This is a genomic window from Streptomyces sp. NPDC002896 (genome assembly GCF_040295225.1).
Lineage (GTDB): Bacteria > Actinomycetota > Actinomycetes > Streptomycetales > Streptomycetaceae > Streptomyces.
The window spans coordinates 56,090-169,616 of sequence record NZ_JBEOVA010000019.1; the positions used below are offsets into that span (position 1 = coordinate 56,090).

General features: G+C 69.0%; 89 protein-coding genes and 4 pseudogenes. 43 read left to right on the forward strand and 50 right to left on the reverse strand.

The annotated features are described in order from the left end of the window. Positions 1-355: 355 nt before the first annotated feature. From ABT009_RS30235 to ABT009_RS30285, 11 genes are all read right to left on the reverse strand, one after another. The gene (locus ABT009_RS30235; RefSeq protein WP_351301854.1) at positions 356-1,180 is read right to left on the reverse strand and encodes an aminoglycoside phosphotransferase family protein; all 825 of its coding nucleotides are present in this window, start codon (positions 1,178-1,180) and stop codon (positions 356-358) included. 136 nt (positions 1,181-1,316) lie between these two features. Continuing rightward, entirely contained in the window at positions 1,317-2,237 is a 921-nt protein-coding gene (locus ABT009_RS30240; RefSeq protein ID WP_502989987.1) for an NsdA family TPR-like regulatory protein, read from the reverse strand. A gap of 818 nt (positions 2,238-3,055) precedes the next feature. Beyond that, positions 3,056-3,778: a CRISPR system precrRNA processing endoribonuclease RAMP protein Cas6 gene (gene cas6 / locus ABT009_RS30245; RefSeq protein ID WP_351301860.1), complete on the reverse strand. Its 723-nt coding sequence runs from the start codon at positions 3,776-3,778 to the stop codon at positions 3,056-3,058. Further along, complete coding sequence (locus ABT009_RS30250; protein WP_351301863.1) at positions 3,778-4,137, reverse strand: hypothetical protein; 360 nt, start codon at positions 4,135-4,137, stop codon at positions 3,778-3,780. The genes cas6 and ABT009_RS30250 overlap by 1 nt, the downstream gene beginning before the upstream one ends. Positions 4,138-4,150: 13 nt before the next feature. After that, positions 4,151-4,630 (reverse strand): hypothetical protein, encoded by a 480-nt coding sequence (locus tag ABT009_RS30255; protein WP_351301866.1) that lies wholly within the window; start codon positions 4,628-4,630, stop codon positions 4,151-4,153. After that, positions 4,627-5,949: an RAMP superfamily CRISPR-associated protein gene (locus tag ABT009_RS30260; RefSeq protein WP_351302112.1), complete on the reverse strand. Its 1,323-nt coding sequence runs from the start codon at positions 5,947-5,949 to the stop codon at positions 4,627-4,629. Before ABT009_RS30260 ends, ABT009_RS30255 begins: the two co-directional genes overlap by 4 nt. Before the next feature lie 5 nt (positions 5,950-5,954). Next, positions 5,955-7,280, reverse strand: coding sequence for a type III-B CRISPR module-associated Cmr3 family protein (locus tag ABT009_RS30265; protein WP_351301869.1), 1,326 nt, complete (start codon positions 7,278-7,280; stop codon positions 5,955-5,957). Next, positions 7,273-7,818, reverse strand: a complete 546-nt coding sequence (locus ABT009_RS30270) for an RAMP superfamily CRISPR-associated protein (RefSeq protein WP_351301872.1) — start codon at positions 7,816-7,818, stop codon at positions 7,273-7,275. Before ABT009_RS30270 ends, ABT009_RS30265 begins: the two co-directional genes overlap by 8 nt. Continuing rightward, the gene (locus tag ABT009_RS30275; RefSeq protein WP_351301875.1) at positions 7,815-9,215 is read right to left on the reverse strand and encodes a Cas10/Cmr2 second palm domain-containing protein; all 1,401 of its coding nucleotides are present in this window, start codon (positions 9,213-9,215) and stop codon (positions 7,815-7,817) included. The genes ABT009_RS30270 and ABT009_RS30275 overlap by 4 nt, the downstream gene beginning before the upstream one ends. Beyond that, complete coding sequence (locus tag ABT009_RS30280) at positions 9,215-11,425, reverse strand: TIGR03986 family type III CRISPR-associated RAMP protein (protein WP_351301878.1); 2,211 nt, start codon at positions 11,423-11,425, stop codon at positions 9,215-9,217. The genes ABT009_RS30275 and ABT009_RS30280 overlap by 1 nt, the downstream gene beginning before the upstream one ends. Then, complete coding sequence (locus ABT009_RS30285) at positions 11,422-12,696, reverse strand: hypothetical protein (RefSeq protein ID WP_351301881.1); 1,275 nt, start codon at positions 12,694-12,696, stop codon at positions 11,422-11,424. Before ABT009_RS30285 ends, ABT009_RS30280 begins: the two co-directional genes overlap by 4 nt. A 651-nt stretch (positions 12,697-13,347) precedes the next feature. Here ABT009_RS30285 and ABT009_RS30290 point away from each other — a divergent pair. Then, on the forward strand, positions 13,348-14,553 hold the full coding sequence (locus tag ABT009_RS30290) for an IS110 family RNA-guided transposase (protein WP_351301884.1): 1,206 nt from the start codon (positions 13,348-13,350) through the stop codon (positions 14,551-14,553). On the opposite strand, the gene ABT009_RS30295 is transcribed toward ABT009_RS30290, so the two are convergent. Together ABT009_RS30295 and ABT009_RS30300 are read right to left on the reverse strand one after the other, a co-directional pair. Next, positions 14,546-15,031, reverse strand: coding sequence for a hypothetical protein (locus ABT009_RS30295; protein ID WP_351301887.1), 486 nt, complete (start codon positions 15,029-15,031; stop codon positions 14,546-14,548). The genes ABT009_RS30290 and ABT009_RS30295 overlap by 8 nt on opposite strands. A 2,636-nt stretch (positions 15,032-17,667) precedes the next feature. Further along, entirely contained in the window at positions 17,668-18,894 is a 1,227-nt protein-coding gene (locus ABT009_RS30300) for a hypothetical protein (protein WP_351301890.1), read from the reverse strand. Between the two features lie 159 nt (positions 18,895-19,053). On the opposite strand from ABT009_RS30300, the gene ABT009_RS30305 reads away from it, so the two are divergent. Next, a complete protein-coding gene (locus ABT009_RS30305) occupies positions 19,054-19,476 on the forward strand; it encodes a hypothetical protein (RefSeq protein WP_351301893.1) in 423 nt (140 codons plus the stop codon). A gap of 982 nt (positions 19,477-20,458) precedes the next feature. Here the strand turns inward: ABT009_RS30305 and ABT009_RS30310 are convergent. Both ABT009_RS30310 and ABT009_RS30315 read right to left on the reverse strand, forming a co-directional pair. Beyond that, a complete protein-coding gene (locus tag ABT009_RS30310; protein WP_351301896.1) occupies positions 20,459-20,926 on the reverse strand; it encodes a hypothetical protein in 468 nt (155 codons plus the stop codon). A 108-nt stretch (positions 20,927-21,034) separates the two neighbouring features. Next, positions 21,035-21,295 (reverse strand): helix-turn-helix domain-containing protein, encoded by a 261-nt coding sequence (locus ABT009_RS30315; RefSeq protein ID WP_351301898.1) that lies wholly within the window; start codon positions 21,293-21,295, stop codon positions 21,035-21,037. A 496-nt stretch (positions 21,296-21,791) separates the two neighbouring features. Here ABT009_RS30315 and ABT009_RS30320 point away from each other — a divergent pair, with 496 nt between their 5' ends. The 3 genes from ABT009_RS30320 (at position 21,792) to ABT009_RS30330 (ending at position 24,743) form a co-directional block, all read left to right on the forward strand. Further along, on the forward strand, positions 21,792-23,312 hold the full coding sequence (locus tag ABT009_RS30320; protein WP_351301901.1) for a COG1361 family protein: 1,521 nt from the start codon (positions 21,792-21,794) through the stop codon (positions 23,310-23,312). Positions 23,313-23,559: 247 nt separating this feature from the next. Continuing rightward, positions 23,560-23,751, forward strand: a complete 192-nt coding sequence (locus ABT009_RS30325) for a hypothetical protein (RefSeq protein ID WP_351301904.1) — start codon at positions 23,560-23,562, stop codon at positions 23,749-23,751. Continuing rightward, on the forward strand, positions 23,751-24,743 hold the full coding sequence (locus ABT009_RS30330; protein ID WP_351301907.1) for an IS1634 family transposase: 993 nt from the start codon (positions 23,751-23,753) through the stop codon (positions 24,741-24,743). Before ABT009_RS30325 ends, ABT009_RS30330 begins: the two co-directional genes overlap by 1 nt. A gap of 105 nt (positions 24,744-24,848) precedes the next feature. On the opposite strand, the gene ABT009_RS30335 is transcribed toward ABT009_RS30330, so the two are convergent. Both ABT009_RS30335 and ABT009_RS30340 read right to left on the reverse strand, forming a co-directional pair. After that, positions 24,849-25,496 carry a dihydrofolate reductase family protein gene (locus ABT009_RS30335; protein WP_351301910.1) on the reverse strand — a complete coding sequence of 216 codons (648 nt, stop codon included), beginning with the start codon at positions 25,494-25,496 and terminating at the stop codon, positions 24,849-24,851. A 160-nt stretch (positions 25,497-25,656) separates the two neighbouring features. Beyond that, complete coding sequence (locus tag ABT009_RS30340) at positions 25,657-25,902, reverse strand: DUF4277 domain-containing protein (protein ID WP_351301913.1); 246 nt, start codon at positions 25,900-25,902, stop codon at positions 25,657-25,659. 335 nt (positions 25,903-26,237) lie between these two features. On the opposite strand from ABT009_RS30340, the gene pstS reads away from it, so the two are divergent. Beyond that, the gene (gene pstS, locus ABT009_RS30345) at positions 26,238-27,314 is read left to right on the forward strand and encodes a phosphate ABC transporter substrate-binding protein PstS (RefSeq protein WP_351301916.1); all 1,077 of its coding nucleotides are present in this window, start codon (positions 26,238-26,240) and stop codon (positions 27,312-27,314) included. A 291-nt stretch (positions 27,315-27,605) separates the two neighbouring features. Continuing rightward, positions 27,606-28,151, forward strand: coding sequence for a hypothetical protein (locus ABT009_RS30350; RefSeq protein WP_351301919.1), 546 nt, complete (start codon positions 27,606-27,608; stop codon positions 28,149-28,151). 24 nt (positions 28,152-28,175) lie between these two features. On the opposite strand, the gene ABT009_RS30355 is transcribed toward ABT009_RS30350, so the two are convergent. The 3 genes from ABT009_RS30355 to ABT009_RS30365 are packed head-to-tail and all read right to left on the reverse strand — an operon-like array spanning position 28,176 to position 30,636. Further along, complete coding sequence (locus tag ABT009_RS30355) at positions 28,176-29,237, reverse strand: ArsO family NAD(P)H-dependent flavin-containing monooxygenase (protein WP_351301922.1); 1,062 nt, start codon at positions 29,235-29,237, stop codon at positions 28,176-28,178. Continuing rightward, complete coding sequence (gene arsB, locus ABT009_RS30360; RefSeq protein WP_351301925.1) at positions 29,234-30,325, reverse strand: ACR3 family arsenite efflux transporter; 1,092 nt, start codon at positions 30,323-30,325, stop codon at positions 29,234-29,236. The genes ABT009_RS30355 and arsB overlap by 4 nt, the downstream gene beginning before the upstream one ends. After that, positions 30,322-30,636, reverse strand: a complete 315-nt coding sequence (locus ABT009_RS30365; RefSeq protein WP_351301928.1) for an ArsR/SmtB family transcription factor — start codon at positions 30,634-30,636, stop codon at positions 30,322-30,324. Before ABT009_RS30365 ends, arsB begins: the two co-directional genes overlap by 4 nt. 92 nt (positions 30,637-30,728) lie before the next feature. On the opposite strand from ABT009_RS30365, the gene ABT009_RS30370 reads away from it, so the two are divergent. The 4 genes from ABT009_RS30370 to arsM all read left to right on the forward strand — a co-directional run bounded on the left by ABT009_RS30370 (position 30,729) and on the right by arsM (position 33,469). Further along, positions 30,729-31,142 carry an arsenate reductase ArsC gene (locus ABT009_RS30370; RefSeq protein WP_351301931.1) on the forward strand — a complete coding sequence of 138 codons (414 nt, stop codon included), beginning with the start codon at positions 30,729-30,731 and terminating at the stop codon, positions 31,140-31,142. Beyond that, positions 31,139-32,134 carry a thioredoxin-disulfide reductase gene (trxB, locus tag ABT009_RS30375; RefSeq protein ID WP_351301934.1) on the forward strand — a complete coding sequence of 332 codons (996 nt, stop codon included), beginning with the start codon at positions 31,139-31,141 and terminating at the stop codon, positions 32,132-32,134. Before ABT009_RS30370 ends, trxB begins: the two co-directional genes overlap by 4 nt. Before the next feature lie 25 nt (positions 32,135-32,159). After that, the gene (gene trxA, locus ABT009_RS30380; RefSeq protein ID WP_351301937.1) at positions 32,160-32,483 is read left to right on the forward strand and encodes a thioredoxin; all 324 of its coding nucleotides are present in this window, start codon (positions 32,160-32,162) and stop codon (positions 32,481-32,483) included. 212 nt (positions 32,484-32,695) lie between these two features. Next, positions 32,696-33,469 carry an arsenite methyltransferase gene (arsM, locus tag ABT009_RS30385; RefSeq protein WP_351301940.1) on the forward strand — a complete coding sequence of 258 codons (774 nt, stop codon included), beginning with the start codon at positions 32,696-32,698 and terminating at the stop codon, positions 33,467-33,469. Between the two features lie 14 nt (positions 33,470-33,483). Here arsM and ABT009_RS30390 read toward each other — a convergent pair whose 3' ends face one another. After that, the gene (locus tag ABT009_RS30390; RefSeq protein ID WP_351302115.1) at positions 33,484-33,879 is read right to left on the reverse strand and encodes an ArsR/SmtB family transcription factor; all 396 of its coding nucleotides are present in this window, start codon (positions 33,877-33,879) and stop codon (positions 33,484-33,486) included. Between the two features lie 184 nt (positions 33,880-34,063). Further along, positions 34,064-35,169, reverse strand: a protein-coding gene (locus ABT009_RS47500) for an IS630 family transposase (protein ID WP_502989988.1) whose coding sequence is annotated in 2 segments (ribosomal slippage) — positions 34,064-34,704 and positions 34,704-35,169 — 1,107 coding nt in all. Because the reading frame shifts where the segments join, the coding sequence is not laid out codon by codon here. Between the two features lie 79 nt (positions 35,170-35,248). On the opposite strand from ABT009_RS47500, the gene ABT009_RS30405 reads away from it, so the two are divergent. Next, positions 35,249-35,674 carry a nitronate monooxygenase gene (locus ABT009_RS30405; protein ID WP_351301949.1) on the forward strand — a complete coding sequence of 142 codons (426 nt, stop codon included), beginning with the start codon at positions 35,249-35,251 and terminating at the stop codon, positions 35,672-35,674. Positions 35,675-35,797: 123 nt separating this feature from the next. Here ABT009_RS30405 and ABT009_RS30410 read toward each other — a convergent pair whose 3' ends face one another. After that, complete coding sequence (locus ABT009_RS30410; RefSeq protein ID WP_351301952.1) at positions 35,798-36,160, reverse strand: hypothetical protein; 363 nt, start codon at positions 36,158-36,160, stop codon at positions 35,798-35,800. Positions 36,161-36,336: 176 nt separating this feature from the next. Here ABT009_RS30410 and ABT009_RS30415 point away from each other — a divergent pair, with 176 nt between their 5' ends. Beyond that, positions 36,337-36,534, forward strand: a complete 198-nt coding sequence (locus ABT009_RS30415; protein ID WP_351301955.1) for a hypothetical protein — start codon at positions 36,337-36,339, stop codon at positions 36,532-36,534. A 4-nt stretch (positions 36,535-36,538) separates the two neighbouring features. On the opposite strand, the gene ABT009_RS30420 is transcribed toward ABT009_RS30415, so the two are convergent. Continuing rightward, positions 36,539-38,947, reverse strand: coding sequence for a PEP/pyruvate-binding domain-containing protein (locus ABT009_RS30420; protein ID WP_351301958.1), 2,409 nt, complete (start codon positions 38,945-38,947; stop codon positions 36,539-36,541). A 109-nt stretch (positions 38,948-39,056) separates the two neighbouring features. On the opposite strand from ABT009_RS30420, the gene ABT009_RS30425 reads away from it, so the two are divergent. After that, positions 39,057-39,641 (forward strand): TetR/AcrR family transcriptional regulator, encoded by a 585-nt coding sequence (locus tag ABT009_RS30425; protein ID WP_351301961.1) that lies wholly within the window; start codon positions 39,057-39,059, stop codon positions 39,639-39,641. A gap of 621 nt (positions 39,642-40,262) precedes the next feature. On the opposite strand, the gene ABT009_RS30430 is transcribed toward ABT009_RS30425, so the two are convergent. Beyond that, positions 40,263-40,799: a GyrI-like domain-containing protein gene (locus ABT009_RS30430; RefSeq protein WP_351301964.1), complete on the reverse strand. Its 537-nt coding sequence runs from the start codon at positions 40,797-40,799 to the stop codon at positions 40,263-40,265. Positions 40,800-40,900: 101 nt separating this feature from the next. Between ABT009_RS30430 and ABT009_RS30435 the strand changes: the two genes are divergently transcribed. From ABT009_RS30435 to ABT009_RS30455, 6 genes are all read left to right on the forward strand, one after another. Beyond that, positions 40,901-43,888: a Tn3 family transposase gene (locus ABT009_RS30435; RefSeq protein WP_351301967.1), complete on the forward strand. Its 2,988-nt coding sequence runs from the start codon at positions 40,901-40,903 to the stop codon at positions 43,886-43,888. Positions 43,889-44,168: 280 nt separating this feature from the next. Beyond that, entirely contained in the window at positions 44,169-45,368 is a 1,200-nt protein-coding gene (locus tag ABT009_RS30440; RefSeq protein WP_351301969.1) for an NAD(P)/FAD-dependent oxidoreductase, read from the forward strand. A gap of 230 nt (positions 45,369-45,598) precedes the next feature. Next, a complete protein-coding gene (locus ABT009_RS30445) occupies positions 45,599-46,651 on the forward strand; it encodes an ABC transporter permease (protein ID WP_351301972.1) in 1,053 nt (350 codons plus the stop codon). 10 nt (positions 46,652-46,661) lie between these two features. Continuing rightward, complete coding sequence (locus ABT009_RS30450; protein WP_351301975.1) at positions 46,662-47,615, forward strand: sigma-70 family RNA polymerase sigma factor; 954 nt, start codon at positions 46,662-46,664, stop codon at positions 47,613-47,615. A 199-nt stretch (positions 47,616-47,814) separates the two neighbouring features. After that, positions 47,815-47,991, forward strand: coding sequence for a zinc finger domain-containing protein (locus tag ABT009_RS47505; RefSeq protein ID WP_502989989.1), 177 nt, complete (start codon positions 47,815-47,817; stop codon positions 47,989-47,991). Next, positions 47,964-48,641, forward strand: a complete 678-nt coding sequence (locus ABT009_RS30455; protein WP_351301978.1) for a recombinase family protein — start codon at positions 47,964-47,966, stop codon at positions 48,639-48,641. Before ABT009_RS47505 ends, ABT009_RS30455 begins: the two co-directional genes overlap by 28 nt. Positions 48,642-48,687: 46 nt before the next feature. Here the strand turns inward: ABT009_RS30455 and ABT009_RS30460 are convergent. Together ABT009_RS30460 and ABT009_RS30465 are read right to left on the reverse strand one after the other, a co-directional pair. After that, positions 48,688-49,050 (reverse strand): annotated as a pseudogene (locus tag ABT009_RS30460) (helix-turn-helix transcriptional regulator); the annotation flags it as partial. Between the two features lie 891 nt (positions 49,051-49,941). Next, a pseudogene (locus ABT009_RS30465) lies at positions 49,942-50,109 on the reverse strand (alpha/beta hydrolase); the annotation flags it as partial. 281 nt (positions 50,110-50,390) lie between these two features. On the opposite strand from ABT009_RS30465, the gene ABT009_RS30470 reads away from it, so the two are divergent. Next, complete coding sequence (locus ABT009_RS30470) at positions 50,391-50,549, forward strand: hypothetical protein (protein WP_351301981.1); 159 nt, start codon at positions 50,391-50,393, stop codon at positions 50,547-50,549. A 118-nt stretch (positions 50,550-50,667) separates the two neighbouring features. Here ABT009_RS30470 and ABT009_RS30475 read toward each other — a convergent pair whose 3' ends face one another. Next, positions 50,668-50,937: a GntR family transcriptional regulator gene (locus ABT009_RS30475; protein WP_351301984.1), complete on the reverse strand. Its 270-nt coding sequence runs from the start codon at positions 50,935-50,937 to the stop codon at positions 50,668-50,670. 158 nt (positions 50,938-51,095) lie between these two features. On the opposite strand from ABT009_RS30475, the gene ABT009_RS30480 reads away from it, so the two are divergent. The 3 genes from ABT009_RS30480 (at position 51,096) to ABT009_RS30490 (ending at position 54,837) form a co-directional block, all read left to right on the forward strand. Beyond that, positions 51,096-51,413 (forward strand): hypothetical protein, encoded by a 318-nt coding sequence (locus ABT009_RS30480; protein ID WP_351301987.1) that lies wholly within the window; start codon positions 51,096-51,098, stop codon positions 51,411-51,413. Next, positions 51,413-51,994, forward strand: coding sequence for a hypothetical protein (locus tag ABT009_RS30485; RefSeq protein WP_351301990.1), 582 nt, complete (start codon positions 51,413-51,415; stop codon positions 51,992-51,994). The genes ABT009_RS30480 and ABT009_RS30485 overlap by 1 nt, the downstream gene beginning before the upstream one ends. A gap of 665 nt (positions 51,995-52,659) precedes the next feature. Next, positions 52,660-54,837, forward strand: coding sequence for a zinc ribbon domain-containing protein (locus ABT009_RS30490; RefSeq protein WP_351301993.1), 2,178 nt, complete (start codon positions 52,660-52,662; stop codon positions 54,835-54,837). 31 nt (positions 54,838-54,868) lie between these two features. Here the strand turns inward: ABT009_RS30490 and ABT009_RS30495 are convergent, their stop codons facing one another. Next, a complete protein-coding gene (locus tag ABT009_RS30495) occupies positions 54,869-55,426 on the reverse strand; it encodes a hypothetical protein (RefSeq protein ID WP_351301996.1) in 558 nt (185 codons plus the stop codon). Positions 55,427-55,455: 29 nt separating this feature from the next. Continuing rightward, positions 55,456-56,541, reverse strand: a complete 1,086-nt coding sequence (locus ABT009_RS30500) for a C40 family peptidase (RefSeq protein WP_351301999.1) — start codon at positions 56,539-56,541, stop codon at positions 55,456-55,458. A 326-nt stretch (positions 56,542-56,867) separates the two neighbouring features. Between ABT009_RS30500 and ABT009_RS30505 the strand changes: the two genes are divergently transcribed. The 12 genes and pseudogenes from ABT009_RS30505 to ABT009_RS30560 all read left to right on the forward strand — a co-directional run. Further along, entirely contained in the window at positions 56,868-57,692 is an 825-nt protein-coding gene (locus ABT009_RS30505) for a hypothetical protein (protein ID WP_351302002.1), read from the forward strand. Between the two features lie 13 nt (positions 57,693-57,705). Then, positions 57,706-58,035 carry a hypothetical protein gene (locus ABT009_RS30510; protein WP_351302005.1) on the forward strand — a complete coding sequence of 110 codons (330 nt, stop codon included), beginning with the start codon at positions 57,706-57,708 and terminating at the stop codon, positions 58,033-58,035. Between the two features lie 11 nt (positions 58,036-58,046). Beyond that, a complete protein-coding gene (locus tag ABT009_RS30515) occupies positions 58,047-58,826 on the forward strand; it encodes a hypothetical protein (protein ID WP_351302008.1) in 780 nt (259 codons plus the stop codon). Further along, positions 58,816-60,735 (forward strand): TrbL/VirB6 family protein, encoded by a 1,920-nt coding sequence (locus ABT009_RS30520; protein ID WP_351302011.1) that lies wholly within the window; start codon positions 58,816-58,818, stop codon positions 60,733-60,735. The genes ABT009_RS30515 and ABT009_RS30520 overlap by 11 nt, the downstream gene beginning before the upstream one ends. 3 nt (positions 60,736-60,738) lie before the next feature. Next, complete coding sequence (locus tag ABT009_RS30525; RefSeq protein ID WP_351302014.1) at positions 60,739-62,268, forward strand: SCO6880 family protein; 1,530 nt, start codon at positions 60,739-60,741, stop codon at positions 62,266-62,268. Continuing rightward, positions 62,269-63,828 (forward strand): putative type IV secretion/conjugal transfer ATPase, encoded by a 1,560-nt coding sequence (locus ABT009_RS30530; RefSeq protein WP_351302017.1) that lies wholly within the window; start codon positions 62,269-62,271, stop codon positions 63,826-63,828. A 1-nt stretch (position 63,829) separates the two neighbouring features. Continuing rightward, positions 63,830-65,560 carry a type IV secretory system conjugative DNA transfer family protein gene (locus ABT009_RS30535; protein ID WP_351302020.1) on the forward strand — a complete coding sequence of 577 codons (1,731 nt, stop codon included), beginning with the start codon at positions 63,830-63,832 and terminating at the stop codon, positions 65,558-65,560. Continuing rightward, positions 65,553-66,068: a hypothetical protein gene (locus ABT009_RS30540; protein WP_351302023.1), complete on the forward strand. Its 516-nt coding sequence runs from the start codon at positions 65,553-65,555 to the stop codon at positions 66,066-66,068. The genes ABT009_RS30535 and ABT009_RS30540 overlap by 8 nt, the downstream gene beginning before the upstream one ends. Positions 66,069-66,115: 47 nt before the next feature. Continuing rightward, positions 66,116-68,587, forward strand: coding sequence for a hypothetical protein (locus ABT009_RS30545; protein WP_351302026.1), 2,472 nt, complete (start codon positions 66,116-66,118; stop codon positions 68,585-68,587). A 37-nt stretch (positions 68,588-68,624) separates the two neighbouring features. Further along, positions 68,625-69,155 (forward strand): hypothetical protein, encoded by a 531-nt coding sequence (locus tag ABT009_RS30550; protein ID WP_351302029.1) that lies wholly within the window; start codon positions 68,625-68,627, stop codon positions 69,153-69,155. Between the two features lie 325 nt (positions 69,156-69,480). Further along, on the forward strand, positions 69,481-70,548 hold the full coding sequence (mraY, locus tag ABT009_RS30555; protein ID WP_351302032.1) for a phospho-N-acetylmuramoyl-pentapeptide-transferase: 1,068 nt from the start codon (positions 69,481-69,483) through the stop codon (positions 70,546-70,548). Positions 70,549-70,556: 8 nt separating this feature from the next. Then, positions 70,557-70,784 (forward strand): annotated as a pseudogene (locus ABT009_RS30560) (GNAT family N-acetyltransferase); the annotation flags it as partial. Between the two features lie 81 nt (positions 70,785-70,865). Here the strand turns inward: ABT009_RS30560 and ABT009_RS30565 are convergent. From ABT009_RS30565 to ABT009_RS30605, 9 genes and pseudogenes are all read right to left on the reverse strand, one after another. Then, positions 70,866-72,440, reverse strand: a complete 1,575-nt coding sequence (locus ABT009_RS30565; RefSeq protein WP_351302035.1) for a hypothetical protein — start codon at positions 72,438-72,440, stop codon at positions 70,866-70,868. A 2-nt stretch (positions 72,441-72,442) separates the two neighbouring features. Beyond that, positions 72,443-72,856, reverse strand: a complete 414-nt coding sequence (locus ABT009_RS30570; protein WP_351302038.1) for a hypothetical protein — start codon at positions 72,854-72,856, stop codon at positions 72,443-72,445. 115 nt (positions 72,857-72,971) lie between these two features. Beyond that, positions 72,972-73,190, reverse strand: coding sequence for a LexA family protein (locus ABT009_RS30575; RefSeq protein WP_351302041.1), 219 nt, complete (start codon positions 73,188-73,190; stop codon positions 72,972-72,974). Then, positions 73,187-73,429 (reverse strand): DUF8825 domain-containing protein, encoded by a 243-nt coding sequence (locus tag ABT009_RS30580; protein WP_351302044.1) that lies wholly within the window; start codon positions 73,427-73,429, stop codon positions 73,187-73,189. Before ABT009_RS30580 ends, ABT009_RS30575 begins: the two co-directional genes overlap by 4 nt. Positions 73,430-73,508: 79 nt before the next feature. After that, positions 73,509-74,357 carry an alpha/beta hydrolase gene (locus ABT009_RS30585; protein WP_351302047.1) on the reverse strand — a complete coding sequence of 283 codons (849 nt, stop codon included), beginning with the start codon at positions 74,355-74,357 and terminating at the stop codon, positions 73,509-73,511. A gap of 67 nt (positions 74,358-74,424) precedes the next feature. Then, a complete protein-coding gene (locus ABT009_RS30590; RefSeq protein WP_351302050.1) occupies positions 74,425-74,934 on the reverse strand; it encodes a hypothetical protein in 510 nt (169 codons plus the stop codon). Between the two features lie 1,115 nt (positions 74,935-76,049). Beyond that, positions 76,050-76,280: pseudogene (locus ABT009_RS47510) on the reverse strand (IS481 family transposase); the annotation flags it as partial. 511 nt (positions 76,281-76,791) lie between these two features. After that, positions 76,792-77,046, reverse strand: a complete 255-nt coding sequence (locus tag ABT009_RS30600; RefSeq protein ID WP_351302053.1) for a hypothetical protein — start codon at positions 77,044-77,046, stop codon at positions 76,792-76,794. Then, complete coding sequence (locus ABT009_RS30605; protein ID WP_351302056.1) at positions 77,043-78,266, reverse strand: aminoglycoside phosphotransferase/kinase family protein; 1,224 nt, start codon at positions 78,264-78,266, stop codon at positions 77,043-77,045. Before ABT009_RS30605 ends, ABT009_RS30600 begins: the two co-directional genes overlap by 4 nt. Before the next feature lie 108 nt (positions 78,267-78,374). Between ABT009_RS30605 and ABT009_RS30610 the strand changes: the two genes are divergently transcribed. Further along, the gene (locus ABT009_RS30610; protein ID WP_351302059.1) at positions 78,375-81,692 is read left to right on the forward strand and encodes an AfsR/SARP family transcriptional regulator; all 3,318 of its coding nucleotides are present in this window, start codon (positions 78,375-78,377) and stop codon (positions 81,690-81,692) included. Positions 81,693-81,929: 237 nt separating this feature from the next. Here ABT009_RS30610 and ABT009_RS30615 read toward each other — a convergent pair whose 3' ends face one another. Beyond that, positions 81,930-82,505 (reverse strand): hypothetical protein, encoded by a 576-nt coding sequence (locus ABT009_RS30615; protein ID WP_351302062.1) that lies wholly within the window; start codon positions 82,503-82,505, stop codon positions 81,930-81,932. 291 nt (positions 82,506-82,796) lie between these two features. After that, entirely contained in the window at positions 82,797-83,234 is a 438-nt protein-coding gene (locus ABT009_RS30620; RefSeq protein WP_351302065.1) for a hypothetical protein, read from the reverse strand. A gap of 828 nt (positions 83,235-84,062) precedes the next feature. On the opposite strand from ABT009_RS30620, the gene ABT009_RS30625 reads away from it, so the two are divergent. Beyond that, entirely contained in the window at positions 84,063-85,007 is a 945-nt protein-coding gene (locus ABT009_RS30625) for a serine/threonine-protein kinase (RefSeq protein ID WP_351302068.1), read from the forward strand. A 34-nt stretch (positions 85,008-85,041) separates the two neighbouring features. On the opposite strand, the gene ABT009_RS30630 is transcribed toward ABT009_RS30625, so the two are convergent. Next, on the reverse strand, positions 85,042-87,288 hold the full coding sequence (locus ABT009_RS30630) for a UvrD-helicase domain-containing protein (protein WP_351302071.1): 2,247 nt from the start codon (positions 87,286-87,288) through the stop codon (positions 85,042-85,044). After that, the gene (locus ABT009_RS30635) at positions 87,285-94,202 is read right to left on the reverse strand and encodes a DEAD/DEAH box helicase family protein (protein WP_351302074.1); all 6,918 of its coding nucleotides are present in this window, start codon (positions 94,200-94,202) and stop codon (positions 87,285-87,287) included. Before ABT009_RS30635 ends, ABT009_RS30630 begins: the two co-directional genes overlap by 4 nt. A gap of 53 nt (positions 94,203-94,255) precedes the next feature. On the opposite strand from ABT009_RS30635, the gene ABT009_RS30640 reads away from it, so the two are divergent. Then, positions 94,256-96,301, forward strand: a complete 2,046-nt coding sequence (locus ABT009_RS30640; RefSeq protein WP_351302077.1) for an AbeC-like domain-containing protein — start codon at positions 94,256-94,258, stop codon at positions 96,299-96,301. Then, complete coding sequence (locus ABT009_RS30645) at positions 96,298-96,702, forward strand: hypothetical protein (protein ID WP_351302080.1); 405 nt, start codon at positions 96,298-96,300, stop codon at positions 96,700-96,702. The genes ABT009_RS30640 and ABT009_RS30645 overlap by 4 nt, the downstream gene beginning before the upstream one ends. Positions 96,703-96,794: 92 nt before the next feature. Here ABT009_RS30645 and ABT009_RS30650 read toward each other — a convergent pair whose 3' ends face one another. From ABT009_RS30650 to ABT009_RS30660, 3 genes are all read right to left on the reverse strand, one after another. Then, positions 96,795-97,409, reverse strand: coding sequence for a hypothetical protein (locus tag ABT009_RS30650; protein ID WP_351302083.1), 615 nt, complete (start codon positions 97,407-97,409; stop codon positions 96,795-96,797). A gap of 50 nt (positions 97,410-97,459) precedes the next feature. Next, entirely contained in the window at positions 97,460-98,695 is a 1,236-nt protein-coding gene (locus tag ABT009_RS30655) for an AAA family ATPase (protein ID WP_351302085.1), read from the reverse strand. Positions 98,696-98,934: 239 nt separating this feature from the next. Beyond that, positions 98,935-99,393, reverse strand: a complete 459-nt coding sequence (locus ABT009_RS30660; RefSeq protein WP_351302088.1) for an ATP-binding protein — start codon at positions 99,391-99,393, stop codon at positions 98,935-98,937. 278 nt (positions 99,394-99,671) lie between these two features. Here ABT009_RS30660 and ABT009_RS30665 point away from each other — a divergent pair, with 278 nt between their 5' ends. The 3 genes from ABT009_RS30665 to ABT009_RS30675 are packed head-to-tail and all read left to right on the forward strand — an operon-like array spanning position 99,672 to position 101,086. After that, a complete protein-coding gene (locus ABT009_RS30665) occupies positions 99,672-100,487 on the forward strand; it encodes a helix-turn-helix domain-containing protein (RefSeq protein WP_351302091.1) in 816 nt (271 codons plus the stop codon). 14 nt (positions 100,488-100,501) lie between these two features. Next, positions 100,502-100,693, forward strand: a complete 192-nt coding sequence (locus ABT009_RS30670; RefSeq protein ID WP_351302118.1) for a DUF397 domain-containing protein — start codon at positions 100,502-100,504, stop codon at positions 100,691-100,693. 21 nt (positions 100,694-100,714) lie between these two features. Beyond that, on the forward strand, positions 100,715-101,086 hold the full coding sequence (locus ABT009_RS30675; RefSeq protein ID WP_351302094.1) for a hypothetical protein: 372 nt from the start codon (positions 100,715-100,717) through the stop codon (positions 101,084-101,086). Between the two features lie 280 nt (positions 101,087-101,366). Here ABT009_RS30675 and ABT009_RS30680 read toward each other — a convergent pair whose 3' ends face one another. The 4 genes from ABT009_RS30680 to ABT009_RS30695 all read right to left on the reverse strand — a co-directional run bounded on the left by ABT009_RS30680 (position 101,367) and on the right by ABT009_RS30695 (position 113,272). Continuing rightward, positions 101,367-106,400, reverse strand: coding sequence for a class I SAM-dependent DNA methyltransferase (locus ABT009_RS30680; protein ID WP_351302097.1), 5,034 nt, complete (start codon positions 106,398-106,400; stop codon positions 101,367-101,369). A 25-nt stretch (positions 106,401-106,425) separates the two neighbouring features. Beyond that, the gene (locus ABT009_RS30685) at positions 106,426-109,290 is read right to left on the reverse strand and encodes an SNF2-related protein (RefSeq protein ID WP_351302100.1); all 2,865 of its coding nucleotides are present in this window, start codon (positions 109,288-109,290) and stop codon (positions 106,426-106,428) included. Positions 109,291-109,426: 136 nt separating this feature from the next. Continuing rightward, positions 109,427-110,692, reverse strand: a complete 1,266-nt coding sequence (locus ABT009_RS30690) for a serine/threonine-protein kinase (RefSeq protein WP_351302103.1) — start codon at positions 110,690-110,692, stop codon at positions 109,427-109,429. Positions 110,693-111,109: 417 nt separating this feature from the next. Next, positions 111,110-113,272 (reverse strand): N-6 DNA methylase, encoded by a 2,163-nt coding sequence (locus ABT009_RS30695; protein ID WP_351302106.1) that lies wholly within the window; start codon positions 113,270-113,272, stop codon positions 111,110-111,112. Between the last annotated feature and the right edge of the window lie 255 nt (positions 113,273-113,527).

The window sequence follows — 113,527 nt, forward strand, 5'->3', positions numbered from 1 at the left end:
CGACCGTCGGCGCGCGCCAGGGGCCGGCCCGGGCCATGAGCTGGTGTTCGTCGACCGGGTAATCGTCACGCTGGCCGTGCTGCGTTTCCAACTTCCCCACGCGGCCCTGGCCGAGCTGTACCGGAGACCTCCATCAGGGCCGACTTCCCGCCGATGCCGGATCCGATCGGCACGGCCGTGTCCACGAGCTCGCGCAGGGCGCGCTCACTGCACAAGGCCAGGGATGTGGAGACGGCACTATGGGCGGTCAGACGCGCACCGCGCGACATGTCAGGGCACTTCACTGTGGCCTTCACCTGGGTGCCGACCTCGATTCTGCAATAGCTAGTGGGCAGCGCCTGTGTGCGGCCAGCGTCTACATGATGCCCTTCCAGCGCCATGGAGGTGGGGCCGTGCGGCCTCGGAGGCAGTCGACACGGTACTGCGCCTCTGCCTGCCACTGCGGACGCGTCGCAGCGTGCTGGGCCGCGTAGGTAGTCATGCGCAACTCGCGGGCGCCTGCGAGGAGTTCGTAGCCTTCCCACCGCGTCACGTCCGAGCCGTATGCGGCGCAGAACTCGGCGTACTCGGCCTCTGTCACCGCGCTGGTCGTGGTCATCTTCACCGTGGTGGAGACAAGATCCCACTCCGGCGGCCCGACCGAGGCCCGCTCGAAGTCGAGCAAGACCGGGCCCTCTGCGGTGCGCACGACGTTGCCGACCCACGCGTCGCCGTGCACGATGCACTCGGGCAGGCCCTGGGGGCGGTGCTCCCACTGCTCCCGGAGCTGGGCATGCCGATGTCGCAGCCAGGCGCGGTCATCCTCCGACAGTGAGGTGGCTGCTTCGATCCGCTCGGCCACGCGCACGAACGGGTCCAGGTGGTCGAGCGGCAGATTCGGGATCGGCAAGGGATGGAGCTGTTTGAGGAGCGTGACGACGTCCATGACGGTGCCGGCCTCGTGCGGGGGTAGCTCGACCCAGAACGTTACGGGGCGGCCCTTGGCTTCGACCGGCTGCTCGACTGGCAGCGCGCGTACGGCCGGCACCCCGTTGTCTGCAAGCCACCGCGCGACATGGACTTCACGGACCGCAGCCTTCCACTGGCCGGCGCGCGCTATCCGTACGATCACTTGCTGGCCGGGGAGGCGCCATATTTCGTTCTCGGCGATGCGAACCGGCTCGGCGGCCGCCGCGTCCAATCCCGCTCAGGACCGAGTGGGAAGGGTCCGCCGAGATGGTCATGTCTGCAAGGTAGCGGTGATCCGCTCGCGCAGGTACAACGCTTCCTCCATTCTGCGGTGCCGGCTGGCGAACCGTCCGAGTTCTTTGAGATCGTCAGCGGCACGTCGCGAAGTGAGGCGGCCGGCGTCGTCGAGGGCCTTGTGACCGATCGTCGTGGCTTTGGTGGGGATCACCTTTCGCCATCAGGAGGCTGGCCCACTTGGTGTGGGAGATGGCGCGTGAGCGTGCGAAGTCATCGCTGTGTCCGGCAACCGCGATCTCGAAGCGGCGACTTGCCTGGCCTGGGTCCTGCTCTGCATGGATGGCCAGGTCGAAAAGGGCGTGCGCAGTGTCGCCGTGATGTTGTGCCGCGTCGTAGTAGGCCATCGATGGTGGGTCTTCGCGCGGGTTTGACTGGGCGAAGGCGTCGTCGGCTGCGCCCACCGCGGCGAGTGTGTTTTGCACGTCGTGCATCTTTCCGAACGCTCGGGCGCGCGCACTGTGCAGCATGGCCTGGTTCGTCGGGGTGAGCCGGTCGGAGCGTACGAGCCCCTTCTCGGCGTGGGTGAGGGCGGTATCCGGATCACCAAGCCAGATGGCCTGTCGTGCGAGGAAGCTGAACGTCTTGGCCCGCAGCCACCAGTCGCCGGCCTCCTCCGCGCACTCGGAGGCAATCTTGAAGGCAACCCGCGCGTCGTCGTGTGCGTACGCGTCGAATTGGGAGGCGCCAACAACAATGCCCAATCGGGCTACGGCGGCGTGAAGTTGGAGGCGCAGCGGCTCCGGGCAGGGAACGGCCAGCAGTCCCACAGCCCACTGCATGGACCGGCTTGCGATCACTCCGACAAGGCCTCCTCCACCATGGGCGTTGTCCGCGCGGTGGATGTCGTCGGCCACGCTCATGATCTGCGCAATGTCTCTTTGGCTGATGCGCTTCGGAGGCCGTGGAGGATCTGCGGGCGCAACGAGGGAGGCAAGGTCTATCGGGGCGAAGGCGGCCAGACTGCTGGCCGCTAGGAAGGCGCGACGGTCCACGGGCGCAGTGCTCCCGAGCGATGGGGCCCGCCGGGTCCTCAAACATTTCTATGCCCTGCTGGCTTTAGTTCCGGTGGAAGCCATCAGCTTGATCACCAGCGTGGCCTTCACGGGCTACGTTTCTACGCCCTGCCGGGCTTTAGTTCGACGGAAGGCCCGTGAAAGACATCCTGCATCCCCCGTGCCTGGTGTTTCCATGCCCTGCGGGCTTTCAGTTCCTGCGGAACGGACTACGCGCTCTTCCTCGCTGATCTCTCGTTTCTATGCCCTGCAGGCTTGAGTTCCTGCGGAACCCGACCAGCGGCAGAACGATGTGCTGGCAGCCGTCCTGTTTCTATGCCCTGCGGGCTTTCAGTTCTTGCGGAACGCTCCCCTTCGAGCAGGGGTTCAACCCGTACCTCAGCATGTTTCTATGCCCTGCGGGCTTCGCGTCAGCGGAAATGCTTCCCGCCGTACGAGGGTGCTGACCTGCATTGATGGTGCCCGATGCGCGAGGAGCGCCACACCGGATCACCAGAACTGTGACGCACGCCACTCTCCGGCGGGCTCGTTGTCCCTGAGCTGCGGAAACGGCTCGCGCGGGAATCGCCTCGGGGAGGCCTCCTGAGCAGAGGGCGGTTACGGGCCTCCGGGGATGGGCTCCGATGCCTCATGGGGTCGCCCCTTCAGCCATAGTGCCGGACCCGCGTACGTCTGCTGTCGCTTGCGGGCCGCCCTCGCCGCGGCTCAGATGCTGAGCCGGTGGACCGCGCTGCGCGCGAGCAGGCCCACCAGACACGACGCATCTGTAGCCAATGCCCGGCTTAGGAGCTTGTGGGCTACTCCAGGCCGACGTTCAAGCACCCCAGACCATGCGTCGTCTGGGCGCCGACACCTGACACAGCGGCAAACAGCGACAGTCCGGCGAACAGACCTGCCACAGCCTCCGCGTACGACCCGACCAGGGCGAATGCCGCATCCCCCGTGAATCCGATACGGTACCCGGCGCCGAGACTGATCGGGCAGGACGCGATGTCATGCGCGGAGAGGGCGACCGAGGACAACAGCGCCTTCTCCTGGGCCTCGTCGATCTGCGCGTACGGCGGCGCGAAGAGGTTCCAGCGGCGGATGAGGCCGCCGTACAGGAGCGCCGGATCCGGCAGCGGGTGCCAGCGGCCGTTGCGGGAGAAGTACGTCGCGGACACGAAGCGCATCACGACGCGCCGGGCGCCCGGAACCTGGCACAGAACCGGGTACGGCGTGAACTCCTCCTCCGCGCCCGCCACCGTGAAGAACTGGGCCCCCAGGCGCACTCGCAGGCCGGTCAGCGCCACCAGGTCGGGGCGCGGGCTGTCCTGGAGCCAGCCGAGACGCAGGATGGCACGGCCGGTCCGGTCGGCCGCCAACAGCGGCGAGACCGAGTACGGCTTGTGCTGGGCGTGATGATCCGCCCCCGCACCCTCCAGGAGCGTGGCCGTCAGGCCGTGGAGCTGAGCCGGAGTCACGGCGCGCTCCACGGACGGTCGCTCGGCGCGAAGCGTGAGCGTCCAACGAGCGGGCATCAGCCGATTCCTCCTGCGGCGCCGCGGACGAACGCGCGGCACCCCACCGGGTTGCCGTCGGCGTCGCGTATGAGCTGTGCCGGGACGAGCAGGTCACCACGCTCCGGCAACGCATCAGCCACGACCCTGGATACGACGTACCAGGTCCCCGGTTCCGGTTCCGGCAGGTCCAACACCGCGCCATAGCCAAGGCGAAGGACCGGCACAGGGCGGCCGTTCACCTCGAGTCGGCTCTCCTCCCGCACATGCTCGGTGCGCCTGGCCGGAGGCCCGGCGACGAACAGCTCGCCGTCCGGCGTGAGCACACGGATCGGATGCGGGGTGAGGTTGACCAGGCACCCCGTGAGGGACGGTCTCATCGCGCCCAAGGCCCTACGCGCGCACGAAGGTGACCGGGGCGGCGCCTGGCACTTCGAGCAGCTCCCACCTGCGCCTGAGGACTGCCTCCGGCAACGGCCCTGCCTGACGGTAGTCCGGACTCCAGGTGACGGGACGACGAACCACCGGCATGACGACCTCAGCGATGCCTGGTCCACTGGAGCCGTCCGGCCGAGCCTCCTGCTCACTGTCGCCCCTGGCGCCTCCGTCAGCCTCGCTCGTGCGCAGCACGGCCACATACGCCGCCTCGCCGTCGAAGCGCACCCGCACGCACCGGTCAACCGCCCAGCCCCACAGGTGGGTCGCCCCGACGGGCAAGACGTCAGGTGGGGCATCGGCGACATGGATGCCGTCCAGGTCGGTCCAGGTGCACTGGCAGCCCTCAAGCAGGGCGCTCGCCTGCGTCCACACCAGGCGTCCGTGGCCATACAGACGGGCGGCTTCGGTCTCAGACATCCGACTGGTCTCGGTCATCCGACGGCCTCCTGCACAAGGTCGAGATGGGCTGCGAGGACCGCCATGGCCTCGGTTCGCTCCGCTTCCAGCGCGGCGGCATCCGCGTCCACACGGCGCAGCGTGCCGTAGCCGCGCGTCGTTCCACCGCCTATGCCGAAGGCGCCGGCGTGCAGATCGTGAAGGGCAAGCCGCAGGGCGGCGCGGACGGCCGGGTGCACCTCCCCGTCCTCGTACACCTCCAGGGTCAGGCGGCCGGTCTCGGCGACCTCCTCGGCGAAGAGCAGACCGTCGCCCGCACCGCCGAAGACCCGGTCGAGGGCGACGTGGTTGCGTACCTCGACGCGGGCATCGGTCAGCGGCGAGTCGCCGAACCGCAGCCGGGACCGCAAGCCCACGGATTCCGCTTTGCCTTGCGCCTCGCCCTGGCCGTCGCCGCTCCAGCCGAACGACGTGCACACCATGCAGTGGCCGCAGGTGTCCGGCCCTCCATCGCAGACGGCCAGGCCCAGCGACCCGAGGATGAACTCGCAGCGGCTGCGCAGCAGGCCCTTCCACGTGGTGCCTGGCACGTAGGGGCGGCCCTGGTGGTCACGCAGGAGCGGCGCGGGTTCCGCCGCCCTGTCTTCGTCTGCTCGCCTGGGCTCCGAGGCCTTGGTGACGCCCGAACCGATGTGCAGGGCGTCGACGATCTCCCACTCCGTGCGGATCGCCGAAGAGCGGGGAGTCGGATCGGGGTCGAGGGCGCGGGTGCCGGTGAAGAGCTCGGGCCCGCCACGGGTGAGCCAGATGCGGCGCCCTTCCCTGGTGTCCAGGTCGATGGTGTCGTAGTGGATCGCGATCGTGCGTGTAGTGCCGTGGCCGGTGCTGCGGCCGCCGCCGATCAGCGGCTCCCAGCTGCGCAGGGCCGCGAGTACGGCGTCGTGGTGGGCGGCCCCGTCGACGCGCAGCTGGCACAGGATTCGGGTGCCGGGAGGGAGGTATTCGCCGGTGCGCAGGGTCGTGGCGCGTGCGGCCGCACGGTGGCGGTCCACTGCCGTCTGCGTGCGGTAGGCGAGTCCGCTGTCGGGCAGGCGTAGTTCGGTGCCGAGAAAACGCACGACCGACGGCCGTCCCTGCGCTTCCTCCTCGTCGGGATCCTCCTCGCCCATGAGTGTCTTGCCGGCTTCTTCTCCCAGGTGGGCGCGGAGGGAGCCAGCCAGGGATGTGGGTGGGATCCACGGATTGCCCCAGCCGTCGCGCGCCACCGGTTGTGCGAGTGTCGAGCCGGGCTCCTTGCGCTCCGGGGCGCCCACGGCCGCGTAACCGATCAGCTCGAACTCGACCTGGGCGAACAGCATGGCGGTCACCGTCGGCCCTCCCGTACCCGCGCCTCGAGGTGGACGAGGATGCGCTCCAGGTCCTGGACGTCCCGCTTCAGTACGGCTTGGAGGCGGGTCCGCAGCCGTTCGTTGTGCAACAGCCCCTCGGCGGCGGGCAGGTCGAGGAAACGGCTGCCCGCCGGTTCGCCTCGGCGTTGGCGCAGCGCGCACTCCCGCAGCCATTTCAGATAACGGGCTCCGGCGCCGGTCTCGTACAGGAGCCTGGCCATGCCGCTGTAGAGATCTTCCTGCTGGGGCCGCACGACGGCCGCAGCCACCTGGGGCAGGGTCCAGTGGCCGAGCTCCACCCAGCCGAAGCCCTCGGACCGGCGCAGGCCGAGGCCGTGGTCGCGCAAGGAGGCCAGTCCTTCCCTGCTCGGAGTGCTCGCCAGACGCAACTGGAAGACGCTGCCTGCGGACACGGCCAGCTCCTCGGCCTTGGGAAGGTTGGTGAGCGCGTTCCAGCCGTTGACCCGTTCGCGGCGGATCCAGCTGCGGTCCACCGTCACCTTCGTGCCCAGTAAGGAGGCGAGCAGTACGGTGTCCGGCCGGTCGGTGGGCCGCCCGGCCGCGTCCACCAGGATCGCGGGGGCCGTCAGCCGCACGACGAGCGTTCCGTCGACGACCAGCTCCGCGGGATCGGGGAGTGCGGCGGCGTCGTCCGGGCGGGCGCTGTACTCGGCGGCCCCGGCGGTGCTCCGCCGCCCGCCGATGTGCAGGGCGTGGGCGGCGAGGAGCCATTCCGTGCCCGCTGCCGAGGTGTCGGTGATACGTCCGCTGAGTTCGCGCGGTTCGCCGCCGTCCTTGAGGTGGCTCAGCGACCGCCGCGTGAACAGCTTGCCGTCCGCGGCCCGTTCCTCCTCGGTCAGCGCCACCCGGGTGTTCTCCACCACGGGCGCGGCCGTACCGAAGAATTCCACCTCGCCCTTGCCGGCGACCAGCGGCCCGCCGCAGCGGCGGCAGCGCGGGCGGTCAGCCGCACCGCCTCCGGCGGCGGCCATGTCGGCGTACTCGCTGTGGCACTCCCGCTGGGGCCGGTACTTGCACCGGTACACCGACAGCGGGACCACCGCGGACACCGGGTCGAAGAGCGGGCCGTACCGGACCGGGCCTTCGAAGAGGTGCACGAACTCAGCCCGGCGGGCGGGTGACGCGCCCTGTGGCGGCCCGTACTCACGGATCCATACGGCGGCCAGGGCGCCGCGCAGCACGGAGCCCGGGATGTGGCGGTAGGTCTCGATCGGTGCCGTACCGCGCGGGCGGCGGCCGAGGGCGGCGGGCTGGGCCAGCCGCAGGGTCACGTCAGGCATCACGGCTCCGCAGATCCTCGAAACGGGCGAGGAGTTCGTCGTCCACCGGCGGGTCGAGGGGGGTGCAGGTGACCCAGCCGAGTCCGCGGCGCCGGTCCGCGCCGAGCGCGTGGACGCCGGCTGCGGCACAGGCCAGGACGGTCAGATGGGTGCGTTCGTCGTCCGCGGTCAGCGGGCCGGTGCGGGTGACGCTGAAGGAGGCCGTTCGGGCCCAGATCTCCTCGGCGAACAGCAGGTGGTTCTTGCGTGCCGCCCCCGTGTTCGGGTCGATGGCGATCCTGGCCCGCTGCGTGACGACCGGGACGTCTTGCACGGTGGCGCCGCTCCAGTGCCATCGTGAAGGGCGGCGTGCGGCGCCGAACACCGCGTCGAGCAGTTCCTTGCGTTCCGGGAGCAGCAGGGCCGCCGAGGCCCTCATCACGCCCTTGAGCGAGGAGGCTGGCAGCAAGTCAAGGTCGTCCACGGTGTCGTTCGCCCCGGCGGCGGCCCGCCCGGTGCTGACCCTGAAGGGGCCGTGGAAGTCGATACGTACCTTCATCGCCACCACCGCACGATCCGCAGCGCCTGCTCGAGCGGGATGGCGGGGGCCGCGCCCGTCGCCGCGTCGGGCCAGAAGGGCGCGATCACGTCGCGGTGGCCGAGCCGGTCGACGGTGTTGCGCACCCACAACTTCTCCTCTGGTGTGCGGTCCTGCAGCTGCCCGGCCAGATTGGCCCGCAGGGAGGCGGGCAACGCGGCCAGCGCATCCAGCTGGGGGGCCGAGGCTTCGAGCGTGGCGAGCGTGACCGGCGGCGGTAGGTCGTCGCCGCCCTGCCCCTCATCCGTGATGTCGAGGAAGTCCACCGCCGCCTCTGCACCCCGCACTCGCGCCTTCGCTGCGCGCAGCCGCGTCTCGGCCTCCTCCACAACGAGGTGGAAGGGGTACGTGGCCCGCGCGAAGACCAGGCCCGCGGACGCCGACAGTCGCGGCAGATCCGGTATCCCGGCCCGCTTGCGGGTCTCTTCCACCAACCGTCCGAACACGGCGAGATAGTGGCGGGTGAACTGCCAGGCGCGGTCGGCTGGCAGGCTCACCAACACGTCGTCGCCGCCTACCAGATGCGGTACGACCCACAGCAGGGCGCCGTCGTCGGGCCGTCGCACCGCCCGTGCCGCTTCGGTGAGCGCGGTGCGGGTGTGGGTGTTGAGGTCCTTGGAGATCTGCGTCTTGAGCGTGGCGTCGTTCCTCTTGCCGCTCTGGGCGAGGTGGTGGAAGAAGTCACCGAAGGCGTTGCCGTCGATGAAGACGGTGCCGAGGTGGTTCCGGTCGGTGTCTGGTGCGCCGAGTCCGGCCAGGTCGCCGAGGTCTTCCGCGGTACAGGGGACGCCGAGCGTGCTGGCGAGATCGTTCTCAGCGCCCTCGCCCGCGGCCCTGACTTTGCGCGAGTACCGCATCTCGCAGTCGGCGCAGGCATCGCGGGCGTCGTCGGCGGCGACGCCCGCAGGCAGGCGCGCGGCCGCCGGATCCTGATGGCAGACCTGGCACACCACGGCGTAGAAGAACTCGTGGGCCGACGGCAGGTCTGCGAGAACGTCGCCACGGGCCAGGCGCGGACCGATGGTGTCGTGGTGCGCATCGAGATACGTCGCCCCGCTTCCCCACACCGCCTGGAACTCCGCGCCCGGCAGCGCCTTGCGCAGATGGGCGAACACATCACGGGCCAGGGCTCGGGCCACACCCTCATCGCCGTGCTCCAGCACGAGGTTGACGACGCCATCGGCCTCGCCCGCCTCGGTGTTGACCCGGGCGCGCCTGTGCAGCACCGGGTGTCCGTCGGTGAGGCGGGTGGCGTCGACGATCGCGGCGCTCGCCCCTCGCCGCCCCTTGAGCTGGGGCGTACGGGCGAGATAGCTCTGGATACGGACGGCTGACACGTCCAGGTAGAGGGACTCCATCAGCGTTGGCCTCCCCTGCCGGGCGTTCCTCTGCGCGGGGCGTGGCCGCGCTGGCTGGGCGGTGCCGGTTTCGGCCGGGTTCCGCCGGGTGGCCCGCCCTCCGCACCGGGGCGCTGCGGCTGCTGTTGCTGCTCTCGCTGCTGCGGCGCACGCGCACCGTGGCCGGTCCCCCGGTGCTCACGGCCGAGCACCGGGAGGGTCTGGTCGGCGCCGGTCGGGTCGGGGAGCGGGATGAGCGGATAGGTGCCCTTCCTCTCCTCGTAACCGCGCGACTGGGTCCAGAACTCGAATCCCGCGGCGAGACCCGTCTTACCCGACGTGATCTCACCGCGCGGAAGGGGCTGCTCAGGCGGATACCACACGGTCCCCGGCTCCACGCGATCCAGCGTGAGGGCCGCCGCCGCGGCCGGCCAGATCGCCGACACACCGCTGTCCACCCGCTTACGGAAGGCCGCCACCGCCTCGGCGACCGAGACGTCCGGGGCGTCGCCGCCCGCGTAGCGGGAAGCCGCATCGTCGATCTGGAGCCCGCTGATCTCTGCCGTACAGGTGCCGAATCCGAAGGGCCGTCCGCCGCCGACCGCAAGGCCGATACCGGTGCCCTGCTCGCCGGCCTCCAGCAGAAGCTGCGGGGCGAGCGCCGCGAGGACCGCGCCCAGCTCCGCCGTATCCAGACCGCTGAAGTGCACGCTGAATCCGAAGCGGGCACCAGGAAGGACGGCTTCGGCGGTGGAGGCCATCTTGCTGTCCCAGTCCCGGTTCTTGACGCGGAACAGCGGCCGTTCCTGGTGGCGCCCCGTCAGCCAGTACTGCTTGCGACCGCGAAACCGGCGCACCCCGCCCTCGCGCGGTGTGTCGGCTCGCGAACCCCATTCCCTCAGGGCAGTCGCGTAGAGATCGGGGCGAGTCGTCCGGTGCTCCAGGTAGAACTGACCGGCCCCAGGCCTCGGCGCGCCCAGCGGCGCCAGCTTCTCCTCCCGTACGGTGACGGCGGCCAACGGGCGGGCGTCGGAGAACCGCAGGTGTCCGCTGTACGCCTGCTGCTCACTCTCCGGGCCGTCGGAGCCGTTGGTGTCGGCGGAGCCGAAGACCCGGCACGTCGGGCACAGCTGCTCGGCGTCTTCGCAAGGGCGCAGGACGGGAGGCACCCGCTCGGCGGCAGGGTGTTCGCTGGCGTGCCGCCAGATATGGGACAGCGCCATGCCCTCGGTGACCGTCTTCTCAATGGCGGCGAGTCCGACCGAGGTGGTCTCCACTGCCGTGCGCACCCAGATGACCTGGCCCTGGTGCAGCACGGGCCGTGCCTCGTGGCGCTTGCCGACGAGCCGTTCGCCATCCCCGTACTGGTATGTCACGTCGGCGGACTGCGGCTTGTCCGTACGCAGCTTCTTGTCGCGGCGCGCCCGCCGGACGTCGTCCGCGCCTGCTACCGACCGCTGGAAGTCGTCCCATGCCTTGTCGGTCACTCCGGGGACGAGGCTGTCCTGCCCGTCGGCAAGCTCGCCGACGGCGCACAGGAAGGACTTGTACTTCTTCCGGGCCCCGCTGCCGGTGACCAGCACCACCCAGTCGTCGCCCGGCCTGACCCAGTGGTCCTTGGTCGCTTCGTTGCGCCATGTCTCCTGGCGCCCCTTGCCGTATTTCTTCTCTTCCCAACCGCTGATATGCACTGTTGCGCCAGTGACCACTTTGTCCACTCCGCCGAGGAGCTCGGCGAGGCGCCGGGCCGGTACCCAGGCCACAGTGGAGCACAGCCGCAGCCTGGTGGGGCGGCCCTCGTGGGTCTCGTCGACGACGGCGAGCGTCCAGTCGTCGTCGCGTGCCTGCACCGGATCGCGGTAGCCGGGCCGGAAGTCGGCGTCGAAGACGCGCAGGCAGCCGCCGGAGAGGAGCTCGTGCAGTGAGCGGACCATGCCAGCCAGCGATGACCCGGGTAGGAAGGGCACCGCTTCGCCCCGGGTTCCGGGGAAGGTTCGGCGGGGAAACCGATCGGCCTGATCGCTGTGTGCGTCGCTGCGCCGGACTCCCCGCAGGAGTAACGGGCTACGCGCCGTCAGCTCCACGTTGATCCGGCCGGTGTAGCGTCCGGCCGCCAGCCGTGCGTGCCCGGCCGGCGCACGCCGGAAGCCGCTCTCGTCGGCGACCTCGGGGAATGGTACGAAGGTGTAGGGATTGACGAACCTGTCGTGTCCGGGGTGCTGCGCGCTCACGCCGTGGCTCCCGTCGTCCGCGTCTGCTGGGGAAGCGGTGTGCGTACGGGCGGTACGTACGGCACCAGCTCGGTCTGCCGCCCGATCACCGCGCCCAGTGCCAGGACGATGGTGGCGGGCGCGTCGGTGAAGAGTACGCCGCGCACCGGACCCGGACGGCTACTCCGCCCGCTCCACTCGTCGAGCTTGCACTTCCAGTGGTGGGCGACGTACCTGATCAGAGCCTCGTAGGCGGCGGCCCGGTCGGGGATGTTGCCGGAGCGGGTGTCGATGACGAGGGCTCCGAGACAGCGGTTCTCGGCGGGAGTCGTGCCTTCGGGGAAGACGTAACCGCCGCCTCTGCGCGGGTCCGCACCGACCCCTGTCCGGGCCGCTTTCACGGCGTCCTCGACCATCGTCGCGTTGTCCGAGACCCGCAGGACAAGGGCGATCCGCTGAACGCGGGCGCTGTCCTCGGAGTCACTCTCGATGCCGTCCTCGAACTGCCGCCACTCGGGCTCCGCCGCCGGGTCCCTCGTCAGCACCTCTCGCAACTCGGTCTGGTCGTTCGCGTCCGGTACGGCCTTGAGACGGCTGTCGAGTCCGACGGCCGGGAACACCGACTTCCCGCGCTCCTCCGACAGACCCATAAGCTGCGCCCTTATCGTTGCCAGAGTCGCGACGGGTTCCCGTACGTGTGCGTGCGCTTGCGTCGGAGGCTCTTCGGCCGGTGCGCGCCCATCGGGCTCGGCGCTCTCGGCGTACACATCGACGGTGTCGTGCAGCTGGAACTTCAACAGCTGGCCGAGCCGGTAGGCCTCGGGAAGCCGGGCGGTGATGTAGAAGGACACCGACTGAGGGGCGCCCTGTCCTTCGGTCTCCTCGGCCAGCCTCGCCTGCATCACCCGGAAGGCCAGCTCGGTCCGGTCGGCAACGGTCACCCCGCGCAGCATCCCCTCCACGTCCACGGTGAAGCACGTCGAGTGCTTCCGCCGGGCATCGGCCTTCATCAACTCCAGCCGCGACCGGTCCGCGCCCGGCCCCTGCGGCATGTAGAGCACGATGCCGGCCCCCTCACGGTGACGCAGCGCATCGGAGAAGAACGCGAGCACCAACACACCGACAACGAGGCAGAGGACCATCCACCACACCGAGGACCCGACTCCCGGCACCGCCTGTACGAGGTCCGGCAACAGACCGAGCGCGAGCGCGCCGCCGAGCGACGCGAAGACCACGGCACGCCCGTCCCCCGACTTCAGAAACTTCCACAGCCGCCCAAACCACCGCGACAACGGCTCACCCCCGTAGGCCACACCGAACCCAGCGGCGACACGGTAGCAATGACGGTGCGTCAGGCAACCATCTTCACTCATCACTCACACCGACGGGAATGGCTCCGGTGACAGCCCACCCTTGAGAGGTCGAGCAGACCGTGATCGCGCGCAGCCACGTACGCGCAGGTCAGCGGGCATGTTGGAGACTGCCGCGGTCTACGTCACACCACATGCGAGCAACGGATGTCGTTCTTGCGGCTCACGGCAGCCGCGGAACACGGTAAGGTCCGAGGCCGACGCCCGGCCCTCTGGACGCCGCGGCCATTTCCGCTGACGCGAAGCCCGCAGGGCATAGGGCAGAAGCGTGCGGTGGGCACCCTGACTTGAAGTAGCGGTCACACACATTCATGCCTCTGTCGAGCCACACCGCGCGGGTGCCGGACGGCGGCGGCACGCTAATCATGAGCCAGCCACAGGGGCGGCAAGGAGCTATGCGAGCCCGTGCCGACCGGCACCCTGGACGCTACGGCTGCAGACCGGGCGTCTGGGATCGATTGAACATGTCAGGGGCATGACCACCGGCTTCTTCGTAGGTCGGGAGGTCTTCGTAATGTGGATGTCGCGATCGGTGCCGTGGGACGGCCGGGCGGGGACGACCAGAGGACGCACGTGATCGACATCAGTGATGTCGGTGTCTTCCTCGGCCTGGACGTCGGCAAGGGCGAACACCACGCCACCGCCGTCACCCCGGCCGGGAAGAAGGCATTCGACAAACGGCTGCCCAACTGCGAACCCAAGCTCCGCGAGGTCTTCAGCGAGCTGCAGGCCAAGCACGGGAGGGTGCTCGTGGTGGTTGACCAGCCGGCCTCCATTGGAGCCCTGCCCCTCGCGGTGGCCCGCGAGATGGGCTGCCTGGTCGCCTATCTGCCCGGGTTGACCATGCGGCGGATCGCTGACCTCTATCCCGGCGAGGCCAAGACCGATGCCCGCGACGCCCTCGTCATCGCGGACGCGGCCCGCGTCATGCCCCACACGCTCCGCACAATCGAACTCGAAGATGAGACCATCGCCGAGTTGGAGATGATCGTCGGCTTCGACGACGACCTGGCCGGTGAAGCCAACCGCATCAGCAACCGGCTCCGTGGCCTGCTCACCCAGATCCACCCGCACCTGGAGCGAGTCCTCGGCCCGCGCGTCCAACACCCGGCCGTGCTCACACTGCTGGAGCGGTTCGGCTCTCCGGCCCAGATCCGCAAGGCCGGACGACGACGGCTGACCAGCCTGCTCCGGCCGAAGGCACCGCGGATGGCCGAGCGACTGGTGGAGGACATCTTCACCGCACTGGACGAGCAAACCGTGGTCGTCCCCGGCACGGACGCGGCCGCACTCATCGTCCCGAGCCTGGCCGGCTCACTAACCACCATCCTCAACCAGCGCAAACTCCTCGCCACGAGGATCGAGGAACTGCTGGAGAGCCACCCTCTTTCCAAGGTCCTGACGTCCATGCCGGGGATCGGCGTCAGGACCGGAGCCAGGATCCTCATCGACGTCCGAGACGCCAGCAACTTTCCCACCGCAGCCCACCTGGCCGCCTACGCGGGTCTCGCCCCGGCGACGAGGAGCTCGGGCTCCTCGATCCGCGGTGAGCAACCGTCCCGGCGGGGAAACAAGCAGCTCAAACGAGCCTTCTTCCTCTCCGCGTTCGCAGCCCTGGCCGACCCGGCCTCCAGGACCTACTACGACAAGAAGATCAGCCAGGGCAAACACCACACCCAAGCCCTGCTCTGCCTCGCCAGACGACGGGCCGACGTGCTCTTCGCCATGCTCCGCGACGGGACCTTCTACGAACCGCGGACCACAACAGCCGTCACATAACCGGCGGTTCAGCCAGGCACACGACACGATCGGCTTCAACATCGAACCCGAGCACCGGATGACCGTAATCGCCCTCCGGATCCATAAGCACCGGCTTGCCCAGCCGCCGACCGATGTCCCGCAGGAAACAGCAGAACAGATCGAATCGCTCCTGGCCCTGAAGCTCCCGCAGATCAACATCGAAGTCGATCTCCTCCGCCGCATGGAAACGGAAAATCGCCAGCACCTCGGTAGACGGCCAGACCTGCAGCTCAGGGCACTCGGCGTCGGCCGGGCGGTAGAGCACAGTCTCCGCCCTCGGCACCGGCAGCCCCGTCTCGCCCTCGGAGTACTGGCACTTCCAGCCGCGCTCACCGACGAGATCGAGGAGTGCCTGCCAGTCCTCCACCGAGGCATCCGGGACACGCACGTCCGGCAGCGACCCCATCAGATCAGGATCGAAGAAGTACGCGACGTCATCCCACAGCAGATCAGACACCCTGCCATGCTGCCTGGCAGCCCATCCCGACGCAGCCCGATTTCCTTGACGAACCACATAGGGGCACCCCCCGAGGCGATTCCCGCGCGAGCCGTTTAGCCAGGTCACGGGCAACGACTCCACCACAGAGTGGCGTGCATCACAGTTCAGGCGATCCGGCGTCGCGCTCCTCGCGCATCGGGCACCATCGACGCAGGTCAGCACCCTCATACGGCGGGAAGCATTTCCGCTGACGCGAAGCCCGCAGGGCATAGAAACAAGGCTCTAGAACAGATAATGAACTAGATGCAACCATAATTTCCGCTGACACGAAGCCGCAGGGCATAGAAACGTGTGGATGTTGCCGATGCCTTCGTCAGTCGTTGCACATTTCGGCTGACGCGAAGCCCGCAGGGCATAGAAGCATCCACCCTAATCTACCCGTCCTTTCGCGTATTTCCGCTGACGCGATGCCCGCAGGGCATAGAAACTCGGAGAACTGGACCTGCCAAATGCTGTGCCGGGGCTTGAACTTCCGCTGACGATAGGCCCGCGCGACGATCTCCATCGCCGCTGGTCAACAGCCCCTCGGGCGGGTAGGGTGCGCAGCGCCACTAAAGCCCGCAGGGTATAGAAACTTGGAGCTGTTGCAGCCACCCAGGACGATGGACTTGATACGCAGCATAACTAAAGCCCGCAGGGCAAAGAAACGCCATCCCGTTCCGACAAGAAGAACTTTACCCACTGCTATGTTCTGTAGGAGTTAAAGCCCAGAGGGCGTAGAGACCGGACCGCACCGGAGAATGCGAGCCAGTCGATCGTTGGTTCAATGGGCAGCAAAGTCCGCAGGGCATAGAAAAAACGCGTCTGTGGTGGAGAAGCAGATCGCTCCGTATGCCGGCACCGGCGCGCACGACCCACGCCTTCGGAGCGACGACGAGCAGGCTGAGGGCCAGCAGAGAGGCGCGGGCGGACCGCAAACGACAGCTGGCGTACGCCGGTCCGGCACTACGGCTGAAGGAGCGACCCACGGCGCATGGAGCCCACCCCCGGAGGCCGTAACCGCCCTCTGTTCAGCAGGCCCTTCCGAGGCGATTCCCGCGCGAGCCGTTTCCGCAGCTCAGCGACGACAACTCCGCCGGAGAGTGGCGCGCGTCACAGTTCAGGTGATCCGGCGTCGCGCTCCTCGCGCATCGGGCACGATCGACGCAGGTCAGCACCCTCGTACGGCGGGAAGCATTTCCGCTGGCACGAAGCCCGCAGGGCATAGAAACCTCCTTTGGTGACGTGAATCGAACTGCACTGACGTGCGCAACACCTCTAAAGCCCGCAGGGCATAGAAACCCAGAATCCCCAGACGTAGGGCTTCTTCTCCATGGGGAGCATTTCCACTAACGCGAAGCCCGCAGGGCATAGAAACCTCGCCGAACTCCTCCTTGACCGTTCACGTGGCGGCCTCATTTCCGCTAACACGAAGTCCGCAAGGCATAGAAACGGGATATTCTCGTACGCCGAACCGAGAACCGACAGCAACACCGATTTCCGCTGACGCGAAGCCCCCAGGGCATAGAAACGCCAGGATGAGAAACCACACTGGGTGCAGCCCGATGTATTTCCGCTGACGCGAAGCCCGCAGGGCATAGAAACAATACTGCGGTGTCGTCGTTGTCAGGCTTCGGTGTGTGCAGCACCGCTAAAGCCTGCAGGGCATAGAAACTCCCGGCGTCCGAAGAAACCATCAGATGACAGGGCTCCGTCGTTCTCGCGGAGTGGCCGGTTTGATCACGTGATGCCCAGGGCCGGTGAGGGGGCGGGTGGTGTTCGCGGGCGTGGTGGCGGAGGTCTGCGGCGATGTTGGTTTGGCACGGTGAGCCGGAGTGCGCCGATGGCCAGGTTCTGCAGGGTGGCCATGGCCCAGGGCGCCGTGCCTGTCCGTACGCGGGAGGCGTCTACCTACCCCAAGGCCCTCGGCGTCAAGGACGCCGTGCGCGTCGCTTGCCATGGCCATGGAACGAAGGACACGCCTGGATCCTCCGTGCCGACGTCGCCGACTGGTTCGAGGAGGTCCCGCGCTGGCCGCTCCGCTTTGCTCCGTACGCCGGCACCGGCGCGATTACGACCCACGGCTTCGGAAAAGACGAGCAAGCTGCCGGGCCAGCAGAGAGGCGAGGGTGGACCGCAAGCGACAGCAGGCGTACATACCGTCCGGCACTGTGGCTGAAGGCGGCCCCATGACGCATCGGAGCCCCTTCCCGGAGGCACGCAACCGCCCTCAGCTCAGGAGGCCCTCTCGAGGTGATTCCCGCGCGAGCCGTTTCCGCAGCTCAGTGACAACGACTCCGCCGGAGAGTGGCGTGCATCACAGTTCAGGTGATCCGGCGTCGCGCTCCTCGCGCATCGGGCACGATTGACGTGGGTAACACGAACTACACCCAACTCTGAATGCGGCCCGCTCCTTCCGCCGCCAAGTGTGCGGCGGCATGCCCATGGCCGCTGACACCTCCGCCTCGGTCCTGCTTCGCGACCCAGAGGAATCACCAGAACGCCTCCTTGTGCCGAAGTCCTGAAGTGCTGGTGTCACCGTGGACTTTTCGGCCGTCAGATCCCGTCAGCTGAGCGGGCAAGATGGGGGCCGGGTCGACGAGCGCCATCGCTCCTCACGGGGCATAACCGTCGGCCCACTCTTGTGTACTCTGCCTTGTTCTCGGGTCATCACGATGTGCCGTCTCCGGATCAGTGCTGTGGTGAAAATGCTCATTGTCTCGGAACGCCTTCTCCAGCGCGTGGCGCGGACCGAGGCGCTGGCCTTCCTGGTACGCACGTGTGTACTCGGTTTCGCCGAGTGACCTACGGGCATTCTGGAGGCCGCGTTCCCGGTGGGTGGTCATGAGGGCGAAACCGAAGAGCCGAGGAGCGCCGGACGGGTGCCACACGTGGTCCACGGCCCCGAGCACGATTGCCGCCGAGCGTGCGTCGCCGTAGGAGGAGAGCACCCAGGCCAGGGTCTCGCTGACGGCTGCCTCCCCAATGTGTTCGTCGATCTCCCTGCTGTGGAGGAGTGCACGGTGGAGGAGTTGCAGGGCAGTCTTCGGCCGCCCTGCTGCGCTGTGGTTGACGGCGAGGGCCCATAGCAGCCAGCACCGGTGCCATATGTCTCCTCGAGTCTCGGATAGCGCCAGTGCCTGTTCAAGCAGGGCGGTGGAGCGGGTGTGGTCGCCCTGGAGGACGGCGGCGAAGCCGAGTTGAGCGATGCACTGCTGCTGTGTCATCAGCGAGTCGGACCAGTGCCCGGTTGCCAGGGAGGAGCGCGCGTACCGTGCCGCGGTTTCCGTGTCCCCGGTGACCAGTGCCGCCAAGCTCCGTAACTGCAGAAACGCCGCGGTGAGTTCGGCCCTAGCCGCCCTTTGCGTCGAGCGGTCAGCAGTGCCGGAAGCGGCGGGCATGTCGGCCAGCGCTTGTTTGCTCCGGTTGATCACCTCGTGTGTGCCGTTATGGTCTCCGTGGAGGAGGAGCAGGAAGCCGGCCACCCATGCGGCCCGGCACCATGCGGCAGTGGTCTCGGGGGAGGGAGGTCGCGGATGCCGTTCGAGGATCTCGCGCATCCAGTGTGCGCCCTCTCCCGCATTGGCCGACGTCAGACAGTGCAGCCATAAGCCGAGGGACGCGCGCAGCACAGTCTCCGCGGGCTCACCGGTCGGCGGTGGTGCGGTGACGATCTGCCGCAGGTTGGGGTGCTCGGCGCGCAGGCGACGCAGCCAGTCGGCCTGTCCGGGGGAGCCGTAGGCGATCCCCGCCTGTGCGGCGAGGTCGAGATACCAGGCACGGTGGCGACGCAGGGCGAGCTGTGCTCGGCCGCTCTCCGCGAGGCGCCACGCCGACTTCACCGCCCTCCAGGTCGGCGAAGTCCCCGGACCCCGCCCAGCTCTCCCTGACCGAGCGTCACTCTGATTACAGAGAGCTACTTGTCACTTCGCCGTAGCTTCGGGAGAACAGGGCCCTGACCGAGGATCGAACGAAACACATACCCGCAGCGTCGAAGGTACATGAATGTATTGCGCCAAGCCGCCGTCCTGCTCCTGAGTGCCGGGCTGTTGCTCTCCGGCTGCTCGTCCTCGTCCGACAACCCGGGCGACGAGGGGTACACCGGCCCCACCCTGCCCGCCCGCACCGCCACGATGGACAAGTGGCAGAAAGGTCCGGCCGAGCCCAAGCAGCACAAGCCGTATCCGTACGATATCTATACGCACTGCGGGATCAAGTGGGTGAAGTTCGGCGGCCGTTGGTGGGTCCTCGACTACGTGTTCCCCGGCGTCGAGCAGGTCAAGGGTGAGCCTCCCTCACAGACCACCCAGATGCTCGCCGGCTACATGACCCTGATCGGCCCGGACACTGCCAACTTCGACGCCGCCGGGATGCCCACGATGCAATTCGTACCGACCAAGGACGAACCGCCGGGCTGCGCCTAGGCGCGCGGCCGTGGAGACTCCACCAACCTCGCGCCGTACAGTGAAGGCGCCCTGAGCACACCCAGCGCTGGGAGGCTCGATGAGCGTTTCCTATCGGCACAGCGAAGATCACAGCGGTGGAAGGGAGATCAGGATCTCCCTGACCCGGCTGGAGTCCGAGTGCGTAGGCCGTGATGCCCTGCTCATGGCAGAGCTTCTTGACAGTGCCCTCTGGGCGGTATCGGACAGTTGCCACACCGTCCCGGCCTCCACGCGTACAGGCAGGGGCTGGCCGGTGTGCGGTCGATGGGCAGGCGCGCCCCGGCGAGGGCGACGATCTGGTGCCTGTGGTCGCCGAGGCAGACGCGCTGTCGGTGTCGGTGGCCGCGAGCTGGTCGAGCAGCTGCAGCACGGTCGCCAGGGACGACTTGCCCCAGTGCTCGCCGCCGTCGGGAATCGAGTTGTAGATGTGCACGACCGGGATGAAGTCCACCATCAGGTCGAGGCGGTCCAGGACCTGGCCGTCGGAGCGGACCCGGTAGGCGGCCTTGTCGGCGGGCAGCGAGTACACGTCGTGGACGCCACCGATGTCTTCCAGCAGCCACTCGGCATCCGACAAGTAGCAGGTCGTACCCGAACGGCGGCCGGGCGCCCACGGGTAGGTACGCAGCACGCTGCCGCTCACAGCATCGAGGGTGTCGCCGACGGTCAGCACCGGGTCGCCCTCGGCGCCGACGACCTGCTCACGGATCGCCCGCCCATCCGGTGTGATGCCGGGTGCGGTCGCCGCGCCGATCGGCCCCAGCTCGTAGGTGATGCGCCGCAGCCGTGTTTTCAGGCCGCGCACCGGGTCGGCGGGCAGCTCCCACGCGAAGTGCACCCGGGAGGGGTATTCGGCGGAGTCCTGCTCGCCGTCGTCCCACTCGGGGAAGTAGAACCCGGGTCGTAGGTGCGCAGCAGCACCCGCTGCTTGGCCGGCTCCCACGCCAGAGTGAACACCCCGTCACCGCTGCGCACCGCGCACCGCTCGGCCTGCTGGACGCGTAGCGGCCACAGTTCCTTGTCCCGCCCAGGCACGTAGCCGCTCCTGCAGGTCGGCCGCCAGCACCGCGTCGGCGGGCGGCTTCTCCTGGTCGCCGTGGACCTCGGCGTCGTCGGCGCCGGGCACCACGATGGTCTGCTCCGCGCCCAGCAGATACCCAAGAGTGGTGTCGATCAGCTTCGAGGGGTCGCCCAACTCGCGGCGCTCCACGCCCTCGTGGTCGCCGGTAACGGCGGCGAGCTGCCCGGCCTGGTTGGAGTCGTAGGCGGCCAGCAACTTGTAGGCCGCGAGGCGCCGCCTATCCGGCTCGGGCACCCAGGAGGAGTTGACCTCGGGGAAGGCACGGTGGCCGGGGCGGTGCGGGTCGGCCATCGCCGGTTTGTAGTTGAGCCACGACCAGGCGTCGATGACGAGTTCACGCAGCCTCACGGGTGCCCTCCACGCTGCAAGGCCCCGCGCCCGCGCCGACCAGGATACGGCGCACAGCCGCCTGTGTGCCTTGGGCTGCGCCGCACTCGGCGGCTGCGGCCTGCTGGGTCAGCTTCCCGGAACGTAGGCCATTGAGTCGCAGGATCCCCAGTTGCCGTCGATTCGGCAGATGGGCTGTCCCTTGGTGTCGAAGGACACGGTGGGCGAATACAGTTCCCCGGCCGTCGGGAACGGCTGCCCGGCCGTGCGGGCGTCCTCACGGGCGTGGACCGCGTCGTTGAACACGACACGGGCGCATCCGAACCCCCGTGCCAACGTGGTCTGCTGGACGGCGTTCGGGTACAACCTGAAGGCGTACCGAAGCCGCATGATCCGGACGCTAACACTGCACACTGACAACCCGGGGACGGATCAGCCGCATCCAGCCCCACTGGAACGATACGGCGACGCTCCGCGTCGCCCCCCACAAGACTCGCCTCACCTCCGGCCCTTAGGCCGGAACACCGCGAATGAATCCCGGTAGCCTTTCTCCACCTCGCGTTCGGCACGGCTCTCTTGGTGGCGTCGGCGTTGTTACGCTCCGGCACCTCTTGCTGCGGCCGTGATTCCCGCATTGCCGACGTCACCGGCTCGGAGAGTCGGCGGCGCCGGAGGAGTGGCTGCCGTCTTCGAAGCCCTTGCGGTAGACCGTGGCGACTGCGGTGAGGTGAGGCCCGAGGGGAGCCTTCACGGCGGGCTGCAGCGTCCTGAGCCACCCACCGGCGTCCCGGCCTGCTGTCCGAACTCGTCGTGACGGGCGCGGCTGTTCCCGAGTCGTGACTGTAGACCCTTGGCCGCTCGGGAGGCCTGTGTTCGACTGGCACGCATGCCTGCACAGCCCACGGATCGCCCCGTTCTCCTGAGCGGCCGGCGTCGCTCCGTCGTCCGCTGTACCGTCGCCCTGGTGCTCGCCGCGCTCGCCGCGCTGCTGCCCGGCAGTGTGACGGCGTCCGCGGAACCCACCCCCGATTCCGGGCTCGTGGCGCCGAGGACGTATCACGTGAAGCCGCCCGGCGGCCGCAAGCGCCCCGAGCGGGACAAGCGCATCCACATCCAGTACAGACGCGGCGGCAGCGAGGGAGTGGGCGAGAAAACGGGACGCCTCACGATGGATGTCAGCGGCTCGAAGGAGACGCTGCGGCTGAAGCAGTTCGGCAACGGCTGCAGCAGCACCGGCGAGGTGACCGTGGTGTGCGAAGTCGGCGCGAGCTACAACAGTTGGGCGGACTGGGCGGGCGCGCTTCCCTACGCCGCGCCCGGCAGCAAGGCCGGCGACCGGGGCGAGCTCCACCTGCGCTACCGGGCCCCGGACGGCCACGTTTCCACCGCGACGACCACGGTGGTGGTCGGCGGGCCCATCCTGGAGGTCCGGCGCCCCAAGACCATCGCCGGCGTACGGCCCGGCGCCGAGACCGGCCTGGACCTCGCCGTCCGCAACACGGGCGAGACGACGGCCGACGGCGTGGCCCTGATGGTCGAGGCCGGCAGCGAGCTGACATTGACGCAACGCTTCGCCAACTGCCGCTACACCGAGGGCGACGACGCACCGCGAAACGCCTACTGCACCTTCCCGGACCTGCGGTTGCGCCCCGGACAGACGGTGGTGTTCAGCCCCGGTCTGCGGATACGCACCCCCAGGACACTGGACCACGGCTCGCTGCGCCAATCCGCCTGGCCGCTGGACCTCGGCCCGTACGAGGACGTGCGCGTGCCCGACGGCGGTGAGCCCGGCGACGGCCCGCCGTTGCGAGCGCAGGTGCGCTCGGGCGGCAGCGGGCAGTGGAGCGACGAGCGCGAGGCGTGGACCGAGGTGCGCACGGACAACCCCGCCGACTACGCGGCGATCGGTGCCCACGTGCGGGCGGCCCCGGGCGAAAAGCAGGAGGTGCGGGTCGGCGCCCGCACCGACGGGCCCGGCGAGCCGGGACAGGGCGGAGCGTACGACCTGGTCTTCACGGTGCCGCGCGGAGCCGAGGTGCTGAAGGAGCCTATGGAGGAGATCGACGAGGACGTTTTCGAGCCGTCGTGCCGGCACCAGGGCAACGTCTACACCTGCCCGTTGCGCGTGCACGAACCGGGCACCGAGGAGACCCTCCCGTTCACGCTGAGGTTCGGCAAGGACGCCGGTGACGGTGCCGTCCGGCTCAAGGAGCGTAAGGGCGACGAACCGCCCGAGGACCCCGACACGTCCGACCACACGGCCGCGGTGACCGTGGATCTCGATGCCGCGTACGCGTCCTCCACCACCTCGGGGCACCACGTCGCGTGGGGCGTCACCGGCGCCCTCGCGGCGTTCGTCGTCGCCTACGGGGCCCTGCTGCTGTGGCGACGACGGCAGCAGCACTGACCGCCACGCCGCCGGTCAGCGCGTCGACGACGGCAGACTGCACCTGATGGCAGGCGCCTTCGAAGTCCCGGGCGCGGCTGCAGGTGCGGCTGTAAAGCGCGCCGCGGCCGTTCGTGCGTACGCGGCCAGGACGCACCGAACCCGGCAGCGACCACGGGCCGGCTGCGCCGCCTGCTCTCCCAGTGTAGTCCGCTCCTACCCGTCGGTGAGGCTGAGCGGGCCGCCCGGGCAGGACGAGGACTACCCGATGGTCAAGTTCGGGCATCCCAAGGACCGGCGGGTGGACTTGAAGCAGGTCCAGGCCGGCATCGGGGTGGCCGCCGACGGCGGCGTCCCGGTCTTCTCCCGCGTCCTTTCCGGCGGCGCCGGGGAGGTCTCCCAGGTCGTCGGCGCGATATACAGGCCCTCAAGGCACTCGCCGGCGAGCGACGCCTGCTGATGGTCGCGGACTCCAAGCTGTACTCCTGGGGCAACATCGGTGCGCTGCTGGCCGCCGAGGTGGACTTCATCGCGCCGGTACCGGCGTCCAAGATCGGCGACGAGTTCTGGGCCGGCCTGGACCTCCAGCAGGCCGCGCCGGTGGACTACACCGCCGAGCGGGAGGAGCACCTGCCGCCCGAGCAGCGCGGGCACTACCGCGTCTTTCAGGACATCCAGCGCATCCCCGGGCCACGCAAGCGCGATCCGGTGCTACAGGTGCGCCGGATCCTGGTGCACTCCACCGGTAACGCCGCCGGCCAGCGCCAAGCGCGCACCAAGCGGCTGGCCAAGGCCACAGCCGAACTGGAGAAGGTGCAGCGCGGGGCCGGTGGCCGCTACTACAACATGGCTGAGAAGCTCGCCGCCCGGGTCGGGGTAATCGCCAAGACCCGCAGGGTCGCCTCCTGCCTACGCACCGAGATCGGCACCGACGAGGAGGGCCGGCCGACTCTGGCCTGGCACTTCGACGAGCACATGCAGGCCGTGCAGGCGGCGGCCGACGGCTGGTACGCGCTGATCGCCTCCCGCCCGATCGAGCAGGCCACCCCCGCCCAAGTCCTGCTGGACTATAAAGGACAGGGCGACGCCGAGCGCCGCTACGGCGACTTCAAGGGGACGCTGGCGGTCACCCCGGTGTTCGTCCAGCACAACCGGCGCGTCGCCGCCCTCGTCCAGGTCATCTGCCTGGCCCTGCTGGTGTTCTGCCTGATCGAGCGGCAGGTACGGCAGGCGCTGGAACGCGATGGAGACGGCACGATGCCCGGGATCTACCCGGGCCGCCGCCGAGTGCGGCCCACGGGCCGGATGATCCTGCATCACCTCGGTGAGCTCCAGCTACGCATCCGCGGGGCCACCGACCCGCCCACCATCATCCTCAGCCAGGTCGTCCAGGTCGACCTCCTCGATCTGCTGGGACTCGACGTGCGACGTCCACGCTGGCTGCAGACCTGAACAGCACCCGCAGCGACCCGCGAAATGCGGGGCTAGGACGCCGCTGGGCGGCGGCCATGCCGCGGGCGCCGGTGACGGAGCCCGCGCCGGCTGGCTGGTCCGGCCTTACTTCCGCCAGAACAGGTGGTGCGTCACGCCGCTCGGGCTGGGCACGACGTCCTGGTGGAACCGGTCGAGCAGCTCATCGGGGGACTCCCACAGCCGGGCCCCGGAGCCGAGCTTCGTCGGCGCGACCGCCACATGCAAGGTGTCGAGGAGGTCGGCCTCGAGGAACTGCCGGATGATCGTGGCCCCACCGCCCAGCCGGACGTCCTGGCCCTGCGCTGCCTCCTTCGCCTGGGCGAGCACCGCGGCCGGGTCGCCGTCGACGAAGTGGAACGTGGTGTCGGAGAGCGTGAACGACGGGCGCTTGTGGTGCGTCATGACGAACACCGGCGTGTGGAACGGGGGCTCGTCACCCCACCATCCCTGCCACTCGTGGTCCTGCCAGGGCCCGCGCTGCGGCCCGAACTTGTTGCGGCCCATGATCTCGGCGCCGATGTTGCGGGCGTAGTCCCGCGTGAAGTAGTCGTCCAGACCTCGGCTGCCACCGGGTTCGGAGCGGTTGATGGGTGGGTGGTCGGTGGCAAAGGCCCAGGCGAGCAAGTTCCCCGGATCGGCATGGCCGAACGGCTTCTCGAGGCTCTGGCCCTCGCCGGCGCCGAACCCGTCGCTCGAGACGGTGAAGTTCTGGACCCGCAGCAACTGGCTCATGTCGCTCCTCCTGCTTCGCACTTTCTGATCACCTGACGAACGGTAGACCGGCCGGGCCGGGAAAACTCATCGCCGCATCGTGCAGTTCTCATCGAGCTCCCGCAGCCGCGCGCAGGGCGACGACTCCCCGTGGTCATCCCCCGGCGCGGCCGCGTACCCCTCACCGGGCGAGCGTCCAGCGGAAGCGGGGGGGCTTCCGGCCCTTGCTTTCGCCGCGGGCGGCCGCAGCCTGGTGGGCCAGCTCCCGGTTGGCCACCAGCACCTCGATCACCTGGCCGTGCGTCAGCTCCGCCCGGGGATCGGGCGGGCAAAGGGCATCGACGATCCCCGCAACATCCAGCCGGCGCAGAAACTCGGCAGCGACGGGCAGAGCGCCCAAACGCTTGGTCACCACGGACTCGATCACGCACTCCATACGGGGGCGTTCCGTTCGTGGCCGCGGGGACCGGGAAGTCATCGACACACCCGATCCAACGTTGACAGGCCCGTGCCGGACACTGCCCGGCCCCGCTCCTCCAGCCGAATCAGCGACCCGCGAAATACGGGACTAGTCCCCTGGTCGGCGGCACTCGATCCCGATACAACAGCGCGTCGCCTGATGTTCGCCTCTCCGTCACCCGTCAACGCGATAGATCGGCAAGCATCTATCTTCTATTCGCGGTATGCCGAGGGAGAACTACGGTGCAGCGCCCACGTCCGAGACCTAGGGCCCGAAGGGTCATTCCGATAGCCGCCGTTTCCATGGCGGCCGTGCTGCTGGCGGGATGCGGATTCGTGGGCTCGGAGGACGGGGACGGTCGTCCGTCCGCCACGCCTGCTGCGGTCGCCGACATCGCGTGCGCCAAGAAGGGGAAAGTCCCCGGCTCGGGATCAACCGCCCAGCAGAACGCCATGAAGTACTGGATCAAGCAGTACCAGCGTGCCTGTCCTGGCGTGCAGATCGCCTACAACCCCATTGGTTCGGGTGCTGGTGTTGCCCAGTTCCTGCGGGGAGCTACTGCGTTCGGGGGCTCCGACAGCGCGCTCAAGCCCGAAGATGTCGAATTGTCGTCGAAGGACGTCTGCCCAGGCGGCAGAGCCATCGACCTGCCGATGGTTGGCGGCCCCATCGCGATCGGCTACAACCTGGTCGGCGTGGACGACCTTGTGCTGGACGCCCCGACTCTCGCCAAAATCTTCGACGCCCAGATCACGACCTGGAACGACCCAGCCATCCGGAAGCTGAACCCGGACACCAAACTGCCATCCATACGGATTCACCCCGTACACCGATCGGACGACTCGGGGACGACTCAGAACTTCCAGGCCTACCTCTCCGGGGCCGCCCAAGAGGTGTGGCAATACCCGGCGGAGAAGACCTGGCATGGCCGGCTCGGCGAGTCCGCAGAAGGGTCGAGCGAGGTTGCCTCGGTGGTCAATTCGACCGAGGGTGCCATCGGCTACTTCGAGCTCTCCTTCTCCGCCGCCCTGAAGATCGACACGGTCAGCATCGACACCGGAGCACCCGAGCCCGTGGCGCCATCACCGAAGACCGCATCCGCCGGCATCGCCACAGCCGAGGTCGCGGGCAAGGGCAAGGACATGACCTTGAAGTTCGACTACGCGACCCATAAAGAAGGCGCATATCCGATCGTCCTGATCAGCTACGAGATCGTGTGCGACACGGGGAACCAGGCCGCGACCCTCCCGGCCCTCAAGTCGTTCCTGACCTACACCGCGAGCGAAGAGGGCCAGAAGCCGCTGGCCAAGATTCACTATGCGCCGCTGCCGGACTCCGTCGCCGCAGAGGTTCGCAAGGTCGTACGGACGCTGTCCTGACCGCTTGCGGCAGGCGTTTCCCTCGGATTACCTCCGGACCCCATGAGGATGCCAGCACGGGTGGCTGCGGTTCTGCTATGCGTGCCAAGGCATGCGGGCGCACTCTGCCGCATCGGCGGATCCCGGGCAGAATGCGGACGCATGACACAACCCACGACGGACTGGTCGCAGCTCACGCATGCATATGGGTCGGCAGACGACATACCCGGCCTCTTCGCCCGACTCGACGGCGGGCAGGAGGACGAGAAGGTCTGGCACGCCCTCTGGTCAGCACTCTGCCACCAAGGAACCGTGTACGAGGCCAGTTACGCCGCCTTGCCGACCCTCGCAGACATCGCCACTGGCCGCGCGTCGGGCGCTCGGAAGGAAGCGGTGCTCATGGCGGGCGTGATCGTCGCCGAATCCGGCGCGGAACAGCGCGCCTATTACGCCGCCGAGGTCACCGAGTTGCTGTCTGCGGCCCGCGTCTGTCTGACCGCCGCCTCCGCCGACGCACCGGAGACGTTCGTGTACCTGGTGCAGTGCCTGCTGGCGTTTGAGGGCGTGCCGATCTGGTCTCAGCGACTTGAACTGCTGTTTGAGGAATTCGAGGCCGAGTGCCCTGAGTGCGAGGCGCTCACCGGCATCCTGCTGGGCGAATACTCGAACGAGTGTGATGCCGATCTGCACCCGGCGCGCCCGGGCGAGCTGACAGGCATCGGCGCCCGGGTGCACAACATGGCGCGCGACGCCGGCCACGACCAGGTCGCCGAGTGGGTGACCCACCTCTTCGGGCAGGTGACGTGCCCGGAGTGTGAGACCACGTTCACGATCCCCGAAGGTATCGCCAACTACTAGGCCGGCCCCGGCTCGTCAGGGGTGTCATAGCAGTTCAGCGATCTCGCGGGCCGCGTCGCGCGCGGGTCGGCCGACACCGATCAGGGTGGCCGAAGCAGGGCCGGTCCAGTCGCCGTAGCCGAGGAGATGGAGGCGGGGCTCGGCCACGGCCCGGGTGCCGATGGTGGGGATGTGGCCGCGTCGGCCCCGGATCTGGAGCGGCGCGAGATGGGAAAGGGTCGGTCGGAAGCCTGTGCACCAGATGACGGCGTCCGCCTCGGCGCTGGTGCCGTCGGCCCATACGACTCCGTGGGCCGTGAGATGCGTGAACATCGGCGACGCCTTCAGCAGCCCGGCATCACGTGCTTCCCGCACCGGCGGGACGGCGACGATGTCGCCCAAGGACGCAACGCCGCCGGAATCGGTCCGGCCCTCGTCCAGGGCGCGGCGGCGAGCGGTGGCCACGTCGAAAAGGGCGCGTCCGTCGATGTCGTCGGGGAGGAATCGGGGCGGGCGCTGAGTGACCCAGGTCAGTTCGGTGTCGTACGCGAGGTCAGCGGCGATCTGGGCGCCTGAGTTGCCGCCGCCGACCACGATGACCCGTCGCCCAGCGAAATCGCGTGGGCCGCGGTATTCGACGGTGTGCAACTGGCGCCCGTGGAAGCCGGATCGCCCTGGGACGGCGGGGAGGAAGGGCCGCCACCAGGTGCCCGTGGCGCTGATGACGGCCCGAGCGAGCCACGTGCCGGAGTCGGTCTCGACGCGCAGGCACTTGCCGTCACCGCCTGCGCGGTGGACTCCCTTGACCCGGACGGGGCGTCGCACGGGGAGGTCGTAGCGCCGCTCGTAGTCGGCGAGGTAGGCGACCACGTGACGCGCGTCCGGATACGTCTCGCCGACCTGTACGGGCATCGGGCGCCCGGGTAGCGAGGAGTAGGCGGCCGGAGAGAACAGATGCAGGGAGCCCCAGGCGTGCTGCCAGGCGCCGCCCGCCTCGGCCTGGGCGTCGAGGATGACGAAGTCCAGGCCGAGGCGGCGCAGGTGGTAACCGGCGGCGAGCCCTGCCTGGCCGCCGCCGATCACCACCACGTCGACGTGGTGGGTCATGAACTCAGCGGGGCTGCCGTGAACTTCTTGCGCCAGGCCAGGGACACGTACACGAGCGCGACCAGAACCGGGACCTCGATGAGCGGGCCCACGACTCCGGACAGGGCCTGACCGCTCGTCACCCCGAAGGTGGCGATGGCGACCGCGATGGCCAGTTCGAAGTTGTTGCCGGCGGCGGTGAACGCGAGGGTGGCGGTGCGGTCGTAGGCGAGGCCGATGATCTTGCCGAGGGCGAAGGTGCCGAACCACATGATGGCGAAGTAGGCGAGCAGCGGCAGCGCGATGCGGGCGACGTCCAGCGGCTGCGAGGTGATCGTCTTCCCCTGCAGGGCGAAGAGGATGACGATGGTGAAGAGCAGGCCGTACAGCGCCCAAGGGCCGATCTTCGGCAGGAAGTTGGACTCGTACTTCTCACGGCCCAGCTTCTGCTCGCCGATGCGGCGGGTCAGGAACCCGGCGAGGAGCGGGATGCCGAGGAAGATGACGACGTTCAGGGCGATCTTCCACATCGAGATGTCGAGGTGCTGACCGTCGCCCAGGCCCAGCCAGCCCGGCAGCAGGTCGAGGTAGAACCAGCCCAGCAGGCCGAACGCCAGCACCTGGAAGATCGAGTTCAACGCCACCAGCACCGCGGCGGCTTCCCGGTCACCGCAGGCCAGGTCGTTCCAGATGATCACCATGGCGATGCAGCGGGCGAGCCCCACGATGATCAAGCCGGTGCGGTACTCGGGCAGGTCCGGCAGGAAGATCCAGGCCAGCGCGAACATCACGGCCGGGCCGACTATCCAGTTGATGACCAGCGACGAGACCATCAGCTTGCGGTCGCCGGTGACGGCGTCGAGCTTGTCGTAGCGGACCTTGGCCAGCACCGGATACATCATGATCAGCAGGCCGAGGGCGATCGGCAGGGAGATGTCGCCGATCTCCACCTTCGCCAGCGCGTCGTTCAGTCCGGGGATCGCGCGGCCGAGGCCAAGTCCGACGGCCATTGCGGCGAGGATCCACACCGCGAGGAAGCGGTCCAGTGTGGAGAGCTTCGCGACGACCGAGGATTCCTCCAGGGTCGTGGGTGCTTCGGTGCGGGTCACGGGCAGGCTCGCTTTCGGGAGGTTTCAACGGTCGTACGCGCGGTGTCCGCCAGGTCGCCGAACAGCCCGGCAAGGGAGTCCAGCACCTCAGGGCGAAGCTTGTAGTAGGTGAAGCGGCCGCAGGGCTCGGTCTCCACGACGCCCGCCTCTCGCAGCACCCGCAGATGGTTGGAGAGATTCGTCTGCCGCGCGCCGGTCTCCGCCACGAGATGGCTGGTACAGAGGGTCTCGTGGGCGAGCAAGGTCACGATCTGAAGCCTGAGCGGGTCGGCCAGGACCCGGATCAGTTCAGTGTTGGCTGACGTCATCATGGGCTGATACTCTCACATCAGTGGCTGGTGATGCCACCGGGTACTGATGTCATTCGGTCCTGACCCGTACTGAGACAAGAGAGACCTCGACCATGTCCGAGAAGCCCTCCGTCCTGTTCGTCTGTGTCCACAACGCCGGCCGTTCCCAGATGGCCGCGGCGTGGCTGACCCACCTGGCCGGGGACCGCGTCGAGGTCCGCTCGGCGGGATCCAACCCGGGCAAGGCCGTGAACCCCGCGGCTGTCGAGGCCATGCGCGAGGTCGACATCGACATCTCCGCCGAGACCCCGAAGATCCTCACCGTCGACGCCGTCAAGGAGTCCGACGTCTGCATCACGATGGGCTGCGGCGACACGTGCCCGGTCTTCCCCGGCAAGCGGTACCTGGACTGGAAGCTGGACGACCCGGCCGGTCAGGGCGTCGAGGCCGTCCGCCCCATCCGCGACGAAATCAAGGTGCTCGTCGTGGGCCTGATCGAGGAGATCGCGCCGGAGCCCAAGGCATGAGCACGACCACGGACGCGGGCATACGCAACGTCATCATCATCGGGTCAGGCCCGGCGGGCTACACCGCCGCGCTCTACACCGCCCGCGCCAACCTCGAGCCCCTCGTCTTCGGCGGCGCGATCTTCGTCGGCGGCTCGCTGACGACGACCACCGAGGTCGAGAACTTCCCCGGCTTCCCCGAGGGCGTCCAGGGCCCCGAACTCATGGAGAACATGCGGGCCCAGGCCGAACGCTTCGGCGCCGAGATGGTCGACGACGACATCGTCGCCGTCGACCTGACCGGCGACATCAAGACCGTCACCGACACCGCCGGCACCGTCCACCGCGCGAGGGCCGTGATCGTCGCGACCGGCTCCGGCTACCGCAAGCTCGGCCTGCCCAAGGAGGACGAACTGTCCGGCCGGGGAGTGTCCTGGTGCGCAACCTGCGATGGATTCTTCTTCCGCGACCGCGACATCGTCGTGGTGGGCGGCGGCGACACCGCCATGGAGGAGGCCACCTTCCTCACCAGGTTCGCCAAGTCTGTCACCGTCGTGCACCGGCGCAGCACCCTGCGGGCCTCGCAGGTCATGCAGAACCGGGCGTTCGCCGACGACAAGATCTCCTTCGCCTTCAACAGCGAGATCGCCGAAATCCACGACGATAACGGCATGTTGGCCGGCCTGACGCTGCGCGACACCGTCACCGGTGAGACGCGCAAGCTGGACGCCACCGGATTGTTCATCGCGATCGGCCACGACCCGCGCACGGAACTCTTCACCGGCCAGATGGACTTGGACGCCGAGGGCTATCTGAAGGTGGAGTCGCCCTCGACACGTACGAGCATCCCGGGCGTCTTCGGCGCGGGCGACGTCGTCGACCACACCTACCGCCAGGCCATCACCGCCGCTGGCTCCGGCTGCGCGGCCGCACTGGACGCCGAGCGGTATCTCGCCGCCCTGGCCGACAGGGAGAAGACCGCCGAGCCGGAAACCGCCGCGGCAGCGGTCTGACCGCACGATTCACCAGGAGGCCCTCATGGCTCTCAAGAACGTCACCGACGACTCCTTCGAGCAGGACGTCCTCAAGAGCGACAAGCCCGTGCTCGTCGACTTCTGGGCGGCCTGGTGCGGCCCGTGCCGCCAGATCGCCCCGTCCCTGGAAGCGATCGCCGCCGAGCACGGCGAGCAGATCGAGATCGTCAAGCTCAACATCGACGAGAACCCTGACACAGCCGCGAAGTACGGCGTCATGTCCATCCCGACGATGAACGTCTACGTCGGCGGCGAGGTCGCCAAGACCATCGTGGGCGCCAAGCCGAAGGCCGCGCTGGAACGCGACCTGGAGAACTTCCTCGGCTGAGCCCGGAAGTCGTGGAACTGCCCGGTACGGCTCGCCTCTGCGGCGGCGTGCCGGACTGTTCCACGTCTGCGACTGCGACACTTACACACAAGCTTGTGCAATAGTGAATTTCGTGGCTCGGAAGTCCGTGGACTGGGGTGATGGCGGCCAGTCGCCGTCGCTAGACCGCACCCTCCTCGCGTCCACGGACGCAGGCGAAGGAGACCGCGCCCATGGCCGCTTCCGGTGATCAGGAACTGCGCGAACAGGTTCGCGAGAGGTACGCCACGGCCGCCCGCGTCGTAGCAACAGGATCAACCGACGCCTGTTGTTCCGGCGAGAGCTGCCGCCCGGCTGCCGCTGCCATCGATGAGACCTTCGGCGCGGAGCTCTATACCGCCGACGAACGCGGCGAGCTGCCCGCGGCCGCCGTCGCCGCCAGTCTCGGTTGCGGCAACCCGCTCGCTGTCGCCGAACTGCACGAGGGCCATACCGTTCTCGATCTCGGCTCCGGAGGTGGCATCGATGTACTGCTCTCCGCTCGCCGCATCGGGCCCACCGGCACCGCCTACGGGCTCGACATGACCGACGAGATGCTCGAACTCGCCCGCACCAATGCCGCCCAAGCAGGTGCCACGAACGTCGAGTTCCTCAAGGGTGAGATCGAAGCCGTCCCGCTGCCCGACGACTCGGTCGATGTGGTCATTTCCAATTGCGTCATCAACCTGTCCACCGAGAAGCCCGCCGTGTTCGCCGAGATCTACCGCGTACTGCGGCCGGGGGGTCGCATCGGCATCAGCGACGTCGTCGCCGACGACCGTCTCACGAAGGCGGACCGTGCCGCACGCGGCAGCCATGTGGGCTGCATTGCGGGCGCGTTGACCTTCGCGGAGTATCGCGAGCAGCTAGCCTCGGCGGGATTTACCGACATCAGCCTTACGCCCACTCACCAGGTCGCCGATGACATGCGTGCGGCGATCGTGCGGGCCACGAAACCCGCATCCTGATCGCGGCGGTGTGGCTACAGGCGACCGGAAGCCGTAGCCACAGGTGAGGCGAGCGACGGGCTCAGGATCTCGCGGACCCTGTTCAGGCCGTCGTAGTTCACCGAGTACCACGCCCAGGTCCCGCGGCGTTCGCGGTTCAGGAGACCCGCCTCGATCATGATCTTCAGGTGGTGGCTGACGGTCGGCTGCCGCAGCCCCAGGCAGTCGGCCAGGTCGCAGACGCAGGCTTCACCGGCCGGCGCCCGCTCGATGATCCGGAATATCTGAAGCCGTGTGGGGTCGGCGATGGCCTTGAGCATGAGGGCAAGGCGCTCGGCCTCATCGCGGTCGATGAGCAGGCACGCAAGGCTGGGCGTACAGGTTTCAGCCTTCGTCTCGTCCGCTACCTCCGCGGCGCCCAATTCAGTGATAGCCACCTATGCACCATAGGCCGAGGCCGGACACCGTTAGGTGTTCGAAGGCTCACCAGCGTCCTTGTTCGACAAGCGTTCACTTAGATTTCCGCCTATCCAAGACATAGATATATGCCTATTCTCGGTGGTGAGAGAGGTGCTGCGAGCCGCCAGCCGAGGAGCTGCCCCATGGACGAGTTACTCAGGTTGAACTCGTGGAGTCCGGCGGTCTGATCGCGTCCTCGTCCATGGTCAGACCGGTGGGTGGCAGACAGCCGTCGACCAGATGAGGCCGGTACTGGATCTTCTTCAGTTTCCGCTTGATCACGCGGGTGAGGTGCGTGAGGTCGGCGGCGGCGAAGTCGGCCAGGTGCCGCTTGAGGAGCGACCAGATCCCCTCGGCCGGGTTCAGCTCCGGTGCGTAAGAGGGCATCTGGAAGATCTGTAACCAGTCCTGGTGCTCCTCGGCGAAGTCCGCCAGCTCCTTCACCAGGTGCACGTTCAGGTTGTCCCAGCGCCACACCACCGGGGTGTCGAGCTGGATGTGGGTCATGACGATCAGATCGCGGTACTGGCGCCAGGAGAACGCCTTCGGCTCTCCCCGGCGCCCGTGCCAGATGTGCAGCTTGAAGAAGAACCGGGAGCGGTGTCCGGCGCGGTAGCAGACCACGCCGGCGATGTTGACCCGTCCTCGGTTGCGTCCGCGCACCCGCACCACCGGCCGTGCTCCGCGCGGTGCCCAGGTGTGTCCCTTCGGCGGCCTCAGCCCCTGGCCTGCCTCGTCCTCGAAGCAGATGTGGGCGCCCAGGTCCGCCGCGGTCCCTTTACCTGCGGCCACACCTTAGCCTTCCACACCTCGATCGCCTCGTCGTCGCGTTCGATCGCCCGCCGCAGGGGCACCTGCGCGGACCAGCCGTGCCGCCGCAACAGCTTCCACACCCCCTGGATCGTGTACCCGATGCGGAACATCCGCCCGATCAGCAGGTTGACCCGCTTCAGTGTCCACCCCTGGAACTCGTCGTCCCAGCCGTGCACGAGCGGGCCTCGCTGCAACTCCCGCTCCAGCCGCTCCCACTGCCGGGAACTCAGCCGTTCCACCGAGGCCTGCCCCTTCGAGCGCAGGGCGTCCGCACCGCCCTCCTCCCACTCCCGCCGCCAACGTCGCACCGACCGCGACGTCACCCGAAGCTCTCTCGCGACGCCCTCGGTCTTCTCACCGCGGGCGAACCGCTCGGCCGCCTCAAGGCGCACCCGCTCCCGCTTTTCCTGCTCCTTGGGCGTCAGCCCGCCACCATGCGCGTACCGCATGACGACGTCGTACCGCAACGATCAAGAACCGTCACGGCCACCTGAGCCGAAGCCCAGTACTTGTCACCGGTGAAGCCGGATGAGCTGGCCGACAGGACGGGGCGAGGCAGCCTTGTTGGCACCAACGAGGCATTCGGCTTGTCACAGATGCTCATTCGGCAGACTTTCTGTCACCAGTACCGAAGATCGAGAGTCCGTCCAGCTTCCCGACCTGGTCGCCGCCGTCCGCCACGCCGTCGCCCTGCCCGTCATCGCCGCGGGCGGAATCGCCACCGCCGCCGACGTGACGGCCGTGCTGCGCGCTGGCGCGGTGGCCGCCATGGTCGGCACCGTTCTGTTGCGCACCAGGAGAGCGGACCCGACCGGGGCTCAGGCCGCTGCTGCGGCCTTGGCTGCCTCCGACGGACGCAGCCGTCGAGGCACCCAGCGGGCGCGCCAGGTGCGCGTGCAGGACCAGCGCCAGTTCCCGCGGCAGTTCACGAGCGGCGTCCGCACCGGGATGTGAGCAGGGCTTCGATGGCTTCCTCCGCCAGGACCTCGACGCTGTCACCGCCGGCCTCATCCTCACGTGGAGTTCCGGCGTCGTCGAAGGGCACGTGAACCGGGTGATTCTGTGGAATCAGAATTGTCAAGGTTGCTGTGCTTTGCCCTGGCGGACGTCGAGGATCGGCAGGAGTGTGGCGTTCGTTGGGACATCGAGCTGTCGCGGGGTTGGCCCGGCTGGGGTGGGGGTGTCGGCGAGTCTGTCGAGGAGGCGGTCGAGCGCGCTCTGGCCGTCGGTGACGGCTGCTTGCTCGTCCTCGGTGAGTGGGATCGAGACGGCCATCTTCTGCAAGTTGCCCTTGGCTTCCAGGAGTTGGGCTCTGGTTGAGTTCTTGGGGGTGTAGAAGTCGCAGCGTGCGCAGGCCATGCGGTGCTGGCACTGCTGGAAGAAGGTGTAGGTGCAGTAGCCGAGCAACTGATCGCGGCGCGCGAGGAGTTCGCCACGCACGTGTGCGAACAGGCGGTACGGTCCTCGGCGGTGAGGAGCATGTGCCACGCCTTCTTCTGCCAGTCTTCGTCTTCGATCCAGGAGGCATCTGGGACGGAGACGGCCAGCTTCATCATGCGAGAGATTGCATATGGGCGGCCCAGGCCGGCCAGTCCCCGAAGGCGGCCGCGTAGACGATGCAGGCCTGGCAACTCGCGGTGTCGGTCGGCGCCGGCGCGCTCGCCGCCCTGTCCGGGGTGCTCATCCCCTCCCTGGCCGGCGGGGGCCTCGCCAAAGCCAGCGAGGCGGCCGGGAGTGTCCAGCGGGGTCTGCGCCAGTCATTCGAAGCGATCGGGCACGTGTCGTACGAGGGCGACGCTGCACCTCAGCCCTGACGGCTCACTGCGGCGGAGCGTCTTCGCGATCCAGCGTGACCGTGCCCGTGGCGCCGTCGACGGTGATCAGCTGCCCGTTGCGGATGCGTGTGGTGGCGGCCGGAACGCAGATGACGGCCGGGATGCCGTACTCGCGGGCGACCGTCGGTCCGTGGGCCATCACGGCGCCGGTCTCCGTGACGAGGCCGCCGGCTGTGAGGAACAGCGGGGTCCAGCCCGGGTCGGTCGTCGGGGCGACGAGGATCTCCCCGGGTTCGATGAACGCATCGGAGGGGTCTCGGACCACGCGGGCTCGGCCGGTGACGCGACCGGCTGCCGCACCCATGCCGGTGAGCGACCGGCCGTCGGACGGTGGGGCCGGCAGGAGCGTCTCCGCATCCGTACCGTCCGAGAGCAGGGCGACCGGAACGGTGCGGCGGCGCCGTTCGCGCTCGTACTCCGCGCGCCGGGCGGCGATGGTGTCGCGTAGGTCGGCACCGATCTCCACTGCCGTGCGCAGCTCGGGGAGGTCGAGGAACATGACGTCGTCAGGGCCTGCAAGCAACCCCTTCGCGTGGAGTTCGGCACCGATCAGGAGCAGGCGGCGGCGACGGTCGCGCAAGGCGTAGAGCCCGGCGAACTTGCCCGCTTCGCGCAGCCCGGACAACTCTCTTGACCTGTGCAGGAAGAAGCCAGCGAGGCGACCGCGCAGCGCCTGCTTGCGACGGGCCCGCCGGGCGAGCTCGGTGAGCATCGACTCGGCCCTCGCCGCGGCGCGCTCGAAGCGGCGGTCCGGGGCTTGCTCGGGGTCGGTGACTCGCAGGTAGTTGGCGAGCATCGTGAACACCGGTGTCGGGTTTTCGGCCCAGCGGGGTACGCCGACGTCGACCTCGGCGGCCGCCCGGGTGCCGTACCTCTCGAGGAACGCGTCGAGGCCGAAGTCCGGGAGCTTGCCCGCCAGTTGGGTCGCGGCGAGTTTCGATGACGGGGTGCTGAGCAGCATCTCGCGGTGCGGCTCTGCCCGCCGGGCCACCTCCCACAGCGCTAGGTCCATCTCGATCGTGACGTTGTACGGCATGCCGCCGAGCACCGTGCGGATCTCGTCCTCGCTCGCGATGCCCTTGAGCAGCGGCGGCAGTGCGGCGGATACGGCGAGTGCGCTGACGACGGGCCAGATGATCGCGTCGGCGAGCGTGCTCGACTCCGCGTCCCGCTCGACCAGGTCCAACAGCTCCGCAGCCGTGGCCGGATCGGTGACCGGCTGCCGGCGGAGGCGTTCGATCTCGCCGAAGACACGGGCCCGCGCCCGCGCCGGACGAGCCAGCGCGCCGAGGATCCCGGCTGCCGCCTTCGGTCCGGTCTTCATGGCGGCAGCATTACGCTTACGGGGAGTCTTCCGCGGCGCGAACCGCGGGTCGTCCAGGAGGTGTTCGACCACCTTCTGTGCACGCGGCCCGAAGTCGACCGCCATCAGCTTGACGAGCCGCTGACGCATCGAGGGGTCGCGCAGCGGGTCGGTCAGGTCGCCGTACAGCCGCCCGCCGATGTCGACGATCTCGACCGTGAGGCCGAACGCCGCGAGCATGCCGGCCAGCATCGACTTCAGCGTCGACATGCCCATCGGTGTGGCGGGCTGCAGCATCCCCTGCACGTGGCCGAACTCGACGTACAGCCGCGGGCCCGGCTTGTCGCTCGGCGGGGGTGCGGGAAAGAGTGTGGTGATCGGGCGCGCTTGTAGCAGCCACAGCTTCCCGTCGTGGTCGTAGGCCCACTCGATGTCCTGCTCCGCGCCGAGCAGGTCCTTGATCCGCTCACCGGCCGCGCGCAGTTCCTTCCGGCGGGCCGGTGTGAGGCAGCCGCGCTCCCCCTCCTCGGTGCCGTCCAGCACGTAGTGGTCTGCTACCGCCGCTCCGTCGACGACCGCCGTCCCCAGCCCCGGCGCGGCGTCGACCACGCTCGCGCTGCGCGAGCCGGTCAGCGGGTCGGCGGTGAACAGCACGCCCGCGACTTCGGCGTCGACCATGCGCTGCACGACGACGGCCATCCGTACACAGTCCTGCGGGATGCCGTTGGCCTCGCGGTAGGCGGTCGCACGCTCGGTGTGCAGCGAGGCCCAGCATGCCTCGATCGCCTCGATCAGTGCCTCGCCGCCCGTAACGCCGAGGTACGTGTCCTGCTGGCCGGCGAAGCTCGCGTGCGGCAGGTCTTCGGCAGTGGCGCTGGAGCGGACCGCGACCGGTCCGCCGCCGAGGCGTTCGTACGCCGCGAGCACCTCGGCGCGCGGCACCTCCCCGGTTCCGTACGCCTCGGTCGTCACGCAGAAGCCGTCCGGCACCCGCTCGCCGAGCCGGATCAGCCCGGCGAGACCGACGGCCTTGCCGCCCACCACGTCCCGCTGGCCGCTCCCGATCGCCATCAGCTCGAGCACGTCCATCCGGGCACCTCCTTCGTGCCGACCACGTCCTCCATGACCGACCACACCAGTTTCCAATACGACTGCAATATATAGCCATGACAATACAGGTGCAATGTAAAGTGGACCTATGCCGCGCAAGGTCGACCACCGTGAACGCCGAGAACTGCTCGCCGACGCGCTGATGCGGCTTGCCGCCACACAAGGGCTGGAGGGCGTGAGCCTGCGCCAGGTGGCGGCCGAAGCGGGCGTCTCGACCGGGATGGTGCAGCACTACTTCCGCACCAAGGACGAGATGATGACGTTCGCGCTCGGCATGGTCGCGGACCGGATCCGCGCCCGCTCCGAAGCGGCGACCGCGCCCGCGACACCGCGCGAACTCGTGCGCGGCGTCCTGCTCCAGATCCTTCCGCTCGACGACACCCGACGGCTCGAGGGCCACGTCGGGCTCGCGTTCCTCGCGTACGCCGCGGTGAAGCCGGCGATCCGGGAAGGGCTGCGCGAAGACGCGGCGGGGATGCGCGGGTTCATCGCGCGGCAGCTGCGGGCGGCAGGAGCTGACGGCATCGATCCCGAACTTGCGGCGATCGGCCTGATGGCGCTCGTCGACGGCCTCGGCATGCAACTGCTGTCACGGCAGTACGCAGAGAAGGATGCAGTCGCCGCGCTGGACGCCCAACTCGCCCTAATCTTCAGCGAGCCCGGGGGGCGCTGATCGAGGCTGCCTCCGGCAGGGCAGTACCGGAGGCCGCCCGACTGGCTTCGCCCCTGAGAGCCGCTACCGTCGCTCTGCGCGTGACTCCCAGGGGGGAGCCCCCACCACCCGCGCGGTTGGCGGGGGCTTCGGCGCTCGCCTGAACTCGCTCCGTTCCGAGATCCCGGACACGCTGAACCCGCACCTGCGCGCTGGTTTACGTCGTCTGTGCACGTCCTCACGCCCGCCGACCGGTGGCCTGACCCCGCTGTTCTGGTCCCACGTCCGGCCATACGGGGAGGTCAACCTCGGCATGGGCGCCCTCCTCAACCTCGCCCCGGTCACCGTGCCCGGCCCCCGCACCCCGGCGGACACCGCCGCCCGCACGACCACGGAGACACGATGAAGTACTTTCAGGACCTCACCGACCCGCGCATGAACGAAGCGGGACTGGCGGGCGCCGGATCTAATGCGCGCCTACGCCGCCCGGGCCGGCCGCCGCTGACCGTTCACATGGTTCAGGCCCACAACGCCAATGGGAGGGGCGCTGCGAGCCTGTCCACTGACTGTGCCACCGCGCTCAAAGTGCGTCAGCCGAATGGGCTACTCGGCGGTCTGGGTTGATTCCGTGACCGAAGTCCGTCACGCCGGTTCGACAGGTAGCCACAGTTCGCAGGTCGCGGTGCTGAAGTCGTCCGCGCGCTCGAGTACCGCGACGATCGAGGGACCTGGCCGGAGACGCCAGGGGTTGGAGGGGAACCACTCGGTCGCGGTCGCGGCCCAGGTCGTCTGCAGGGCCTGCGGATGCGGTCCGGCGGTGCGGAAGACCGCCCACCTGCCGGCCGGTACCTCGATGGCGTCGAGGTCGTCGGGGGCCGGCGTGTCCCGGGAGACGGCGACTCCGTGTAGGTAGGTCAGTTCGCTACCCTCTGTTCCGTCGGGGTCAAGGTCGTCGCTGACCTGCAGCAGGCCCCCCGGTTCGGTGTCGCCGAGGGCTTTCAGCCGGAGATGTTCCTCCTGCGGCAGTGCGGTGATGTGCTGCTGGATGTGTGGGTTGATGCCCTGGTGGATGAGCGGAACCCGGGTTGCGTGTCCGACCAGCCGGAATGCAGGGCGGTCGACGAGGCGGGGTCCATGGGGATGCTCCCTTCGACGGCCCCGGTGTCCTAGCTCAGACACCAGCCGCAAAGTAGGTCGCGGGTAGGTCCGGACGCGCCCCGTTTCCCGGTCCTGGGTGCCGTCGTTGGTCTGATCGAGTGATTGAGGCCAAAGGGGCGGGTGTGCGGCAAGAGTGGTCGCCAGAGGAGCTGTTGGCGAACTGGACGCTGGTAGACGGCGACTGGGACCTGGTGGCGAACAAGAGCGGGGCGACCCGGCTCGGCTTCAGCCTGTTGCTGAAGTTCTTCGAGCTGGAAGGCCGGTTCCCCGATGTGCTGGAAGAGGTCCCGCCGGCCGCGGTGGAGTACGTCGCCGACCTGGTGAAAGTCCCGTCCACCGACTTCGCGAAGTACACCCTGGTCGGCCGGACTGCCGAGTACCACCGCAAGCAGATCCGCGAGGCCCTGGGGTTCCGGCCGTCGACGGTCGCGGACGAGAAGGCGCTGGCCGAGTGGCTGGCCGTGGAGGTCTGTCCGGTCGAGCTGGTGGAAGACCGGCAGCGCGAGGCTCTGCTCGTGGAATGCAGGGCCCGGAAGATTGAGCCGCCGGGCCGGACCCGGATCGAGAAGGTGCTCGTCGCGGCGCGCGGCCGGTGGGAGAAGACGTTCTGCGGCCGGACCATCGACCGCCTGGGCGAAGCGGGCACGGCCCGGCTCCTCGGTCTGGTGGCCGAGGACAGCGAGGAGGGCACCGCCCTGCTGGCCGCGCTCAAGCGCGACCCGGGCGCGGTGGGCCTGGACGCGCTCCTGACGGAGATCACAAAACTGAACGACGTGCGCAAGCTAGGGCTGCCCGACGGGTTGTTCGCGGATTGCTCGGAGAAGCTGGTGGCCGCGTGGCGGGCGCGGGCGATCAAGATGTACCCCTCGGATTTCCGCGACACGAGCGAGGACGTACGGATCGCGCTTCTGGCGACGCTGTGCTCGTCGCGGCAGGCGGAGATCACTGACGCCTTGGTCGACCTGCTGGTCGCCCTGGTCCACAAGATCAACGCTCGTGCCGAGCGGCGGGTGGAGAAGCAGCTCACCGCCGAGCTGAAGAAGGTCCGCGGCAAGGAGAGCATCCTCTTCAAGCTGGCGACCGCCGCCGTCGACAAGCCCGACGAGGTCGTACGCCGGGCACTGTTCCCCGTGGTCGGGGAGAAGACGCTCCGTGAGCTGGTCGCCGAGGCGAAGGCGAACGAGAAGGTCTTCAAGGCCAAGGTCCGCACCACCCTGCGCTCCTCCTACAGCTCGTACTACCGGCAGATGCTGCCGCCGCTGCTGAACACCCTGGGCTTCAGGTGCAACAACACCGCCTACCGGCCGGTGATGGACGCGATGAAGCTGCTGAAGAGGTACGCCGACGTCGACGGCAAGACCCGCTTCTACGACGCTGGCGACGAGGCGCCCATGGACGGCGTGGTGCGCAAGGACTGGCGCGAGGCGGTCGTCGACGACAAAGGCAAGGTCGAGCGCATCCCCTACGAGCTGTGCGTCCTGGTCGCGCTGCGGGACGCGGTCCGCCGCCGCGAGATTTACGTTGAGGGTGCCGCCCGCTGGCGAAACCCGGAGGACGACCTGCCCGGCGACTTCGAGGCCACCCGAGCCGTGCACTACGCCGCGATCCGCCAGCCGCTGAACCCGAGGGCGTTCATCGCGGACCTGAAGAAGCGCATGACCGCGGGCCTGGACCGGTTCTCCGCCTCGCTCGCGGACGGCTCGGCGGGCGGGGTGAACGTCACCACCCGCAAGGGCGAGCCTTGGATCACCGTGCCGAAGCTGGAGCCGCTGGCCGAGGCCACCGGCCTGGCGGCTCTCAAGGACGAGGTCGCACGCCGCTGGGTCGTCCTGGACCTCCTGGACGTACTGAAGAACGCCGACTTCCTGACCGGCTTCACCGAGGAGTTCTCCTCGGTGGCCGCGTACGAGCGCATCGAGCGTGACGTCCTCCAACGCCGCCTGCTGCCGGCCCTCCTCGCGCTGGGCGCGAACATGGGCATCCGCGCGATCGTGGCCACCGGCGAGCATGGTGAGAGCGAGGCCGCGCTACGGCACGTGCGCCGGCGCCTCATCACCGTCGACAACCTGCGGGCCGCCGTCACCAGGCTGGTGAACGCCACCTTCGCCGCCCGCGACACCGCATGGTGGGGTCGCGGCACCGCGTGCGCGTCGGACTCGAAGAAGTTCGGGTCCTGGTCTTCGAACTTCATGACCGGATACCACGCCCGCTATGGCGGCAACGGCGTGATGATCTACTGGCACGTCGAGCGGAAGAACGTCTGCATCTACTCCCAGCTCAAGAGCTGTTCGTCGTCCGAGGTTGCGGCGATGATCGAGGGCCTGCTGCGGCACTGCACGGACGCCGAGATCGAGTCGAACTACGTCGACACCCACGGTGCGAGCGTCGTCGGGTTCGCCTTCACCGAGCTGCTCAACTTCCGCCTGCTGCCGCGGCTGAAGAACATCGGCAGCATCCACCTGTACCGCCCGGACGACACCCCACCCGGCTGGCCCGCCCTCGGCGCCTCGCTGACGCGGCCGATCCGCTGGGAGCTGATCGAGCAGCAGTACGACCAGATGGTGAAGTACGCGACCGCACTCCGGCTCGGGACAGCTGAAGCCGAGCAGGTCCTGCGGCGCTTCACCCGCGGCGGCCCCAAGCACCCCACCTACGCCGCATTTGAAGAACTCGGCCGCGCGGTCCGCACCATCTTCGCCTGCGACTATCTCGCCAGCCCCGAGCTGCGCCGGGAAATCCACGGCGGCCTGCAGGTCGTGGAGAACTGGAACAGCGCGAACACCGTGCTGCACTACGGCAAGGACGGTGCCCTGACCGGCCCGGACAAGGAGCACGCCGAGACCTCCATGCTCGCCCTGCACCTGCTGCAGAGCAGTCTCGTGCACGTCAACGCGCTGTTGCTGCAGCAGATCCTCGCCGAAACGGCCTGGGCGAGGAAGCTCACCGATGAGGACCGGCGCGGCCTGACCGCCCTGTTCTGGTCCAACGTCAACCCGTACGGCACCTTCCGCCTGGACATGGACGCCCGGCTCGACCTGGGACCGGTTGCCGCCGTGCCTCGCCCCCGCACATCTGCTCGCGCCGCCGACCGAGGAACGAAGACACGATGAGGGAGTTCCGGGCTTCATCGACTGGGTGTCCGACACCCGAGCCGGCCTGGCAAGGGTCAGATGCAAATGCGGAGAAGCGGGTCGCCGCGTCGCAGGTTCGGTGGCCCTTGGCCATCACGCGCCCGCGGAGTCCCATCCGCGCCGCCTCGACGTTGCGAGCATCGGTGGGCGGCACTCCTGCCCCTCTGTGATCCATGTCACATGTAGTTCCTGTCAGGAATCGGGGCGCTGTCCCGCTCAAGTCACCGACAGGGAGCTAGCGAACCGACAGGAGCATCACATGAAGCACCGCATCGTCGTTCTCGGCGCCGGCTATGCCGGGGCCTACGTGGCGGGGACCCTGGCCCGTCGGCTGTCCCCGGCGGGCACCGAGATCACCGTGGTCAACGCTGAGCCGGACTTCGTCCAGCGGCTGCGGCTGCATCAGCTCGCGGCCGGCCAGGAGATCGAGGCTCCGCGGCTCGCCGACGTCTTTGCGGGCACGGGAATACGGCTGCGCCTGGCCCGTGTCACCGCCGTCGACCCCGAGCGGCAGGTCGTCGCCGTGGCTGACGCCGACGGCGGCGGCGAGCTCGGCTACGACACCCTCCTCTACGCGCTCGGCAGCCGCGTCGCCGACCACGGCGTCCCCGGCGTGGCCGAGCACGCCTTCCACGTCACCAGTCGTCCGGCGGCGCTGCGCCTGCGCGAGCGCCTGGACAGCCTGGGCAAGCGGGGCGAAGGCGAGAGTGTGCTGGTCGTCGGCGACGGGCTGACCGGCATCGAGACCGCCACCGAGATCGCCGAATCCCGGCCCAGTCTGTCGGTGGCGCTGGTTGCTCGCGGCGAACTGGGCGCCCCGCTCTCCGCCGGAGCCCGCAGCCATCTGCGCCAGGCCTGTGACCGGCTGGGCATCACCGTCCTGGAGCACACCAGCGTCGAAGCCGTCGAAGCGGCGCGGGTGCTGTGCGCCGACGGCACCGTCCTGGCGTCCGACGCGACCGTGTGGACGGCCGGGTTCGCGGTCGACCCGATCGCCGCCGCCGGCGGGCTGGAGGTCACCGATAACGGTCGGATCGTCGTCGATCGCACCATGCGATCGGTCTCGCACCCGAACGTCTACGCCGTGGGCGACAGCGCCTACGCCATCGGCGACAACGGCCGGCCGCTGCCGATGTCCTGCGCTTCGGCCGGCTACACCGGCATGCAGGCCACGGCCGCGATCGTGGGACGCCTGACCGGGCGCAAGATCCCGAACGCCAAGCTGGACTACCACGGCAACCACATCAGCCTCGGGCGGCGGGACGGGATCCTGCAGATGGTCGACGGCGAAGCGCAGGCGAAGCCGAAGTACGTGGGCGGCAGGAAGGCCGCGCGGATCAAGGCGGGCATCCTGAAGATGTCGCTGTGGACCACCTCGCACCCGACTTTCGGCCTGCCCAAGCGCAAGCGCCACCTGGTCGCCGTACCGGATGTGTCCGCCGAGAAGGCGGCCGCGTAGCCGCCGTGGGCAGCACTGCCACTGCGCTTCGACACCAGTCGGTTCGAGGCCAGGGGCGGGATCACCCCCGCCCCATCCTGTGCGCGCCTGAGCACCCCGGCACTGGGCCAGATACCGGCCGCCCACCTGCGAGGCCGGACCAAATCCGGGCGTAGCCGCTGCTGACCCGGGGTGTGCAACCGGCCCGTCCCCGTCACCAGGCATGAAATCTCTCTGTCCGAGGAGGACGCATGGATACTCCGGCCCCACGCGCAGCCGACACACTGCCATCGTCCTGGCCGACGGTGGCCAGGACAGTCGTCCTGCTCACAGCACTCATCAGTGTGCTGCTCACCGCCTTCTCCTGGCCGTCGGTGCGGTCGCATGTGCACGACGTGCCGATCGCCGTCGCCGGACCGCCCGCCGCGGTCAAGCAGGTCAGCGCCGCGCTCGACCAACGTCTGCCGGGCGGCTTCGCGATCACCGAGGTCGCCGACACCTCAGCCGCCGAACGGTTGATCCGCGACCGGGAGGTGTACGGGGCGATAGACGTCAGCTCCGGTGCTCCGCAGGTCATCACAGCCTCGGCCGCCGGCGCAGCGGTCGCCCAGACCCTGCAGGGCGTCGCGGCGGGGCTCGGTCAGGCGCAGGGTGCCGGCAAGACGTCCCCCGTCCGCGACATCGTCGCCCTGCCGGCCGACGACCCCCGCGGCGCTGGCCTGGCCGCCGGAGCCCTGCCACTGGTCATGGGCGGCCTGCTCGCCGCGCTGCTACTGACCAGGCTCGTCCGCGGCATCGCCCGCCAGGTCGCCGGGGCACTCACCTTCGCGATCACCGGAGGCCTGGCTGTGGCAGCGATCCTGCAGTTTTGGCTCGGCTCGCTGGACGGTTCCTACCTGGCCAACACCGGCGCGATCGCCCTGGCCATCGCCGCCACATCCCTGACCATCATCGGGCTGGAGTCACTGCTCGGGTACGCCGGCTTCGGCCTCGGCGCCGTCACCATGATGCTCATCGGCAACCCCCTGTCAGGCGCCTCGACCGCACCCGAGATGCTGCCCGGCTGGTCCGGCACGCTTGGCCAGCTGCTGCCGCCCGGGGCGGGCGGCCAGTTGCTGCGCTCCACAGCCTTCTTCGACGGCCACGGCTCCGCCCACTCCGTCCTCGTGCTCACGACCTGGCTCGGATTCAGTGTCGCGCTGTGTCTGGCCAGCGGTCTGCCCAGGCGCAAGCGCCGCCTGGCCGCCGAGTCCGCCGCGTCCGCCGCGTCCGCCGAGAACGTGGTAGCGCAGCCGTCTAGTTAGGGTGTTCCGCGTGGACAGCACCGCCATTGATCGCTTCGACACCAGCCGGTTCGAGGCCAGCCGGAACCTGCTGGCCTCGCTGGCGTACCGACTGCTTGGCTCCGCCGCCGACGCGGAAGACGCCGTGCAGGATGCGTTCTTGCACTGGCAGGCTGCCGATCGGCAGCGGATCAAGGTGCCGGAAGCATGGCTGACCAAGGTCGTCACCAACCTGTGCCTCGACCGGCTCCGCTCGGCGCAGGCCCGCCGCGAACGCACCGTCGGTGCCTGGCTGCCCGAACCGCTCTTCGACGGCGACCCGATGCTCGGCCCGGCCGACACGTTCGAGCAGCGCGAATCGGTCTCCCTGGCCGTGCTGACTCTTATGGAGCGTCTGTCACCGCTGGAGCGGGCCGTCTACGTCCTGCGCGAAGCGTTCTCCCACAACCACGCCGAGATCGCCGAGATCCTCGATATCACCGATTCCGCAAGCCAGCAGCACCTCCACCGGGCCCGGCGCCGCATCACCGCCGCGCGCCGCGGCGGCGGCGAAGTCGACCCGGCATCCGCCCGCAGGATCGTCGAGGAATTCCTCGCCGCTGCCACCTCGGGCCGCACCGAACGCCTGGTGGCGCTGCTCACCGACGACGCGACCGCGATCTCCGACGGTGCCGGCCTGACCGAGAAGCTGCTGCGGTACGACACTCCGCAGCGCATCGCCGCCATCGCACGGGCCGGCTTCAAATCCACACCCGCAAAACAGCGACTTGCCGGCGGAATCTCTGCTGTCCACTACGCGCTCGTCAACGGCGCCCCCGCCATCCTTTTCGTGCCCGACGGCAAGGTCGTCGGCGCCGTGACGTTCGACATCACAGGCGGCAAGATCTCAACCGTGCGCGGCATCGCCGCCCCCGCCCGCCTCGTCCGCCTCACCGAAGCCTGGCGGCAGCACGGACCGGACACACCGGTCATCACCCAGTGGTGAGCCGGCGCCGACCGCGGCCAGGCGCAGCGCCCGCGTTTCATAGGTGGTCGCTCGTGAAACACCCGCCCGCCCGGCGGTCCACCTGTAGCGATCACGTTTCATGGGTTGTTGCAAACGACTGGACGTCTGAAACACCCTCATGAAACAGTCCGGGGTTGTGAGCGACGACTTCAAGCGCGTGGAATCGCACGACTGCCCGATGTCTACCTGCGCCTCCCCCGCGGGCTCCCCGTGCCGGACCGGCAAGGGCAAGGTGGCCATCCAATACCACACCGCCCGCTTCCGCCTCGCGCCCCAACTCGCCAAGGCCCTCAGCGTGCCGACCCCGCCGTACGCAAGCCGGGGTCGGTGTGGACCGAGTTGCCCCGGCCGGTGAGCGCCGGCGCCGAACCGGTCGGGCACGTCCGCCTCGGCTACGCCCGCGCCTCCACCGCCCGCCAATCTCTCGACGCACAGCTCGACTCCCTCGCCGAAGCCGGGGTGACCCGGGTCTTTTCGGAGAAGATCTCCACCCGCGCCACCCGGCGCCCCGAGTTGGAGGCCGCCGTGAAGCTCGCCGGGGAGATCCGCTCCTCCGGCGTCGCCGTGACCCTCGTCGTCCACGAGCACAAGCGGCTCGGCCGCGGCATCGAACTCGCCATGCTCGCCGAGGAACTGAAGGCGAGCGACGTCGGCCTGGAGTTCCTCACTGGGGAGCTGAAGGGCTCGCACGACCCGTCCGGCATCGTGTTCACCGTGCTCGCGGCCATGTCCGGCATGGAGCGCGAGTACATCCGCGACCGCACCCTCGAAGGCCAGGAGTCCGCCCGCAAGCGCGGCAAGACCATCGGCGGCGCGGGCGTCACCGACGAAGACATGCTGTCCATGGCCCTTCACCTGCGCGACCAGGAGATGAGCCTGCGCGACATCGCCAAGCGGCTCGTCATCACTACGGGCGCGAAGAAGGGCCAGCACCCCTCACCTGCCACCGTCATGCGGATGCTGCGTGAACACGACGAGCGGGCCGCCACGGCGGCGAGCGCATGATCACTCCGCTACTTTGCGGCTGGCGTCTGAGCTAGGAGACCGGGGCCTCGACGGTCAGGCGGATCCTGAGCCGTGGTTGTGTGCGCAGGGGGCCTCCGTCGCGGCGCACGTCACGGGGGCCGACGCCGTGGACCGCGCGGAACGCGCGTCCGAACGCCTCGGTCGATCCGTATCCGTGCCGGACGGCGATGCTCAGCAGATCGTCCTCGCCGCGGACGACGTCGGCGGCGGCGACGGTTATGCGGCGCCGGCGCACGTACTCCGACAGCGGCATACCGGCCAACGACGAGAACATCCGGCGCAGATGGTATTCGGTCGTGCCGAGCTCCCTGGCCAATCCGTTGACGTCGAGCTCCTCAGCGAGGTGCTCCTCGACGAGATCGACAAGCTGGTTGAGTACCGAGATCACGAGGCCTCCTTTCGATGTCAACCCTGCCGGAAGAACCCCAGCCGTACCCGACCGCTGCGGTCCGATCCGATCATGTGCCTGGACGGACACGGGACTGACGCACGCTCATGCCGCCGGGCAAGCGCTCGCTTAAGGGCAGCGTGTTCCTGACCTCTGCCGCAGTAATTGCCGGATTTACTGCGGCGGACCCCCTGCCGTGATGAGCACGACCTGCGGCGGGGGGATCCGGCCGCCGGGGCGAGGTGTACGCATTTACTGCGGCAGTGCCGGGAGGGTGGGGCGGACGTGGCGATCGAACCAGTGACCAAACTCGGGAGCGGGGTCCCGCTCAGGTTGCCGCGCGCCCGGGTGCTGCCCTTGTCCGCCCCGCCGTCGTCGTACACCGCAGCTGTCGAGCGGTACCTCACCGGCGCCGGCATCGCGAAGTCCTCCGCGCGGATCTACGGGATCTCACTGACAACATGGGGATGGATGCTCACCGGCGAACCCGCGCCGACCGGACCCGCCCGCCGCGGCGCGCTGCCTCCTGTCTTCCCCATCGCCGCGCTCGACGACCCGGCGCTGCCCGAGGTGCTGGCCGAGCTGGCAGCGGCCCGGGCGGACGAGATGGACGCCGACACCGTCAACCGGGAGCTGTCCATCGCGCGCAAGGCGATCGGCTGGTGGCAGCGCCAGGGCTGGACCGAATGCGATCCGACGATCGGCATCGAGCGGCGGCCGGCGCCGCCGGACCGCACCAAGGCACTGGCGGAAAACCAGATCGCCGCCCTATGGCGCCTGGACGTCGCCCTGCGGGAGAAGGCGTTCTGGAAGATGCTCTACGAGTCCGTGAGCATTCCTGGCGGGCCGATGCCGGCCGCTCCAGGACACGTGTCCGAGCTCAGAGAGACTTCAGGCGGGCAGGGAGGCGAGCCAGTCGGTCAGGAGCCAGTCGGTCAGGAGCCGGTTGGTCTCGGCGGGGCGCTCTTGCTGGATCCAGTGGCCACAGCCGTCGAGGATGTGGGAGGAGGCCAGGCTGGGCAGGGTGGTGGGGTATGCGCTGATCGCATCGGTCATCCAGGCCGGGCCGCGCAGGCCGAGCGCCGCTTCGGAGTTCGATTCCCCGAGGACTACCGACACTTCCTGGCCCCGGAAGGGAGCATGGGCCGGTTCATTCCTCCTGCGGACGACTTCCTGATGATCAATGCCATCGCGGAGCTCATCGAAGTCAATGAGCTGGAGAGTTCCAGAAACGCTTCCCCGGGAGCGTCGTCATCGGCGGGGACGCCAATAGCGGCCTTTGTAGCCGCGCTCTTGGAGCGATGGCCGGATCTAACTGAAGACGAAGGCGATAGTTCGCCGTGGTCAACCGGCCCCTGATCGGGGAGGCCAGCGGCCTGCTGATCTACTTCCCCATGCGCTGGAGCATGGCCGAGGAAGCGTCTGCCTATGCGGCGGAGGTTGCTGCGTCGATGGGCCTCGACTGCTTCGACCCGCAGGCACGGAAACTCCGGCCCTAACCGGAACAGCAGCGACGGACCAGATCAACCGAGACGGCACCGGGCAACCGTGCGTCCGGGACCAGAGCCACTGAGATTTCCAGCGTCGCAGCGTCTCAGTTCTTCTGGTCGCTGCAGGCTACTCGGCGTCGCCCGGCTGGGCCGGACTCGTGGGCGGTGCGGGGACGACATAGGACCCCTTGCCCGACACGGTGTAGATCAGCCCGCGCTCTCGCAGTTCCCGCATGGCTCGGCGCACGGTCATGTGTGCAATGCCGTACTCCTCGGCGAGCCGAAGTGACGCCGGAATCATGCGGTCGGGTGCGTACTCCCCGCTGCGGATCTTGGACTCGATCACGTCGGCAAGCTGCATGTAGAGCGGACGGCCGGATTTCGGATCAAGGGACATGTCCCGAACGTATGTAGATGCACCATGCTCGGCATCTTTGGCTCTAGCTACATCTAGATGCATCAAGCTACATCACGCTATGTTGGCGGCAACAAGGACCCCCGCGACGCGGCGAACGTCCGGGGGCGTGGCCACCAGCTACCTAGGAGCTGATGACGATGAGCATTATCCATGCCTTCCTGACGTGGGTCATGGGGGCGTTCGGCCCGCGTCCGTGCGGCCGGCACCGCGCCGACCGCACGCCCGCGCCGCCGCTGCTCGCCCCTCCGGCGCGGCCTTCGTCGCCGAGGAGCGGATACGGCCTCGAGGGTCCGCTGAACGGCGAGGAGACGGCTCTCGTCCGCCCCTACCTTGTCGCACACGAGCAGCGGCAGGAACGCGCCCGCCAGCATCAGCGCCGTCTCGCCCTGGTCCTCGCTGCGGACTTCGGTATCGACCTCGACCGCCACGTGATCGGCGCGCGAGGGGCGGCCTGATGACCACCATCGACACCCCGCTGTGCGGCGCGCGCCGTCCCGGGTGGGAGCGGCCCGGCCCCGGCCGTCACCGCCACCTGCCCTGCATCCTCGCCGAAGGCCACGACGGCGACCACCGCGACGCCTTCCGCCAGACCTGGCACCAGCGACCGCGTCTCACGGAGTGCGGGGCGCTGCCCCCGGTCCCGCCCGGGCCCGCGTGCTGGCGCACCACCGGACACGACGGGCCGCACCGCAACAGCACCGACCGGGAATGGCCGGAGGCCTGCGAGGCGTGCGAGTCGACCGCGGGCCCTCTGGCCACGGTCACGACGGAAGCCTCGGGCAGTGTCGAACACTGGCAGCTGTGCCAGCAGTGCGCGCGCGGTGGCGGGGCACCGGTCGCGCGCCGACCCCTGCGGATGTGCGTGCGCTGCGACGCACTCACAGACACCCCGGTACTCGTCTCCGAGGTTCACCAAGGATCCGGGCCTGGCTTCAACGTGTACGCCTGCCCCGACTGCGCGCCGCACTACCCGCCGCTGCTGGACGTGTTCAGCCTTCTGCCGCCCGCTCGTCGCGCCGAGAGGGGCGAGCGGTGAACGCCGGACGGCCGCCCCGCCCCGGGGCCTCCCGCATGACCGTGCGCACCTACCGACTCGACGCCGACGGGCAGCGCGTCGACGAGACCCAGCTGAGCACTTACGACGGCGGCGACGCTGAGGTACCGTCCGTGTCCCTGGCCTGGCCACGGTGCCAGTGCCCCCGCTGCCGCCCGCGAGTCCAGTAGCGGCTCGCAGGCGGCCCGTGGACGGCTTCGCTTGAGGTGCGCCAACTCCCGCCCAGATGAGGGGAACACGGGCCGTCGGCCCCGGAGCTTGCGCTCCGGGGCCGACGCGGGCCGGTCACAGCAACGTGACAAGGGTCTTCAAGTGTTGGGGGTTTGGCTTAAGCAGGCTGGTTGATGCTGCTTCGCGTCATCGGGGCGGTTCCTTGGACTCTGCGACTCGTTTCCTCCTGCCTGGTAATGGTTTCCGCTGCTTTTGTGAGTGGGGGCGTTCGTCCTTCTCTGCGTCGCGGGATGGCGACGGTCGTGGTTTCCCGTGCGTTGTGGTGCCCCTCGGGGTTGGGGGGCTCGGGCGGATCGACGGGACCTGGTGAGGCCGTGCCCTTGTGTGATGGTCGTTCGTTAGACCGATCGGCGGCCGTTTCGGGAGACTGACGGGGATCGTGCGGAATAGGTGGGGTGGTGGGTGTGGCCAGGTTGATGGCGACAGCCACCTGTACCGCCTTCCGTGGTGTCCTGGAGGGCAGTGGTGAGCGGGTCGGGCAGGGCTTGCTGTTCGAACGGGTGGGTTTTCTGGCCCGGTTGAGTCAGACGCTGACCGGTGCTCTGGTGGCTTCGCGGTGGGACGAGGACTCGCTGGACGTGCTGGCCGCTGGGGTTGACGAGCGGGGCGAGGCGCTGCCGTCCAAGGGGTGGATGGCGATGCGCCGCCTGAGCTGGCCGCAGGAGGTGCGGCCCCCGGCCGGGGTGTATGTGTCGGACCGGGTGCGGCGCGGCGCCGAGGAGTACGCGGCCAGGACGCTGCGTCTGGCCGTGCACCGGCGCACCATCGTGACCGCGATCCTGGCCACCTGGCCCGCCGATCCGCGGCGGCGTACCGAGGCGGAGTGGGCAGCGCTGCGCAAGCTGCTGCCCGCAGGGGTGAGCGGTGCCGAGATCCGTAACCGTACCCGCCAGGTGCGTGCGTACGTGGCCGAGCACGGGTGCCTGCCCGCCGGGTTGTGCGTACTGGAGGGACCGCCGCAGGTCGGCGAGTTGGTGCTGCTTGCCGCGATGGACCGCCAGCAGGTCACCCTGGTGAGGGTGGATGAGACCACCGCCCGGCTGCGTCTCAAGCTCCCCCTGAACGCTCTCCCCGCCACGGGCCGTGACTGGGCCTGGCACGTGATCGACATCCACCTGCCTGGCACTGTCACCGCGGACGCGGTGCTGCACACCCCGACCCTGCGCCCAACCCTTCCCCACGCTCTCAGCCCGGTGCGAGCAGGGGATACCCCACGTGGCCGGATCGCGGTGGATCTGCCGCACTCCAGGCCAGCCCCTGCCACCAAGGCGAGCGGGCATACCGTGGCACTCGGCTTCGACTGGGGCGTCAACACCCTGCTCACCGGCACGCTCGGCCGCCTGACCGGCAAGGGACACAACCGGCGGGTTCTCACCGACGGGCGTCCACTGATCTTCGACGCCACGACGGTCAGTGCCGCCCTGCACCGCTTACGCGGTGTCCGTGAGCACCTCGCCGCCAAGCGCGATCACTACCGGGCCCTCGCGGACGGGCTCGGCGCCCCGCACCTGGCCTGGGGCGAACACCTCGATCGGGCCCGGGTGCTGGAGGTCGAGCACGGGCGGGTGTGTGCCCGGATCCGGCATCTGAACGACGCGCTGGCCTGGGCGGCGGCCCGCTGGGCCGTCGACCAGGCGGTAGCGCTCGGCGCGAGCGTCATCTACCTGGAAGACCTCGCCACCCTGGAAGCGCGCGGCCACCGGCGAGGCAACGCCCGGCTGTCCGGGCAGGTGCGCGGCGCGGTGGCCGAGGCGATGCGGCATCTGGCCGCGAAGGCGGGCATCGCGGTCGTCACCGTCCCGGCCCGGGACACCTCCAGGCTGTGCCCCGGCTGCCTCGGCAAGCTCACCCACCATCCGGCCCCCGACCGGCTTCACGAGCGGGGTTGGAAGTGGGCGCACTGCGCGGGCTGCGGGCTGTCTATGGACCGCGATCACGCCGCTGGCCGCCGGATCGTCTCCCGCGGTCTGCTCGCCCAGAGCCACACCACCACCGAGCGCGCCACCGACACCCGGACCATCCGCACCACTGTGGACGGCACCGTGGCCCTGGTCCGGCGTCCGAAGAAGACCACCCGCCGCCTGCGCCGCCAACGCCAAGCCGAGACGGCCCCGCCCCGCCCCAACGGGCCGAAGAGCAAGACCACTCCGGGCAAGGGGCGCCCCACCCCCAGCAGACCCACCGGCCCTGGTGGCCGAGGCACCCGGCACGCCGCCCAAGGGCAGGTCCCGGGCCCGAAGACTTCCCGCCGTATGCCCGATGTGCGTACGGTCCCCGCCACCACCCCCACCGGGATGGTCCAGCGTCCGGCGGGGCATGACACCACGACACCAGCCCCCACCGGGCCGGTGCCAGGTCATGGAGTACCCGCCCACACCCGGGTGGAAGAAGACCCTCTTCCACCCAGACGCAGGCGGCTCTCACGCAGAACCTGTCGACGACGCACCTGCGCCGCCGAGCGGACCGGCTTCCACCACCTGCACGCCACCCAGGCCCACCCCCTCACCCCGAGGATCGGACCACCGGACGGCAATCGCACACGGCCACGCCGCGCCCGAAAAGCCCAGAAACCACAGGCACACACAGAGTTCTAGAGACGCTCAATGGCCGGACAAGGATCACGGATCAAGTGCTGTTCAGTTGCGCGGGTGTGGTGGTGGAGGGCAGGGCGAGGGCGTACAGCCGTTCGCGGGTGCGGCGGGCGACGACCGAGTCCGCGCCGTGGATGTCGGTGACGACCGTCAGCAGCTCGGTGCCGAGCCGCTCACGGTCGGACTCCGGCGGCATCACCCGCCACAGGCTGTAGGCGCGGCGGGAGGCCGCCTCGACGTCTGGGTGCCCGGGGCCCTGGATGGTGGCCCTGAGCTGTGCGGCGTGCAGGTACCAGGCAAGTGCCGTGGCGTGGTCCCTCAATAGGGCGGCGAGGTAGCCGCGTACTTCGCGGACCATGACGGGGTGCAGGTGCACCTGGCCGTACTCGGCGGTGACCTCCTGGTCGAGCTGAGCGGCGAGCGCGGCCGCGTCCTGCATGCTGCCGCCCTGGGCGACCTCCGCGACCTTGATGAGGCGGGCGCGCAGCGCTTCGGCCGGCAGGCCCTGCGGGGCGGTCGTCGTACCGGTGGCGGGCGTGGCCCAGAACGCCGGCGTCACGGTCCCCCAGGGGCGGTAGAGCGGCTCGGACATTGACTGACTCTCCTGCACTGGGACGAGGTTCACCAGTCCACCACACGGCGGACTTCGGTGATGCGGGTGATGTAGCTCGTGCTGTTGCGCCAGCTGCTGTAGGTGACGATCCGGGTCTTCACGCCCGTGCGCGGTGCCTCGATGATCATTCCATTGCCGACGTACATGCCCACGTGTCCGGGCCGCGCGTCGGAGCCGTCTGAGCCGGGGTTGAAGACGAGGTCGCCTGGTTTGGGCTTGTCGGTGTCGACCCGGGTGCCGATGTTGACCTGGTCGTAGGTGGTGCGCGGGATGGTGACCCCGGCTGCCTTGTAGGCATGCTGCATCAGGGAGGAGCAGTCACACCAGTGGGCGGGGTCCTTGCCCAGGGCGTCGGTGCAGTCGCCGCCGAGGTGGTACCAGCCGCCTTGCTGCTTCAGCGCCCACGCCACCGCGACTCGGACCTTCGTCGGGGTGCCCTCGGGCAGTTCGTACCCGGCGGGCAGCTGGCCGTCTTCGCTAGCGGCCGGGGCCGCGAAGTCCGCGGACATGGCCATGATGTTCTGCACGTAGTGGTACGTCTGGCCCTGGGCGAAGCTCTTCGGCGGTACGCCCCGGTACTGGTCGACGCGGCCCCAGCCCGCGTTGTACCCGGCCAGGGCGAGCTCGATGGGGCTGCCGTTGTAGTCAGGGTGCTGCTTAGCCTTCTTCAGCAGTGAGCACATGAACTTGCCCTGGGCGGGGATGGCGTCTTCCGGGTTCCACACGTCCTTCTTGCCATCCCCGTTGCCGTCCGTACCCCAGGTCTGCCAGGTGCCCGGCATGAACTGGGCTATGCCCTGCGCCCCGACGTTGCTGCCCGCGTTGGGGTTGAAGTTGGATTCCTGCTTGAGCTGTGCGGCCAGCACCGCAGGCGAGAGGCCCTGGTCGCAGTCGGCGGCGGCCTGCAGGATGAGCGGCGCGTACTCGGAAGGCACCCCGCCCTTGCCGATACGCAGGCCACCGGCGACCGGGTCCGCGAAGTCCCCGTCGTCGTCATCGAAGGTGGCGATCAGCAGCACTACGCCGATGCCAAGGGCCACCGGCGTCATCACGAGCCCGGCGGCCACGGTCACCAGCCAGCGCTTGATCTTCATGCAGTCCCCCTCCTGATCTGCATTCAGGTACTCAGATTTGCTCCCTCAAACCTGAAATCCGGGGTGTGCAGATGGGAACCGCCCCCCGGGAAATTGCGTGATGGCCTGTGACATTACGCCATCACTACTACTCAGTGCGATGCGCCAATCTCTCTTGCTGTACACGCGAGTTGGGAGTGTAAGGTTGCAGTCCAGGGTCCATGGTGACTGCAAGGGTGTTCGGATTAGCCCTAGCAAACACAAGTGCGACTTGAGGGGGGATAGTGGCGAAAAGGTCTGTTTTGGCTCCGGTGCTGCCCGAAGGGGCGCGCCTGGTGGTACCGGTCATGGCCGCCACCGGCGGCAGCGGCCGCTCCACGGTGGCCGGTCTGCTCGCCGACGGCTTATCGGCCAGCGGCCGCACCGCCGTCTTAGATCTGGCCCCACGCCTGTCCTCGCCGTGGCCCGCACAGGCCGCCGAGCAGCATGCGGGCGGCCTGGCCGCCCTGCCCCCCGACCAGCCACTCAGCCGTGCCAACGTGCACCGCGCCTGCACCGTCAATGCCGCCTCGAATGGCGCCGGTTGGCACCTGCTCACCGACGGCCGCGAATGGCACACCCTGCCGCTTCCGCTGCCGCAGGACCCGGCCGCCTGGTACCAGCTGGCCGCCATAGGCGGCTGGCAGACCGTCGTCGCCGACACCGTGCACCCTCTCGCCCACGACATGCTTGCCGCCCGCTGCCTGGGAGAGCTGGGGCAGACTCGCGGCTGGTACGCACTGCCCTACGCGCTGCCGGTGCTGTGCGCCACGTCGACGGCGAACGGCATCCAGGCACTGCAGCAGGCCGTCATGGCCCTGCACGCCGAAGGGCTGCCCCTGCAGCGCACCGTCGTTGTACTCGTCGCCACCGGTGACGGCCGGCCCCCGGCCGCCGTACGCGCTGCAGCGACCATGCTCACCGCCCGCACCGCCGCCGTGGTCCATCTGCCCCATGACCCGCACGTGCGGGCGCATGGCTTGCGCGACCTCTCCCGGCTGCGCTCCCGTACCCGGCAAGCAGCCGCCCAGCTCACCCGCGCGGTCCTCGATGCCGCGCACTCCACCTGGGGCCAGCCGCTGCCCGTAGCTCCGCAGCCGGCCCCGATCGCCCCTGCTGTCCCCGCCCTTTGACGAGGAAACGGATATGAGCCAGATCCTGAGCGCCCTGCAAATCGCCGCAGCCGACCCGCACTGGCAGACCCTCGCCGACGCGGTCCCCGGGGTCACCCCCGAGTTGCCCAAGGACGTTGACGAGCCCGTGCAGAAGATCCTGAACTGGACCGCCGGGCTTGGACTGGCCGGGGCCGTCCTCGGCGGCCTGCTCGGCTGGGCCGCTGTGGCCGTCGGCCACAACAGTGAGCGGGCCGCACTGGCCGCGCGCGGGAAGCAGGCCATCCTTTGGAGCCTGTTCGGCGCCGGCGGCATCGGCGTCACCGCCGCTCTGGTGACCACCTTCTACAACATGACCAAGTGAGGCAGGCGGTGGTGACCGACAAGACTCGCAAGGCCCGGCTCACGCTCGCCGCGCTTGGCGTCCTGATGGTCGGGGCGCTGATCGGCGGGGGTGTGACCGCAGCGGCCGTCCTCGGCGGCGACGACACCGAGAAGGACGCCGGCAAGGCGGCGCCAACGGCCTCACCGTCACCGTCGAAGTCCAAGGCGTTGATGTACCCGGACATAACGCCGGAGAAGGGCTCGAAGGTCAAGCTGATCGAGCCCACCGGGCAGAAGGGCGGGGCTTCGACCGGCTTCCCCCACACGACGGATGGGGCGATCTCGGCCGTTGTCTACTTCTGGGAGGAGTACGCCTTCCTTGACGACCAGAAAGCGCGCCAGCAGCTGGAGGTCGTCACCTCCCCGGACGCCGACGGCTACATCGACGAGCAGATCTCGGAAGTCCGCAAGCTGCGCGAGTCCGTCGGCCTGCCGCCCTCCGGCGGCACGCCCGCGGGCGTGACGTTCGAGACCAGTGTCAACGCTGCCCGGGTTCGGGCGCTGACCGACCCGAGCGGGAGCCTGTCGCGCGGCGACGTGGTGTCGGTGTGGCTCAACTACGACCGCTACGCCACGCAGGCCGACGGCGCCCCGGACGGTGACCCGCTCAAGGATGAGATGACTCAGTTCATCGTCAAGTGGCAGGACGGGGGCTGGAAGTTCACCGACGAGGCCAAGTACAAGGACCAGGCCGACTTCCCGGTCTCCTACAAGTCGGATTCGGCATACGCGTGGCAGGACGGCTGGTGGCAGGTGCGGCATGTCGACTGAGCGCCGCCGCGTCAGACGCCTGCTGATGGTGATGCTGACGCTGCTGCTGTCCATAGGCGGCGGACTGGCCACTGCGCCGACGGCCATGGCGGACTACGACCCTGACGCCTGGCACGTCGACTGGGGCGGCGAGAAGCCCTATCCGAAGGAGTGGGAGGGCGACCGGATCGGCCAGGACAAGGGCGGCAACTGGTGCAACGTTGACAAATTGCAGTACCTGCAGAGGCAAGGTAAAGCCCTGGGGGAAACCTGCATCGAGTCGCCCGACACCAGCCCTGGCTGGGTGGACCCGTGCGAGCACAGCGAGTGCAAGGACGAAGAACGCCAGAAGACCGAGATGGAGCGCCTCGAGCACTGGCGCGAGACCCAGCTCGCGCTGGTGAGGAAGGGCGAAGTCGAGCTTGCCGACTACGACAAGTGGAACAAGTTCCTGACGAAGTGCATCAAGGACGGTGGCCTCTACACCGCCTGCAAGCAGGAGGCCTACAAGAAGTACGGGCCGATGGGCGGGGACAGCCTGTCCGACTGGGTCGGCGGCCAGATCTCTAAGATCGCGCGCGACGCGCTGGAGGAGGCCGCACAGTACATCGGCAACGCCGTGGTTTGGCTGCTGGAAGAGTTCGCCGACATCTTCAACGAAGCCTCCGTCATCAACCTGGACTCCACCGGCATCGCCGAGCCCATGGGGATCGCCACGGCCCTGTCTGCGGTCATCGCCGTGTTTCTGTTGCTGCTGCAGTTTGGGAAGGTGGCCATCAGTCACCAGGGCGGGCACGCGGCCACCGCGATCTCGGGCCTGGCGAAGTGGGTGGTCATCAGCACGGCGTATTGGACGGTCACCACCACCGCGCTGCAGCTGTCCGACGAGATCTCGACCTGGATCATCAACTGGTCGTTCGATGGCGGCGGCAACGGCGGCGATGCCGCGACGGCTGCGATGAAGGCGCAGTTCGGCAAGATGTTCGGCGGCCTGATCGCCGGCGGCGCAGGGGCGTCCGCGGTCGGCGGCGCGCTGATCACCGGTCAGGGCCTTGCCGCGTCCGCGGTGGCCGTGGTCATCGTCATCGGCATCGTCTGCATCCTGGCCATCGGTGCCCTGTGGATCGAGATGCTCCTCCGTCAGGCCGGGATCATGATCCTGGTCGCCACGATGCCGATCGTGCTGGTCGGACAGATGTCGGAGGCCACCAAGGACTGGTGGCCCAAGGCCCGTGATGCGCTGCTCGCGTTGATCCTGATGAAGCCGATGATCGTGTTCTGCTTCGCGATTGGCTTCTTCGCCATCAAGCAGGGCGAGGGCGTGCAGAACATGATCGTGGGCCTGGTCATCTTCCTGATGGCGTGCTTCTGCTGGCCTGTGCTGGCGAAGTTCATGACGTTCTCCACGCTGGGCGCTGGCGCCGCGGTGGCGGGCGGGCTGATGAGCTCGCTCGGGTCGTCGGCCTCGTCGATGAGCGGTGGCTACCGGCCCGAGCTCGGTGGTGCGGGTGCGGTCGGTGGCGGCCCCGCCTACACGCGGGCCCTGGAGAGGGACAACGCCCAGACGCAGGCCACTGGCTCCAACGCCCAAGGCAGCGGGGGCTTTTGGACGAACGAGTCGCTCAAGGCCCGCATGAAGGGCCCCGGTGGTCGACTCGGTACTCGCGTGGCCGGGCCGCTGGGCCTGGGCCTGCAGGCCGTCGCCATGGGAAAGGACACCCTGGAGTCCGGCATGGCCAACACGGCCGCGCATGCCGGCCTGGACCACGCCTCGCTCGGCGGGCGCCACGTTGTGATCGCGCCGCGTGGCCCGGACACGGCGAGCCTGCCGCCCACGGTCCAGGAGCGCGCCCTGCAGTCGCGGCCGGATGCCGCGCCGGTGGTGACCGGGCCGGCCAACACCGACATTCCGTCGCCGAGGGAGGGATAGCCCATGTCCAGCTCCACCCCCGTTACCTACGGCGGCTGGCAGTCCGAACGTTCCGGGTTCATGGGCCGTCTGTCCGGGGTCGGCTTTGCCCTGGTCGTGGGTGGCTGTGTGCTGTTGCTGACACCGATCAACCTGGGTAGCTGGGCGGCCGGGTTCGTGTGCGTGCCGATTGCCGCCGTGCTGTTTTCGCTCGCCTTTGGGCGGGTGCTCGGGTTGAGCGCCGACGACTGGATCCTTCTCGCAGTAAGGCATCAGATCAACGTGGCTACCAGGCGCAACGTGTTCATGTCCGGGGCGTTTGCGCCTCGTTCGGAAAAGACTGGGCAGCAGCCGATGGACCTGCCCGGGGTGCTGGCCCGGCTGCGTTTCCTCGAGGCTCCCGACGGTCTCGGCGGAACGCTGGGCGTCTCCCACGACCCGGTCGCGGGCACCTACACGGCCGTCGCCCGGATCACCTTCCCGGGCCTGGCGCTGATCGACAGCGACAGGCAGACCGCGCGGGTCGCCGCGTGGGCGGGTTTCCTGCGCTCGTTCTGCACCGAGGACTCGCCGATCACCCGGCTGGCCGTGCACCAGCGGTGCCTTCCGGACGACGGCGCGGCCCTGCGCTCGTGGACCGACCGGCACCTGGCGCCGGACGCCCCCAAGGAGGCGGTCGCCGCGCTGACGGAGTTGATGGAGGGCGCGGGCCCGGCCGCTACTACCCGCGAGACGTACCTGTCGGTGACCCTGTCCGCGGGCAAGGCGCGGCTGGCCATCAAGGGCGCCGGCGGCGGGCAGGTCGGCGCAGCCGCGGTCCTGGTGCGCGAGCTGCACGCCATGCACAGCGCCCTTTCCACGGCGAGCCTGCAGGTCGTCGAGTGGCTGCCCCCGCGCACCTTGGCCCAGGTGGTGCGTACCGCGTACGACCCCGAGGCGCAGCAGATGCTCGCCACCCGCAACGCCGCCGCCCACGCGCCGGACTGGAACGGGCTTCAGCCGGGCGTCGACCCGCAGTTGGCGGGCCCGGCGTACGCCGAGACCGACTGGGGCACCTACCGCCACGACGGCGCCTGGACTGTCTCGTATCAGGTGCGGACCTGGCCGCAGGCGGATGTGTATGCGACCTTCCTGCAGCCGCTGCTCAGGCCCCGGCAGAATGCCCGCCGCTCGATGAGCATCGTCTACGAGCCCATCGGGCCGCGCCGGGCCCGCCAGGACCTGGCCCGTGAGAAGGCCAAGCGGGAGTCCGCGCGGAAACTGCGGGCCAAGACGGGGCAGGACGAGTCCGCGGACGAGCTGCGCGAGGCCCAGATCGCCCGCGCTCAGGACGCCGCCCGCGCCTCCGGTCAGGGTGTGCTGCGGCTGACCGCCATCCTTGCGGTCACCGTCACCGACCTGAGCGAGCTGGAGACCGCCTGTGCCGAGCTGCAGGCGGATGCGGCCGCCTCCGGACTGGAGCTGCGCCGCATGTGGGGCGCCCAGGACGTCGGCTTCGCCGCGGCCGCGCTGCCGCTCGGGCAGGGCCTACCGGATCGAAGGGTGGGCTTCTGAATGTCACCGCTGCTGTTCAAGCGCCGCGACGCCGGCGACACCGTACTGAAGCAGTCCGGGTTGGGCGAGGCCACGGGCCTCGCGCAGCGGCCCGTCGAGGCGCCGCCCGCCGCACCCACCGCTCGGGAGCAGCGCCGCGCCCGGCTGCTGGAAGACCCCGACACGGTCATGCGGATCGCCCCGAAGAAGGGCTGGGCGCAGCCAGACGCAGGGCGGTCCGCCTCCGTGCCCCGGGTAGAGGTGGTGCGCGCCGACACCGCGAACACTGCGGGCGCCTACCCGTTCCTGCACGCCGCTTCCCTGCCCCCGGTCGGCGCGTACATCGGACAGAACACCCTCACCACCGAAGCCTTCTCCGCGCACCCGGCGGCGTGGGTGAAGGAGGGACTGTGCACCAACCCCAACGTGATGATCACCGGCATCCCGGGCAGCGGTAAGTCCGCACACATCAAGGCGCTCTGCTTCCGGCTGATGGCGTTCGGACACCGCACTCTGATCGCCGGAGACGTGAAGGGCGAGTACGCCGCCTTGTGCCGCCACCTGGGGGTGGAGCCGGTCCGGCTCGGTCCCGGCCTGCCCGGCCGCGTCAACCCGCTGGACGCCGGACCGCTCGGCCAGGGCCTGGACCAGATCAAGGACCCGGGCGAGCTGCAGAACCGCCTGCGGGAGATCCACCGACGCCGGTTGACGCTACTCAAGGCACTGCTGGAGCTGCAGCTGCGCCGCACCCTGCTGCCGCAGGAGGAAGAGGCCCTCGACGTCGCCGTCCGCGAGGTCACCGGCGAACTGTATGGCCAGACCAGGCTGGAGACGCCGACGCTGCCGCTCGTTTACGACAAGCTGCGTGACCCCACCGACGCCATGGCCGAGGAACTGCGCGTGCGGGACGGCGAGGTGCAGCGGGCGCGCGAGCAGATGGAATCCATCCGCTCCGCCCTCGGCGCCATGGTCAACGGCCACGTCGCCGGCCTCTTCGACGACCAGACCTCCATCGGCCTGGACTGGGACGCACCCATCCAGTCCGTCGACATCTCCGCCCTGGAACAGTACGGCGACGAGACCGTGGCCATGGTCCTCACGTGCGTCTCCAGCTGGGCCCAGGCCGCCATCGACCGGCCCGGCAGCCGCCCGTGGATCGTGGTGCGCGACGAGCTGTGGCGGCAGATGCGCTCCGGCGGTGCTTCCCAGGTCAAGAAGATCGACGCCGATCTGCGGCTGTCCCGCGCGACCGGCACCATCCAGCTGCTGGCCACCCACCGCCTCAGCGACTTCGAGGGCGTCGGCGCCGCCGGATCCGAGGCCGTCAACATCGCCAAAGACCTCATCAGTTCCTGCGAGACCCGCATCCAGCTCGCCCAGGACACCCGCCCCCTGCAGATCACTCGCGAGGCGATCGGCCTGACCGACGCCGAATGCGACCTGATCAGCTCCTGGGGTGCCGGACAGCGCGGCCGTGCCCTGTGGAAGGTCGGCCGCGGAGGCGGGTCGCACGCCGTGCAGCTGGTGCTCTCCCACACCGAAGAACAGCTCTTCGAGACCGACGAGAAGATGGTGATTTGACGTGGCCGACAAGCCCGTCAGCAGCGGGCTCGACGACAACACGCTGCTCGCCGCGTATGGCGCAGGCCTCGCCGTCGCCCTCGGCGGGGCGGTGCTGCTGGCCGCACCACTTGCCGCGCTGCTCGCTGGACGCGGGTGGGCGCAGTCCACCGCGAGCCTGCCGGAAACCGTGCTGCGCGCCCTGGTCAACGGCCCCGGCGCGGTCTTCGCCCCGGCCCCGCCCGCCTGGCTGTTCTACCTGCTGACCGTGGCGCTGCTGCTGGTGTTCTTCCTACTGCTGCTCAAGGCCGTCACCAAGCTGAACTTCGGCGCCCACACCGGCGGCGCCCAGTGGGGCGGCGCGAAGGTCGAACGCAAGCTCAAGGCGCCACAGGACCCCACCCTGCGCGCCAACCGCATCACGGCCGGCCGCGGCATGCAAACGAACAAGATCGTGGCCGCCCAGCCCAACATCAGCGCCACGGTGTTCGGCGTGCCGGGCAGCAGCAAGACCACCGGGCTGGTGCTGCCCAACGCCGCCGAATGGCAAGGCCCGTTGGTGGTGACCACCACCAAGGCTGCGGACCTGGACGTCATCTACTCCCGCCGCCGCGCCCTCGGACCGGTCTGGGTGATCGCCCCCGCTGGCATCCCCGGCCGGGAGACGAACAAGTGGTCACCGGTGGAGTACTGCACCGACGCCAAGGCCGCCGACCGCATGGCCGCCTGGATGGCCGAGGCCTCCGCATCCAGCGACGACAAGCGCGCCGCCCCCTGGATCGACCAGGCCAAAAGCGTCCTCAAAGGCGTGCTGCTGGCCGCGAACCTCTCCGGCGGCGGCATCAACACCATGCGCCGCTGGCTCTCCCTCGGCAAGGACGCCGTCGACCACGTCCGCGCCGTGCTGCAGCAGCACGGATACACCGAGGTCGCCGACGACTACGCCTCTCCCTGGCTGCGCCTGCACGAAGACGGCATCGGCTCCATCCAGTTCAGCCTCAACGTGCTCGCCCGCGTCTACGCCGACGAGGAGGTCCGCGAGACCTGCGCGGGCACCGACTTCACCGTCGAGGACCTGCTGACCAAGAACGGCACCGTCTGCCTGATCGCCTCCGAGGCCGACGCAGAACGCTTCGCCCCGCTGCTGACCTCGATCATCGCCTCGATCATCCACGGCGCCGAAGTCTGCTACAACGCCACCGGCAAACCCCTCGATCCTGGGCTCGGGGTGCTGGTCGACGAGGCGGGCAACATGCTGCGCTACCCCCGCCTGCCCAACATCCTCACCACCGGCCGCGGCATGGGCATCGTCGTCCTGACCGTGTGGCACGACCTGTCCCAGCTCCGCGACCGGCTCGGCGTGCAGAAAGCCAACACCGTCCTGTCCGCCTCCGGCCTGCGCATGCTGCTGCCCGGCTGCGGCGACCTCGAGACCCTGCGCTACTTCTCCGGCCTGTACGGCCGCACCGAGACGATGCGCACCTCGCACGGCCGCTCCCGTGGCGAGTTCACCACCAACTCCTCGCCCACCGAGACCGATCTCGCCCCCGTGCACTCCCTGCAGCAGCTGAAGGAGTTCACCGCGATCGCCCAGTACTCCAACCAGGCGCCGATCAAGGTGAAGATGCGACTGACCTTCCGCGACCGCGACCTCAAAAAGCTCTTGGCCGAGCCGCAGCCCGCTCAGGGCGGCAGTCCGGTGAATCTGGGGAAGGCAGCAGCGCCCGTCGTCGAGAGGGCGGGCCGTGGCTGAAGCGCGCGACAATCCCGCCGACCTGTGGCCCGCTCCGCCGCCCGCGAAGTCGACGCCGGAGCCGCGCCGCTGGGTGTGGTCAGCCATGTCCCCACCCGAGCGGCGCGCCCGGCTGCGCGAGCTGCGCGTCTGGGTCGACTGGCTGCGCTACACCGCAGAGCTGCACAACGAATTGGCGCCCTGCTGGTACCGCCATCGCTGGGTCAAGGAGCTGCTCACCGCCCTGTATCTGGGCTGGTTGCGTACGTACGAGGGCGACAAGAGCCCCGGGCGCGAGCTCGCCGAGGCCGAGTGGATCAACACGGTGCATGCGTTCAAGCCGTACCTGAAGCTGTCGGCGTGCATCGGAGGTCACGAGGAACCGCCACCGCCGCCTCCGCCGGCCCCTGGCGCGGACGAGGAATTCGAGATGTACCTGGCCACCTCTCCGGACACCACCGATCCGGCCCGGCATCCGGCCGAGGCCGAGGTCATGCGGATGACCGCGGAGCTCGACCCGCCTTTGTGAAGTACCGGACGTGACTGCAGAACCGTACGTAAGGAGGGATGAGACGGATGGGGGAGGACGCGGGGGGCGAACGCAATGAAGCCACGCCCGAGTCACCGGTGCGACGGGGGAAGCCACGCTCGGCAGACGTCGCCGCGCAGGCCTTTCGCGAGACCGCGATCAGCATGAACGGCCGCCGCAAGATCGTACGCACTGAACAGGTCACGACGCTGGCCCGTCTGGAGCGCGAGCACACCAAGGCCGTACGCGACTCCTTGACTGTCCTGCACCACCAGAACGTCGACGATCTCGAAGCCGAACAGCTCGCTGACGTCGAGAGCCGGGAGTGGCCCGACAAGGAGGGGTTCCCAGGCTCGGGGGAACAAGCCCGCGCACGCGTCTTGGAAGGCATCAAGCAGCAGGCCGAGCGCTCCCGCAAGCGCAAGTTCACGATCCCGAAAACCCACTGGGACGACGCCCGCAAGGGGCTGCCCAAGGTGCGCTTCGACATCGACGTCACCGATTCACGAGTCAGCGAATTCCACGAGTACGTCGAGGAGCCGCAGGCTGCAGACTCAGAAAGTCTCTCGGCATCGAGCACGAGCGACACATCAGCCAGTGACCTGCCGCCAGCCCCTGGCGACCTGCAGTCACTCATCGGCCTCATGGACGCTGCCGAACCGGCGACCGCACCCTCCGATGACCTGTACGACACCGCCGACCTGTTCGCCGATCCCGGCATCGCATTGTCGGCGCGCACCGCAGCCCCCCAGCCGGAGGAAGCCCCCGCGGCCACGGAGCACACGGAGCCCGACCTCACCGAAAACTTGGAAGGGCAGATGGTCTTCCACATGGTGCGAAGCACAGCCGAGCCCGACGATCCGGGCGCGTTTCCTGCTTCCCCAGAGCCCGACAGTGCGAGACCGCAACCGGCTGCCCCCGCCGCCGCCCCGAAGACCGCCGCACCAGACCTTAAGGAGGAGACTCCCATGGCCGCACCCATCACCGAACCGGTACCGGCCCCTGCGGCAGCCGCACCCGAAACAGGGAGCGACCGACTTCAGGCCGCCGCGGAAAATGACCTGGAACGGAGCGCTCAGCAGGAGGGCAAGCCCGCTGTTACCAAGTCACCGGCGACGCCCTCGAACGATTCTCTGGACGAGCGCCTGCTGGCCCGCGCCGCGTTGGCCCCTGCGCGCGAGGACCAGGAGCTCCCGCTATGGACCGGCAACGACCTGCCGACCGGGGCCTGGCGCGAGGAAGACAGCGTGCTCTACGACGGCTACGGCACACCGCAATGGAGACTCAAGACGGCATCCACCGCCACGTCGGCGACGAAGCATCAGGCGCAGGACCCCCCGTCCACGCCCACGACCGACGCGTACGACCCCGTGGACATCCGGGAGGCCTTCAAAGCGGTTGAGGAGGCCTGGGCCGACATCGTCCCGCACGAGCAGGGCACTGTCGAGGACCTGCTTACCGCCGTCGATGGCCCGCTGCGCGAGCTGGAACAGCGGTGGCAGCGCACCGTGCCGCTGCCGCAGGCGGCCGAGGAGCAGGAAGCCGCGGCCGCCCAGCCCGACCGTGCCGAGCCTCCGGTGGGTCGGCGCGACCCGGCGCCCGTCAACGCGGCGCTGCGGCAGGCGGACACCCACGCCGCGGCGCTGAGCAACCTGCCTGAGTGGCAGGAGCTGCAGACCCTGCGGGGCGCCACGACCCATCTGTGGAACGTGATCAGGGAGCGGGCGGGTGACTATTTCGAGCAGCTGCGCAGCGACGTCCGCGTCCAGGGGTTCTGGCGTACGGTCTCCGTCCGTACCACCGAGAAGATCGCCGAATGGGCGCGGGCTGGGGCCGACGGGCTTCGCCGCGGCCGCGGCGGCGACCTGCCCACCGCCGAAGCCCTGCTCAACCTCAGCGATGCGGCCCTCACCTACAGCACCCCCGGCATCGAGCGGCCCGACGAGCCGGACCCGGCCTCCGCCCGGAACGAGAACCTCGCCGCGGTGCGGCAGTTGCGCACATCCTCGCGGACCGGCGGCCCGGTCGCGTACGGCTCCCGCGAGGAGGCCACGCAGGCCTCCCGGGATGTCGCCGAGGCCTTCCAGACATGGCGCGAATCCCCCATGGGGCAGGAGCTGACCACCAGCTCCACCCACCCCTGCGTAGTTGCCTTCCGGCAGGCGTGGCAGCGGCTGCCTGCCGCAGACCTGCCGGACGGCCCGGGGTCGGCGGCCGGCCCTTACGGCGACGTCGGCCGGAACGCCCAAGCCCTCGTGGAGCGGGCCGAGGCCGCCAACGCGGAACGCGCCAAGTCCGGGCAGCAGCCCCGCTTTGCCGCACCCGACGTCGATTCCCTGCGGGCGGTCGTCGCACTGGCCGAGCACCACGGTGGACGGCTCGCGGTGACCCTGCCGCCGGGCCTCACCGGCCCCGCAGCCCCGGGCGCCGCCGCTCCGCAGGCCGCCCCGCCCCGCCCCACGGTGGCGGCTCCCGTCGTCGCGGCTGCCACGTCGGGCTCGCCGAGCATGTCGGCGTAGCGGGCGTGGCCATCCAGAGTGAAGGAAGAGGTCCCAGGTGAGCACTCCGAAGGAGCCGGCGCCCGCCGCGCCCGCGTGGCCGGGTGCGGCGGCGGAGGCAATGAAACTCGACTCGCCCCTACCGCTGCGGCTGCTGACGGACTGGGAGATCAGGGAGCGGTCAGCCCGGCTGGTGCGGGCCGAGGAGGCCGCCCGCCGCCTCGCGGAGGCCACGGCGCCCGACGGGGCCCTCCGCGTCGCGCAGCGACTCGCCGACCAGGGCGCCGCGCCAAATTTGATGGAGCGGGCCCGCAACGCTGCACGCGAGGACCAGCTCTACGCCCAAGAGAAGGGCGCCCGGGCCCACGCCCAAGCTGAACGACTGCACGAGCAGACCGAACAGGCCGGGGTCGGGCTCCAACGGCGCCAGCAGCTCACCGCGGCACAGCAACAGGCCGAGGCGGCCGATCGCATGAGGCAGCGGCCGGTTGCCCCAGCCCCGTCCGCCCGCCCGGTGGCCGGACCATCGGTGTTCGCCCCGCAGCCGGCCGACACGACACGCCAGCGGGCAGATGCCAGGCCTTTCTGACCGGGCCCTCTACACAGCTGAGTCCCGGAGTCACCGACCCCGGGACTCACGTACTCCGGGGCCGGTCAGCCTCCGGTTGGTTCTGTAAGTGGGAGTGGGTAACGTTTGTCGACGGTTTTGGGTAACACTTAGCGATCACTGAGCCCGGAAATGTCGGTGAGAATCAGCAACGCTTCGGGTTCAGGGCCGTCAGCGTGATCGTCTGTGTCAACTACCTGTCAGCTTACGGCGATGTGCGTCTGCATAGGGTGTGAGCTGGGGTAGCCAGCGATATCAGTGAGGCAGCCCCGTGCGGGAACGTAGCCGAGGGGGAGACAGCCGTCCGATGAATCAGATCCTGTTCGCCGGGGCCATCGGCCTCTTTCTGACCCTGATCGGCACCCCGCTGCTGATCAAGCTGCTGGCTCGCAAGGGGTATGGGCAGTTCATCCGGGACGACGGGCCACGGGGCCATCACGGCAAGCGTGGAACGCCGACGATGGGCGGCATCGCCTTCATCCTGGCCACTCTCATCGCGTACGTACTGACCAAGGTCGTCACTGGCGAGGGCGTGACCTACCCGGGCCTGCTGGTGCTGTTCTTGATGGCGGGCATGGGCGTCGTCGGATTCCTGGACGACTACATCAAGATCGTCAAGCGGCGTTCGCTGGGTCTGCGGGCCGGGGCGAAGATGTCCGGCCAGCTGATCGTCGGCATCCTGTTCGCTGTGCTGGCCGTCCAGTTCGCGGACGACCGCGGCCAGACCCCGGCCTCCCTGAGGCTGTCATTCGTCACCGACTTCGGCTGGACCATCGGGCCGGTGCTGTTCGTCGTGTGGGCGCTGTTCATGATCCTGGCCATGTCGAACGGGGTGAACCTGACGGACGGTCTGGACGGGCTGGCGACCGGCGCCTCGGTCATGGTCTTCGGCGGATACACCTTCATCGGCCTGTGGCAGTTCCAGAAATCGTGCGCCAACGCGATGACGATGACTGACCCCGCCTCCTGTATGGAGGTCCGTGACCCGCTCGACCTCGCCGTCATCGCCTCCGCGCTCATGGGCGCCTGCTTCGGGTTCCTGTGGTGGAACACCTCACCCGCCAAGATTTTCATGGGTGACACCGGCTCGCTCGCCCTCGGCGGCGCCCTGGCCGGCCTGGCCATCTGCTCTCGTACCCAACTGCTGCTCGCCCTGCTGGGCGGCCTGTTCGTCCTGATCACCCTGTCCGTGGTCATCCAGGTCGGCTCGTTCAAGATGACCGGCAAGCGCGTCTTCAAGATGGCGCCGCTGCAGCATCACTTCGAACTAAAAGGCTGGTCCGAAGTTCTGGTCGTGGTCCGTTTCTGGACCATCCAGGGCATGTGCGTCATCGTCGGTCTCGGCCTGTTCTATGCAGGATGGGCGGTGGGCTGAGACGGGACGCCGAGATCGCCTGGGTGGTGGGCACTGCGTGGCAGGGAAGAGGTATCGCCACCGAAGCAGCCCGAGGACTCGTCGACTGGCTTAGCCAGCAGCCGGTGCAGGCCATCATCGCCCACATCCACCCCGAACACCAAGCATCCGCTGCTGTCGCAGCCGCCGCCGGGCTCACGCCCACCGACGAATGGCACGAAGGCGAGATCCGATGGTGCCGGAACATCAGGCAATAACATCGCCGATCCACAGGTCTTGACGATTACTCCGAATCTCACGGGGTTCGGGAGTCTGTGAGCAGTTGAGTAACGGCGGGGTCATTGGCTGATCCCTCGGCGGCGGGTTCCATGGATGGTCGGGGGACTGATTCGTGTCGGCGGCGTGGCGGGTACGGCGGGCGCTGCCGTCTGTTCCCAGCCCTGTTGGGTTGCGATGAGGCGGTGCGCTGCGACATCGAGCAGGGCCCGAGGCACGGCAGTACCGGCTTTCTGGGCGGCTTGGAGGAGTGCTCCGGCTGCGGCTTGCTCGGCAGGCATGATCGTGCTGTACGCGTCGGTGAGCGCGTCGAGCTGCCGCCCGTGGGCGGGGTACCAGCGCATCCGGGTATCGAGGCCGGGAGGCCGGTGCTCGATGAAGTCGGTGACCAGGTTGCCGCGGGCACGACTCAGCGCGACGGGTGCGGCGGCCGCCAACTGCCATCCGGTCGCGGGTAGTCGGTACAGCGTCGCCGTCAGCGCACCCACGCCGCTGGCGTCGACGAGGATCGCCTCCACGGTGCGTGGCTTGGGTGGCTTTCCCCCTTCGGGCTGCCAGCTCGCGCCGTACAGCAGCTGTCCCACGCGCGTCGCGGCCGCCTGCGCGGTGACCAGCGCTGGATGTGCTGACGTCTTTGGCATCGGTGCGAACTGCCCGCTTCGCACGAGGTCGTAGCCGGGCGGCGGCAGCTTCGGGTGGCCACGCGGGTCGGCGAGATCGACGATCCGGCGCCATCCGGCCGCCGCCTGCTGCCACGCCTGTGCCGCTCCTCGCAGTCGGCCGGCGGCCTCCTGCAAGGCGACAGCGGTTTCCGGGTCGCTGTGGGCGGCGACGTGGAGCAGGGTTTGGCCGGCCAGCAGGTTGCCCATCGTCCGCCAGCGGCCCATCTGTCGCAGATCGGATCCGCTCAGGCCACGCTCGCCCCGACCATGCAGGGCTTCGAAGGCGGCCCGGGATAGCCGCTCACAGTCGTCGGCAAGGTGACCGAGGACCGCGGTGGTGGTGTCGGTTGTCAGGGGCGGTCGGGGATCGAGCGGCGGCGCGAGCGGGAACGCGGCCAGGGACCGGTCCTCGGTCCCGCTGGCGGCACGGCCGAACACGGAGGCCTGCTCGAGGCTGCCGCGCGCGACGTGCAGCTGCACCGCGATGGCCCCGCTGGTGACGGCCTGGCCCACTGCCTGAGCCACCCGGGCCGCGCCCCAGGCCAGTTCCGCCGAGCGGTGTAACAGATAGGCGCGGGCGGGCTGTTCGGTGAATGCGTAGGCGTACGGCGTCACCGGGATGCCGTCTTGCCCGCGGTGGCTGGCGATGAGGTCACGGACGGCGGATGCCGCCTGCGCTGCCTGGGCCAGCGGGGTGGCGCCCATGCCAGCGTCGTCATCGAGGGCGGGTAACAGTCCGACCGCGCGCCGCAGGGCGCGTTGAGCGGTGGCCAGATGGGTGGCTGGCCCCGGATTCGCCCGGCTGGGCCGCTCTCCGGCGCTCTCGAGCGTGCTTTGCAGGTGCCCGACGAGTTCGTCCAGGAGCCGCGCCGCGGCAGCCTGCCCAAGGGTGTCGTCGGAGGCGATAGGGGTGGCGGCCGCCGCTCGCAGATGCCGGTCGGCGGTCTCGTACAACTCTCCCAGCGTCACGGGCATGCCTACTGCTCCCGGACTGCAGCGAGCGCCTCGGCGGCGATCGCGGCCTTGTCGGCTGCCTCCTGCAGCACCGCCCGGCCGTCCTCCTCCACCTCTGGCTCGGCGGCCATACGCTCGAGGGCCACTTGGGCGTGCCGCAGCAGGCTCACGTACGGGGCGAGGCCTTCCGCACCCTGCGCAGGTGCCGGCACGTCGATGGGCCGTCCGGACTCCGGCAACGGCAGCAGGATCTGACCCGCCGAGCTCGCCTGCGCGGCTACCAAGGCCTGAAGCTCATCACTGCTGTCTTCGAAGGCGACGGCGTCCGCGACCTGCTCGGCCACGTCGAAAGTTTCCCACGCTGCCGCCAACACCTGGGTGCGGTCCGTCGCATCCAGCGCCGCATCCAGGGGTTTCAATACGTCTGGCAGGATCATTCGACTCCCCATCTCGCTCGGTCAGACCGTGATCGTCTCACTCCGTGGAGACAGCACCGGGTGCCCTGTCGATGACGGACGGGTTGTGGACAACCGGGCTTGAACCCAATCGGCGTCAGTGTCTGATGCGGACGGATCGCCAGCGCCGGTCGCTCCGACTGATGAATCCGCGCGCCTCCAGCTGCGCGAGCTGGTAGGCGACTGACCCGCTACTAGAGAGGCCGACCAGCTCGCCGAGCTGCCGGATCGACGGGCCCTCGCCGTGATCCGCGATCCAGTTTGAGATCGCCCGCAGGATCCGAATTTGACGCTCGCTCAGTTCGTCGTGCCTCATGCCGTGCGCACCCCCGCGCGGTCGGTGCGGGCCTGGCGCCGCAACTCGATCCGGGCCGTTGGCACCCCGAAAGTGCGGTTGCCCCAGAAGGGGTGCCACCAGATGCGAGCGGACAGGCGCAGCAGGCGTCGGCGCGGCGCGGTGTTGCGGACCGCGCCGGGGGCGGCGAGCGCCGCGTAGGTGGCGTTCCAGTCGCGCTGGGCCTGAACCAGGTCGTGGGGGAATACGGGTGCATCCATACACGCATTAGATCGCGTGTTCGAATTCTGTGTCATGTCGAGACACGCACGGCTTGCCCGGATCAACACCTGGCGGCAGTCAGCCCTCGTCGGACCGCCACAACCAGCGGAGGGCATCGGGGAGCAGGACGCCGCCGTGGTTGGGGCTGTGACCGCCGTCGCCCAGGACCAGGCGGAAGTCGTAGCCGGCTTCCGCGAGCGCGGCCGCGACGCGCAGGTTGTTGGCGAGCCAGTTCCCCTCGGGCTCGTTCCAGCGCAGGTCACGATGGCCCGCTTGGAGGAAGATGCGCAGCGGCTTGCTGGGGACGCGGGGAATGAGTTCGGGGTAGGGGTTGCCGCCGGGCATCTGCGTGAAGCTGGACAGGAACGCGGTGACCCGGCGGAACTTGTCGGGGCGCAGCCATGCTGCAGTGAAGGCACAGTTGCCGCCGCTGCTGCCACCGCAGATGCCCCACTGATCGGAGTCCTCGGCGATCGAGTAGTGCTTCGTGACCTCAGGGATGATCTCGCTCAGGAGAAAGGTGACGTACCGATCGTCGAACGCGTCGTACTCGGTGTTGCGGTTCTTCGGATCCTCAGCGCCGGGGAAGACGCCAGGGTCGACGAACACCCCGATGCTGACCGGGATGTCACCACGGTGGACGAGGTTGTCCAGGACGATCGCGCCGCGGACTTCCCCATCCGGGTCCAGGTACCACCATCCATCCTGGAACACCATGAGCGACGCTGGCTTGGAAGAGTTGTAACGTGCGGGCACGTGGACCCAGAACTTCCGGGACGTGCCGGGGTAGATCGCGCTGTCGTTCCAGTCGAACTCGATCGTCTTGCCGGCGGGCACGCCGGGCTGTGCAGCAGAGTCGGGGCCGTGGGCGTAGCGAACCTCTGACTGGTGAATCGGAAGCGGCTGGTAGGGCACCTCGATCGTCACGTGGGCCAACCTAGGAGGGATCGCGACCTGCCTCAAAGGGATTTAGGGTCTGTTGTGAAAGTGCTGGTCACAGTGATTCGTTGAGGCCGTTCAGAGTCGATCCGCTCGGCGAGCTTGTCGGCGTGCTCATGGAGTGCGTTGTGCAGGAGGCGGGAGACGACGGGGGCTTCCTGCTCGGGAAGACGGGCAGCGTGAGCTCATAGGCGCTGAATCTGGCCCTCTTGATCTCGATGAGGCCGATGTGTGGCCGGTTCTGCAGCATGGGTGCCCATTGCCAATCGCCCTGCGTGACCTGGGCCCAGGCGATCGCCGAGGCCGCCAGGTGGCGTGCCCGGTCCCAACGGATGCGGTAGCGCCGGCCTAGCTCCAGGTGCCGGACGACCACCTCGATGATCTTCCTCCAGTCGTCCGGAGGGAGGACCCAGCCCTGCAGGCGGGCTCGGCGGTGCTGGTAGTTGACGGGCGAGTCAGCCGCCGCAAGCTGGTTGGCGAGGCGGCCGAGGGTGTCTGCGTACTGTCGTGCGTTGTCGTCAAGCGACTGCCATGAGCGGAGTTGCGCACGCGTGTTGTGGCTCACGGCGGCGGTGGCCGGAGCCGGCGGTTGCCGCAGTGGCCGAGATCGACGAGGAGCCGCAAGAGGACCCTGACGACCCCGACTTCGCCTATCGAGTCCGTGTGACCTTGCTGTCGAAGACGACGGACGCGCTGTACCGCAATCCAGTAGACCGGGACGATCTGGATCTCGACCAGGTGCGGTCGGTGCAGAAGGCGAAGCCGGCGGCGTTGGCGGTCCTGCTGGCGCGAGCCGGTCTGCGAGACGACCGTCGCAGCGGACTGCTCTGGGCCGGCACGGCGCCGGGTCCATGTACGCCGTTACCAGGGAGACCGTGCGTGCGGAAGTGGACTCGTAGCCCACGGGACAGCGCTGACCACCCCGACATTGTGCGGCCACTCCTTGCTCGGCACCGAGCGGGAGTCTCAGCGCGGAATACGCGGCATCAGATCGTCATACCCGCCGCTGGCCCAGATTTCCTGCTGGAACCGGGCTGGCGACATAACGTCTGCTCCCTCGTCGCGGCGCCAGACCACATCGCAGCGATAGCAATACCAGGCGTCTCTCCAGAAGGGATACGCGCGGGCTGCGCCCGCGTCGATCTGCGCACGGATCCGTCGTCTCTGCAGGCCGACCAGCGCAAGCACGAGTACATCGGCGCCGGCCAGCACCAGCCAGATGAGTGGTCCGAAGAGTGCAAAGAAGGCGAACCAGGGCAGCGTCCCGGCAGCCACAATCATGATGCCCGGCGTCCCGGGAGGCTCAGGTGCGAGCGCGAGCCGCCCGGCGAGGGGCGAGTACGCGGGGGCGCCTTCGCGCCGCTGCTCGCGCGGTATCCGGCCCTCGCTGACGATGCGGGGCACGGAGTGCACCCAGTCGCCCCCGCAGCGCGGGCACAGCGGTGTCCTGGGCCCCCGTTGACGGGCAGACGGATCCGGGCTCATCCTCCACCTCCTGCGGGGGCGTAACTGGACCTTCCCGGCCTTCAGGGCTCCTCGCCCTGCTTCCATCTGGGCGGTTCTGGAGGGGAACTGCCCGGTGAGGGCTTGTCGGAATCTGGACTTTGAAGCATGCGGGAGATAGGTACGGCGAACGCCGTAGGCGGGTGTTCGCGTGCGACCTCGTGTCGAAACGATGCCCTTGCCGTTCAGGCGAGGCGTACGGGGCTTGATGTAGGTGTGGGCCTTGAACGGAAGGCGCTCAAGCACGTAGTCCGGGAACTGGATGGCGGTCTTCTGGTTGAGCTGCGGATAGATCCGCAGGACGCGCAGGCGGGTGCAGTCGTCGATCGCGGTGAACTGGTAGTACCTGTTGGGCCCACCGCGTCTGCCCTGGGAGGCGCAGGCGAGGGGTTCGATGAACTGCACGTCGTTCTCGGGGGTGGCGCGGGCGCGCGGTACGAGCCGTGCTGCGGCCTCGGTGATCGCCAGATCCGCCTCGGGAAGCAGGCTCGTGTACGTGTCGACCGTGGTGGTGATCGAGGAGTGGCCGAGCATCTCCTGAATGTCCTTGCGGTCGGCTTTGGCTGATGCGGGTCGCCCGAAGCCCGAGTACAAGGGCTACTACGGGCAGCTGATCCTGGTGGCGACCATCTCGCGGAGATGAGCCGCGCTCATGGACGTCCGCCGCGCCCCGCGCGGCGCCGTGCGGGCAGCGGACGAGGAGTGTGCCGTCAACGGGGCAATGAATCACTGAACAGGAGGAGACCCCTTCCACGTACCCGCCGAGGCCGTGTACGAGAGGCGTGGGTGCACCCCACTTCTGGTCGCTGCCTAATACGCGCAGCTCTGCGCCGAAGCTGCTCCGAGACGGGTGGGTGCCCACACGCACCCGCTCCCGGGCTCGGCGGGTGCTCGTCCAGTTCCACCTCCGATACGCGCCCTAGAAGCAGGCGCCAGCGAGGTCGCGGGCCTCGTCGGCCCAGGCGGCGAGACCGCGCAGGACGGCGGCCCGTTCGGCGAAGAAGCGGTGAGTGTCGGCGGCCCGGTCTCCGTAGACGGCTGTGGCACCGAAGGCATCTGCGGCCCGGGCGACCATGTCCGGGACGAGCCAGGCCCACTTTGCTGCAGTCAGTACCATGCCGAGCCGCACCAGGCGGGGCTCGATGCGACTGCCCGACTCGCGCAGCCCAGTCACGTATCCCTCGAACGCGGCGGCATCCAGCCTGGGAAAGTCGGCCGCCGGGCGGAGCAGGTCCAGGGCGAGGTTGCCCATGTCGCCCTGGAGGGGGCGTATCCGGCCATGGACCAGTCGATCGCGGTGACGGCTGCGGAGGTGCCGGGGCGCTCCGGAGCGCCGAAGAGGTTGTTGGACCACGCGTCGTTGTGACAGACGGTGTGCGGCAGCGCCTCCCACCAGCCGACGAACTTCTCGCGCTCGGCGTGCGCGCGGCGGGCGTAGTCGCGGATCGTCGCGTCGAGGTGTTCGGCGACCAGCGGGTGCCGCCAGGCGTCGTCGTCCTCTAGCAGCGTCCAGTCCACCCGCCCCGCCCACCCGTCGAGATGCGCGCGCAAAGACCCGGTGCCCCACAGCGGCCCATTCCGGTGCCCGGCGCCCAGGCCGGCCTGCGCCAGCCCGAAACGGCGAGCCGCCGCCCGGTGCTGCGCAGGTGTCCAGCGCCGGGCCGGCGTCGCGGCGACGTCCTCCAGCCACAGCGCGACGCTGCGCTCGCTCCGGTCGACTCGAGCCAGCAGCTCCGGCAGCCGGATCCCGGCGTTCACGTACGGGGCAGGCAGTCCCGCGGCGTAGATCTCAGGCTCACGCCGCCAGCCGTCGTCCATGTCGTGGCCGGGCCGGAGCAGCTTCAGCACCGCACGCCGGCCGTTGGCGGCCGTGACGCGCCAGACCCCCTCCGTGACCCCCGTCATGCGCCCGTGCCCCAGTCGCACCGACTCCCGCACCGATGCCCCCAGCACGCGCTCCGCCTCGGCCGCCGACTCCACGTCCAAGTCCTCCGAACAGTCCACTTGGGCCACCACGGGGTTTCCGACCAGCGCCCTCTCGGACGCGCGGGCGTCCACCGTGAGGTGGCTCGTCCGGCGCTCCGCGCGGAGCACGGCGCGGGCCGCCGCGAGGACGTCCGCATCCCCCTCCACCCCGGAGCCCGTCAGGGCGTGGACCAGCCGGGTCCGCCATACGTTGGGGTCGGTCTCGCAGGCGTCCAGTACCCGTACGCCGTAGCCACCGCACACGCCGCTGCCGCCGTCTCCGCCGTGGACGCCGCCCCTACCAAATCGCAGGTGGACGACCTCCTTCAGCCCGACGTAGAGATCGTGGACGGTTCCGCGTGCAGTGCCCTTAAGTCCCGCCGCCGCTCCTGCGGCCAACGCGGTAGCCACCAAATCCGCTTCGGCCACTTGGGCCCCTTCGGTTGTGCGGGTTGTGCGATGTCGTGTCCGTCACCCTGGCCGGAGGTGCTGCAATGCTGATGAAATTGCGATCATGTACGGAAGTGGGGGCTAGGAGTGGGTGGGAGATCTCCCCAGCGGCTTCGGATCGAGGTGCTCGGACCGTTGCGGGCCTGGCGGGACGGCACATTCCTGGATCTGGGGCCGGTCAAACGGCAGGCCGTGCTGGCCGCGTTGCTGCTTCGTCAGGGGGCTGTGACGAGCCATGAGCAACTACTCGACGGGGTGTGGGGGTCGGAGCCACCCGCATCCGGAACCAAGGTGCTGGCCAGTCACGTCAACCCGCTGCGCAGGACGCTCGACGCGAAAGGCATCCGGCATACCGAGTCGGTGATCCGCAGCGGCAAGGGCTGGTACCGGTTCGTCGTCGACAGCGTCCGGCTCGATGTGGCGGACCTGGTCGAGCGGGGCGATGAGGCGCTGCGCACAAGGGCGTCCGGCGACCTGGCCACCGCGACGGACCAGTTGTCCGCGGCGCTCGGACTGTTCCAGGGCGAGCCCTTGGCCAACCTGCCGGGACCGTTCGCGCAGGCCGAGCGGGAACGGCTGCTGGAGCGCCGGCGAACGCTCCGGCTAGCCCGGCTCGAATGCCTGGTTCTGCTCGGCCGGTTCACCGATGCCCTGGACGACCTCGCCTCGCCGTCCACGTCCGATCGCTACGACGAGTCCCTGCTGGCATTGCGCATGCGGGCTCTGTACGGCTGCGAGCGCCAGGCCGAAGCGCTCAACGCCTACCAGGAGATGCGCATACGCCTGCGTGACGAGCTCGGCGTCGATCCCGGTGAGGAGCTCCGCCGGGTGCATGAGGCGGTGCTGCGCCAGAACGACGCCCACCTCCTCGTTCCGGCGACATCTCCCACACAGACGCTCTTCTCCAAGCTCGTCCTCCGCAACGATCCAGCAGCTGTCACGCCGGCCGAACTGCCTCACGATGCCGCGGGATTCGCCGGCCGCACCGGCGAACTCGCCCAACTGCACGCGTTGCTTCCGTCGGAGCAGGGCCAGGAGTCCGCGAACACCGTGGTCATCTCCGCCATCGGCGGCGCCGCCGGTATCGGCAAGACCGCCCTGGCGGTGCACTGGGCGCACCAGGTGCGCGCTCGCTTCCCCGACGGTCAGCTGTATGTGAACCTGCACGGATTCGACCACGACCGGCCGCCGCTCGAGCCCGGCGAAGCCCTTGAACTACTGCTGCGGGGCCTGGGACTCGCGGCGTCGGAGATCCCCGCCAATGACGAGGCTCAGGCCCGCGCGTACCGGACACTGCTGTCCGGCCGACGCCTGCTGCTCCTGCTGGACAACGCGGCTTCGGCGGAGCAAGTCCGTCCGCTGCTCCCGGGCAGCTCGTCCTGCTGCGTCATCGTCACCAGTCGTAACCGGCTCGGCGATCTCGTCGCCCGCGACGGTGCGCACACCCTGCCGCTGGACCTCCTCCTGCCGGACGAGGCCCGCGCGCTGCTGAGCGAGGCACTCGGCGCAGACCGGCTCTCCGCCGAACCGCTCGCGGTCGACGAACTGATCCGGCTGTGCGGCAGCCTTCCGCTGGCGCTGCGCGTGGCTGCCGCCAGGCTGGCCGGCGATCCGGGCCTACGCCTGGCCGACCTGGTCGCCGAGATGTCCGAGGGCAACCGGCTGGAGGCGCTGGAACCCGATGGCAACGAGAACTCCCCTTTGCGGGCGGCCTTTTCCGTGTCGTACCGGGTGCTGGTGCCTGCGGCGCGTCGGCTGTTCCGGTTGCTCGGCCTGTTTCCGGGGCCGGAGTTCAGCGCCGAGATCGCGGCGGCCCTCCTAGGTGCGCCGCTTTCGCAGGCCCGACGTCTGCTCGGTGCGCTGGCCGCTGCCCACCTGATCGAACCGGTGACGGTGGGCCGTTACCGGTTCCACGATCTGCTTCGCGAGTACGCCCAGGAGTGTGCGCAGGCGGAGGAGACGGCGGCAGATCGTGACGCCGCACTGGAACGCGTCCTGATCTGGTACCTGCACGCCACTCGCTCCGCCGCGGGCACGTGGCTCTTCCCGGAGCTACCCGGCGCCCTCGACCCCGGTGAGCAACCGGGCATGCCATCCGCTGCCAGAGCCGGACAGTGGCTGGAGGCGGAGCGGGCGAATCTGCTCGCGGTCATCAACCATGCGGACCGCCACGGTCCCCGCCTCGTTGCCAGGCATCTGATCTCCGCACTGTTCGGCCACTTCTGGCTTCATCTGCCGCGGGCGACGTGGCAGGCCATCGCACAGACGGCGCTGGCAGCGGCCGTGGACGAAGGCGACCTGCCCGGCCAGGCAGCCATGCACACCAACCTCGGAGTGATCCATTGGGACTGGGGACAGGTCAGGGAGGCGACGGAACACCACACACGTGTACTGGACATCAGCCGGGAGCTCGGTTGGCCGATGGGGGAGGCTGCGGCTCTCGGCGTCGGAGGCTGCGTGGAATGGAGTATGGCGCGCCTCGGCAGTGCGTACGAGCGCCTCACCGTCGGCGTGCGGATCACCCGAGAAACCGGAAACCGACACCTCGAGACATTCGGGCTGCTCGGTCTCGGTCTGACCTGCCGGGATCTGGGCCGGCTGCGAGAGGCTGCGGATCACCTCGAACTGGTCATCAGCCACAATGCGCAGACGGGCTGGTGGGACGACAGCCTGGCCCTGCAGATTCTGGGCGGGGTCTACTGGGAGCTCGGCCGTCTGGCCGATGGCCTTGACGTCCTCGGTCCCAAGGTGGCCGCTGACGACAGGGGCGGATACCGCAACGGCCGCGCGATGATGCTCGACGCCATCGCCAAGATCAATATCGAGCTCGGCCGTCACGACGACGCGCTGACGCAAGCCGAGCGCGCCTTCGCCATGGTCAAGGCCCCGGGACGGCTGTGGATTCAGTCCGGCATCCTCAACACGGTCGCCGCCGCCCACCGACATCTGGCCCACTTCGACCGATCCCTTCAGGCTGACACACAAGCCCTCACCCTGGCCCGGGAGGCGAGATTCAGACGAGCTGAGGCAGACAGCATCCTGGGGCTGTCCCGCACGCACCAGTGGTTCGGCCGCCACGAAGACGCCCGCCGCCATGCCGAGGATGCGCTGCGCCTGGCACGCGAGTACGGCTTCCGAGTGGTGGAGGGGCAGGCCCTGACCGTCCTGTGCGGCACAGCGGAGTCCGAGTCGGCGCATGCCACAGCCGTCACCCTGGGCCGTGAGGCACTGGCTGTACACCGTGAGACCGGCCACCGACTCGGCGAAGCCCACACCCTCGTGGCACTCGCCCGCGCCCTCCGGAAGACCGACGGCGCTTCGGCCGAACTCATGAGGCAGAAGGCGTTGGACATCTTCTCGGACGTGGGCGTGCCGGCGGACGGGCACAAAGACCTCGACTGGTGACGTTCGCGTCAAGGCCCTCGAGGGGCACCTCGTGATCCTTGGTCGCAACGGACACTCAGCCACAGCGGCACAAGCAGCCGTGCATCCAGCACTCGTACGTCCTCCCCGCCTGCCGGCCAGCCGCCGCCGTAGGCTCGCGGGGCCCGGCGTAGAGCTCCTGGACAGCTCCGCGCGCCGTGTCCGAGATCCCCACCGACTGCCCCGCCGCAAGGGCCGCGGCCACCGACTCGCCCTCGGTCATCCCATGCTTCCTTCAGGGCGTGCTTCGCCGGTGTGCTGGATCTCGCGGATCAACCGGTACGACTCGCCCGCGAGCCAGATGCGGTCCTCGTCGTCCACGTGGCAGCCGAAGCGTTCCGGAAGACCGCGCAGATATGCGACGGCGGGGCCGGTGAAGCGGACCCTGCCGTTGCCGAGGTGGGTGATGCCTTCGGGCACGTCGAGCGCGGCGAGCCAGGTGGCGTGGTGGCGGTGCACCTCGGCGGTGTACGTGGCGTTGGAGCCTGCTCCCTTTTCCAGGGCGAACAGGACGTCCCCGTAGCGGGCGTGGTCGAGGACGGCGCGTACGGCCTCATCGATGCTCGACAGGCAGGCGTCCACTTGGTCGCTGGCGAAGACGCGGCCCGGGCGGGCCCGGGCGTACGCGAACCACGTGCCCGCACGGGACGGGATGACGTAGCCGACCGGATAGCCGCCGGGGAGCCCGTCGTCCACGCATACGTACACGATCTCCGCGGCATCGCTCCGCTCCCGCATGAGGAAGAGCTTCCGCTGTTTCAGCAAACTCGTGAGAGACCGATCGATGACCGCCATGTTCATGTTCCTTCCTCGGGAGGGGCGGCGGCCGTTTCCCAGGTCGAGGGCCGCCGCACGTGCAAACCATTACGGAAGGCGCTGCAATGCGAATGAAATTCTGATGATGTGCGCAGCGGAGGCTTCGGGGTGGGCGCGTGATCTCGTCGACGGTTACGGCTCGCGGTGCTCGGGCCGATGGGCGCCTGGCGTGACGGTAAGCAGCTGGGCTCGGGCCTGTCCGGCAACAGGCCGTGCTGGGCCCCTCATGGACGGCTGGTGGCGGGCTCGGCGCCGACCCGAGCGGGAGTCTCAGCGCGGAATACGAGGCATCAGATCGTCGTACCCGCCGCTGGCCCAGACCTCCTGCTGGAACCGGGCGGGCGACATGACGTCTGCTCCCTCGTCGCGGCGCCAGACCACATCGCAGCGATAGCAGTACCAGGCGTCTCTCCAGAGGGGATACGCGCGGGCTGCGCCTGCGTCGATCTGTGCACGGATCCGTCGTCTCTGCAGGCCGACCAGCACAAGCACGAGTACATCGGCGCCTGCCAACACCAGCCAGATGAGTGGTCCGAAGAGTGCGAAGAAGGTGAACCAGGGGAGCGTCCCGGCAGCCACAATCATGATGCCCGGTGTCCCGGGAGGCTCAGGTGCGAGCGCGAGCCGACCGGCGAGCGGGGAGTACGCGGGGCTGCCTTCTTGCCGCTGCTCGCGCGGTATCCGGCCTTCATTGACGATGCGGGGCACGGAGTGTACCCAGTCGCCCCCGCAGCGCGAGCACAGCGGTGTCCTGGGCCGCCGTTGACGGGCAGACGGATCCGGGCCCATCCTCCACCTCCCTGCATCGGCGCAACTGGATCTTCCCGGCTTTCAGGGCTCCTCGCCCTGCTTCCATCTGGGCGGTTCTGGAGGGGAACTGCCCGGTGAGGGCTTGTCGGAACCTGGACTTTGAAGCATGCGCGAGGCAGGTACGGCGAACGCCGTAGGCGGGTGTTCACCCGAACCGGGCGCACGGAGATCTGGAGTGTCCGCATGCATCGGACAGCGCTGACCCAGCCGCCGGGCGACGCCGACGTGGTACAGGCGGAGCTTGAGCCGCTGCGGTACGAGGAAGCTGCTGAGGGATACCGCTGGGAGCTGGAGCTGTCCTGAGACGTGGGAGCGCCGTGCGCAGTGCGACCCGAGCTGCTGGCTTTCGAGGTAAGCGTCCCTGCAACGCCGTTGGGGCAAGTTCGGCGACGACCTGTTCGGCACGTTCCGTGATGTCTGTTGGGCCTCCCAGGCGCGGAGCTCCTCGGCGGCGAGCAGCCGGGCGAGGCAGGCGCCGCGCCGAGTCGAGGAGAGCATTGCTGCGCGACAGCGAAGTTCCTGTGGCGATCCTGATCCGTCTGACGAGGGCGGAGTGCCGGCTGGCGCACGTTGAAGGTTGACATGGTGGGCGGTACCGGCCCGCGCGTTGTCGCGAACGCGCCCCTGGTTGACTTGTCCCGCACGGACTGCCGATGGCGACCTCCAGCCGGGCGGTCCGCGCACCGACAGACCGATGGTTTGGGCGCACCGAAGAGGGAAGTGGACGTGGAGCAATTCGCTCCGGGCAAGGTTCTGCGCAGCAGGTACCGGCTGGACCGGATTCTGGGCAAAGGGGCGATGGGGCACGTCTGGCAGGGGACGGACGTGTATCTGGAGCGTCCTGTCGCGGTGAAGACCGTCGCCGCGGATCTTCTTGCTCTTCCCGACTGGCGGCGCACCGCCCTCGCGCGGTTCGAGAGGGAGGCCAAGGCTGCCGCTCGTCTGGACCACGCCAACATCACCACCGTGTACGACGCGGCAGTAACCGAGGACGTCTGCTGTCTGGTGATGCAGCTCGTCGACGGCACGACTCTCGATAACGTCATCGACGGCGCCGACGACGGGCGCCTACCCGTGTCCGCTGCGGTCTCCGCGGCCGCGCAACTGTGCTCAGGGCTGTCGGCCGCGCACGCGGCCGGCCTCGTCCACCGCGACCTGAAGCCGCAGAACATCATGGTCCGCACTGACGGCCTGGTGAAGATCCTCGACTTCGGGCTGGTGAAGGTGCTCTCAGACACCGATCCACGACTCACCATGACGGGCGAAACGCTCGGCAACCTGGCCTATGCCTCGCCCGAAGTCCTGGCCGGCGATGAGGCATTGGACGGTCGCACCGACCTGTACGCAGTGGGATGCCTGCTGCACCACATGCTGACCGGCCATCGTCCCTTCGACAGCCAGGGCCCCGCCCAACTGGTGACTCAGCATCTCACCGCGTCTCCACCGCAGTTGGGCGACTACGGTGTCGATGCCCCAGCGGCGCTCCAGGACCTGCTGAACGCTCTGCTCGCCAAGCGCCCAGAGGACCGCCCCAGCAGTGCAGCCGAGGTGTACGCGACCCTCTCACCGCATCTGCCGGGCCCTGATCCAGCACTTGCGGTCCGCAGGATGCCGCCGGAGGATCCCCGGCGGCCGTTCCTCGTTCCTCAGGGGCCCATCATGCCGCGTTAGCCGAAGCGAACCGCGGCACAGATCCCGGGGTCGGTCATGTCGCAGCCGGCGGCCGTACCTTGATCAGTTCCTTGAGGAACGGACTCGGCTCCCCGTGCCAGAAGATGTCCAGGCTGTCCCGGGCGCGGGTGGCCGCTACGAAGAGCAGAGAACGAGCACGCTGCATCTCTGTCCGGTAGCGCGCCGGGTCCGTGGTGCGCCGCTGCTGGACTGCTGCGCGCGGCACCAGCCCGTCGCTCACCCCTGCGATGATCATGCGCTGGTACTCGAGACCTTTGAACCGGAACATCGTGCCGATGTGGACACCACTATCGCCGCGGGGCCCGTCCGGGCCGATCTCCAGCGCCCTGATGCCGTGCTCAGCCAACGTATAAGCGGCTTCGCTCGCCATCTGGTTGGTCGGCACGGCGATCGCGATCTGCTCGTGAGGGACCTCCCCCCAGGACTGGATCAGCGCAGCCATCGCCTCCCGCTCGTCCACCCAGTCATTCAGCTCGTGCAGATCGGGGACAGCGCCGCTGAGCACGGACCGGTACCCGGCCAGTGTCTCGGTGCTGCCGTCGAGGTCGTCGTACTTCTCCTCGCCGAGCACGTTCAGTGCGGAGTGCAGGATCTGCCGCGTGGTGCGGTAGCTCAGCGACAGCTTTGATGCCCGGCCGCGGATGTTGATGCCGAGGCTGCCGAGCGTCACCTGGTTCTTGTAGATGCGCTGGTGGGTGTCACCGACCAGGAAGAGGTCGTTGCGGTCCGGCGAGGTCATGGCACGCAGCATCTTCCAGTGTGCGGGCCGCAGATCCTGGGCTTCGTCGACCACGATGTGCCGGTACCGGTAGCGCAGCCAGCCGCCCGAACCGTCGGCCAGGTGGACGTTGTCGAGGCCGCCCGCATTCTCCCGCTGCTGGTCGATCGCCTGGATGCGCCGGGCGCGCTCCCCCTCCAACTGGGCCGCCCGCTCCGCGACCTGGTCCCACGTCTGCACCCCGAGCCGGTCCAGGCGCTGGGTGAATCGCTCAGCAAGCTGCCAGATTTCGGCGCGTTCGGCGCGGCTGACAGTGCGTCCGCGTCCGGCTCGGCGGGCCCTGAAGTAGTCGGTGCGGGAGGTGACGGCCTGTCCCAGGATCACCTGAGTCCATTCGTCGTGCAGGAACTCCGCGTCCCAGCCGTCCTCGCCCAGTTCGTCCAGGAGCGAGCGCCATTCACGGACCGCCTGCGCCTCGTCGACGATTCGCTTGCGGTTGCCGGGCTCCGCCTCGCGGACGGTCCGCAAGGCCAGTTGGTCGACGTGGCTGATCTCGACACGTGCCAGCAGTGCCTCGCCGCCGAGTGCGATCAGCCGGGAGCGCAGATCCGCCGCGAGGTTCTTGTTGTACGTGGTCAGCAGGACGGGCTTGTTGTGGCCGGTCGGGAGGTGCTCGACCAGGTGCTTTACCCGGTGCAGTGCCACGATCGTCTTGCCCGTGCCGGGCCCGCCGCCCACACGCGCGGGGCCGCTGTAGTCACGGGAGACGAGCTTGGCCTGGGTGGGGTGCAGGAACACCTTCCACCGGCCGAAGTCCTCGCCTTCCAGGGCCTCGCGCAGTGCCTCGTCGGTCGTGGTGACGATGGTGGCGGGACGCTCGACTGCAGCCTGGAAGTCCTCGGTGTCGACCGGCTCAGGGGCTGCAACAGGAGCCGTGACCTGGTCGAGGACGTCGTCGTACGCCTTGCCGTCGTACAGCGCGAGCAGCACCTCGCCGGTGAGCTGCGGTGCGTGCTCGACGAGGCCCAAGAGCTGGTCTTCGGTGGTCAGCGCGGCGATGACCGGGACCAGGGACGGGGCGACACCCAGATCGGTGAGCTGCTGCTCCGTCCACTGCGCGAAGAGGGGAGCAGGAGCGGTCGGTTCTGCAGGGCGGACGGGCTCTGCGGGTTCGGGCTGCGGGGTGAGCACCTCCTCCTGGACGACTTGGAGGTCCACGTACTCGATGCCGCCGGTGACGCGGTTGACCGAGTACGCGAGGCGGTCCAGGTGGGCGTACACGTCCTTGCGGTGCTTGACCGAGACGATCAGCCAGTCGTCGTCCGCGAGGCGCAGCAGCAGGGCACGGTACTCGTCGTTGACGCGCGCCGAGAACAGCTTGTCGTGCCCCTGGAGCTGTTTGAGGCGCAGTCCCGCGGAGTCGGGGTTGGTCTTGAACTTGTGCTGGAAGTCGTAGATCGCCCCCTTGACCGGGCGGGGGAGCTTCAGGATCTCCTTGTCCGCCTTGTCTAGCAGGCGCAGCGTTACGTTCTTGCTGGTCACGACTGTTCAGTCTCCCCGTCGTCCATGGCGGTGCCGTCTTGCAGGTCCCGACTTGTGCCGTCGTCGGATGGTTGTACGCCGTCGAGGCGGTCCGCGAGGTCCTCGGCGGTCCATGCGACGGCAGGGCGTACCTGCCAGCCGGCTGCTGCGAATGCACGGTCGCGGTCGGCTGACTCGGGATCCTCGTCGTCACCGTCGGCGGGGCGCGGAGCGAGGACGACGCCGACGCGGGCGTGGGGCCAGGCGAGTTCGGCCATCCAGCCGTGATCGTCGAGCTCGTACCCGTCCTCGGGCGGGGTGGCGCCGAGCGCGGCGAGGGCTTCGGCGAGTGCCCGCAGGCCGGGTTCGTCCGGGTCGAGATATTCGATGACCTGGTCCCAGGCGGAGTCGCGGGCCCCGGCGGGTTCCGGGGCCGAGGCGACCGGTGCGGGTGCCGGGACCGCCGTGGATGGCACGGAAGGCTCGGCGGCTTCCACCACCTCGGTGGCCGCGATGTCGAGCGTTATCCGTACGGACTCCAGTACTCCGCTGCCCCCGGCAACGGCCAGCGTCTCGGGCAGGAAGCCGTCGAGCAGGCCGGTCGTCAACTGTGCGCTGTCGCCGCCCCCGTGATCGAGGAACTGCAGCACGTTGGACCAGTACAGCCAGGCACGCCACCGCCGCTTGTGGGCTTCTTCCTGCGCGTGCACGCCGGGTGAGTCGTCAAGGAGGGTGATGCCCGTCCACGCCGGCGGCTTCGAGCGGCCGTCCGCAGTGAACACCAGCGGCAGCTTGGAGCCGTCCGTCGCCGTGAACACCTGCACCGGGCCGCGTGGCCCCTCGGGTGTCCGGCCGTGCAATGCCGCCGTGATTTGCTCGCCCACCGAGTCCACGGCCAGCGGAGCGGGCCGTGCCCCCGTGCCCATGAATCCGGCCAGGGCGGCCTCCGCGCGCCACTGCCAGCGGTCCGCGTGCGGATGGCGCAGGTATTCGATGAGCTGCTCGGCAGGATTGACCCATACCGTCTCGGCCAGCTCGCCGGGAAGCCCACGCCGCACGGTGTCGTAGTACTTGCGCGCCTTCGCCTTCCCGCTCTCCCCGTACGGTTCCCACACCGGGTCGACCGGGCCCGCACCTGCATACCCGGTGTCCTGTACCCGTCGCCGCCACTCCTTCACATCGGCGTACGTCAGCTGGAACACCCTGAGGCCCTCGGCGCGCAGCCGGGTCCGCTTGGCCGCATCGCCGGCGACCCGGTTGTGCTCGCGGCCTGCGTGGAACTCGTAGCCGTCCAGGTACAGCGCCACACGCGGCCCGGGTGCGTCGACCCGCTCGAACAGGACGTCCGGACGGGTGCCGTCGAGGACGCGCTGCTGCGAGACACGCCAGCTCAGCGTCTTGCCGTCGGCCGCTGTCAGGCGCAGATCCAGGGCGTGGGTGCCGGCAGGGGTGACGTATGCGTCGCCGCTTGCGCGGCTCTCCGACAGCTGGGCCCACTCGCGCAGCGTGTCTATGAACATGACCTCCAGATCGCTCTCGGCCTGGCGGTGCATCGGGATGTGCTGCGTGGTGGCCACCGGCGAGGTGCGCCAGCGCTCGCCGTCGGCGCCGAGGAGCTCGTCCAGCATCTGCCGGACCTCCTGGCGGCTCACCTTGTCGTAGTCGCCGGGCGGCACCCGGCGCAGCAGGCACCGGTGACAGCCGTCCAGGCCCTTCTCCAGGCAGCCGCACCCCTCGATGACCTCGCGCGCCTTCAACAGCACCTCGCGGAACCCGTCGGCGGTCGCGAGGCGGTGCAGATAGCCGGTGCCGCCAGGCAGCCGGTCGTACACCACGAGGAAGCGGCGCGGCCAGTCCCTGTCCTCGCCGTCCGGCATGGACGCCGCCGTGATGTCGATGTGGTCCGGGTCGCCGCCGTAGCGGGCCGCGATTCCCGCGAACAGCGCCGCGGTGAACGACGCGAGGCGCTCCTTGGCCCGCGCCACGGACGCCGGCAGAAGAATGCGGACGGCCTCCGTCGTCAGCTCGTGTGCCAGCAGCAACGGAACGTCCTGTCCGGCGCCCTGCTCCTCACTGCTGCCGCGCAGCCGCCTGCGGGGGCACCACAGCTGGTGGTGCGCGCTGGCCCGGGTGGAGCGGGCGAGGGACTCGCTGAGGGCGTCCTGTGTCTGGTCGACGACCGGCCGTCCGTCGGCTGTCGCGCCACCGCAACTGGTGCACACGTAGAACGGATTGAGGCGTACGTCGTCCCCGGCCAATGGCACCGTGCTGCTGCCGTCCTGCCGGTCGACACCCAGGTTCAGGGTACGGATGACCGCCTTGCGGGTGAAGTCGGCGCCGAAGACGGCGGTGTCGTGGCGCCAGGAGCCGGCGGCCAGGTGCGCCGGGTCGATGTCGACGGTGGTGAGGACGGCGTACCGCCTGCGATCCCGTTCGTCGCGGTCGTCGCGCACCCGGGCGTCGTCGCGCTTGTCGCGGGACATGACGCGCTTGGGCTCCAGCACGTACTGGACGCAGCCCGCGTCGGCGATCTCACGCGAGCCGCAGCGCGGGCACGGCGAGGTGTCGTTCCTGACGTCGCCCTGCGTCCTGACGTACCCGCAGGCGGGACACAGGCGCCACACGGCCCAGGCACGCCGTTCGGGGCTGCCGATGTCGAGGGCGCGGACGACGTGCCGGTAGCCGTTGACGTAGAAGCTGTTGCCGGGGGCGAGTTCGGTCAGGGCGAGCTTGCGGGAGCGCTCGTAGTCGCGGACCTCACTGTGGTACGTGGCCTCGCGGCGCCCGTCCGGCGACTCGTCGCGCGCCTTCTCGGACTCCGCGCCCTCGTCGGAGACCGCCTCGCGCCAGTAGAGCGTCGCTTCCAGAGAGGTGATGGTGTCGGTGAGGCTGTAGTTGGGCAGCAGACCCAGCTCGACGAGAGCGCCATGCGCGCTGGTCTGGCTGAGCTCGCGCAGCAGCTCGCCCGTGGCACGCCGTTCGGCCATCAGCTCCCGCCGCTCAGCGCCCTGTTCACGGTCATCGGCGAGCAGCCCGTCCATCGCGGTGTCGATTGCCGCGATCCGGCGGCGCAGCTCCTCGCGGCGTGCCGTCCACTCCTCCTCGGCCTCCTGGAGGGCGCGTGCGATGCCGCTGGTCGCGTAGGCGCGAAGCTCGTCGGCAGCGTGCCCTGAGACCCCCGTGTCGTCCTCGACGCCATTCGCTGCCGTCGGGAAAAGTGCGAGGAACTCCTCCACCAGATGCGCTCCGTGCGTGAGCGCCGCGTCGGACAGGTCCTGGCACCATCCCGTCGTGCCGAACAGGGCCGACGAGAGGCGAGGCACGGGCATCAGCACCTCGCCGTCGGCCGTGGTCAGCTCGCCGCGCGCCGCTCGGTCCAGGAGGTGCGCCGTGTACTGGCGGCGCAGGATCTCCACCGCCGACAGGTAGCAGCCCGGCGGCACGATGTCGCCGGCGATCATCTCGGTGGGATCGTCGAGGTAGTAGCGGTCGCGGGCGCGCCGTCCGCCGAAGGCCACGACGAGCGCGTTACCGGTCCGCCGCCCCGCGCGTCCGGCTCGCTGCACATAGTTCGCGGGACCGTTGGGCAGCGATCCCAGCAACACAGCCGACAAGTCGCCGATGTCGATGCCGAGTTCCAGAGTCGGCGTGCAGGACAGGACATTGGGGTCGGTGTAGTGGTCGCCCTGGCGGAACGTGCGCTCCACGCGCTCCCGCTCGGGGCGCGTCAGCATGCCGGTGTGCTCGGCCGTCACGACCCGGTAGGTGCCGCCCGTCAGATACAGACGCCGGTAGTAATCGCCGGTGTAGTCCCGCTCCAGTTTCCCGCCGAAGCCGCCGCTGCCCGCGCCCGTCGTCGACATGCCGTACTGAGGCGGCGTGAGGAAACCGGTGCAGCGGTAGCGTGGGCACGGATGTCCGTACCAGCGGGTTCGCCGCTCCGGCAGAACCACCTGCTGCCAGCCGCACTCCTCGCACGACACGAACGCCTTGTTGACGACGGCGTCCTCAAGGATCCGCACCTGGATGTGGCCCGGCTGCAGCCCGTACACGCGCGTCGTACGGTCCTTCGCGGTACGCACCGAGAGCACACCCTCGTCGGCGAGGACGGGAAGCAGCCTGCGCAGGTACTCGGTCGCTCCGGCCGCGTCGAGGCCCAGACAGCGGCGGGTCCAGTCCTGGTACCAGTTGCCGCGCCCGGTGACGGTGTCGAACTTGCTCTTCTCCTTCGCGCCGTCCAGCAGGAACCGGGGCGGCGCCACATACCCCTCGGGGAACGCCGGCATCCCCTCCGGGCGCCGCCCTGAGATGAGGTACTGATTGACGCCCGCTTCCTTGATCCACGTCTCCAGCCACCGGTGCCGGACGCCGCCGCGCATCCGCAGCCGCTCCAACAGGCCGCGCACATAGGCCATGTAGCGCTCGGGCGTCGGCAGCCCGCCTCCGAGACCGAGCTGCCCCGGCAGCGCGAGGTGGATGTCGCGGGCGAGCGCGACGACCTTGTCCGGCTCCTCGATCACCACCTCGGCTGCCGTCGTGCGCGTCAGCTCCAGAGTGCGGCCGAGCCGCGACCGCAGCCCGAACTCCATGACCGTCGCGAACGCGAGGCGCTCCCCGATGAGCTTCCACGTCCGGGCATCCCCAGTACCGCGCCCCGACAGCAGCCGGTCCACACCCGCCTCGTCGTGCAGGTCGGGCGGGACGACTGCGGCCAGGGCCTGCGGATCGTCGACGGAGTCCAGGACGTTGCCGATGAGGTCGTTGAGCGCGAGCGGCCCGCCGAAGTTCGCCAGCTCGTGCGCGAGCAGCGAGCGCAGCGAGAACTTGTACGAGGCGTTGGCGACGTAGCCCGCGCGGTGGGCGGCATCCTGGGTCGAGTCGTTGAAGAGCAGCGTCTTGCGCTCCTCCGGCGCCAGTGCGATCTCCTGACCGCCGGTGAACAGCTGCGTCACCGTCGCCGAGGCGAGCGCCGCGAGAGCCGTACCCAGGAACCGGATGCCGTTCTCGCTGTTGCACGCCGGGCACGTGTCGTCCTTGGCGGCCTTGTCGGCGGTCTTCTTGTCGAGGATGGCCCGCGCGAACCAGGCGTCCTGCAGTTCGTCAACGTCCTCGGCGACCGGCATACGGTAGGTGCCCTGCGCCCCGTCGAGCACTACCACGGTGTGCGGATCGATCCCGCCGGCCTGCTTCGGGACCGCGCCCGTCAGTGCCTCGAGAGCCTCGCGGACCTCGGCCGGGGTGGCCGAGATGAAGTACCGAAGACGCCGCTTGTCGCGCCCGACGCCAGCCTGCCAGATCTTGAGCGGGCTCATGTCCAGCTTCTGCGGATCGGCCTCCGGGGACAGCGCCGCCCATCCCGACCGGCCGCACGTACGGCAGTAGACCGCCGGCAGGTGCGTCTGCGCAGGACGGCGCGCGGTGTCGGAACCGGGCACCGCCTCGGGCCGCCGTGAGTCCGACAGCGGCCAGTCGCTGCTCTCGGACGACTCGTCGGCGGTGGGAGCAGCCAGCAGCGCCGTCTTGCGCGCGGCGGCCCGCTCGTCCTCGTACCACCGGAACTCGGGTCGCGACCCGACCCCGCTGAGCACCCGACCCACCGGCCGTACCCAGAGATGGGCCTCGATGTGCAGCAGCGGACGAGGCTTTCGTTCGTCGGACTCCGGATCGCGCGCCGAAGACAGCAGCGCCACGAACCGGGCCAGTGCCTCCAGGGCCAGTCGGGGAGTCTCCTTCGCGGTGCGCGCCCACGCGTACCCGAAGCGGGCCATACGGTCCCGCAGCCCCCACTCGTCGAGCGGCTCGCCGTTCAGCAGAGCGAGCACACCGTGCGTGAAGTCGTGCTTCTTCAGCAGCCGCCCGATCTGGAAGGCATCGAGGCCGCGCCGCCCCAGGAGCCGCGCCGCGAGCGAGTCCAGGTCCAGGCGGTCGGGATCCGACTCGACACGCGGCCCGCCCGAAACCTCGATGACCTCCTTGGGGCTCGGAGGCTCCGGCAGTTCGTAATCCACCTCTCCGATGAACTCGTCGGCGTTCTGCCGTTCCTCCCCGATCACCGAGTCCGGCCCGAACGGCACCCCGAAAACCTGCTCGGCGACGGTGAGGATGCCGCGCGCGTCGCCACCACCCTCACCGAGCGTCGCCGACGTCGCCACCGGGCAGATCGAGCCGAGCGGGCGCCCCGCCTGGGACGCACCCACCGCCGCGGCGAGCCGCCGCAGCAGCATCGCCACATCGGTGCCCTGAGCCCCGTCGTACGTGTGGAACTCGTCCAGCACCACGTACGCGACGTCGGCGCCCTCCCACAGCGACCGGTCCTCGGCCCGCTGCAGCAGCAGGTCGAGCATCTTGTAGTTGGTGATCAGCACGTCCGGAGGGGACTGCCGCATCTCCTCGCGTCGCGTCATCACGCGCCGGAAGTCGGTGTCCGGTTTGTCACCGATGTAGAGACCGGCGGTCACCTGCGCCAGCTCGGGCTGGGTGAGATAGTCGCCGATACGCCCGGCCTGGTCGGTGGCGAGGGCGTTCATCGGATACAGCAGCACGGCCTTCACGCCGCGCTTGCCCAGCGCCTTCTGCCGTCGGCAGTGGTCCAGGACGGGGATGAGGAACGACTCGGTCTTACCGGACCCGGTGCCAGTCGTCACGAGGGTCGGCTCGGCGGCCCCCTTGTACGTGCTCAGCCGCTCCCACGCCTTCGCCTGATGCCGCCACGGCGTGAACGACGGCTGCCACTCCAGCGCCGACTGCCACCCGTCGTCGGCGGTGTGGAACGGCGTCCTGATCCGCAAGTACGGCCCGCGGAAGATCCCGGTCTCCGGATCCCCGAGGAACCGCTCCAGCGCGAGCCGCGTGTCCTCGTCGGCCAGGGCGTACGTCGTCGTGAGGTACTGCGTCAGACTGCCGCGGAGCTGCGCGGCGGCCAGGGTGGGCTTCACGACGGGGCCTTTCGGGCGAGTCGGTTCCTAGCAATCGCCAGGTAACGGAACACGTGACGACGAGCGTCAAAAATAACGCGTGCCAGGGACATCTACACCTGCATGGTCAGGTACGGGGATGCCGGGTCCGGATCAACGGCGCGAACCGTGCCCGGGCGGGACACCTGGCGGTGGCCGAAAATGTGCCATCGAGTGTGATGCCCTCTTCTCCGGTGCGGTTTGGATCAGGACCCTTGCACCCACCATCGAAATTGGGGGGCGACGCCGTGGGGCTGGGCACGGACTTCGAACGCGCCGAGGAGAGCGCTGAAGGCTCTGACGATGACCGTTCAAAGAGTCTCCGGGCGGGATCGCAATCCCCGAAGCGACTTCGCATCACCCTACGCAAAGAACCCACCATGCCGCTGCCTGGGATGGCGCCGGAACGGCGCGAATCCGAGGGCGTGGCACCACGTCCCACGGAACAAGCGGGCGGGACCTTGCCCACCGACATCTCCGACGTGACGCGCTGGCTCTGCGCGGCTTCCTATCTGCGCAACGACCATACCGAGGCGCTGGCAAACCTGATCTCCGTGTACGCAGCCGCCGTCCCACGTGTTGCGTGGATTCTGCTCACCAGGCGTGACCGTAAAAAGCGAGCACGGGCCTTGAGGGCAGCCATCCAGGATCTCCGCCCGGTGGACACTCAGTGGCCCGTCTTCCTCGGCCACGACTACGTCCGCTGGGTGCGTCGTCGTATCGGCCCGGGGCACCCGGTCCCGCCGCACGGCTTCCACCTCACGCCGGTCCTGCAGAGTGCCGCGACAGCCGAAATCCTCACCATTCTGAGAAGAGTTCTGCTTCTGGCGGCATTCGCCGTAGCAACGGTTGCAGGCTTGGCGACGGGTTACGCCTTGGTCCTGCCCGTTCTCGTCGGCGGAGCCTGGGCGGCCTGCTACGTGGACCGCCTCTACGCCTACGTCGGATTTCGCCGGGCTCGCTGGGCCGCCCGGCGGCCGGCACGTGACAGGCGCTGGTGGATAGGCCTTCGGCGCCGCCGCGTCCTGCGCCGTGAACCGCCCGAGCGCGATGGCCTGGTGGTCCCGTACACGCTGCGGATGCGGGGTGGCGACCAGCCCATGCACCATCTCGTGGGCGGTGGAACGTTGTGGTCCGAGGTCGTCATCGGCATTGACGTCACGTCGGCTGCAACGCAGGAGTCGTTGAAGGACGAGACGGAGGAGGAGAAACTCGTACGCCAGGCGTTCCGAAGCGTCGACGAGATCCTGCACAGCACGCAGGGCCGAGGTGTCATCGCCTTCACTCCGGACGAACTCCACCGCCACGTCGCCACTGAACTGGGGAAGCTGATCGATCACCGTCCTACCCATCATCCGGAGAACAGGCTGGACGTCTTCGACGTCGCCGCGGTCTCCGCGGAACGGTGGGGCGACATCTCCGAGGCCGAATGGGACTCCCTGCTCACTCTCGCCCGGTTGGGCACCGGCGCGGACGGTGCCAGCTCGGCGACGAAGGAAGCCCGGAGACTGCTGTGCACCCGGATCGTGTCCTGGGACGGGGAGCTCGTCGCCGCGCTGTACATCAGCTTCGCGTACGAACACCATTTCTTGCGCATCATCATCCGCTCGCAGGTCATAAATCCGATACATCCCACCCTGCGTACCGGTGTAAAGGCCGCGGAGCGAGGCGGGGCCAAGTGGCATGCACGCACAGCATTCAACGCCCTGCTGGACGTCTTCGTACTGCTCAACCGATTGCGCGCGCCGCTGAGCGCGCGACGCCCACCGACGGACCCTGGCCGCGGCCCTGTGAGCCTGCGCGAGGTCTACTCCTCACACTTCATGGACGACATGCTCCAGTACGACGACGCGCGCAGACACGTGGACTGGATGCAGCGCTGCGTCTTCCGCGCCGCCCTTGGTTTCCTCAAGGAACACAACGTCGACATCAGCGCGTTCCTGCAGCAGGCCACATACATCCTGCAGAACGACGGCGTCATCAACTCAGGCGTCATGGGTGACGTCCAGAACCAGCCCGGTGCCCGCAATTCGGCAGCCACGATGACCAGGACGCCCCCTTCCGGAGGAGACGACTCGTGACGATCTTCAACCGCCGCGGCGAGCAGGACCCGACACCTCAGTTCTCCAACTCCGGCGTGATCAACACCGGTTCGGCGAGCAACATCCAGAACCAGCCGGGAGCTGTCGGCTCCCACCAGAGCCAGGTGAACGTCACGTCGGACGCGGCGGTCTCGGCCCGGTGGACGCAGACCCTCGCGGATCTCGACGCGGCACTCGCCCGCGAACGGGACCGGGTCACCGACCCCGAGCGCTGCCGGGTCCTGCTCGGCTTGGTTCGAGACCAGCAACTCACGGACGAGGGAGGTCGTCTCGTGGCGCGCACGATGCTCGGCCAGCTCTCGGCGCTGTGCGGGGGTGCCCCGGGGGTCGCCTCGCTGATCACTTCGGCCCTTTCGGTGCTGGACACGGCCATCGGCTGATGACTGGGTGGGGCGTCGGGCGGTGGCCGTCATCCGTCGGTCCGACCACCGGTTGCCGTCGCCCTGCACATCTCTGACGGGGCGCCCACCGCTCAGACCCACTCGGAGAGGTCCTCGAGGAAGTGGTCGTATGAGCGGTTGGAGCCCTTTGGGGCTGTGAGTAGCCCGTGGTCCAGGGCCGCTCGGGCGATCAACGGTCCGTCGCTCTCCCGGAACGCCGGGGTGCCGAGCCCGTGCTTGAGCTTGTCCTTCGGCTTTTCGATTCGCCCCGTGTCGCGACCACGCAACGTAGTAGGGACTTCCCATCGGGGCCGCACAAGCGCAAACGCTTCAGGGAAGAGCAGGAGCCATGCCTCGGACTCCCACGCGGCGAGGGCGAAGACAGACTCGAACGAGCCGCTTTGGCGTGCAAGTTCGGCTGCGACGGTCTTGCGTACCGCGTCGTATCGGTTGTTCGTGAATCCGTCCAGATCCTCGTGGACGACTATGCCGTGCAGCGTCGTCCGTTGCTGGAGGGCCTTGGCACGAGCCTTCCCGACGAGGACCTTCACAGCGGCGGAGAGGTCGGCGCCGGACTTCTTCCTCAGGCGCACGGGATCGTTGATTCGGACGAGCTTCGCGGCGTCGGTGAGATCGGGCCGGTGGGCGCGTATCAGGGCAGCGAGGATCTCGCAGTCGTTCTGGTCCTCCCCGGCGAGGACGATCACACCACGCTGCGAAGCCAGCGCTCTGCCATTGCCGCCCCGCCCCCTCGCGCTCAAAGCTCACCCCCGGTGAGGTCGCCCCCGAGCACGCCGGAGAACCACAGCTCACCGAGAGGTTGGTCGCCCGACTCCTCGACGATCTGCTCGACCTCATCAACTGACAGGGCGGGGATGATCGACGCCCCGTATTCGTCACGGTCGCAGACGACGAACTCTTCGGGGCGGAGCCGGTTCACGAGTGCGGGTGAGTGCGTGGCGACGATGAACTGGGTCCGCTCCGACGCCTCCCGGAGCCGCTGGACGACGAGTTCCAGTGCTTGCGGGTGCAGGCCGTGATCGATCTCCTCGATACAGGTGAACGCCGGCGGGTTGGGGTCGTAGAGGAGCGCGAGCAGGCCCAGCAGCCTGACCGTTCCGTACGAGGCGTCGGCGAGCGGGGTGAGGCGTCGCAGGCCGTGTTCGCGCAGCACCACGGTCAGCTGGTCGGTGGAGCCGCCGGCCTCTTCGAACTCGATGTTCTCCAGTTGGGGCAGCACGGTGCGGGCGTCCGCGACGAGGCTCTCCCAGACGTCGTCCTGGGCGCTGAGGTGGATGAGGAAAGCGGCCAGGTTCTCGGCGTGGGGTGAAAGGGTGACGAAGTCCGACCCACGCAGGCGCGTCGGCAGCCTTGCCGCAGCGACATCGACGTCGAACACCCGGAAGGTGGAGAGCCGGTCGGCGACCCGGGTGACTTCGTCGCCGCCATCCGAGGGCCCCAGCCGGGGCAGTGTGGACAGGCCACTGCTCAGCCGCCGGATGCCAAAACTGCCGCTGTCCTTCTCCTTGCCTGCGCGTCTGTCGACCACCCGAGCCTGCTCACCGGAGATCGTGATGCGTCGTCCGCGCCCCTGGGTCCGCTTGAATTGGAAGCTCTCCTCCCGGGAGAGGCTGTACGCGTCCCGATTTCCGCCCCGGTGGGACGGTAGCGACCGGCGCCGGATGGTGAGGCTGTATTCGTCCGGGGCATTGCGGGTGGCATTGCTGGTCCAGGTGGCCTTGAGCTGGATCCGCATGGACGTCGGCGGCTTGGAACCACCCCAGAACGCGACCTCATCGAACCCGCCGCGTGTGTCCAGCGCGGGCTGGAGATCAGTGCGGATGATGTCGGCGAGGAAGTCGAAGACTTTCAGCACGTTGGACTTGCCGACTCCATTCGGTCCGACCAGCACGGTTAGAGGGCCGAGGGGGACGGTGACGTCGCGAAGACTGCGGAAGTTCTCGACGTGCAGTTCGAGGAGGCGGCCGGGCATGGGATGAACCTATCGGGTGAGCGATTGCGGCGAAGGTCAGTGTGCGAAGAGGGCTGCCGCCACTGCTGCCCGTTCTGCTCGGGCATCGCCCGGGGAGCCGATGAGAAAGGAGACCGTTGTGGCTAGGAGTTGCATGCGGAGCAGCGTAGACCGAATCACTGACATCGCGTTTCCTGAGCATGGGATGAGCGGGCTGAATCATTCTCCGTGGTGCCTTGTTCCTTGTCCGGCAGAATCGATCAGCGTGTCCGCGGCGGCGGTTGCTGGGTCGCCCACTCCACGGACGCGCTCCGACGGGAGAGCTCGGCGTTCACCACTGCCCATACGGTCTTGCCGGGGCCGGGGAGGCGGTCGGTGACGCCCCAGTCGTCGGCCAGGGCGGCTACGAGGAGGAGGCCGCGGCCGGACTCGGACTCGGCGTCGGGGTGCGTGTGGTGTGCGAGGGCCGGCCGGCGCTCTGTGCGGGTGTCGGAGACCTCGAGGCGCAGGCGCTTGCCGTCCGGCTCGGCGGTGAGGCGGACGTGGAAATCCCTGCCAGGTACGCGCCCGTGCCGTACGGCGTTGGAACAGAGCTCTGCGGCGATGAGCGACAGCGTCTCGTTGACCGTGCCGTCGTAGGAGTGGCCCCAGGAGTCCAGGCAGCGGGAGACGAGGAGCCGGGCGAGCCGCGCACCGCGGGGTGTGGAGGTGAAGGCCATCGCGAATTCGGGGTCTGAGGCTGAGACTTGGGCTTGGCTTCGGGGGTTGTGCATGGGGTCAGCGTTGTGCTTGGGAGTGGCCCGTCACTAGGGGGGTGGCTTGTACGGACGCACTTTGTACGGGCTGGTGGGCGGGGGTACGCGGTGTGGGGGAAGCGGGACCGAGGGCAGGGACAGGTACGCCTTGTGTCCGTATCGTGGACTGAGAGTAACGGTCGGCTGGGTGTACAGCGCGGATCTGTACGCGGGGTTCTGGACGTGTGGGGGAGTGGTCACCGTTGACGGGCCAGGGTGAGAGCGAGGCGGGGTTCCTTCGGTGCTTCGGGCAGCAGTTGCGGTTGCTGCGGACGGTCAAGGGGTTGACGCGGGCGGAGTTGGGAGCGCGGCTCGGGTACGGGGAGGACATGGTCGCGTCGGTGGAACTGGGGCGGCGGATTCCCAAGCCGGAGTTCATCGAGCGGGCGGACGAAGTGCTGGGCGCCGGTGGTCTGCTTACGGTGATGAAGGAGGAGGTCGCCAAGGCGCGGTATCCGGAGTTCTTCCGGGATGCGGCGAAGTTGGAGGCGGAGGCGGTTGAGCTGCATGTGTATGCGAATCAGGCCGTTCCGGGGTTGTTGCAGACGGAGGAGTATGCGCGGGCGGTGTTCGGGGTGCTGAGGCCGCCGCTGGACGACGTGGTCGTGGACGAGCGGGTCGCCGCGCGGATGGTGCGACAGGAGATCCTTCACCGCAAGCCGCCGCCGTTGATGAGCTTCGTCGTCGACGAGTCCGTGCTGCATCGCCCTCTCGGCGGACGTGACGTCCTGCGCGGGCAGCTGGAGCAGATCCTGCTGGTAAGCGGAATGCGGTACGTCGAGATCCAGGTCATGCCCCTGGAGCGTGAGGAGAACGCCGGAATGGCCGGTCCGTTCACCTTGATCGAGACGAAGGGAGGGCGCAGGATCGCGTACGTGGAGGTGCAGAACGTCAGCCGCGTCCACAGTGAGCGGGAGCCGGTCCGGGCGCTGGAAGCCAAGTACGGCACACTTCGTGCCCAGGCGCTGACGCCTCGCGAATCCCTCGCGCACGTCGAGAAGTTGTTGGGAGAACTGTGAACATTGACAACGGAATGCCTGAGACCAGCGAGTTGCGTTGGTCCAAGAGCAGCCATAGCAGTGAGGAAGGCGGGGAGTGCGTCGAGGTCGCCATTGCTGCCGCTGCCGTCCACGTGCGGGACTCGAAGCGTGGGGCACAGGGTGGGCCGGTGCTGACGGTTGGGCCCGCTGCGTGGACAGCGTTGCTTGGGACGATACGGGCCTGAGACCTCCGTAGACCAGCCCGTATGTGTTCCTACCTGCTGATTCTCGGCGAGAGAGAAGCCGTCGCGTGGGTGCTGCGCGAGCGACGAATGGCGTTTCCGCCGGGTCGGCGGGCCGAAGTGGCGCGTTTGGAACCAGGCGACGAGCTGCTGATCTATACGACGCGGGGTTGCTGGCACAACCCGGGGCGGGACCGGGGCCGAGTCATCGGCCGGGCTCGGGTCGCCTCGCCGGTGAATGTGCTTGAGGTGCCGATTGAGATTGCCGGGCGGGAGTTCACCTCAGGATGCGATCTCGACGTGCAGACACTTACCCGCATCTCTCCCGGCGTTGAACTCGCCCTGCAGGCAGAGCAGTCGGACGTTTCCGAGTGCCGGGCTGGAGTATTCGGCTAAGGCGCCTGCTGCCGGAGCTGAGTACGCGGGACTCGACGGTGGTACGAGAGCAACTAGCCGGTATGGAGCGTCCGGCGGACGAGGTTGTGGGGGAGTACGTGGCTTCGATCAAGCCCGTACAGGTGCAACGACGTGACGGGCATGCGGCGCCAAGCTGAGTCGCGACTGTAGGAACGCCCTGGTCCGCTGACCATGAGGTCAGGCGGAGCAAGGCGTTCTGCGTCTGTGCCGCGGCGCCTTTCCCCAGGGAGAGACGGCCGCCGCGACGAGGACAGACACGTCAGGCCGCGGTGTTCCCCGGTGGGGTCCAGCGGCCGACGGCGATTTCCTTATCAAGGCGGGCCTGGAAGTGGGCGTGGGCGGCGCTCATTTCGGCTTCGCGGTCGGCCTTGTAGAAGGGGGCGGTGTAGCCCGTGGGAGCCGCCACTTCGGTGGCGTTGGCCAGGTGGTCGAGGAGTTTTGTGTGGTCTTCCTTGGTCTGGCCGCTGCCGTAAGCGTTGAAGTTCGCTGCGATGCGGCGGCCCGCTGCGTCGAACCACATTTGGCTCTCATAGTCCACCAGTTGCGGGAAGCGCGACTGATAGAGCGTGATGAGTTCATCAGCGCTGATGCCTAGCCAGACCGCGACCAGCGCGTCGAGCTCGACTAGTGCTGCTCGGCGTTCGTACTCGGTGCGGAGCGGGGTTTCGGCAGTCCACGTGGCAGTGAGCTGACTGGAGAGCGGCGAGAGTCGAGGCCATGGGGTGGCCCAGTCCTCATAGCCGGGCCACGTCATGCGATAGAGCTCCGCCCAGAGAGGGGAGTATGCCGCTGTGAGGCAGTTCAAACGGAGAGTTCGAAGGAGCAGAGCGTCGGCGAGTGGGTGATCGGCGGTCGGTGCAGGGAAGGCAAGCGCGTCTGAGACATCGAAGTTTCCTCGTCCATTGATCCTGAGCGCGTAGTCCATGGGCAGGCTGGACCAGAAGCCCGATGTGAGAACCGTCAATTGATTGTTTTGGCAGGCCATGCTCCGGATACCGTCGATGTGGGATGGTCCTGGTGGAATGACGGTGACAAATAGGCTACGTTCCGTAGAAGCGGGAATCATCTTTCGCCAGGCCGTGCGAAAATATTCCGTGAACGGTCGGCCATTCCACTTGTCTTGTGCCGCGACGAATTCTTCTGTGCTACATGCCCGCCTGTAGTCGGTCGTCGGAACTGTGTCGGCGGGCAAGCCAACAAGAGGCGTAGGCTTGTCGACGTGTGACGTATTGGGAGGTTGTTTGGCGATCGGGGTTGCAATCGAGATCTGAGGGCCGCGTAGCACCACCTCGTCCCACTTGGCTGGCGATGAAGTATCCCAGCGGATGAGGCCGGAGTCTTTAGCGCCCTTCTCGTCGAATCCTCTGCTGATCCATGGGGACCGCTCGCCCAGGCGGTTTGGCGCTTGGGCCAGGGCGCTGATGGCATTCTGCTCGGCCGTCGTTACTGGGTAGAGAAGTTTCGTGTGCTCCACAGCTGTCCCAGTCTCGCCGGAGAGCAGGTGCCACTGGCGCAGGGTTTCCAAGGTGACCGGAACCAGGCGCGCTCGGTGAGGGCGTAGGTCCCAGTTGCCTTCGTGCTTGATTCCGGGCAGAGGGCCGTCGCCGCCGTTCAGAACGGATTCGAGAAGAGTACCTGGATCGAAGAGCCAACTGGCGTGTGTGAATTCAATCGGCTGCTTGCCTCCGTAAATGTGGACACCGAATTGCTTGTTCCAGTCCACCTCGGCGAACAGCAATCGGCGATTTTGGAAGTGTCCATGGATTCGTAGATGCCGATATGTGGCAGCACGCAGCCGGCCTTCCTTAGTCCCTGCGAAGTGGGTGTCCGGATGGATGAGGCCGATAGTTCCTGCAGATTTATTGGCGTTCCATGTGTGACACATGAAAGCTCGATAGAGATCAGGCTGGGTGCCGGTGACCAGTGGGTACGTTGTAGGGCTGCCTAGCATGGCCACCATGCCGACGTTTGCAGCCAACTCGAAGAGGAAGTAGTTCGGCTTAACGAGCAACTCACTCTTGCGCAGGCGCCACTCAGGAGTGCTGGGCTTATCTACCAGCTTGAACCACGGATCCAGTTCCGCCAGGACGAGGTCTTCTTCCCACCGCGGCCGCACCCACGGCGGATTCCCCACCTGCAAGTCATACCCGCCCCAGGCAAACACCTGCCCGAACTCGAGCTCCCAGTGGAAGAACCCCTGACGGTCAGCCACATCCCCCGCGACCGCCGCCCACGGATACCGCGACTCCAGCCAGTGCGACCGGTCCATGCCCATCCATTCGGGCAGCTCGTCCTCGTACCGCTCCAGTTGCTCCAGCGTGTCGAACTGGGCCACCAGCGAGTCCGCCGGCACGTCGTGGGTGCCCAGCAGGGATTCCGCGAAGTCCAGCCAGTCGTCCAGCGACGACAGGGCAATCACGGGGCGTCGCTCGCCGCGGATCGCCTCCTTGCGGCGGCCTCCGCGGACGCCCTTCGACGCGACCTCGACAACCTTGACCTCGCCGAAGAGATCCTCGGATTCGTAGGTCTCGTACGTGTCGGTCGACGCGCGCGCCTCCTGGGCGCCCGACCTCGTCAGCTCCGCCGAGCGCGAGGCCAGTTCCGCCGCCCGCGCGTAACGCTCATGCGATCCATCCAGCAGCGCCGCTTCCTGAACCGGCCAGAACCACAGCGCGCACCAAGCATCCATCAGCGTTTTCAGGCGCCAGTACGGCGTGTCGACCGCCTCCAGGTCCGCCTTGACCTTCTCCCTCGGGACCGCGACCTCCGGCGCGCGCAGCCAGCCGTCCTCCGCGCCCCACACGTCGATCCGCCGCGAGATCTCCCGCTCCGAGATCTCCAACCGTCGCACCACCAGGCCCCACAGGTACTCGGCTCGCCGGGCCAGGCCCTGGAGCCGCTTGGTCTGCGTGGTGCTCGGGGACTTCGTGATCGCCTTGCGCCAGGCCGCCAGCGCCTTCGACTCCTCCGGAGCCAGTGCCTTGGCCTCCTTCTCGGCGGCCACCGCGCCCCACTCCTTCGCCGGGAGGAGGAAGTGGTGCACAGCGCCCTCGGGCAGTGCGGCACCCGCCATCGCCTCCGACAGCGGGAAGCGCTCCGGCGTAGTCCCAAGCCAGCCGCCCTTCTTCAGCCGCTCAGCCCCGTACACCTCCCGCCGACCGCCGATCAGCGAGTTACCCCGCCGCAGGTGCAGCCCGAACCACGGGGCCTCCATGCCCGGGTGCATGGTGTTCAGCCACAGCGAGACCTCCGCCAGCTCGACCGCCGTGTTGTTGAGGTCCACGCCGTACGAGTTGTGCAGGGCGATGTACGCCTTGGTCTGCTGCAGCTCGACCGCGTACTTCTCCGTGTCGATCGCGACGCCGAGCTCGTCCTGGCGGCGCCGCAGGTACTCAGCCGCGACCTGGTTGATCGCCTCGTTGAGGAACGCGCCCGAGCCGAGCGCCGGCTCACAGATCTTCCACTCCAGGAGCTCGCGCGCCGAGGTCACTGAGCCGTCCTGGTCCAGGCGGTGCTGCAGGGCGAGCTGGACCGTCACGCGGGTCAGCGACTCCGGCGTGTAGAACGAGGCAGACGTCTGCCGATCACGCCCCGACAGGCGGTACACGAACGCACCCGGCGCGTACCGCACTCGCCGTTCCTCGCCCGTGTCCTCGTCCTTGACCCGTACGAACACGTCGTCGGGGTACTCGTCGGCCTTCGTCGCCGGGACGAGCCACGAGCCGTCCTTCGAGTCGCCGTTCTTCGCGACCTCGTACAGCTCCTCGCCCGCGACGAAGCCCGAGTAGGACATCAGGCCCTCGTAGACCGCGCCGAGTTGGTTGATGCCGAGCTGGGCGTACGAGATGAAGCCGCCGCGCTCCCGCTTCTTGCCGCGCGTCAGCATCAGCAGGCGCAGGACCCGGTACAGCGTGGCGTTGCGCAAGCGCGTGTCGATGAAGCGCTCCTCGCCCGTTTCGTCCACGTCGACGCGCGGGTCGCGGATCGCGCGCTCGCCGATCAGCCGGATCGACTCCGGCTCGAACAGCTTGGAGTGCAGCGGCTCGAAGCGCAGGCCAAGGTCCTCAGAGGTCTTCTCGCCGATGACCTCCGCGTCCGCGCCGTGCGTGCGGCGCGGGCGGTAGCCCTCCTGGACCTTGCCGAACAGCAGGTCCAGGGACTGGTACAGGTAGAACCCCTTGCGGGACTTCTCGTCGACCAGGTCCCGCTCGGCGATCAGCTCGCCGAGGCGGCCCAGGCCGTAGCCCATCTGGTACTCGGGGTAGTCCGAGGGCAGGATGCCCAGCTCGGGGCGGGCCTCCGCGTACAGCAGGAACAGGATGCGGTAGAGGTAGCGCAGCGACTCGCGGGTCAACTGGCGCCCCAGCTCGGGGAGTTCCTTCACTTCCTCGGGCCGGACCCCGGCCTCCCGCAGACGGTCCAGGACCTCGTTGGCGATCAGTTCGACGCTCAGCCGCAGACCGTCCCGCAGTTCGCTGGAGACGCCCACCGCGTGCTTGGTCGACTTGTCGACCAGCTCGGCGAGGGGGTTCTCGCCGCCCTCCTCCGGCGTCCGCAGCGAGTCCGCTCCGAACAGGGCGGCCACCGTGTCGAGTTCGCCACCCACCTTCGTGTCGTTGCGCTCCAGAGCCATGTCCAGGGACACCGCCAGATAGCGGCCCTCACCCCAGGCGGCCCGGTCGGCGAGGACGACGACACCGCCGACCAGCAGCAGGACATAGCGTGGGGCGTCCTCGCTCGCGAAGAGGAAGGACGCCAGCTTGGAGCCCGTACGGATCGTGTGCTGGCCGTCCAGGCGCAGCTCGTCCAGGAGCCGGCCCGCGCCGTCCGGGTCCAGCGCGTCGTCGGGCTCCGCCGACCAACCGCAGTCCAGCGCGACCAGGCCCTTCTCGGCGTGCGCGACTGTCACCTCGTACGCCTGGTCGGCACGCACAACGGTGATCGTGCGCGGCTTCGCATCGAAGCCGAGGGCGCGCAGGACCTGCGCGTTGAGCGCCCGGACCCGCTCGCGCCACTCGGGTGCGTCGTACGTCGCGGCGGCGTCGCCCGTCGCGGCGCGCTCCTCGTCCATGGTGAAGTAGGAGCGCGCCGCGAAGTACGGGCGGCGCAGCGCCCGCAGGCCCGCGCGCGGGGTGACCGGCAGCGCGCCCTCGGGCCGCTCGGTGTCGGCGGCGTCCTCCTCGCGCTGCTTCCACTGGGCGAGCAGGCCGGACTTGAGGTCCTTGGGGAGGACCTCGGCGAGGTAGTGCGCGGAGAAGTAGTCGCCGCGGTTGACCAGGGAGTCGTACGTCATCGTCGTGAACCTCTGAGGCGTTCGGTCAGGCGGCGTGGGCGGGGGCGAGGACGGCGAGCACGCGCAGCATGGGGCGGCCGGTCGTCAGCAGGGAGTCGGCGAGCGAGGCGAGGCGCTCGCGGGTGCCGGACGAGGAGCCGCCGCCCGTCAAGGTGGGCTGCTCCCACGACCCGAGGCGGGCCTTGTACTCGTCGATCGGGGCCCTCAGCGGCTCGTCCCACGCCTCGCGGTGGCGCTCCAGGAACGCCTCGGCCGCGTCCAGGACGGCGGGGATCGCCTCGGCGAGGCGGTCTGTGGTGTGGGCGATGCCGGGGTTCGCCATCGTGGGGCCGACGCCGGCCCGCTGCAGTATCGCCACCATGTCGTCGTCGACCGCTCCGTCCGCGGTGACGGCCATCCACTTGACGACCGTCGGGCGGCCGAGCGCGTTGGAGTAGATGCCCTGGACGAGGTAGGTGGGACGGGGCACGTCGGCCGTCAGCACCGGTGCCTCCTGGCGGTCCAGGCGCACGAGGACCTTGTCGGTGAGCCACTCCAGCACCGGGTGCAGATCGGTCAGCAGAGAGATCTCCGGCCAGCTGGAGGTGGCGGAGGCGCGGGCGCGCTGGAGGCTGTGGTCGGCCAGGCGCCGGTTGAAGGTCACCAGCAGGCGCTCGCGCAGACGCTGCTCACGGACGTACTCCGGGGGCAGCGCCTTGAGTCGGTGGACCAGATCGGACGGCGGGACGAACGACAGCAGGCCCGACTCGGAATCCGCGGACAGGTCCAGCCGGTCGTGGGCGTCCGGGTACACCTCGCGCAGCGCCTCGTCGAGGAACTCGCGGGTCGAGGCGAACAGACGGGGCACGTCCGCCTTCCGGATCGAGCCGGAGCCGTCCTCCGCGTTCTCGTCCTCGGGCTCGTCGCCGACGGCGCCGAAGAAGTCGGCGAGGAAGTCGTCCATCGCGTCGTCGCCGTCAGCGTCGGAAGGGTGGCGTGCGTCCAGCGACTCGTCCACGGTGCGGCCGCGCAGCAGGTCCTGGATGAGGGACTTCTCCTCCGCCTCAGCCCGGTACAGGCCCGACACCGCCTCCGCCGTGCCCAGCGACCGGTGGGCCTCGGCCTCACGGTCCAGGAGCCGTTCGGCGACCAGGGTGTCGTCCTTGGCGTCCTCGACGGAACTGGCGAGGATCAGCGCGCGGAACTGCGGCTCGTGCGGCTGCCCGTAGCGGTCGATACGGCCGTTGCGCTGCTCGATGCGGATCAGCGACCACGGCACGTCGTAGTGGATGAGCTGGTGGCACTGCCGGTGCAGGTTGACGCCCTCGGAGGCGACGTCGCCGGTGAACAGCATGCGCACGGGCGTGTCCGCGAGGCCGAAGTCCTCCACGCACTGCATCTGCTGCTCGTCCGAGAGGCCGCCGTGCATGACGCGGGCCGCCTCCTGGGCCGCCTTGCCCTTGAAGCCGAGAGCCTCCGGTACGGTCCTGGCCAGCCATTCCAGAGTCTGCACGCGCTCTGAGAAGACCACGACCCTGGTGTCGGACTTCGGGCCGATCCCGATCTCCCTCAACTGCTCCAGCAGCGCCTGAAACTTGCCCGAGTCCTCCTCGGACATCCCTGAAGCGAGCTCCCGTAGCCGCTGCAGGGCCGCCCGCTCGGCGGCCGTCGACTCCGGGGCGTTCTTCTTCTCCAGCGTCTTGATACGCGTCTTGACCGTGGACTTCAGCGCCTCATGCGAGGAGAGGAAGGACTTCAGCAACGTGTACGGGAACAGAGGCACGTCGCTGACAGACTTGGAGCCGTCCGCCGGCAGCCAGGTCTGGGCCAGTTCCTCGAAGATCTTCTCCTCGGCGGGCGTGGCCTCGATCCGGATCGAGCGGGACGGGCCGCGGCTCGCCCACTGGCCCTTCATCTGGTCCCGCACCTCGGGACTGACCTTCGTACGCCGGATGAAGAGGTGCTCGATGTCCTCGGCGCGATAGTGCTCCGGGTTGCGGATCGCCGCCGGGTCGAGCAGCGAGATCAGCTCGGCGAACGAGCGGGCGTCACCGTTGTGCGGGGTCGCGGAGGCCAGGATGAGGGCGTCCGTGTGCGGGGCGAGCGTGTGGGCCAGCTGGTTGCGCAGGGAGCCCTTGTTGATGAGGTTGTGCGACTCGTCGATGACGACGGCGTCCCAGGTGATGCGCTCCAGATGGTGTTTGTACTGGTCGGTGTTCTTGAGCGTGTCGATGGAGACGATGACGCGCTTGAAGTACGTGAACGGGTTGCGGCCCGCCGGGATCTCGCGCTGGATGCGCTCGATACCCACCGAGTCGAGTCGCACGAGCGGGATCGCGAACCGCGTCCACAGCTCGTGCTGGAACTGCTCCAGGACGTGCTGCGGCGTGACCACCAGGATGCGTTCGCCACGGCCGCGACGGATCAGCTCCGCGAGGGTCAGGCCGATTTCGAGGGTCTTGCCGAGGCCGACGACGTCCGCGATCAGCAGGCGGGGGCGGAGATTGCGGCCCGAGAGAGCGAGTTGGGCTGGGCGCTGCTGGTAGGGGAGTGGGTCCAGGAGGAAGGAGTCCGCGAGGGCCAGGCCGCGCTCGGCCTGGGGGAGCGGGGTCTTGCGGAGGACCGCTTCCAGGAACAGGCGGGAGCGGCGGAAGTTGGGCGAGTCGTCGCGCACCAGCCGCGTCTGCCGGGGATCGAGCAGCTCGATCCGGTCCAGCGCGGTGAAGAACACCGCCTCCTGGTCACGTACGAAGTCGGAGGCGCCGACCGCCTCGATGCGGGCACCGTCGTGCTCGGTCCGCGTCGCGTTGCGCACCAGCCACACCTCGTCGCGTACGAGGATCTGCGCGCCCGGCGGGAACTGGGCGTCCTCGCCGCTCGTCGCGGGCGCGGTGGTCAAGTCGGCGGTCACGCGGGTGCCTCCTGGGCGGTCACGTCAGCGGGCTGGGTGCGTCGGTTCTCGGTCGCCGGTGGTGTCACCGTCGAGCCGTTGGGCGGCGCGGGTCAAGGGGGTTGCTGTGGCTTGAGCCGTAGGTCGGGCTCACTTGTCAGAAAGGGGCCAGGGCCGCGTACGCGGTGCGGAGTTGCTCGGCGGTCTTGCGGGCCTGCACGGAGTGGCGCAGCGTGCGTGTCGGTTCCTTGGGCCGCCGGGAGGCCTTCGGTGGGCGGCCTGGCGTCGGCTGCTCACGCTGCACGCCTTCGGAGGGGGAGGCCTGGGAGGGGAGCGCCGGCTCGGGAGCGTCGCGAACCGTCGGCGCTGTGGGGCCGGGCGTGTCCACCATGGTGGGCTCGGGCACCTGGGGGCTGGGCGGGAGCGGCGGTGCGTCCTGGGCGTCCTGGGCGGGCTGGGCGGTCACCGTACGCAGGTCTTCGAAGGCGACAGTAGGTGCGGCAGTGGACCTCGGCGAGGTGTCCGCAGTCGCGGCCTCGTGCTGTTGTCCTGCGGTGTGCGCGGTGAGGCGCCTACGTGCCTGGGCGATCTTCATGCCCTGGGCCTCGACGACCGCGCGGCACTGCTGCACCACATCGGTCAGCGAGGGCCGGTCCTCGGCGTTCTGGGCGAGCATGCCGGTCAGGAGAGGCACCAGTTCGCTGGGTGCACCGGACAGATCCGGCGCCGTACCAGGGTCGGTGACCAGGTGGAACACCATGTACGGGGTCGCCGCCTCGTGCGGATAGTGGCCTGTTGCGGCAAAGAGCAGCACTGCACCCAGCGCGTACACGTCGACGGCCGCCGTCAGCGGCTTCACACCGGCGGCCTGCTCGGGAGCCATGCAGATCGGAGTGCCGACCACCTGGTTGGGGGCCGTGAGTGAGACATGCGACTCGGTGAAGGCGACCAGACCGAAGTCGATGATCATCGGGCCGTTCGGCCCGAGCAGGAGGTTGGCCGGCTTGAGGTCGCGGTGGAGCAGGCCCTGTGTGTGCACGGCTGACAGTGCCTCGGCGAGGACCGCGCCGAGCGCCGCGGTGAGGACGGAAGGGAGCGGGCCGTGTGACTTCACGTGCCGGGCGAGGTCGGGTCCATCCACGTGCTCGGTGGCCAGCCACGGTTGTTCCGCCTCGGCATCGGCTCCCAGGAACGCCGCGATGCGCGGACCCCAGATGGTCTTGAGCACCTCGATCTCCTGCGCGAACCGCTGCCGGGACTCGGAGTCCACGACGGACGGCTTGATCACCTTCACCGCGGCAGGCTCGCCGCCGGGCGACTCTCCCAGGAAGACCTGGCCCATGCCTCCCTGGCCGATCCGACCGAGGAGCTCGAAATCGCCCAGCGAGACGGGGTCCTCGGGGCTCAGGGGCGTGATCTGCACGTATGTCCTCGAATGTCGGTCTCTTGGCAGGCGCCTGATCAGCGGCGATGTGCGCCTGAAGACACGGTAGTGGATGCGACTCGGGCTTTGGATGGGGATTGTGGGATGGAGATATCAACCCCTTGGGGTGAAGAACCTGTGGAGGAGTGTCGGTCGGGTGTGGGCCGACCGGCCCTTGCGCCCTGCCCTACAGGCGGCCTCCCACCTCGTCTGTCGGTGATCGCGGAGAGCCAGGCCGTGTCCTCCGGGCCCGGCTCATCAGGGCCGGCCTCGGGGAGTCGGCGCACCTCGCCCGTGCGCAGAGCGTCCGTGGCCCGCGGCCGCATCGGCCCGTCGCCCCTGCGCGACAGCAGAACGAGCTCCCAGACCGTCGCTGTCATGGCGTCGAGCCGGGCGGCACAATGCGCGGTGACTCGGTCACGGCGACTCCGAGTCGATGTCGGGCGCGAGTAGCGCTCCCGCCGTTAGGCCTGTCGTGAGGATGTCCGCCGTCTCCAGTGCGAGGTCCGCGGCTCGGCGCGCAGCCGTGCGCAGCTCGTGGACGCGGCGGAAGGCCTCGCCGTACCGGCGCTGCTCCTCCAGCGGCAGCAGCGGAATGCGCAGGCGCCCTGGTTGGACATGGACGGTGGTGCTGCCGGTGGACGCTCCGGCGATGTTGTCCTCCGTGCCCAGGAAACCCGTGAGGAACCACGGGTCCAGCCGCGTCGGGTCGGGGCGGAGAAGGAAGACCGTGCGGCCCAGCAGCGCGCCTGCATCCTGTTCGTCGGCCATGCGTGCCATGGGGCCGCTGCCGCCGGCGAGCAGGCGGACGAGCACGTCGCCCGGCTCTATCACGGGCGAGGTCTCCGCCTGGAGGTCGTCGAGGCCGCCCGAGGCGGGTTCGCCGCGCGCGATGTCGGCGCCAGTGAGCACCGGACGGCCGGCGTTCTCTGCCCGCCACTGTTCGGCCTTGTGTCCCTCCCTCGCCGTTTGCGGGGCCGCGCGCAGGATCTCCAGCGCGCCGCCGCGGGCCAGGTCCGAGACCGTGGCCGTACGCCACTGCCGCGCGGAGTCACCGATCGGCTTCCACGCGCCGTGGCGCGCGGCTTCGCTGAGCGCGTCGACGTGGTCTGCGAGGAGCTTTCGGTGGTCCTCGGCGCGTCGTGCCACCTCCGCCGGTTCGACGGTGGCCGGTGTGGCGCGGACCTGGCGGGTGGGCGTGAGATCCACCAGGTCGTCGAGGAGATCGATCACCGCGACGGCGCGTGCCACACCCGGCTCGTCGGTGAAGGATGCCGGGTCGGCGCAGAATGCCGTCCAATGGCTCAGCACGGTGTCGGACAACGTGTCCCAGTCGAGGGAGTCGCGGCGCTGACGCGGGCGCGGCGCGCTGAGCCGTGTCCCTGTCGGTGAGTCCGGCACGCCCTCTCGCAGGCCCCCGCTCACGTCCGTGAACAGTACGGAGGTGCGATCCGCACCGCCCGGCTCGGGGCGCTGCAGCACCCAGATCTGGAGTCCGATGTGCAGGGGCGCGGCCGCGCCAGCCGGCAGACCCACGACCGCCCGCAGGGCCCCGCTGCGGACCAGCTCAGAGCGCACGCGGCGTCCGGAGGCGCGCGAGGCGGTTGCCGGAGGCAGGAGCAGAGCGGCGTAGCCGCCTGGTGCGAGGTGTGCCAACGCATGCTGGACCCAGGCTAGTTCGGACTCCGCGCGCGGCGGCACGCCGTACGCCCACCGGGGGTCGTACGCCAACTCGTCGTGCCCCCAGTCGCGGTCGCCGTACGGCGGATTGCACAGCACTCCGTCGACCGTGACGTCCGGGAACGCGTCCGCGCGCAGGCTGTCCCCGGCTCGTACGGCCACCTGCGCGTCGGGAGCAGACAGCAGTAGCTGCACGGCGCTGCGCTGAGCCTGCACGGGCACGGAGTCCTGGCCGTACAGCTCACGCGCGCCATGGCGGGCGGCGGTGGTCAGCAGCGTGCCGCTGCCGCACGCCGGATCGAGGACCGCGCCTCGCAGCGCCGGTAGGAGGCGCGCCATGAGATCGGCCAGTTCGGCGGGGGTCTGGTAGGTGCCACTGGCGGCGCTGTCCTCCAGCTCATGCTCGGCCAGCACGTCGAGAGCGGCCTGTGCCCCCTGGTCCCGAACGCAGCGGACCAACGCGCGCAATGCCGACGCGTCGTCCGGACCGAATCGGATGGCATCAGCCTCTGGAACGGCATCGGCGAGATCTGCCGTGGCGACGCCCGCCCTCGCGGCGATCTCCTCGTCGGGCAGGTCCGCCAGGGCGGACAGTCCGTCGGCCGAGTGCCGGGAAGCGGCGAGCACCACAGGGAGCAGGCGTGCGGCGGCACCCGAGCCCGCGCCGTGCAGGCGCAGCACGGTTCGCAGCTCTTCGGCGGGCGTGGCGGCGGAGGTCTGGCCACGTCCCTCGAGCCAGACGCGCACCGCCTCCAGGTCGTACAGCGGGCTGCTTTCAGTGCCGCCGGACGGGACCGGGAAGTCGCTGTGCCGCCGTCGCCAGTTGCTGACGGTGGCGCGCGTGACGCCCGCGATGCGCGAGATCTCCGCCGCTGTCACCTGCGCTGATGGCTGGGGCATGGGAAGGTTCCTGGCCCTTTCTGGAGGGGACTGGTAGCACCCTACACCGCTGCCCTCATCTGACAGCGTGATTGACAGTGCTTTCACGTCCATGCTTATCTACTCGTGCTTCCGAACGGCGGCTGTGCTGGAGGGGGGCACAGCGCCGTGGGCGCTTGCCGTTTCGGGCACAACCTCGCCGGTCAGCTCGAATTGCCACTCTTCAGAGCCTCTTGTACCGATTTTCCTTCCAGGCCCCACCGTCGCAGCAACGGC

Bases quoted from the DNA above. Each gene is read 5' to 3' on its own strand.
- ABT009_RS30480 (WP_351301987.1), top strand. From the start codon at position 51,096: ATGAGCATTATCCATGCCTTCCTGACGTGGGTCATGGGGGCGTTCGGC.
- ABT009_RS30485 (WP_351301990.1), top strand. From the start codon at position 51,413: ATGACCACCATCGACACCCCGCTGTGCGGCGCGCGCCGTCCCGGGTGG.
- ABT009_RS30520 (WP_351302011.1), top strand. From the start codon at position 58,816: ATGTCGACTGAGCGCCGCCGCGTCAGACGCCTGCTGATGGTGATGCTG.
- ABT009_RS30580 (WP_351302044.1), bottom strand. From the start codon at position 73,429: ATGGATGCACCCGTATTCCCCCACGACCTGGTTCAGGCCCAGCGCGAC.
- ABT009_RS30305 (WP_351301893.1), top strand. From the start codon at position 19,054: ATGAATGTATTGCGCCAAGCCGCCGTCCTGCTCCTGAGTGCCGGGCTG.
- ABT009_RS30660 (WP_351302088.1), bottom strand. From the start codon at position 99,393: ATGGCCTTCACCTCCACACCCCGCGGTGCGCGGCTCGCCCGGCTCCTC.
- ABT009_RS30265 (WP_351301869.1), bottom strand. From the start codon at position 7,280: ATGCCTGACGTGACCCTGCGGCTGGCCCAGCCCGCCGCCCTCGGCCGC.
- ABT009_RS30405 (WP_351301949.1), top strand. From the start codon at position 35,249: ATGAGCTGGCCGACAGGACGGGGCGAGGCAGCCTTGTTGGCACCAACG.
- ABT009_RS30425 (WP_351301961.1), top strand. From the start codon at position 39,057: ATGCCGCGCAAGGTCGACCACCGTGAACGCCGAGAACTGCTCGCCGAC.
- ABT009_RS30510 (WP_351302005.1), top strand. From the start codon at position 57,706: ATGAGCCAGATCCTGAGCGCCCTGCAAATCGCCGCAGCCGACCCGCAC.
- ABT009_RS30500 (WP_351301999.1), bottom strand. From the start codon at position 56,541: ATGAAGATCAAGCGCTGGCTGGTGACCGTGGCCGCCGGGCTCGTGATG.
- ABT009_RS30505 (WP_351302002.1), top strand. From the start codon at position 56,868: ATGGCCGCCACCGGCGGCAGCGGCCGCTCCACGGTGGCCGGTCTGCTC.
- ABT009_RS30415 (WP_351301955.1), top strand. From the start codon at position 36,337: ATGCAGGCCTGGCAACTCGCGGTGTCGGTCGGCGCCGGCGCGCTCGCC.
- ABT009_RS47505 (WP_502989989.1), top strand. From the start codon at position 47,815: ATGTCTACCTGCGCCTCCCCCGCGGGCTCCCCGTGCCGGACCGGCAAG.
- ABT009_RS30475 (WP_351301984.1), bottom strand. From the start codon at position 50,937: ATGTCCCTTGATCCGAAATCCGGCCGTCCGCTCTACATGCAGCTTGCC.
- ABT009_RS30495 (WP_351301996.1), bottom strand. From the start codon at position 55,426: ATGTCCGAGCCGCTCTACCGCCCCTGGGGGACCGTGACGCCGGCGTTC.
- ABT009_RS30330 (WP_351301907.1), top strand. From the start codon at position 23,751: ATGGTCGCGGACTCCAAGCTGTACTCCTGGGGCAACATCGGTGCGCTG.
- ABT009_RS30670 (WP_351302118.1), top strand. From the start codon at position 100,502: ATGCCTGAGACCAGCGAGTTGCGTTGGTCCAAGAGCAGCCATAGCAGT.
- ABT009_RS30445 (WP_351301972.1), top strand. From the start codon at position 45,599: ATGGATACTCCGGCCCCACGCGCAGCCGACACACTGCCATCGTCCTGG.
- ABT009_RS30675 (WP_351302094.1), top strand. From the start codon at position 100,715: ATGTGTTCCTACCTGCTGATTCTCGGCGAGAGAGAAGCCGTCGCGTGG.
- ABT009_RS30615 (WP_351302062.1), bottom strand. From the start codon at position 82,505: ATGGCGGTCATCGATCGGTCTCTCACGAGTTTGCTGAAACAGCGGAAG.
- ABT009_RS30260 (WP_351302112.1), bottom strand. From the start codon at position 5,949: ATGCTGTTCGCCCAGGTCGAGTTCGAGCTGATCGGTTACGCGGCCGTG.
- ABT009_RS30355 (WP_351301922.1), bottom strand. From the start codon at position 29,237: ATGACCCACCACGTCGACGTGGTGGTGATCGGCGGCGGCCAGGCAGGG.
- ABT009_RS30695 (WP_351302106.1), bottom strand. From the start codon at position 113,272: ATGCCCCAGCCATCAGCGCAGGTGACAGCGGCGGAGATCTCGCGCATC.
- ABT009_RS30525 (WP_351302014.1), top strand. From the start codon at position 60,739: ATGTCCAGCTCCACCCCCGTTACCTACGGCGGCTGGCAGTCCGAACGT.
- trxA (WP_351301937.1), top strand. From the start codon at position 32,160: ATGGCTCTCAAGAACGTCACCGACGACTCCTTCGAGCAGGACGTCCTC.
- ABT009_RS30420 (WP_351301958.1), bottom strand. From the start codon at position 38,947: ATGGACGTGCTCGAGCTGATGGCGATCGGGAGCGGCCAGCGGGACGTG.
- ABT009_RS30320 (WP_351301901.1), top strand. From the start codon at position 21,792: ATGCCTGCACAGCCCACGGATCGCCCCGTTCTCCTGAGCGGCCGGCGT.
- ABT009_RS30655 (WP_351302085.1), bottom strand. From the start codon at position 98,695: ATGCCCGGCCGCCTCCTCGAACTGCACGTCGAGAACTTCCGCAGTCTT.
- ABT009_RS30370 (WP_351301931.1), top strand. From the start codon at position 30,729: ATGTCCGAGAAGCCCTCCGTCCTGTTCGTCTGTGTCCACAACGCCGGC.
- ABT009_RS30270 (WP_351301872.1), bottom strand. From the start codon at position 7,818: ATGAAGGTACGTATCGACTTCCACGGCCCCTTCAGGGTCAGCACCGGG.
- ABT009_RS30440 (WP_351301969.1), top strand. From the start codon at position 44,169: ATGAAGCACCGCATCGTCGTTCTCGGCGCCGGCTATGCCGGGGCCTAC.
- mraY (WP_351302032.1), top strand. From the start codon at position 69,481: ATGAATCAGATCCTGTTCGCCGGGGCCATCGGCCTCTTTCTGACCCTG.
- ABT009_RS30545 (WP_351302026.1), top strand. From the start codon at position 66,116: ATGGGGGAGGACGCGGGGGGCGAACGCAATGAAGCCACGCCCGAGTCA.
- ABT009_RS30490 (WP_351301993.1), top strand. From the start codon at position 52,660: ATGGCGACAGCCACCTGTACCGCCTTCCGTGGTGTCCTGGAGGGCAGT.
- ABT009_RS30575 (WP_351302041.1), bottom strand. From the start codon at position 73,190: ATGAGGCACGACGAACTGAGCGAGCGTCAAATTCGGATCCTGCGGGCG.
- ABT009_RS30530 (WP_351302017.1), top strand. From the start codon at position 62,269: ATGTCACCGCTGCTGTTCAAGCGCCGCGACGCCGGCGACACCGTACTG.
- arsM (WP_351301940.1), top strand. From the start codon at position 32,696: ATGGCCGCTTCCGGTGATCAGGAACTGCGCGAACAGGTTCGCGAGAGG.
- pstS (WP_351301916.1), top strand. From the start codon at position 26,238: ATGGCGGCCGTGCTGCTGGCGGGATGCGGATTCGTGGGCTCGGAGGAC.
- cas6 (WP_351301860.1), bottom strand. From the start codon at position 3,778: ATGCCCGCTCGTTGGACGCTCACGCTTCGCGCCGAGCGACCGTCCGTG.
- ABT009_RS30570 (WP_351302038.1), bottom strand. From the start codon at position 72,856: ATGATCCTGCCAGACGTATTGAAACCCCTGGATGCGGCGCTGGATGCG.
- ABT009_RS30255 (WP_351301866.1), bottom strand. From the start codon at position 4,630: ATGACCGAGACCAGTCGGATGTCTGAGACCGAAGCCGCCCGTCTGTAT.
- ABT009_RS30565 (WP_351302035.1), bottom strand. From the start codon at position 72,440: ATGCCCGTGACGCTGGGAGAGTTGTACGAGACCGCCGACCGGCATCTG.
- ABT009_RS30365 (WP_351301928.1), bottom strand. From the start codon at position 30,636: ATGATGACGTCAGCCAACACTGAACTGATCCGGGTCCTGGCCGACCCG.
- ABT009_RS30315 (WP_351301898.1), bottom strand. From the start codon at position 21,295: ATGCGGCTTCGGTACGCCTTCAGGTTGTACCCGAACGCCGTCCAGCAG.
- ABT009_RS30250 (WP_351301863.1), bottom strand. From the start codon at position 4,137: ATGAGACCGTCCCTCACGGGGTGCCTGGTCAACCTCACCCCGCATCCG.
- ABT009_RS30680 (WP_351302097.1), bottom strand. From the start codon at position 106,400: ATGACGTACGACTCCCTGGTCAACCGCGGCGACTACTTCTCCGCGCAC.
- trxB (WP_351301934.1), top strand. From the start codon at position 31,139: ATGAGCACGACCACGGACGCGGGCATACGCAACGTCATCATCATCGGG.
- ABT009_RS30335 (WP_351301910.1), bottom strand. From the start codon at position 25,496: ATGAGCCAGTTGCTGCGGGTCCAGAACTTCACCGTCTCGAGCGACGGG.
- ABT009_RS30275 (WP_351301875.1), bottom strand. From the start codon at position 9,215: ATGGAGTCCCTCTACCTGGACGTGTCAGCCGTCCGTATCCAGAGCTAT.
- ABT009_RS30325 (WP_351301904.1), top strand. From the start codon at position 23,560: ATGGTCAAGTTCGGGCATCCCAAGGACCGGCGGGTGGACTTGAAGCAG.